We start from the raw sequence: 112,289 nt of genomic DNA, 5'->3' as shown, positions 1-112,289 counted from the left end.
GTACGCCAGGACGGCAGGCTGGAGTTCATCGAAACGCATATCTTTGCCGGCAACGGCTACATCATCACCTGCCGCAACGGCCATTCCAAATCCTATGCCCTGGTACGCCAGCGCTGCGAGGCCCGGCCGCTGCTGCTCGAGCACGGCGAAGACTTCGTGCTGTATGCACTGCTCGACTTCGTCACTGAAAACTACCAGCCGGTGAGCGAGGCGATTCACAGCGAGATCGAAGAGCTGGAAAACAACGTACTCAGCAGTTCGCTGCAGGAAGACGATATCCGCCGCCTGCACGGCCTGCGTCGCGACATCCTGCGCCTGCGCCGCTATGTGGCACCGATGGTCGAGATCAGCGAAGAGCTGCAGCGCCTGGCCTTCCCCTTCATCGACAAGAACATGCGCCCGTATTTTCGCGACGTGCAGATCCACGTGACGCGGCAGATGGAAGACCTGTCGAGCATCCGCGACATCGCCAGCCAGACCATCGAGATCGGCATGCTGCTGGAGTCGTCACGCCAGAGCATCACCCAGCGCAAGTTCGCCGCCTGGGCGGCGATCCTGGCCTTCCCCACCGCCGTGGCGGGTATCTACGGGATGAACTTTCAGAACATGCCGGAGCTGAGCTGGCACTACGGCTACTTCACCGTGCTGGGGGTCATCGCCCTGGGCTGCACGGCACTGTTCGCCAGCTTCAAGCGCTCCGGCTGGCTGTAGGCCTCAGGCCGCGCTGCCCTGTGGCTTGTGTGCGACAAAGCGCATCATCCACTCGGCCACCGTGGTGCCCTGGTGTTGCTGGTCGAGGCTGGCCACGCCCTTGCTGTAGACCTCCGGGCCCAGGTGCTGCTGGCGCAGCTCGAGCAAGGCACGGGAATAGTCGTGGATGAACTCGGGGTGGCCCTGGAAGCACAGCACCTGGTCGCCAATGTGATAGGCGGCATAGGGGCAGAAGTCGCTGGAGGCGATCACCGTGGCGTTTTCGGGCAACTGGGTAACCTGGTCCTGGTGGCTGATCAGCAGGGTCAGTTCCTCCACCTGCGGGCTCATCCAAGGCGCCTTGGCCGCCATCACGTAGCGGTGGGTTCCCACCCCCCAGCCCTGGTGCGCGCGCTCGCTGCGCCCGCCCAGCAACAGGGCAAGCAACTGGTGGCCGAAGCATACGCCCAGCAGCTTGTCGCCGCGCTTGTAGCGGTCCAGCAGAAAGGTCTTGAGCCTGGCGATCCACGGGTCGTCGCCAAACGAGTCGGCCTTGCTGCCGGTCACCAGGTAGGCGTCGAACACCTCGTCGTCGTCGGGGTATTCACCGTTCATCACGTTGTACACGCGAAATTCGGCGGCAATCGGCTGATGGGTGAACAGGTGCTCGAACATCCGTCCGTAGCCCTGATACTGATCGACCAGCTCGGGTCGCAGGACATCGGTTTCCAGGATGCAGATGCGTAACGACATAGATTTAGTCCCGAACGACATGAGGCACAAAGTGTCGCTAGAGCCTGCCGCGAATGGCGCTCGGAGGCAAGTGTTCACTCGGACGAACGGTCACACTGTGCAGGCCATGCCCCGGAGCGCACGCACGTGTCTAGCTGAAGGGATGGTCGCCGGATGGCCCTTGGCCTCATAGCCGTAGTGCCTTAGAACCCACCGCTTAATACGAAAGCGTTCTAAAACACGGGTGACGTTGACCCTAAGGTTAGTTGTATATCGAAGCAAAGCAGGTCCGATGCGGGGGCAACGCGGACATTTCGGCAGCGCTCGCGGGTTATCACGGACCCTGGCCAAGGACGCCACACGGCATTCAGGAATAACAACAAAAAGGCAGACCGCCATGTTCAAGCACTCCAAAGTACGTCAAGCCGGCCTCATCCTCTTCGCCACGACGCTGCTGCTGATCGTGCCCAACCTCACACGACTGTTCGGCTGAAGCCCACCCGTTCTGTAACCAGGCATCATCGCAACGCTGGTGTATCCTGCCGGCCTGAATGGTTGGAGAGCACCCGATGCGTCATTGCCTTGCCCTGATCCTGCTGTTGAGCCTGCCCCTGCACGCCGCACAGCTGACCCTGAACCTGGGCGGCGCCGAGCGCCAGTGGAGCACCGCTCAACTGCTGGCTCACCCGCAGGCGCGGAATATCCGAATCGACGGTGACGTTTCCTACAAGAAGACCATGCACTACCGCGCCGTGCCCATGGTGGCGCTGCTGGAGGGCGTAGCCCCCGGCGATCATCTGCAGGCCGTGGCGCTGGATGGCTTTGCCGCCGAACTGCCCGCTGCCCCGTTGCTCGGCAACGGCCCGGCACGCGCCTGGCTGGCCATAGAGGACCCCGCCCACCCATGGCCAGCCCTGAGCAAGGGCAAAGGCAGCGCCGGGCCCTTCTACCTGGTGTGGACCCAACCGCAGGCAGGCCGGATCAGCCCCGAACAATGGCCCTTCCAGCTTGCCACCATTCGCCGCCTGGCCCCTGTGGCATCGCGCTTCCCGGCACTGCTGCCAGACCCGCAACTGCGTGAGGACGACCCGGTCAACCTGGGCTTTGCCGTGTTTCAGAAAAACTGCCTGGCCTGCCACCGACTCAACGGTGCCGGCGATGCGCAGTTCGGGCCCGACCTGAACATGCCCTTCAACCCCACCGAGTACTTCCAGCCGGCGTTCTTGCGCCGATACATCCGCAACCCGCAAAGCCTGCGCCAGTGGCCACAGGCGCGCATGCCCGGCTTTGCCGAAACGGTGATCAGCGACGCAGAACTGGACCAGTTGCTGGGGTATCTGGCGCACATGGCCAGCCGCAAGCGGTCCGGGGTGGAAGTACCCTGAAAATGGATGGGGGCGGCATGGCCGCCCCGCGGATACACAGGTTCAGGCGAGCAGTCGCTCCTGCTTGACGCCCCAGCCCTGTATCTGGCCGCCCAAAGGGGAAACTGCCAGCTCGAAGTCATGCTCGAACTCGCCGATGCCGCCATAGGTGGCGAACATCAGTTTGCTCAACTCCAGCTGCCACCCCTCGTCGCTTTCGCGTACCTGGGTGTTGATCGATTCACCACGAAACTTGCCTGCGGCCCTGCGCGCCCGCTCCTCGTCCGGGAACACCGCATAGAACTCGATGGGATGGATCTGGGCAAAATCGAAACCGCCTTCTTTCATGCGGCGTAGAACCGTGCTGCTGATGTCCTCATACGGGCTGCTCATGAATCGTCCTCCTCGTCGCGATGGATAGACTTTCAGTGCATTACGCACTGACCCACCCTGCCAAACGTGGGTGGGCAACTCGAGCGGATGTAGCGGATGCAGCAATGGTTTAAGGGAAAAGGGCCGGCTGGGTAAATAACCCGTGACCCTGGCTGCAGACTAGCGCCAATCACCAGGGTATGCCAGTAGCGCGAGCGCTCAGGGCTGTTCTTTGATTTCCTTGATCTCCACGCCGCTGTCCTGCTTGAGCCATTCGGCAGTGGGCATCGACACGCGGCCCTCGAAATCATTGAGGTCCGCCTTGTCCACGACAGGATAGAGGTGGGCGCGAATCACCCGAGCCGCCTCTTCGATACTGGGCTGCTGCTCGGCGTCAAACGACAGCGAGGTCCTTTCGCCTTTCTGGTCAACAAAGGTAATTACCCACGCTTTCATTGGATTCTCCTCAGTAACGCGACTCAGGGTGAATCAGCCTTACCTTCCGTTGACCCCGCGCCTGGGCGGTTGTTCAGTCGGCCTGCGGCGCAAAACGATGGCCGCCCGGCAGCGCCCGGATGCTTTTCAGGGTCTGCAGCATATCGACGCGGGTGCGCTCGAACGCAAGCTGCGGCTGGGAATGATCATCGAGCACCGTCAGCCCTACGCCAGGCTGGTATCCAGTGGGCGGAGCGTCGCCGTCGAGCGTGAACGTTTCGTAATCCACCGGCTTGTGGTACGCATCATAGGCCTTGTAGCGCGCACCGCGAAGGTTGCCGTCGAGGGCGCCGACAAGCACGCGCAGCGGGCCGAAGATGTCGGTCTGGACGAGCGTTGGAAACCGCCTGGAGATCACCTGCTCCAACAGCTTCGGCATGAAATCGGCGTCTTTCCTGATCTCGCGCCCCATGCTCAGGCGGTGCAGCAGGTTCGGGTTGCCCACGGGGTTGAAGCCCAGCGTTATCGAATGATGCGGGGCGCCATCGTCGGCAATGAACCCGAACGGCAGGCAAAAGCCGCGCTGCTGCGGGATTTCGTATTGCTCGCGGGTTCGAAAGGCCGCCAGCAAGGCACGCGCCCTGGGCTCGACACGTTCCAGTGAGACCGGTACGCCGGCAGCGTCCGACCCTGCATGAAATACAAAGCGATAGATGCGCTGGTTACGCCAGAGATGGGCCGTCATCTCACCCGGCACCCAGTCGGCGAACGTATCTGCTATCCCCAGGTCCAGAAAGCGCTCTTGCTCGAACAATGCGTCGGTCGGCCACTTGGCCTGTTCCTCGAGATAAGCTGCGCGTTCAGCCTCCAGTTTGACGGTGGGGCGCCCCGTGGCCGAGAACTCGCGGATCATGTCGTTGAGTACGAACAACTCGGTGCTCACCCAGTTGATTCGCGTAATGGTGTCGTCCAGGGCGCGATGCTGTTCAAGCAACGCGGAATAGTCTTCGTCGTCAGCCTTTTTTGCATCGATCTGGGCTTGCAGCGCGTCGATCTGCGCACGTACCACGCGTGTTTGCGCCGAACCGCGATTAGGCCCGTGGATAAGCTGCAGGCGATCGAAGACATTGCGATCCGTCACGGGGCTGACTTCGATCTTCACCAGGTAGGTCTGCTCGGGTGTCACGCCCCCGCCATACATGATCTGCTGGCCACCCGGGGCGATGGTTGGGCGCACGGGGTCGAAGTCCGGCTTTTGCCAGTAGCCCCCGGCAAGGTGCCAGGCAATCTCCTTGGGCACATCGAACTGCACCCGCCCCATGCACTCGGTACGCCAACCCGGCGGCGTCTGGTAATCCGGCTCACCCAGCGCCGACAGGGGCGCTGCCAGCAACGCCAGCCACATCCAGCTCATGTGTAACGACTTCATGTACGTTTCCTTTTCTGTGCCACTTGCGGTGGGTTCGGCAGGGCCTGCACCTGCCCCAGTATCTCGACGGCTTCTGTCTCCAACAGCTTCAGGCTCAGGCCGTCGCGGCTGTGCAACTGGTCCACCTGCAGGATCATCGAAGGAACGGGCGTGGCGCCCAGGTGCGCTGCGCGCAGCTGGAATGTTTCGCGGCGATCCGTTTCGTGTTCGAGGTACCACTTGGTCAGCGTGGTGGTTTGCAGGATGGTCATCTGCCCCAGCCGGAACTGGCGTTCCGGCAGTTGCTCAAGTACGGGGAAATCAGCGCGATCGAGCGACAGGTCGGCGGCCCGCCGGGCCTCGAACTGCTCGCGCAGCGACTGGCTGGCCACCTGAAGGTCGTAGCGGACCGCCTCCTGGTGCCGCCCGAACCACGCGGCGCGCACCACATAGGGGGCTGTGCCGTCATCGGCCAGAAAGCCGAACGGCAGGCATATACCCGGTTGCCGAGGCACTTCGAAGGCGGCGCGGGGACGCAAGGCGGCGAGCACACGGCGCACATGCGGGTCCAGCCGCTGCAGCACCTGCTCGTTGCTCACTCCACGTTCGATGTAACCGAAGTTGAGCTTGTAGACGCGCGACTGGCGCCACAGCACCACGGTCAACCCATGCTCGTTGTACACCGCATAGCCATCCTCCAGGGCAAAGTCCGGCAGGACTTGCCACTTGAAGCGATCGGAGACGGGGTACCCCGCGTCTTCACGGTTGAGCCGCTCAAGCCGCGCCTGCAGCGTGTCCACTGGCCAGCCCTTGCCCGCGAAGTCGGCGATCATCGCCTCGAGCGACGCCCGCTCACCGGGGATCTTGTCGATGCGCTCGAAGGTGCGCGCTAGTGCCTTGTACCGTTCGTTCAAGGCGTAGTACTCGCTCGGCTTCTGGGCCTTTAGGTACGGGGTCATCAGGTTCCCGATGCGTGTCTGCTCGGCCATGATGTACTCGCCCTGCGCATTGGCCCGGCTCAGGACCAGACGATCCTTGAGGCGGTCGTACAGCTCACGGGTAGTGAGCGGGCTCACATCGATGGTGACCAGGTGCGATTCCCCGGAGAACACCGGCGCGCCATAGTCGGCCTGCCACGTATCGCCACCAGGCATGAAGCGGGCGAACGGCTCGCCCAGGCGAAGACCGCTCATTTGCCACTCCAGGCTGGCCGGTACCACAATGCGCGAGCGCCCTACACATTCCTGAGCCATCTGGGGCGCAGGCGATACGGCATCAGCCACCGCCTGGATCGAATGGCACAGGCAAACCAGCAACACGAACACACGCACGCAAACATCCTTTTTGCGGGACCGCTGTCGGCCCCTCTTGCTGAGGCGCGTGATTTGAGCACCCACAGCCCGAAAAGCCAAGACCCCGGCAAGCCGGGGTCCTGGTCAGTGCAACAGCCCGTGCGTCATTGCGGCGTGCTGTGAGTCACGCCGGCAGTGTTGTCCAGCAGGCTCTTGGTCGCGGTCTGGATGTAGGACTCCAGCTTGCGGCTCAATTGTGCCTGGTCCGGGCTTTCGATCACCTCGGCCTTGAAGTTGGCCCCAAGCTGGTAACGGTACATGCGCGGCGACATGTCCTTGGACTGGATCAGAATGCGATCGCCCTGCACCAGGCCGACGATCTGCTCACTGCCCGATGGCTTGATCATGCCGATGCCTTCATCGCCGGCCGGCAGGTTGAGCAGGTCACGCCCCCAGCACTGATGACGGGTTTCGCCCCCCAGTCGGCCCATGATGGTCGGCACGATGTCGACCTGGGTGCCCACGGTGTGGCTGACCGCACCGAACTTTTCCTGGATGCCCGGCGCAATCAGCAGCAGCGGCACGTTGAAGCGGCCCAGGTCCAGTTCGGTGACCTGCTGGGCATTGCCGAAGCCGTGGTCGCCGACGATCACGAACAGGGTTTCCTTGAAGTACGGCTCCTTGCGCGCCTTCTCGAAGAACTGGCCCAGCGCCCAGTCCGAATAGCGCATGGCGGTCAGGTGCTCGTTCAGGCGGCCCTGGTCGGTCACCGGCTGCACCGGCAGGTCCTTGGGCAACGCATACGGAGTGTGGTTGGACAGGGTCTGCAGCAGGGCATAGAACGGCTTCTTGCCATAGTTGTGCGCAAGCTCCTGTGCGCCGCGGTCGAACATGTCCTGGTCGGACACGCCCCACGTCGGGTCGGAGAATACCGGGTTGACGAAGTCATTGCGGCCGATGAAGGTGGTCATGCCCTGGTTGCCGAAGAACCCGGACTGGTTGTCCCAGGCAAAGTCGCCGTTGTAGACGTACACGTCGTCATAGTCGCGGGCGCTGAGCAGCGCCGGCAGGCCGGACAGCTTGTGGCCGCCTTCCGGCGTCTGCATCAGGTATTCGAAGCCTGGCAGGTTCGGGAAGCAGGCCATGGTGGCGAACATGCCCTGGTGGGTATGGGTGCCGTTGGAGAAGAAACGGTCGAACAGCAGACCTTCCTTGGCCAGCTTGTCGAAGTACGGGGTGATGTTGGTGGTACTGCCCAGCGCGCCCACCGAGTGGCCGGCGAAGCTCTCCATCAGGATTACCACGACGTTCTTGATCGGCAGGCTGTTGGCCGCAGGCGGGGTGAAGTCACGGCGGATCGCCGCGCTGTCGGCATCCACCAGCTGGTCGTGCTCGGTCAGGATCATGTCGCGCACGGTCTGCTGGGCCTGGCTCTGGTCGAGGGTAGCCTTCCAGATGTTGCCGCGGTCTTCGCCAAAACGGCTGTGGGCGGCGTCGATCAGGGTCAGGGTGCCGTTAAGGCCCAACTGGTTGACGAAATTGGAGTCGGTAGTGAACGCGTCCCCCCAACGCATCGGCGGGCCCTGGCGCAAGGTGCCACGGGCGGCGATCACGGCCACCAGCAGGATCACCACGAATACCGCGCCACGCAGGTACCAGGGCGCCACGCTGCGCAGGCCGGCGACGTTGCTGGAGTACTCGCCGCGCGGGCGGGTAAGACGGTCGATGCCCTTGAACAGCAGGCTCAGCACCCAGGTGCCAAAGGCCCAGGCCAGCAGGTAGCGCACCACCGGAAAACCGTACCAGAGCATGCTCAGAACGGTCTTGGGGTCTTCCTTCACATACTGGAACACCAGGCCGTTGAGGCGCTGGTGAAACTCGCGGTAGAAGTCCATCTCCATCAGGCCGAGGAACATCACCACGCTGGAAGCCAGGGTCAGCCATACGCGAAACAGGCCACGGGCGGCCATGGCGCGAGCGCTGAGGATCGCCAGCAGCAGCGGAATGCTCAGGTATACCACCACGCGCAGGTCGAAGCGCAGGCCGTTGAGAAAGCCTTCAGCGACGGTCGAGAGTGGGGTGTCGCCGATCATGTCGCTGTTGTAGAGCAGCAGCGCCAGGCGCACGAGGCTCAGCATCAGCATGATCACCAGGCCGCACAGCAGGGTATAGGCGAGGTGTGATTTGAGCGTTGGTTGCAGCAACGGGCGCGAAGCGGCTCGCTGATGACTCAAGGCATCCGTGTTAGCCATGGACAGGAAGATCCCTAGGGTTCAGATTTTTATGAGGGCCGGGACATTGCGTGGCCCTTGGACGAACGGAAATTCGCGCGCGGATTGTCAGCAATCGAATGTGAAAATTATGTTGAAAACCGCGCCTCGAACAATAGCTCAGTGTTCGGGTATCGTGTGGGCCAGACATGCCCGGAGCCACTCACCATGTACTTTCGCTACCACCCCAGCCCTATCGGCCAGTTGCTGCTGGCCGGTGATGAACAAGGTCTGCACCTGCTGCACATGGACAGCGCCCACCCCTGGCAACTGGCCGAAAGCTGGCAGCCGGCGGGCGCGCAGCTGGATACGGTAGCGCGACAGCTCGACGAGTATTTCGAAGGTCGGCGCCAGCGTTTCGAGCTACCCCTGGCACCACGGGGTACCGAATTCCAACGTGCGGTGTGGTGGGCGCTGCAGCAGATTCCGTATGGCACCACCACCAGCTATGCACAACTGGCGCAGCGCGTCGGGCGGCCGAAGGCGATACGCGCGGTAGGCACGGCCAACGGCGCCAACCCGGTGGCGGTGATCGTGCCGTGCCACCGGGTGATTGGCAGCGACGGCAGCCTGACCGGGTTTTCAGGTGGCCTGGAGCGCAAGCAGCAGTTGTTGCAGCTTGAGGGCGCCTGGTTGATCTGAGCCGCCGCATCGCCGGGCAGGCCCACGCCCGCAGGTGCCTGGCCTGGCGCTACAGCCTAACGTTGCCCCGTGGCCCGGCAATCGCCCAGATGATAAGGCCCAGCACCGGCAGCAGCAGGATCAGCAGGATCCACAGCACCTTGGCCCCGCCACTGGCGCCGCTCTTGATCACGTTGATGATCGCCCAGATATCCAGCGCCAGAATGACCAGCCCCACCAACCCGTTGAACGTCGACCCCATGGTGATACTCCCATGATTGAACCTGCCTTCAGCGTAGCTGGCTATCGGCCCCATAGCGGCGAACCGCTCGTCGCACACGCCGCGCAGTGATTACACTCGATTGATCGACTCCGTACCACAGAGGCCTCCATGCCACCCGCCCAAAGCTCCGCCAACGCCAACCCGACCTCCCTGCGCAGCGCCTGGCTGCACCAGGTTCAGGCCACCCCATGGCTCAGTGCCGGCCTGGCCCTGAGCCTGCTCGCCGTGCTCGGCCTGCTGGTCGCCAGTGCCTGGAACGCGGTGCACGGCGACAACAAGGACAACCTGCACATGGCCCTGCTCGGCGGCCTGGCAGGGTTTGGCGCCACGGCGCTGGGCGCGGTACTGGCGGTGGTGCTGCGCGACGTCAGCGCCCGCTCGCAGGATGTGATGCTCGGCTTCGCCGCCGGCATGATGCTCGCCGCCAGTTCGTTTTCGCTGATTCTGCCGGGCCTGGAGGCTGCGCGTGAAATCACCGGCAACGGGCCTTTCGCGGCCTTGACCGTGGTGGTCGGCATGGGCCTGGGGGTGCTGCTGATGCTGGGCCTGGACCGCTTCACGCCCCATGAGCACGAAAGCACCGGCCCCTGCGGCCCACAGTCGGAACGCATCAACCGGGTGTGGCTGTTCGTGCTGGCGATCACCCTGCACAACCTGCCCGAGGGCATGGCCATCGGCGTGGGCTTTGCCAACGGCGACCTCAACGTGGGCCTGCCGCTGACCACCGCCATCGCCATCCAGGACATTCCCGAAGGCCTGGCCGTGGCACTGGCGTTGCGCGCCACCGGCCTGTCCAACCTCAAGGCTGCGCTGGTGGCGGTCGGCTCGGGGCTGATGGAGCCGATCGGGGCAGTGATCGGCCTGGGCATTTCCACCGGTTTTGCCATCGCCTACCCGGTGAGCATGGGCCTGGCGGCCGGGGCGATGATTTTCGTGGTATCCCACGAGGTGATCCCCGAAACCCACCGCAATGGCCACCAGACCTCGGCCACCCTGGGCCTGATGGGCGGCTTTGCGGTGATGATGTTCCTGGATACCGCGCTGGGCTAGACGTGTACCGCGACCCGCAGCGCCTCCAGGGCAGGCGCCGCGGCGATGCCGACCTCGGCGCACAGTTCCAGCACCCGCGGCACGTCGTTGCCGTACACCAGCACCATCTGCAATTCGTCGTCCAGCAACTGGCTGATGTTGACCAGGGTGTAGCCGCCGTTTTCCTTGTTCATGCTGCCCATCTGCACCTGGATGCGGTTGAGTGCCGTGAGCGGCTCGACCTTGACCAGTTGCTTGGGCTTGATGTTGAAGGCAACGTCCTTGCCGAACGAGTCGGTGATCTGCTGGAACAGGTCACTGTAGGTGTCGGCCTGGAACAGCACGGTATCGGGCAGGCTGCCGATCACCACCCACTCCCCCAGCGGGATCGGGAAGGTGTCGTCGTAGTTGATGTCGGGGTTGGCCGCCAGGAACGCCTGCGGGTCGGCATAGGCCTGCGCCGCTTCATCGGCGATGCGCTCGATTTCGGCGTCCGGAAGGCAGCCGGAGCTGATTTTGCCGATGAGTTCGACCAGTTGGTTTTTCATGCGGGGGCCCTGCGAGGCGAAAAAAGTCGCCAAGGATAGCCGCAAAAGCCCCCTGGCAGTTAGCCGGCCAGCGCCTGCAACTGGGCGACGGTGTCGGGTGCGCCCATGGTTTGCGCGGCAACCAGTGCGGTGGCGCCCTGCGCGTCGCGGTGGTTGGGGTTCGCGCCCTTGCCGAGCAAGTAGGTGACGATGGAGGTGCGGTTGAACATCGCGGCCAGCATCAGCGCGGTACGGCCATCGGCAGACGCTCCATCGATCAGCGCGCCCTTCTCCACCAGCAGCTCGATCATCGCCTGGTTGCCCTTGAAAGCGGCACCGGCAATCGGCAACTGGCCCTTGTCATTGGCAATCTGCGGGTCTGCGCCGTGCTCAAGCAGCACCCTCACCGCTTCAAGGTGGCCGTGGTAGCTGGCAAGCATCAGCAGCGTGTCGCCGTTGCCATTGCGAAGGTTGACCGGCAGGCCCTTCTCCAGCAGACGGCCAAGCATGTCGGCGTCCCCCTTGCGCGCCCGATCGAACACTTCTTCGGCAAAGGCTGCGGCTTCATCGTCGTTCATCGGGGTGGGGGTTGGGTGGTCGGTCATCGGGAACCTCCTGGCTGCGGTAGAGCCCAAGTCTTTGTCAGGGAAGGCTTTGGGTCAACCTCGCAAATCCCATGAGGACGACAGAGCAAATCTATTGGCCGCAAGGCACTGCAAAATGCACTGTGCAAATTGCACGACCATGCAGAATGCACGGCACCCATTGCGCACGACAACTTTAAGTCATTGTTTTATAAGCTTTTTTTAATCAAGGAAAACTGGCACGGTCGCTGCACCTATCACTTCATGTCTGCCACACAACAGTCAGGAGCTGATATGGACCTCATCCAGCAAAAATTCGCCTCGGTATTTTCCGCCTACGACGTCACCACCCAGGCTCGCCCTGATGGCGGTGTACTGCTGACGTTGCGCGCCGCCGACGGCAAACAGGTCAAGCGCTCGATTTCGTATGGCCAGTTGCACAGTGCCGAGCAACTGTCGTGGGCGATCAGCGCGATCCGCCGCGACCTGGCCGAGCAGGCCAGCGAGCTGCCGGTGATCTCGATGCTGCAAAGCCAACAGCGGTTCGCACTACCGACCTATCGCTGAATCGCGTAGCGGCCTTTGCTGGCAAGCCAGTGCCCACAGGATCACCTTGGTTCCTGTGAGCGCTGGCTTGCAAGCCAGTGGCCTCGGCGTGATCAATCGTCCAATCGCGCGTAACGCTCGGCCAGCTTCTCCCCCGTGAACTGCGCCACCACCCCTTCAGGCTGATTGAACAGTCGCACCGCAACGAAGTGCGGGTTGTCCCCGCCATCGATCCATACCCGCAACCCCGCCGGCACCACGATCAGATCCCCCTTCTCGCACACCACCGCATGCACGTACTCCCCTGCCCGCACGCTGACCAGGCTGCGCCCGGCTGCGAAGAAACGCACCAGGTCATCCGAATACACATGCTCGTCCAGCAGTTCGCTCATCGGATCGCCACTGGCGCTGATCACGTCGACGGCGCGGTAACCGCCTTCGTGTTGCAGCCGGTCGATCTGCGCCTGGTAGGCGGCCAGCACACCGGCCTGGCCAGCATCGGCCTGCACAGGCGACTGCGCCGTCCAGCGCTCGAACCTTATTCCCTGCTCGGCCAGTGTCGCGGCGATGTCTTCAAGGTGGGTCAGCACCTTGTTGGGAATGTCCGGGGTGGACTGGTGAAACACGCTCAGGCTGCTCATGGGGCCTTTTCCTCTGTCATTCGAAACGCAATGATAACGGCTGCGACCAGCGCCGCGACGCTGGCAATACTAAAGGTGATGGTGGCGCCCAGGGCGTTCCAGCTGTAGCCCGAGTACAGGGCACCCAGCGCACCGCCGGTACCCGCCAGGGCCGCATACAGCGCCTGCCCCTGGCCCTGCTGGCGGGCGCCGAAGCTACGCTGCACGAAGGCGATGGCGGCCGCGTGAAAACTGCCGAATGTGGCGGCGTGCAGCAACTGGGCGAACAGCAGCACGCCCGGATACTCGGCAAAGGTCCCCAGCAGCCACCAGCGCAAGGCCGCCAGTAAGAGGCTCGCCAACAGCACCCGACGCAACGAGAACCGCGCCAGGATCCAGCTCATGGCCAGGAACATCAGCACCTCGGCCACCACCCCCAGCGCCCACAACATGCCGATGGTGCCGCGGGCATAGCCCAGGCGCTCCAGATGCAGGGTGAGAAAGGTGTAATACGGGCCGTGACTCAATTGCATCAATGCCACGCACACGTAGAACGCGGCCACGCCAGGGCTGGCCAGTTGCCTGAGAAAGCCGCCACCACCGCTGCGCTCGTGCTGGCCTGGCGGCTGGGCATTGGGCACCCACAGGCTGGCCAGCACGATGCCAGCCATGATCGCCACCAGCGCCACCGGGTAGATGTCCAGGCTCAACCATTCGAACAATCGCCCCAGGGCCACCACGGTGAGGATGAAACCGATCGACCCCCACAGCCGCACCTGGCTGTAGCGCGCAGTCTGACCTTGCAGGTGGGCCAGGGTGATGACCTCGAACTGCGGCAGTACCGCATGCCAGAAGAACGCGTGCAGGGCCATTACCAGCGCCAGCCAGGCGTAGCTCTTGGCCACGAAGATCAACGAGAAGCTGGCCAGGGTGCACAAGGCCCCCAGACGCACGATCAGCAGGCGCTGGCCGCTGCGATCGCCCAACCAGCCCCACAGGTTCGGTGCCACGCAGCGCATCAGCATGGGGATGGCCACCAACTCGCCGATGCGCGCGCTGGAAAACCCCAGGTGATCGAAATACAGCGCCAGAAACGGCGCTGTCGAACCCAGCAAGGCGAAATAGAACAGGTAGAAGCTGGACAGCCGCCAGTAGGGAATCGGCGCCACGGCTCAGCGGGCCGTGGCGTCGACGTCGGGCAGGTGCACTACAGCTGGCCCAGCACCGGGGTGGCTACCCGCACATCGGCGTTCTGGCCGCGGTGGCGCAGCAGGTGATCCATCAGCACGATGGCCATCATCGCCTCGGCGATAGGGGTGGCACGGATACCGACGCAGGGGTCGTGACGGCCCTTGGTGATGACCTCCACCGGGTTGCCATCCACATCGATGGAACGACCCGGGGTGGTGATGCTGGAGGTCGGCTTGAGTGCCAGGTGCGCAATGATCGGCTGCCCCGAGGAGATGCCCCCCAGGATGCCGCCGGCATTGTTGCTGAGGAACCCTTCGGGGGTGAGTTCGTCACGGTGTTCGGTGCCGCGCTGGGCCACGCTGTCGAAGCCGGCACCGATCTCCACGCCCTTGACCGCGTTGATGCTCATCAGCGCATGGGCCAGCTCGGCGTCGAGGCGGTCGAAGATCGGCTCGCCCAGGCCGGGCATCACGCCTTCGGCGACCACGGTGATCTTGGCACCCACCGAGTCCTGGTCACGGCGCAGCTGGTCCATGTAGGCCTCCAGCTCCGGCACCTTGTCCGGGTCGGGGCTGAAGAAGGCGTTGTGCTCCACCGACTCCCAGGTCTTGAACGGGATTTCGATAGGGCCCAGCTGGCTCATGTAGCCGCGGATGCGGATGCCCTGGGTGGCCAGGTACTTCTTCGCGATGGCACCGGCAGCCACGCGCATCGCGGTTTCGCGGGCCGAGCTGCGGCCGCCGCCACGGTAGTCGCGCTCGCCGTACTTGTGGTGATAGGTGTAGTCGGCGTGGGCCGGGCGGAACAGGTCCTTGATCGCCGAGTAGTCCTTGGACTTCTGGTCGGTGTTGCGAATCAGCAGGCCGATGGCGCAGCCGGTGGTACGGCCCTCGAACACGCCAGAGAGAATCTCGACCTCGTCGGGTTCCTGGCGCTGGGTGGTGTGCCGGCTGGTACCGGGCTTGCGCCGGTCCAGGTCGTGCTGAAGATCGGCCAGCGAAAGCTCCAGGCCCGGAGGGCAGCCATCGACAATGGCGACCAGCGCCGGACCATGGCTTTCGCCAGCGGTGGTGACAGTGAACAGCTTGCCGTAGGTATTGCCGGACATGCAGGGCGCTCCGCGTTCAGCCTGATTTTTAACTGGATGGTAACAAGGCCAACCAGTATACGCAGGGTATACCCTTAGATCACCTCCGGGCGCGAACCTAATGCCGCCGGACGAGTCAAAACGCCACCTCCTCGCTAATGGCCTGATGATGCTGCGCACGTTCGCCCTGTTGTTCCTCCTGTTTACCGGCCTGGCCCAGGCTGCTGCCCCCACGGTACTGCAACGACCGATCAGCCTGGTGACCGACGACGGCACCCTGCAGGGCAGCCTGCTGTTGCCGCGCAGCGACACGCCGCCACCGGTGGTGCTGATCATCGCCGGCTCCGGCCCCACCGACCGTGACGGCAACAATCCCGCCGGCGGACGTATCGACAACCTCAAGCGCCTGGCCCTGCTGCTGGCCAACAACCGCATTGCCAGCGTGCGCTACGACAAGCGCGGGGTGGCCGCCAGCCGCGCGGCAACCCCCGACGAGCGCAACCTCAGCGTCGAGCGCTATGTGGCCGATGCCGTTGCCTGGGGCCATCTGCTCAAGGCCGACCCGCGCTTCGGCCCGCTGATCGTGCTGGGTCACAGCGAGGGCGCACTGATCGCCAGCCTCGCGGCCGAACAGGCCGGCGCCAGCGCGGTAATTTCAGTGGCAGGCAGCGGGCGCCCGGTCGATCAGGTGCTGCGCGAGCAACTGGGTGAGCGCCTGCCGGCGACCGAGCGGGCCCAGGCCGTACGCCTGATCGAGCAGCTCAAGGCCGGCCAGCCCAGCACCCAGGTACCGCTGCACCTGCGCGACGTGTTTCGCCCCAGTGTGCAGCCGTACCTGATCTCGCTGTTTCGCCAGGACCCGGCCGCCGCCTTCGCCCGCCTCCACTTGCCGGCGTTGATCGTGCAGGGGCGCAACGACGTCCAGGTCGAGGTCGAGGATGCCGAGCGCCTGCACGCTGCCAAGCCGGACGCCGAACTGGCACTGATCGACGGCATGAACCACATGCTGCGCATCAGCCCGCGTGCCATGAGCCAGCAGCGCGACAGCTACAACAACCCCGAGCTGCCCCTGGCCAGTGCCCTGGGCGAGCGGATCGTCGAGTTCATTCGTCGATTGCCGGCGGCATGAAGCGAATTGGCGCAAATTGTGTCTCCAGTCTTGCGCAAAGCGGCCGATAAGCCGGTGCAGGCGTCGCCCTTGCGACCCGCCTGCTGTGCACAAAAGGACCGCCGTGATGACTGAAGCCACCCCCCAGGACGCCCCAGACGCGACCGACGAATCGCCAGCCCCGGAAGCGGCCCCGCTGCCCTGGGCGGACGTTGTGCCCGAGCATTTCCAGATGCTGCGCCTGTCCCCGCAGCCCACCGACCGCAACACCGGCGCGCGGCCGCTGCGCTTCGTGCAGTACGGTTATGCCGAACGGCACAACAAGACCCACAGCCTGCTGCGCATGGAAGTGCGCCTGCCTGGGCAGAAGGTGCGCAAGGAGCAGAATCGCCTGGATATCTGGGTGGACCATGAGTTGCACCAGATCAAGATCGGCCCCGACAGTGGCTTGCAGATCGAGCCGGTCAGCCGTGGCCTGGGGCGCTTCCTGTTGTCGCAGGCGGTGCACTGGGTACAGCGCAAGTGGTCGCACTACCGGGTCGAGGGCATGGCCCTGGCCAACAAGGACGCACTCAACGAAGACACACGCCTGCGCCGCGACCAGGTGCTGCGCAGCCATGGCCTGGAGGTCGAGTACGCCGATGCGCAGCACCTGAAGGGGCGCTGCGTGGAAGTCCAGGCAGGTCAGCTCAAGGGTGGCTGGAACACCGACAAGGTACAGAAGGTAGACATCCTGGATGCTGCGGGCATGCTGCAGCAGGCCGAGCAGAACCTGCAGGAGAAGGAAGCACAACTGCGCGAGCGCGATGAGCGGGTCAACAAGTACCGCCGCGAAGACAGCGGGTTGCGCTTCACCATCACCTGCCTGGTGGCCTTTGCGGTGTTCCAGGCCGGGCTGCTGATCTGGATTGCCACCAACCGCTGAAAGCGTTGCGGGTCAAGCCCGCCCCAACACGGCAATGCGGCCCTGTTGGGGCGGGCTTGACCCGCGACAGGCTTGAACCCTGTATCCCTTACACCCGCGAAGCAAACAGCGCCTGATGCTGCCGGCATTGTTCGGCCGTGAGCATGAACACCCCGTGCCCGCCACGTTCGAACTCCAGCCAGGCGAAATCCACCTCCGGGTACAACTGCTCGACATGCACCTGGCTGTTGCCGACCTCGACGATCAGCAGGCCCTTCTCGGTCAGGTGATCCGCCGCCTCGGCCAGCATGCGCCGTACCAGGTCCAGACCGTCATTGCCGCAGGCCAGGCCCAGCTCCGGCTCGTGGTGGTACTCCTGGGGCATGTCGGCGAAATCCTCGGCATCGACATACGGCGGGTTCGACAGGATCAGGTCGAAACGCTGCCCCGGCAAGCCCTCGAACCCATCGCCCTGCACGGTGAACACACGCTCTTCAAGACCATGGCGCTCGATGTTCTGGTTGGCCACTTCCAACGCCTCGAACGACAGGTCGGCCAGCACCACCTCGGCCTCGGGGAACACGTCGGCGCTGACGATGCCGATGCAGCCGGAGCCGGTACACAGGTCGAGAATGCGCGCGGGTTCGGCAGCCAGCCATGGCTCGAAGCGTTTTTCGATCAGTTCGCCGATGGGGGAGCGCGGGATCAGCACGCGCTCGTCGACGATGAACGACATGCCACAGAACCACGCCTCGCCAAGCAGATACGCGGTCGGCACGCGTTCTTCGATACGTCGCTTGAGCAGGCGCTGCAGCTTGACCAGCTCGTCATCTTCAAGACGGCAATCGAGATAGGCGTCGGCCACTTCCCATGGCAGATGCACCGAACCCAGCACCAGCAGGCGTGCCTCGTCCCAGGCATTGTCGGCGCCATGCCCGAAAAACAGCCCCTGCTCATGAAAACGGCTGACAGCCCAACGGATGTGGTCGCGCAGGGTGCGCAGGCGGGAAGTGATCACGGGCAGACTCCTTTAAAGACGACCGGCAATTCTAACAGCCTGGAACACAAATGGGCCCGCCAATACGCCTCTGGCCGCAATTGTGCTCATGCCTGCAGGCCGCTATCCACGCCGCATGCACGCTAAGCCATTCACATAAGTCGCCAAGCAGGGGACAATAGGTGAAAAGCCCTATCCAAAGGAGCCCCTGATGTCCGTTCCAACGACGATGTTCCACCTCAGCGGTCGCGGTTATCCGCCGGCCAAGCTGAGCAACGCCAGCCTGGTGATTATCGATGCGCAAAAGGAGTACCTGAGCGGGCCCCTGGCGCTGTCGGGCATGGACGAAGCGGTGGCCAACATCGGCAAACTGCTCGAGGCTGCACGCAAGGCCGGCCGGCCCGTGGTGCATGTGCGCCACCTGGGCACCGTGGGTGGCCTGTTCGACCCACAGGGCTCGCGCGGCGAGTGGATCCCGGGCCTGGAGCCGCAGGGCGATGAAGTCGTCATCGAAAAACGCATGCCCAACGCCTTCAAGAACACCACCCTGCACGAGACGCTGCAGAAGTACGGCCACCTGGACCTGATCGTGTGCGGCTTCATGAGCCACTCCAGCGTCAGCACCACCGTGCGCCGCGCCAAGGACTACGGCTATCGCTGCACCCTGGTCGAAGACGGCTGCGCCACCCGCGACCTGCCGTTCAAGGACGGCGTGATCCCGGCCGCACAGATCCAGCAGAGCGAAATGGCGATCATGGCCGACAACTTTGCCTGTGTCGCACCCGTCAACAGCCTGATCTGACCACCCGACAGGCAAGTGGAACCACTCTGGGGCGTTCGGGTCCAACCCCGGATACCCTTTGAGGAAAGTCGGAATGAAGTTATCCAGTTTCGACGCCAGGCGCCTGCGTCCCCGCGAACAACGCAATTGGGGCGCACGCCTGGCCACGGCGTTCTCGGCACTGCTGGCGATACTCGGCGTGCTCCTGACCATGGCCGGCGTCGCTGGCCTGCTGGGCCATGCCGAGGCGCTGGGCGAGCTCAACAACAACCGCCCCGGCGCTGCCGTGGTGCTGGGCCTGGGCTTGCTGTCGCTGTACCTGGGCGTCTGGTCCTGGCGCCGCAGCCGGCTGCGCCTGCGCCGTGCCAGGGGGCTTAACCTGTCGCCGCACCTGATGAAGAAACACGATTGACTGCAACCCTGTGGGGAGTCGCGTAAACTGCGCCGCCCAGGCGGAGGCTTACATGCAAGACGACGATTTTTCCCTGTTCAAGAGCCAGATGCATGGCGTCAAGCCGATCCGGCATGATCGCGCCGACACCGGCAAACCCAAGGCCGACCGCAAGCAGCTGGCCAGCCTGCGCCAGGCCGCGACCGTGCGCAGCGACCAGACGGTGATCGACGGCCTGTCCGATCAGTTCGTCATCGACGTGGGCCCGGAAGACGACCTGCACTGGAGCCGCGATGGCGTGCAGGAAAGCCAGATGCGCAAGCTCAAGCTTGGCCAGATCGGTTTCGAAGGCAGCCTGGACCTGCACGGCATGACCGTGGAGAAAGCCCGCGAAACCCTCTGGGCATTCCTGGCAGAGGCCACGCGCTTCGAGGTGCGCTGCGTGCGAGTCACCCACGGCAAGGCGGTGCGGCTCGATGGCAAGCGTCCGATGATCAAGAGCCACGTCAACACCTGGCTGCGCCAGCATGCCCAGGTACTGGGTTTTACCTCGTGCCAGGCGCGTCACGGCGGCACCGGCGCGGTGTATGTCATGCTCAAGCGGACCATGCTCGAAGGGCGTGACGAGTAACGCCGCGCTTGCAGCGCCGTCACAGCCGCCGTACCCTTCGCTTTTGCGATAAATCCCACAGGTAGATCCATGTCCCTGGAACAGCACTACACCGCGATTCTCGGCCAACTCGGCGAGGATGTTTCCCGCGAGGGCCTGCTCGATACGCCCAAGCGGGCTGCGAAGGCCATGAAGTACCTTTGCCGCGGCTACGACCAAACCCTGGAAGAGGTGACCAACGGCGCCTTGTTCAGCTCCGACAACAGCGAAATGGTCCTGGTCAAGGACATCGAGCTGTACTCGCTGTGCGAACACCACATGCTGCCGTTCATTGGCAAGGCGCATGTCGCCTATATCCCGAGCGGCAAGGTGCTGGGCCTGTCCAAGGTGGCGCGCATCGTCGACATGTACGCTCGCCGCCTGCAGATCCAGGAAAACCTCAGCCGCGAGATCGCCGAGGCAGTTCAGCAGGTGACCGGCGCGCTGGGCGTGGCCGTGGTGATCGAAGCCAAGCACATGTGCATGATGATGCGCGGTGTGGAAAAACAGAATTCGTCGATGATCACCTCGGTGATGCTCGGCGCCTTCCGCGACAATGCTGCCACCCGCAGCGAGTTCCTCAGCCTGATCAAGTAATCGGCCGAGGTTCTGCGAGCCGACCTGCCCAGGTCGGCTTTTTTCATTGTGAGGAGTTGCCATGATCGTCAAAGCACTGCGGGTTGGCCTTGGCCAACTGATCGTCTTCCTCGACTGGGTCAGCCGCCCGAGCAAGCTCAAGCGTGATGCGGCCGCCCAGGCGAATGTCGAGCAGCAGGCCAAGGGGCTGAGCCTGTATCAGTTTCACGCTTGCCCCTTCTGCGTGAAGACCCGCCGTACACTGCACCGCCTGAACGTGCCGGTGGCACTGCGTGACGCGAAGAACAACGAACAGGATCGCCAGGCCCTGCTGGAGCAAGGCGGCAAGATCAAGGTGCCGTGCCTGCGCATCGAGGAAGACGGCAAGACCACCTGGATGTACGAGTCCAAGGTGATCATCGACTACCTGAACCAGCGGTTCTCGGCGGTCTGACAGCGCTTGGCCGGCAGGGCTGCTCCCTGCCGGCAAAACACCATCAATCGATCATGGGCACATGCCGCGGATGCGAGGCCACGCGTTCCAGCCAGGCGCGAATCTTCGGGTAATCATTCAGCAGGAAGCCGGCTTCGTGGGCCACATGGGTGTAGGCATACAACGCCACATCGGCAATCGAGTACTGGTCACCGACCAGGTAAGGTGTTTCCTGCAACTGTTTCTCCATCACCTTCAGCGCCTTGTGCCCGCCCTTCTGCAACGACTTGTATTCATCGACACGATCTTCGGGCATGCCCAGATAGAACTGGATGAAACGTGCCACGGCAATGTAGGGCTCATGGCTGTACTGCTCGAAGAACTGCCACTGCAGCACTTGCGTACGTAAACGCGGCTCACTCGGCAGGAACAGGCTACCTTCGGCGAGGTAGTTCAGAATGGCGTTGGACTCCCACAGATAACTGCCGTCCTCCAACTCCAGCACCGGCACTTTGCCGTTAGGGTTCTTGACCAGAAACTCAGGGCGCTCGGTCTCGCCATTGAGGATGTTCACGGGACACCATGTGTACGGAATATCAAGCAAGTGCAACATCAGCTTGACCTTGTAGCAGTTGCCCGACTGGTAATCCCCGTAGACCTTGTACATTGTTCCCCCCTCTCCAAAGCTGAAACGAAACCGCCGTCCATAGTTGGCGACTGTACGGTTAAATGCAATGGTTGCTGTATGGCAAAACTCGCCCTATCGCAGCGTAGTCTGAAAAACCCGCTTACACCCGCACAAGGATTACTGCATGCCTGACGCCACCTCTGCGCCAATGCGTCCGCTGGCCGACACCTCCCCCTCGGCGGTGGTCGCCGGTTTCATTGCCATGCTCACGGGCTATACCAGCTCGCTGGTGCTGATGTTCCAGGCGGGCCAGGCGGCCGGCCTGACCACCGCGCAGATTTCCTCGTGGATCTGGGCGCTGTCGATCGGCATGGCGGTATGCAGCATTGGCCTTTCACTGCGATATCGCACGCCCATCACGGTCGCCTGGTCGACCCCCGGCGCAGCCTTGCTGATCACCAGCCTGGGCGGCGTGAGCTATGGCGAGGCAATCGGCGCCTACATCACCTGCGCCTTACTGGTGGTGATCTGCGGGCTCACAGGCAGTTTCGAACGCCTGGTCCGGCGCATTCCGGCATCGCTGGCCGCGGCCCTGCTGGCCGGCATTCTGTTCAAGATCGGCAGCGAGATCTTTGTTGCCGCCCAGCATCGGACCGCCCTGGTACTGGGGATGTTCTTCAGCTATCTGCTGATCAAGCGGCTGTCGCCGCGCTATGCGGTACTGACCGCGCTGGTGGTGGGCACCGCGATCGCCGCAGTGATGGGGTTGCTGGATTTCAGCGGCTTCCACCTGGAGGTGGCGACACCGGTATGGACCACGCCGTCGTTCTCGCTGGCCGCGACCATCAGCATCGGCATCCCGCTGTTCGTGGTGGCGATGACTTCACAGAACATGCCGGGTGTGGCGGTGCTGCGTGCGGACGGGTACCAGGTACCTGCCTCGCCGCTGATTTCAGTGACGGGCCTGGCCTCGCTGCTGCTGGCCCCGTTCGGCTCGCACGGCATCAACCTGGCGGCCATCAGCGCCGCGATCTGTACCGGGCCGCATGCCCATGAAGACCCGAGCAAGCGGTACACCGCGGCGGTCTGGTGCGGGATTTTCTATGGCATTGCCGGCGTGTTCGGCGCCACCCTGGCGGCGCTGTTCGCCGCGTTGCCCAAGGAGCTGGTGCTGTCGATTGCCGCACTGGCGCTGTTCGGCTCGATCATGAACGGCCTGACGGTGGCGATGAGCGAGGCCAGGGAGCGCGAGGCGGCCTTGATCACATTCATGGTCACGGCCTCGGGCTTTACCCTGTTCTCGATCGGCTCGGCGTTCTGGGGGATTGTGGCGGGGGTACTGACGCTGATGATCCTGAACTGGCGCAAGGCTGCCTGATCGACACGGGAGGGCCTGGCCCTCCCCTGCCCCACCCGCTAGATAGCGGTGGCACCACCATCGATTGCCAGAGCCTGGCCAGTGGTGAATGCCGCACCGTCGCTGCACAGGTACAGGACCGCTGCAGCGACTTCCTCGACCTTGCCCACGCGGCCGACCGGGTGCATGGCGGCGGCGTATTCAGCCTTGCGTGGATCGGCCTCGTAGGCACGGCGGAACATGTCGGTGTCGATCACCGCCGGGCACACCGCATTCACCCGGATCAGTTTCTTGGCGTACTCGATGGCGGCCGACTTGGTGAGCCCGATCACGGCATGCTTGGATGCGCTGTAGATGCTCATCTTGGGCGCAGCCCCCAGGCCGGCGACCGATGCGGTGTTGACGATCGCACCGCCGCCCTGGGCGAGCATCAGCGGCAACTGGTGCTTCATGCACAGCCACACGCCCTTGACGTTGACGCCCATGATCGCATCGAATTCGGCTTCGCTGCCGTCGGCCAGGCGCCCCTGCTCGATTTCTATACCGGCATTGTTGAAGGCGTAGTCCAGACGACCGTATGCCTCGACAGTGCGCGCCATCAACTGCTGCACGTCCTGCTCGCGGGTAACGTTGCAAGGTACGAACAGTGCCTGGCCGCCGGCGGCCTGAATCAACCCGACCGTGTGTTCGCCACCGGCGACGTCCAGGTCTGCCACCACGACCTTCAGGCCTTGTGCGGCGAATGCCAGCGCCGTGGCCCGGCCGATGCCGGCGCCGGCCCCGGTGACCAGGGCAACCTGGCCGGAAAAAGTCATGCTCATCGATAACTCCCGCAACGTAGTGAGGACAATGGCGGGAGTCTAGTCATCGGCGGTGGCTCCTGGGCAGCATCATCAGGCACGCAGTGAACACACCATCGAACCGGGTGATTTTAGCTGCTAGGCTCAATCATCCAGATGGATCAATCACCATTCGCCACAAGGCTGGACCTTGCCGATTTGCCGATGCAGGCCTATCAACAGGGTTTGCCTTCCAGAGAGAACCTTGCCATGACCGACAGGACCAACCGCCGATTCCTGCTTGCCAAGCGCCCCACCGGGGCAGTGACACGTGATGACTTTACCTTTGAAACCGTGCCTGTGAGCGAGCCTGTCGAGGGACAGGTAGTGGTGAAGAACCTGTACCTGTCGCTGGACCCGGCCATGCGCGGGTGGATGAACGAGGGCAAGTCCTACATTGCGCCTGTAGGTATCGGCGAGGTCATGCGCGCACTGGGTGTCGGTGAAGTGGTGGCGTCCAGGCATCCTGACTATGCCGTGGGTGATACGGTGAGCGGAGCCCTTGGTGTACAGGATTACTTCATTGGCGAGCCCAAGGGCCTGCATAAGGTCGACCCTAGGCTGGTACCGTTGCCACGTTATCTCTCCGCCCTGGGCATGACGGGAATGACGGCCTACTTTGCCCTGCTGGAAGTGGGTGAGCCCAAGACGGGCGAAACCGTGGTGATCTCGGGTGCAGCGGGAGCGGTCGGCAGCATTGCCGGGCAGATCGCCAAGCTCAAGGGCTGTCGTGTGGTCGGGATTGCCGGCGGCGAGCAGAAATGCCGCTACCTGGTCGATGAACTGGGCTTTGACGGGGTTATCGACTACAAGGCCGAAGACGTACTGGAGGGACTCAAGCGCGAGTGCCCAAAAGGGGTGGATGTGTACTTCGACAACGTCGGCGGGGACATCCTCGATGCAGTGCTCAGTCGCCTGAATTTCAAGGCGCGGGTGGTGATCTGTGGTGCCATCAGCCAGTACAACAACAAGCAGGCGGTCAAGGGCCCGGCCAACTACCTGTCGCTGCTGGTAAACCGCGCGCGCATGGAAGGTTTCGTAGTGATGGACCATGTGGCCAAGTACGGCACCGCAGGCAACGAAATTGCCGGCTGGCTGGCCAGCGGCAAGCTCAAGAGCAAGGAGGATGTTGTCGAGGGGCTGGAGACCTTTCCCGAAGCGCTGCTGAAGCTGTTCAGCGGGGAAAACTTTGGCAAGCTGGTGTTGAAGGTATAAGGGGAACGCCTTCGCCAGCAAGGCCGGCTCCTCCTTGTAGGAGCCAGCCTTGCTGGCGAAAAACCGGGTCGCTTAGCCGCGAATTTCGGCTACCACTGCAGCCAGCGCTTGAGCAGGGTCAGCCGCCTGACTGATCGGGCGACCGATTACCAGGTAGTCGGAGCCGGCGTCCAGCGCCTGGCGCGGGGTAAGGATACGACGCTGATCGTCCAGGGCGCTGCCGGCAGGACGAATGCCCGGAGTCACCAGCTGCAACGACGGGTGCGCGGCCTTCAGGGCCGGGGCTTCCAGGGCAGAGCACACCAGGCCGTCCATGCCGGCCTTCTCGGCCAGGGCGGCCAGTCGCAGCACCTGCTCCTGCGGCTCGATGTCCAGGCCAATACCGGCGAGGTCTTCACGCTCCATGCTGGTCAGCACGGTCACACCGATCAACAGCGGCTGTGGCCCGCTGCGCTGGTCCAGCACGTCGCGACAGGCTGCCATCATGCGCAGGCCGCCAGAGCAGTGCACGTTGACCATCCACACGCCCATTTCGGCTGCGGCCTTCACGGCCATGGCGGTGGTGTTGGGGATATCGTGGAACTTGAGGTCCAGGAACACTTCGAAGCCCTTTTCACACAGGGTTTCAACGATGCCCGACGCACTGCTGGTGAACAGCTCCTTGCCGACCTTGACCCGACACAGCGCGGGGTCCAGCTGATCGGCCAGTTTCAGGGCGGCGTCACGGGTAGGGAAATCCAGGGCGACGATGATAGGCGTCTGACAGGCGGACATGGGCAGGCTCTCTGGGCAAGTCGAAATCGGCGCGCATTGTAGCCGATGCGCAGTGCCAATGGGGGCCGGTGATCGCGAATTCGCCCCCAGGTGGTGGGCCTCTTATACTTGAACCATCGACGCTCGTGTCGAGTCCAACATCACAGAGGCGGCGCCATTCGCCGTCGATAAGGAGAAGCTCATGCCCTGGTATGCCTGGTTGATCTTGCTGGTTGCCATCGGCTCGATTGTCGGTGGCTTGATGATGTTGCGTGATACGGCGAAGAAGCTGCCCTTGACCGAAGAGCAACTCAAGCGCGTGCATGAGCGCAATGCCGAAGCCGATGCCAAGGACGCGCAAGACCGATAAGCGTGGCGCTTCCCCGCCTTCTGCAGGCGCCGGCATTGCCGGCGATGGGCCCATGCCATTTGATGATAAAAACGGATCGAGCATTGCTCGACCCGCCCCTCCTCAGGTCACTTGACCGCCAGTTTGTCCCGGTTGCGCTCGATCAGCGCCTGGCCGATCCCCTTCACCTCCAGCAACTCATCCACTGACTCGAACGCGCCGTTGGCTTCGCGGTAGGCCACGATCGCTTCAGCCTTGGCCTTGCCGATACCTGCAAGCGACGACTGCAGTGTCGCCGCATCGGCAGTGTTCAGGTTGACGGTGGTTGAGGCGAGCGCTGCGCTGACTGTAGTGACTGGCAAGTCGCCCGCGGCCTTGGTGGCCGCCGCAAACGACGGCAGCGAGAACGCGCTGAGCAGCGCGAGCAGCAGAGAAACAAGAAAGGTATTGCGCATAACGGTGGCACTCCTTGGTGTGTGAGCTTGCTAAGGCAGCGATTCCTTGGCTGCCTGTAAAACCTAGCGGGTGGTTGCTCGCACATCCAGAGTCAATAGCAAATCGATTAAAACAAGATGTGAAAAATATGTAAAAATCTGTAGGAAATGTTACATTTCGGCGACCTAATAGCAATTTGCCACAGGGTGTAGTACTGGTGCTTGACGATAGCAAGAGCCTGCTGGATGGTTACCCATTTACCTTTAAACATCAGCGCTCAACCTTCCACCTGAAGGTGCCGTTCAATTCGGTGGTAGCCCAGGCTTTCGAGCAACTGCTCAGCCTGAACGATCTGGCGAAACGCACAAGCGCCCCGATTGCCGGCAGCGCTGGCTCTCTGTTCGCCAAACGTCAAGTACTCGAGACCTTCCCAAAAAAATTCCGCTTTGCCCGCGGTGCGCGCAAACGCTGCGGCATGTACGATTGGCCGATCGAAGAACTGCTCAACACTTCGGAGGCGCATCGCCGCGGCGCGCGCGTCCCAGCCGTGGTGGGCTATGGCTACACCAAATCCAGGCTAGGCCTGGTGAAAGATTTCTTTATCATTACCGAGATGCTGCAGGGCTACACGGATGGTTTCCAGTGGATGCAGTCAAAGCCTGAAGAAATCCACCGAGTGATAGAAGCGTCCTTTGAGTTGTTGTTTTCGCTCAACAGCAACGGCATCTATCATATGGACCTGTGGGCGGCGAATGTAATGATTAGCAACGATGGGATAGCCCCGACCTACGCGATCGATCTAGAGAACTGCTTTGCGCAAAACACTGAGTGTCTTAGCGAAACTCTTGGATTCCAATTCGGATTCTTCTACAGACGCGAGGTTTACAGGTACATCACCGAAGCGGCCTATGACGCCTTGGTCGAATCAGCCCTTGCCGCATACGCTGGTGTTGACCCAAACCGTTTCGAACAGGTGTACAAGCAGAGCAAGCACCTGGACGTGGGCCGCAAGGAGCGTCGTTTTTTCTTCGGCCCGGTTTCGTCACCAACCAGGCCTCGCATCTAAAATGCCTGCTATCAGTGCATGGCAGGCCAGATAACCTTCACCCGAGTACCGAATTGCACCACACCTCCACCAGTGCGCACCTGCGTTCATTTGACCTCAACAACGCAGGGCGCGATTTCATCGTAGGCGACATCCATGGGCACTTCGAGCAGCTCGAGGCGCTACTGTTGCGCCATCGCTTCAATCCCAGCCTCGATCGAGTGTTCTGTACCGGGGATCTCATTGATCGCGGCCCTTTTTCCGAACAGGCCGTGGATTGGCTGAAGCATCCCTGGTTCCATGCGGTGCGAGGGAATCACGAACAGATGGTTCTCGATCACGCAGCAGGCACGGGCGACGCCGCCAGACATGCGCGAAATGGCGGCGCATGGTTCTATCAGCTTGACGCAAAGCGCCAGCAGATTGTGATCGATGCACTCGCTAAACTGCCCATGGCCATTGAAGTTGCAGTGGGTAATCAACGAAAAATCGGCGTGATTCACGCCGAGCTGCCCGGCTGGGAAGACCAACTGGACTGGAACAGCGCTGTGGCACTGCTGTGCTCCGAGCACACCCCCACGCGCCTTGCGGCATACCAGCAAGCCATGTATTCAAGGACCAGGATAACTCGACAGGACCCGACCCCGATCAGCGGAGTCGAGCGTCTGTATGTAGGGCACTCGACCGTACCGGGGATAACGGAACTGGGCAATGTCGTCTATGTCGATACCGGCTGCTCGTTCCCCGATGGGGCTTTGAGCGCCGTGCAACTACGCATAAAAGGCTGAAGCTGCCTATCTCATGTTGCAGCCCAGGGGATGATAAGCGCCTGGCTACAGGTTCACGGCTCCAGACGGCGCTGCTGGTGAATCCAGTCGACGATTTCACCATCGGGCGTGTAACCGCTTACCGTTTCGCGCAACAGCTGACGAACTCGCGTGTAATCATCCTCGGCAAGAGCGGCCAACAATACACTTAGGCGCTCCTTAAGCTCGTCCCACGGCAGATGGTCCTCCTGAGCACTCATGATCATCGGGTGGCGGGTAGAGACCACCTCATCGCCTATAAGCAGTTCTTCGTACAGCTTTTCCCCAGGGCGCAGTCCGGTGAACTCGATAGCGATATCTCCGCGAGGATTACCATCGGATTTGATGCTCAGGCCTGAGAGGTGAATCATTTTTTCTGCCAACTCGACGATCTTCACCGGCTCCCCCATGTCCAGCACGAACACATCCCCGCCCCGCCCCATTGAGCCTGCCTGGATAACAAGCTGTGCAGCTTCCGGGATGGTCATGAAGTAACGCGTGATCTTGGGGTGAGTGACCGTCAACGGGCCACCGGATTGGATTTGCCTGTAGAACAACGGAATTACCGAACCCGAAGAGCCAAGCACATTGCCGAAACGCACCATAGTGAAACGCGTCTTGTTGACATGCGACACATTGCTGCTGTCTTCGAACAAGACTGGCGCCAGCTCGCGACTCAGCGCCTGTAACGTCATTTCGGCCAACCGCTTGCTGCTGCCCATGACATTGGTGGGGCGTACTGCCTTGTCAGTTGAAATCAGAACGAAGTTGGCAACCTGCGCCTGCAATGCTGCTTGAGCGGTATACAACGTACCGATTACGTTGTTCAGCAGCCCTTCCGACACATTGTGCTCAACCATCGGCACATGCTTGTAAGCAGCCGCATGATAAACCGTCTCGACATGCCAGGCCTTCATTACGTCGAGCAACTGCACCGGGTTTCGTACGCTACCAAGAATGGGCAGCAACCGCGTGGATAGCGAACCTCGCGATACACGCTGCTCCAGCTCCGAGAGGATGCTGTACAGATTGAACTCGCTATGCTCGAACAGAATCAGCACCTTGGGCCTGAGCATCAGGATCTGCCGACACAGCTCCGATCCAATCGACCCTCCGGCCCCCGTGACCATGACTACCTTTGCGCTGACGCAACGTTCAAGCAGGTCATCCTGTGCTGGTACGGCATCTCGGCCCAGCAGGTCGGCAATATCCACTTCCTGCAGATCTTCGACTTTTACCCGGCCGCTGGCCAAGTCCATGAAGCCGGGAACGCTGCGCACATGCAGCGAAAGCCCCTCGAGGAAGCCCAGGATTTCACGTCGGCGAGCACGTGTCGCGGAAGGAATAGCAAGCAGCACCTCCTCTACACCGGTTACCTCGATCATTTTCTCGATATTGTCAGGTGTATAGACCGTCAATCCAGAGATCACCCGATCGGCAATACTTGCATCGTCGTCGATAAAGGCCACAGGTCGCATCAGCTTGCCCATGCGCAAAGCGGCAATCAATTGATTGCCTGCGGCGCCTGCTCCGTAGACGGCTACCTTGGGCAGACCACCGTTGCGATTGGTAAAAGGCACATGTTGCGTGGCGGCAAACCAGTCACCAAGAAAATACTGGCGAACGGCCAGGCGCAATCCGCCCACCATTACCAGGCTCAGCCACCAGTAATTGAAAATGATCGAGCGCGGCACGATGCGTGTGTGATCGCTGTACCAGTAAACAATCACCCCCAGCACCAATGCAGAGAGGCTGACGGCCTTGAAGATTGCGACCAATGCGTCATTGCCGAAATAGCGCATCACCGCCCGATACATGCCAAAGTAGACAAACAGGGGGATGGTCACGATCGGGGCGCATGCAAACAGCCACAGGTGCGCCTTGATCGGCGCAACGTACTCATCAATACCCAGCCGGACGATGAACGCCAGCCAAAGCGCAACCCACACCACCAGTACATCCACAAGCATTTGAAGCAGGCGCTTGCGGCGCCTCGGCAGCGCCAACAGTGAGGCTCGTAACTGTTCCATATCACCTTCGAATACTTTGTAACGTGTTGGGCAAGACCATCTGCTTGCACACTGCTGCGGTCAGACTGCTTGAACAGCCCATGGCGCAAAAACGCACCCACAGCTCAGACAGCAGCGCTGCGTGCCTGCCTTGATTGAGCATAAATCCAGCATGCCCAAACCAACTCAATCCCCTCGCGCGCCCACTGGCTCCGTCGATGACAGGCTCTCCAAGGCCAGCAGCGCCGCGCTCCAGTCTTCAGGGGTATCGATATCAATTGACTCGAGGTTGTCGTAAACCATCATCGGCACCGTGCCGGGCAGCACGAAACGCCTGTGCTCACGTAGCACATCGGGGGCAATCAGGTAGATCGAACCGCTGAGCGTCCAAGCAGGCTCAAGGTCCTGGGACCTCCTGGAGAGATTTTCCCACCCCAGAAAAGGCTCCATGGAATCGCCTTCGAGCCTGAAGCACCAGGCGGGGTGCGTGCTGGCGGCACACACACTGACCAGCGGGCGAGAGACATCTTCCCGGAACAGTGCGACCGCTCGGCGTATCGACTCTGCAGTGCGAAACGGAGATGTAGGCTGCAATAGCAACACTCCATCTACCTGACCATGATCTGACTCATATACGTCGAGAGCATGCAGTACAACGTCGACACTCGTCGCTGTATCCGTGGCCAGGTGCGCAGGCCTCAATCCCGGCACGCTTGCGCCGAAGGCCTGCGCAACAGCGCCGATCTGAGCATCATCGGTCGAAACCAGCACTGCACAGGTCGCGTCGCTTTGCAACGCAGCCTCGATAGTCCAGCCAATTAACGGCCGCCCACCCAGCAACTTGATATTCTTTCCGGGCAACCGCTTCGAGCCGCCTCTGGCCGGTACTACTGCAAGAATCTTCATTGCATTGCCACAAAGCTGGAAAGGATAGAAAGACCTACCTTGCCACTCTTTTCGGGATGGAACTGTGCGCCCCACACATTATTGTGGCCTATCACAGCAGCAACGAAAGTATCGTCATGCTGGCAATTGGCAATCCGGTGGGAAGGATCGGTAGGAACAGCCATGTACGAATGGACGAAGTAAACCGCACTGCTTTCAGGATTGACCGATGCCAATGGGGTTTGCTCCCAGCTCGTTCGGCCTGACGGGAATGTGAGGCTGGACCAGCCGATATGCGGCACCTTCGAGCGCTGCCCATTGCTGTCGAGGGTAGGGATAGGCTCGACCGCCCCTGGAATCAAACCCAGCCCAAAGGAGTGACCATGCTCGCAGCTGCTATCGAGCAACAATTGCATGCCCAGGCAGATACCCATCAGCGGCCGCCCGGAGCTTGCGAACTCGATAATCGCCTGGTGCATGCCATTGGCAGCCAGGTTGCCCATGGCATCAGCAAAGGCACCCACACCAGGTAGCAGGACTTTGGTGGAGTCTTTTAACCTGTCTGGATCAGACACCACGTTGACCGTAGCGCCGCAATGCTCGAGCGCCCGTCGGACACTGAACAGGTTGCCAACGCCATAATCAATAACCGTAACAACTTCACTCATAGGACCGCACCCGTACACCAGCAGCAGAAACGTCACGCCGAATATCAGCGATGCAAGCACGTTGGTAATGCAGGATGTCAGCCATAGCCACGGCGTCCGCCCCCGCCCCTACCACACTGATCGCATGCGCGGAGCTGCCCATGCCGCCACTGGCGATCACGGGAATGTCCACAGCCTCGGTAACAGCCGTGACCAGTTCAAGGTCGAACCCCTTGCGTGTCCCTTCACGGTCCACGGAAGTCAACAGCACTTCGCCAGCACCGAGCCGGGCAGCTTCACGCACCCACTCCAATAGATCCTTGCCAGTGGATTCGCGGCCGTTATCGGTAAATACTTCCCAACGCTGCATACCCACGCTTTTGGCCTCGACCGAAAGTACCATGCACTGGCTGCCGAAACGGCGGGCGATCTCGGTAATCAATCCCGGCCTGGCAACCGCGGCGGTATTGACCGCCACCTTGTCGGCGCCACAACGCAGCAGATGCGCAACGTCATCCACCGACCGTACGCCACCACCGACAGTAAGGGGAATGAACACGTTTCTTGCCGTGTTCTCGATCAACTCGCTCAGGCTGTTGCGCCCATAAAGGCTCGCAACGCAATCCATGTAGATAAGTTCATCGATACCCTGCTCGTAATAGCGTATGGCAAAATCGTTAGGCACACCGATTTTGCGTAACCCTTCGAGGTGAATACCCTTGATCAGGTCCTTGCCCTTTACATCGAGTCGAGCAATAAGGCGGGTGTTACTCATTAAGCGTTGCCCTGCGGAGCCCAAGGGGTGTAGCGAAGTTTCCACTCGCCATCGACAACATGCCAAAGGTGCGGCGAGCGGAACTTGTCGCAGGTTGCCAAGAACTCTTCACGCGTCATGCTGATGTAATCTAGAAACTCTTTTTCATAGCGTGAAGGGTATTCACCCTCATAACGCTGCATCAGCGCGATTGCTTCGTCCTTGTCGATGTGATGATTACGAATCTCTTGGGCGGAATCCATCATCGTGCGGCCGACACCGAACTTGATCCAGCGTGTGAAATAGAAGAAACCATCAACCTTGTCATCGAGGCTGTTGTATTTGGAGTAGGTGCCTTCGGTACGTACCGGATTGGCCTCGAAACCGGTGTGTTCCACCGCGTAGTAGTAGGCTTCCTGAGGGACCCACTTGGTGTAGTACCCCAGGTACTTGAAGTCGATACCTTTCTTCTCGAGTACGTCGGGCGCCATTGGCAGATAGCTGGCAAGGTCGACCATAGGCACGCCGTCGTCAAGGTATTCACCAATGGCTTTGCCACCCAGGTATACATCGCGAATGTCCTTGTCGCCCAGGTAGTCGAGCGAGAAACCTTCACTTTCAACTTTCTGATCTTTCGCGGCATAGCTGGAGGTCTTGTGAGAAATCTTCTCACCGTACTCACCCGGCATTTCCCCGTAAAAAATCAGTGGAATATTAAACTTGGCGGCCATTTTAGCCACAAATGTCTTCTGGCCGAGGATGAACGGCTGGAACGGGTGTAGCAGGTTGATCGTCGCATTGCGGGTCAGCAAACGATGGATCTTACCGTTGGGCGTGTACAGGAAGTTGTCAAACCCACCAACGTGCAACCAATTCTGAAAGTTCTTCCAGCCGATATCGGTGTACAGGTGCGGGGACCAGGTCACGGTCAGTGGATTCATACCGTACTTGTACTTCAACAGGTGGGACTGCATCGCGCTGTCCTTGCCACCGCTACCGCCCACGATGCAGTCGTAGGAGCCGTCGTTCTTGCGGTACTGATTGCACAGTTCCACAAGCTCGCGCTCGCGTTCGGCCCAGTCGATTTCACCTGTTTCCTTGAGCTTGTTGAAGTTACAGGCATGGCACACGCCATTTTCGTCAAAGCTCAGTGTTGTCTTGGTTGAGCTATGGCTATGCGCGTACTCGTTGCTCGACATCGGCTGCTGGTTGGACATGTTGCAGATTTTGCAAAACTTGACATCCCGCGGCAGGCCGTAAAAAACCTCAAGCTCGCCTTTGGGCAGAGAAAACTTCGATAGATCAAAAGACGCGTTAGGGGAAATCTTCAACGTAACTCTCCAAGAGAAAAATCAACAACTAGACAGGATACTTATTACGAGCCAGTTGCAGGTCGTCAGGACGCCCCACATCAAGCCAAGGCTCGTGCATCGGGTATGCAATCGTACTTTCGCCCTTCTGCTGGACACGCTCGAACAGCGTAGGCATGTCGCATTGACCGCCCACAACCAACTCGTCAAGTGCTGCAGGGTCCAAGACGTAGATACCGGCATTCACATGAGTTTTATAGATAGGCTTTTCATCAAAACCAACGATTTTGATGCCCTCCGTACGAATCACCCCGAATGGGTTCTGCCACTCATGAAGCCTAACTGCCATTGTTGCCAACGCTCCATGTCTTAGGTGGAAATCAAGAATTTCACCGTAGCGTATATCACTCAATACATCGCCATTCGTTACAAGGAACGGCAGGGTTGGGCGCGGCGACAACAAACTGATAGCGCCCGCAGTGCCAAGAGGTGAGTCCTCATGAAGGTAAGTGATCTTCACCCCCCACTTGTGGCCATCTCCAAAATAGTCCTCGATCATATGCCCGAGGTAATGCACAGACACAATGAAATTGACGAAACCATCTGCCTTCGCGCGCTCGATGATCAACTCGAGCATGGGCCTGCCGCCTACCGGCAACATAGGTTTGGGACAGTCTTCAGTGAGTGGCAGCAATCGCTTGCCCAAGCCACCGGCCATGATCACCATTGTGTTTTCGCGTTCAGCAGGTTCCAGCACTTCATCCCACAGGTGCAAGCCCACAACGCGACGTTCTGCATCTATGATCGGTAGTTGATGGACCTTGTTGGCGTGCATCAGGTGCAGAACCATATCGCGCGCCATCTCAGGCGGAACAACCAACGGATTGAGCGCCATGATCTGCTCCACAGGGCTGCCGAGTTCAAGCCCACGCAGCAAGCCGCGCCTGACATCACCGTCGGTGACACTCCCTTGCAAGCGACCTTGCGGACAAACGACGAGCGCGATTTGCAACCCGGAAGCATCCAGGTTGCTGATCGCCTGCTGAATACTCGAGCCCTGGGCAAGCAACACTTTGCGCCAGAGTTGCTGATCTAGTGGTTTCATGTTTTTTCTGGCCGACTCACATATTTCGATTCATGGATTCGTACTGACGCACTCGTTACCACATGACCTGCGGGTAGGTCTTTTACCAAGGTAGCACCCGCTCCGACGATACCGCACTGACCTATCGATACGCCTTGTATGGTCACGGAGCCGGCTCCGATGAAGGACTCACTTGCCACGCTGACACCTCCACACAGCACTGCGGATGGGGCCAAGTGAACATGGCTGCCAAGTATACAGTCGTGATCAATTCTGACCCCGGTATTTATAATCGAGTTAACACCAATCGCAGTATCGGCCTGGATAATTGCACCCGCCATGACCTGTACCCCGTCGCCCAACTTCACACTCGGGTCAACCCAGGCAGAGGGATGAACGAGCGACGGAAAGTGAAAGCCTCGTGCGGTCAACTTAAAAAAAATATCCCGGCGAAGTGACGAACCCAGTACCTGACCGATGCCGTTGACCAGTCCGACTTGCTCAACATCAAACTGTTCGAGCACCTCATCCCCACCCAGGACATTCACGCCACGCCAGGACGCAATAGAAGCCGCAGCAAGAGCGGGATCACAAACACCAAGTACGTCGACCCCCACCGCGCGCAGCAAAGACAACAGCACTTTGGCATGCCCACCTGCCCCGAGCAGAAGCACCGGACACGATGTGCCATCCATCAGCGCCGTCATCATTCAACTGCCTCGCCGGCTCGATAGTCGCGCGAAGCCGCTATACCGACCATTCCCCACAAGGCAGTAGCCGGCAGCCCCCCACCACAACGCGCGGTAGCCAGGTCAGTACGAGCAAATCGCTCACCGGCTACGATATCTCGCGTAACCACCACTTGCTGACGTGCGGCATTACGTGTATCCCATTCACTGGGTTGCGGTGACTTTGAGGACGAGCCCAGCGCTTGCTCCAGACCGCGGATCTGCGCAACCATCTCGGCGAGCTCGGTCGGCTCCAGAGAAGCCTTGTGATCCGGGCCAGACATCGTTCGGTCCAAGGTGAAGTGTTTTTCAATCACTTTCGCGCCGCGGGCGACAGCTGCCAGCGGAATCAACAAGCCCTGAGTATGATCAGAGTAACCGACCTCTAGACCAAAGGCGTGTTGCAGGGTATCCATCGCCCGCAGGTTCACTTCCGTAAGCGGCGTTGGATACTGCGAGGTGCAGTGAAGCAAGGTCACATGCCCCTTCAGACGCTCCCGCGCCTGGGCTTTGCTCCAGCAACGCCAAACCTGATCCATGCCCAGAGGCTCCTGATCATTGGCCAAAGCGTGCGCGATGATAGCCAGCCCCTGCTCCACCTCACTCAATGTCGCCATACCAGTGGAAAGAATCAGTGGTTTGCCCGTACGCGCAAACTGCCACAGCAGCGGGCCATTGGTCAGCTCACCGGATGGTATCTTGAAGAACGGTATGTCCAGCGTACACAGAAATTCGAGACTGTCCCCATCGAAAGCGGTACTGATGAACTCGATTCCCTTGGCCTTCGCATGCGCCTGCAGGTCCGCATGCCAAGCTCTGGGCAATTCCAATTTTTGAAGCATGGCTAACTGACTTTCAGCAGCATCGGTGGTCTTCTGCTGATAAAGCGCCTTGGGTGCAGTGGCCGACGCCAGCTTCCGAGCATCGAAGGTCTGAAACTTTACCGCGTCCGCGCCTGCGCGCGCGGCCAACTCGACCAATTGAAAAGCCAGATCGCGCTGCCCATTGTGGTTAACGCCGGCCTCGGCAATAACGTATACGCCTTCCTCGTTTAATTTTTTCATACGTCAACTCAAATCATGAAATGACTTGTGACCTGAGACGTCACAAGTTTCGAGGATCTGCACGATCTGCTTGGCAGCATCGCCTTGTCCATAAGGGTTTTCAACTTGCTTGCAAGCGGCTGAAAAAGGTTGACTCAAAGCCGTTTCAAGGGCGGCGACAATACACGCTTTTTCCGGTAGACAGTGGACGACGGACTCTGCACACAGACGACCTTGCTGGCGCGCACCGATATTCACGGTCGGCACACCGAAGGACGGCACCTCAATGAGCCCACTGGACGAGTTGCCCACAACCGCTGCGGCCTTGCCCACCACACTGAGATAACGGCGAAAACCCAGCGACGGGATCGCCAGTACACGACCGGGATTGGAAGCCGCATAATCTTCAATCATGGGAATGAGATCCCGTCCGCCATTATCGGCGTTGGGATAGGTGAGCACTACACCGTAATCGGAAAATTCGTCCAGTGCTCCCAGTAGCGCAGCGAAACTGGAGGCAGGGTCTTCTTTCAGAAGCGTTACCGGATGATAGGTCACCAGCAGAAACGGCGAGTTGAAATCAAACGACAACGTCTCTGCCAGCTCAGGCTCGGACAGAACGGGCGTGCGCTTGATATGATCCAGACCCACAGCCCCTACATTGAACACACGCTCTGGCGCTTCGCCCATCTGGATGACGCGTTGACGATAGGGGTGCGCCGCGACGAAATGCAGATAGGCCATCTTGCTTATAGCGTGCCGAATCGCGTCATCATAGGCCCCTTCGGTAACCTCACCACCATGCAGATGGGCGATCGGAATTCGCATGATCAAGGCAGCCTGAACGATACTTAGTGCCTCAAACCTGTCGCCCAACACCACTAGGATGTCAGGCCGCAGTCGATCAAGCGCATCAGCAAAACCCAGCGTACCCAGGCCCATAGACTTGACCGTACCGACATCGGTGTTGGATGACAGCAGCATTTCGACCTTGGCGTCGATGACGAAACCATCGTCTTTAATCTGCTGCCAGGTATTACCAAACTCCGGAGACAGGTGCATGCAACTAACAATAACCTGCAGTTCCAGCGACGAACTGGCCTGGATCTCCTTCATCAGCCAATACAGAAGGCCGTACTCTGCCCTGGTACCGGTGAATACGGCGATGCGCCGACTCATGAAGCTCCACCGGCGGGCACGCTGCTGGGCAGGTTCACCACCCTGGCCTCAAGCCACTGGGCATTGCTCAAATCCCCGGAGATGCACTCGCGGTAAGCCGGCAGATGATTCATCAGGCGCCATATAGGGCGCGTCATCACACCGCTGTCATTGGTGGCCTTGAGCAGCGCATCCCGCTGCTCCAGATCCTGGCAGACAACCGCATTCAACCAGTAATTGGAACGACAGCCCTCGGGCTCGAGCACAAATTGCAAGTCGCTACCGGCCAGTTCATCAGCGTAGCGCATCGCCAAAGCGCGCTTGGCTTCTAGGAATGCATCGAGTTGCTCGAGCTGAGCACAACCCAAAGCCGCGTTGATATTCGGCAAGCGATAGTTGTAACCCACCTCATCATGCACGTACTCGTAGGGATGTGGCTGCTTGGCGGTTGTGGTCAAGTGTTTGGCCTTATTCCCGAGAGCCTCGCCTGCCAACAGCATGCCGCCACCACCGGTAGTGATGACCTTGTTACCGTTGAAGCTCAGGGTGCCGATCAGACCGAAGGTGCCGGTATGCTGCCCCTTGTAGGTGCTGCCCAGCGATTCGGCAGCATCTTCGACCAATGCAAGCCCCCAGCGACGACACACATCGACCAACTCATCCAGGGCCACCGGATGACCGAAGGTGTGCATCGGCAAGCAGGCCCTGATGACTCGTTCATCCTTTTTCAGACGGCACTGGCCGTCGGCATCGATGAACGCCTCGGCCTCGAGCCACACCGCGAGCGCCGATGGAGAAAGGCCCAGAGTTTCACGGTCCACATCCACAAACACCGGCTGTGCCCCACAATAGGCGATGGCATTGCAGGTAGCCACAAACGTCAGCGACTGGGTAATCACCAGCTCACCGGGTTTGACACCCGCGAGCAACAACGCAATGTGCAGCGCAGCGGTTCCATTGACGGTTGCAACTGCCCGCGGGCTTCCTGTGTAGCTCTGCATGTCACGTTCGAAGCGATCAACAAAGGCACCTACGCTGGAGACAAACGTAGACGTGATTGTATCGGCCACATACTGCTGCTCGTTGCCCCCAAATACCGGCGCGTGCAACGGTATGAATTCATTGGTGCGATATTGTTCGCGTACAAACCTGACAAGCGAGTCGAACATACCGAACCTCAAACGTTATAGATATTGGCTTTGTATTTGGCCAGATTCTGTGGCTGCGAGAACCATTCCACCGTCTTTTCCAGACCTTGGCGAATGGAGTACTCAGGCTTGAATCCGGTCAAACCATGAATCTTGGAGTTGTCACACCACAGACGGAAAACCTCGGACTTTTCTGGACGAATGCGCTGATCGTCCGTCAGAAACTCGACGTCACTGCCCATCAGCTCACGGATCAGGCTGAGGGTGTCACCAACGGAAATCTCGAAATTCGAACCGATGTTGACGGTTTCACCGATCGCACGCTCGCAGCGCGCAAGCTCAAGGAATCCTCGGCAAGTATCAGCAACATAGTTGAAGTCGCGAGTAGGGGTTACGTCGCCCAGCTTGATCTGCTTCTGGCCGGCGGCGATCTGACTGATGATGGTCGGAATAACTGCCCGAGCAGACTGGCGAGGGCCATAGGTATTGAACGGACGAGCGATGGTCAACGGCAGATCAAAGGCATTGAAAAAGCTCATCGCCATCGCATCGGCACCAATTTTTGACGCACTGTAAGGCGATTGTGCCTGAAGCGGATGCTTCTCATCGATCGGCACATACTGTGCGGTACCGTACACTTCGCTTGTGGACGTGTGAATGATGCGCTTGACGCCGTTCTCCAGCGCAGCCTGGCAGATGTTCAGGGTCCCCTTGACATTGGTATCCACGTAGCTGTCAGGGGCAACATACGAGTATGGAATGGCAATGAGTGCCGCTAGGTGAAAGACAATATCCACATCTTTTGTAATGTGCTTGCAATAGTGAGGATCCCTCACGTCGCCGTTAAGCACCTCAATCTGCGAAAGACAGTCAACGTCTTCAAGCCAGCCCCAATAGTTGAATGAGTTATATTGGGAAAGCGCCTTAACCTTATAACCTTCACGCACCAGCAACTCGGTCAAATGCGAGCCGATAAATCCGTCAGCGCCGGTCACCAAAACTGTAGTCATCGTTAAACCCTTAAAGTCTCTTTCCCTGACACTTGCTCAGGGGCGACAAAGATATGAATGTACCATCGAAGAAGCTCGCCAAGGGACCTTGGCGCAGCGACTCAACTGATCGTAAGATGCGGCCTGATCGGCACCCCATGCGACCCGTCGCCCCTGCTTGCTCGAGAGGGCTCAGCGGCCGGGACGTCCAGGGCCATGTCGCCATGCAAGGCTCACCAATAGCCCTGCTGCCGCGGCTCCAGCACCAACGCTGCACAAAGCATCAAAAGCGAGCTTTATGCAGCACAAAATTTTCGAACCACTATACACAAAGACAGAACGCTTCTCCATTGCCCCGCTCTGTCAACCTACCCCACGGAGCGGTAGAGGGCTTACGCGAGAGCAATAGGAGCCTTGGATAAACAGACCCTATACCCCGCCCAGTAGCGATGATTGCCTGAGTAACTGTCCAGTTAAAACAACTATCGACCAGACTCATCCCAACCAAGGAAACATTCACCCAAATGGATCACATCGCTTATCAGACCACCCTCGATGCATCACCTATTGCGCACGACACCCAATATCTGGAACTTCCTAACGCAAGAGCGATTACTTCCACCATGGGGTTTTCGCTAGAAGAACCCCACCGAAGCCGAGCAGGCAAAATGCCGCGATGGAGCCTGCGCACTCGAGCTTAGAGACCATCTACGACCTACCGACCACTCTCAGGCAACGAAGGCGCCTGCGTCTTGGCGACCACAGGCACCGCCATTGAAACCTCTTGTGAAAGATGAAGGCGACGCACGACAAGCACATTTCGCATAATCGCCAGAAAAATGCCGAAGACGCCACCTACTACCAAGCCCATCAATATCACTATCAACTTTTTCGGTTGCACTGGCGCCACTGGTACCACCGCAGGCTGATCAATGCTTACCAATCGCATGCTGCTAGCGTCCGCTCCCATACCCTCAAGTCGCACTCGCTCGGCACGCAGAGACTCGATTCCTTTCAGAAACAGCTCATCATTATCGCGCTTGCGCAATACTTCGACCTCGCGATTATTGGCGAGCACCAAGAGCTGCTTGCGAATCTGTGCAACCTTGGGATCGGAAAAATCGTCCGACTCACGACGGCGCATTACCTGGCGCTCCGCCTCCAGTGCATCTACACCCATGAAGTACAGAGGGATCTGCTGGTTGGTGACCTCGGTTCGATTTATCGTACCGGAGGAATCGCTATTGGCCATGGAAGAAGGCGTTGAAGGCCTCTTCAAACCCAGGGAACGCGCTATTGTGATGGCCTCATTCAACTGGGCAATACGGTCCTCCCTCAGCAGCTTGAGCTGGGCACGCAACGCCTTCAACTCATCCTGCAACTGCGCGCGCTTCAGACGATCAGCCTCTAGCAACTCGGCGATTCGCCCCTGCTTCGTAGCATCATAGTTACTGCGTGCAGCAGCTAGCTTCGCATCTACTTCAGCCAGCCGATTGCTGACGATAACCTTTAGGTCGTCAGAAATGTGTCGGCGCTCGTTATCAATTGCGTATTCAATCAGTCCGTTGAGCGCGTCAGGGCCATTGATGCCCTGCGGGTAGCGCATCTGCATACTTACACTTGTGGAGAACGCGGCAGGCTTCTGAACGTCCGTCTGCACCTTCATCTGCAAATCGCGGTTAAACCTCTCGAAAGCGTGCGCTGGCGCACCGTAGGCCGCAACAAACTGTTCTTGCAACTGCGGATTGGCCTGATAGAAGCCAAGGCGGACCTCATAGGAGTCCAGAGCAGAGGCAACCCGCATCAGCGCCTCATCCGGCGACAGCGAGTAGACACCTGAACGATTCAATGCATCCAGATCATTCAGTGGAACAGAACGCAGCGCTGCACTGGTTTCGTACTCTGGCGTGGCTGTAAAAGCGTAGATGGCCCCCAGCGCAGCGAACATCAGCGAGGAAGCGACGATCAATTTTTTCTGCTGCCAAACCACCTGGGCGGTCGCCAGAAAATCAAATTCACCTTGTGTGATGACCGGGGGTATACGGGAAACACTTGTCACATTTAAACCTGCTCTGGCTGAAATATACGTACCGTGTCTGACAGACAAGCACCTATACACTATCGGCGAACTCGCCGAATAGAGCCACAGGGCACACTGCCGCATCATTTGCATGCATTGTGCCACCTAATCGCGCCGCGCTCCATACTGGACGTGTCAGGCACCCTTCATCCAAGAACGTACGCCGTGATTGCTCAACCATACATGCTTCAACAGCGCCAAGATCGCCCCCAAGAATAGACCAACCAAAACACCCAGCAATATGATCAACGCCTTCTTCGGATTGACTGGCATATCAGGCGACTCGACCCCTCCATCCTGCCGATAGACCTCTACAGTGGCCGGATCGACCGTCAACGACTGATAGAACTCGAAATCAGCCTGTTGCTCACGCAATTTAGAGATAAAAGGATCGTCCGAGCTCCGCCGCTCCAAATTACTGATTTCCGCCTCCAGCGCCTCGCTTCCACGCATATAGGTCAGCGCCCCGTCCATATTTGCGGACAGCTCCTTGGCGATATCTCCGCTGATGATCGGCGGTCTTACCAACCCAATGGACTTGGCGATAACCAGCGCCTCCTTGAGTTGCGCGATTCGGTCCTCTCGCTTGTGCACCCCAGTCTCGCGCGCCAAGGCAATCTGCCGCTCAAGGTTATTTGCCTTGACCATAGCGTCAGCCTTCACATCCTTGAGCACCTCGCTCTTCGCGCGCTCTCCTGCCATTTGCACATAGCGCATCGCCCACTGTGCAGCCAAGTGCGGATCGGATAGCTTGACGGCAATAGAGTAACGACCTGGCGAGTCGGGATTCACAAGCTCTAGCACCAGCACCTTGCTCATCTGGTTGTAAAGATCATCTAGGGAGCGCGCGCCCTCTCGCTGAGCCGACCAAGGCAGGTAATTCGACTCAAAAAATTCACGTCGTAATGACTCGGACTGCAACGCACGCGAGTACACATCGGAGATGTCTTTTACTGACAGCATAATCAATCCCGAACTACCACCGCGACCATAGTTGAAATGAGCAATATCATTTTGAGTGGGAGGCTGCACAAATACCTTAGCTTCGTAGATCGGAGTTACAAGCATGCTGTATGCCACAGCAATTGCCCCCACCAGAAGTGTCGTCACGAGAACCAATAGCCTATGCCGCCACAATCGAGCCATCAGCTCCACAAGATCAATTTCATCATCTCTGATCACTCGTTCACGGTCGTTGGACATTTATTTTTTGGTTCCCTGGGTCCATTTTCTTTTGAAACCAACCATTTAAGATTGGAAGGTCAGTAAAACGGCAGATAGCAAAATGATGTCATTTACATATAATTCTTTAATAAATCATAGCTTAGTGACGTTTTTGACATCCTGCCTGGTGTCGACGACATTTTCTTTACGCGCATGCGGCACCGATGCAGAGGTATCTGATAAGTCAACATTCAGATAAGTTCCCAGCGCAAAAGCAAAAGCCACAACACTACTTTCAACCACCTGGCTCACATGCCGATGCACAATGGCAATACTTAGGGCAGTACGTAGCCGGCATCGAGCTCAGCATGTGCCATGCATAATCTGCTGCAGCATGACGGTTGAAAGCATGATCAATCGCCAGATGAATGCGAGGTAGACAGCGGGCCCGAGCGGCCATCCCGCGGATACCGATGCGCAAACCAAAAGAGAGGAGAAACAGAGAGGAAGGAGGGCTTGATAATAGGCTGAAACGCCATAGATAGCGCGGTGATGAGGAATCGAGAGTAAAACATGCGCGGCCCATTCCAGGGTATTCAATGGAGCGCCATTACCCCATAAAAGATCGCCGCCGCCACGTGGCATCTTCGCTCAATAGCTGTAGGAAGATTCTGCATTTTACAGCCAGATGAGCTGCGTTACCGACTCATACGCCGGGCACGACTTCTGGCACGCACTGCAACATATGCCCCCATCACCGGCCCAACCAGCAACCCACCCACCAGGGCTACCAGCACCACAACCGACAACGGCAACGCCGGCGCAGCCCACCCAAACAGCACCAATGCCACCGACTGCTGGTTCTCCAGCACAAACAGCAGCACCACCGCCGCAACGGCCAGCACCACCAGCGCCAGCACTACACGCTTGAGGTTACGCATGACTTGCTCCTTGCTCAGCGGCCATCATGCGCCCTCCTCCTCATCGTTGACCCGATCACGCAACTCTTTACCGGGCTTGAAATGCGGCACGAACTTGCCGTCCAGACTCACCGACTGCCCCGTCTTCGGGTTACGACCCAGGCGCGGCGCCCGGTAATGCAGCGAGAAGCTGCCAAAGCCGCGGATCTCGATTCGATCCCCTGTAGCCAGGCACTGGGACATCTGCTCAAGCATGGTCTTGATGGCCAGCTCCACATCCTTCGATGAAAGCAGCCCTTGATGGGTGACAATACGTTCGATCAGCTCCGACTTCGTCATATTTTTCCCTTCTTTATCAAGCAGCTAGATCATTGCTTACTCTGTTTGTAGCACGCCCTAGCTGATTTGAACAGGGTGGTTCTTGACTTAATAAAATTTTCAAGATTTGCACACAAGGGTGACAAGTGAGTGCCGCTGCCCGCAGGTGAGGCGGGGCAAGGGATTGGCGCATTTGCTTCGCCCTGACGTGGACGAATCCGCCCTGGCGGAACACAGGAAGGCATGGCCCCCCCTGCAGACTCATCGGCAAACAGGCATGAATCGCAGGCACAAAAAAGGGCGACCGAAGTCGCCCTTTTTAATGATCAAGCAGAACTCAGTTCTGTTTGGCCATTGCTTCGCGCAGCAGTGCAGCCATGGTGGTATCGGCGGCAGCTTCCGGAGCGGCTTTCAGGCTCTGGATTGCTTCTTTCTCTTCAGCATCGTCTTTCGACTTGATGGAGAGGTTGATTACGCGGCTCTTGCGGTCAACGCTGATGATCTTGGCTTCAACTTCTTCGCCTTCCTTCAGGACGTTACGCGCGTCTTCAACGCGGTCACGGCTGATTTCGGAAGCTTTCAGAGTGGCTTCGATATCGTCGGCCAGGGTGATGATAGCGCCCTTGGCGTCAACTTCTTTAACGATACCTTTTACGATAGCGCCTTTGTCGTTGACAGCAACGTAGTTGGAGAACGGATCGTCTTCCAGTTGCTTGATACCCAGGGAGATACGCTCGCGCTCTGGGTCAACCGACAGGATGACGGTGTCCAGTTCGTCGCCCTTCTTGAAGCGACGTACGGCTTCTTCGCCCACTTCGTTCCAGGAGATGTCGGACAGGTGAACCAGACCGTCGATGCCGCCGTCCAGACCAATGAAGATACCGAAATCGGTGATCGACTTGATGGTGCCGGAGATCTTGTCGCCCTTGTTGAACTGGCCAGAGAAGTCTTCCCATGGGTTCGACTTGCACTGCTTGATGCCCAGGGAGATACGCCGACGCTCTTCGTCGATGTCCAGAACCATGACTTCCACTTCGTCGCCGACTTGTACGACTTTCGAAGGGTGGATGTTCTTGTTGGTCCAGTCCATTTCGGAAACGTGTACCAGGCCTTCCACGCCTTCTTCCAGCTCTGCGAAGCAGCCGTAGTCGGTCAGGTTGGTGACGCGCGCCATGACGCGGGTGCTTTCTGGGTAACGTGCCTTGATAGCAACCCATGGGTCTTCGCCCAGTTGCTTCAGGCCCAGCGAAACGCGGTTACGCTCACGATCGTACTTCAGTACCTTGACGTCGATCTCGTCGCCAACGTTGACGATTTCCGACGGGTGCTTGATACGCTTCCAGGCCATGTCGGTGATGTGCAGCAGGCCATCAACGCCGCCCAGGTCAACGAATGCGCCGTAGTCGGTGAGGTTCTTGACGATACCTTTGACTTGCTGGCCTTCCTGCAGCGATTCCAGCAGAGCTTCGCGCTCGGCGCTGTTTTCGGCTTCCAGGACACTGCGACGGGAAACGACAACGTTGTTGCGCTTCTGGTCCAGCTTGATGACCTTGAATTCCAGCTCTTTGCCTTCGAGGTGGGTGGTGTCGCGCACTGGGCGGACATCAACCAGGGAGCCCGGCAGGAACGCACGGATACCGTTAACGTCGACAGTGAAGCCGCCTTTAACCTTACCGTTGATAACGCCCTTGACCACTTCTTCGGCGGCGAAAGCTGCTTCCAGAACAATCCAGCACTCGGCGCGCTTGGCTTTTTCACGGGACAGCTTGGTTTCGCCAAAGCCGTCTTCGACCGCGTCCAGCGCAACGTGAACTTCGTCACCGACCTTGATGGTCAGCTCGCCAGCTTCGTTGTAGAACTGCTCGAGCGGGATGACGCCCTCGGACTTCAGACCGGCGTGGACAGTAACCCAGTCACCGTCGATATCGACAACGATACCGGTGATGATCGCACCTGGTTGAAGGTTGAGGGTTTTCAGGCTTTCTTCAAAGAGTTCTGCAAAGCTTTCGCTCATTTTAATTCCTGTAGATTAGGGCGAGACATACGCCCATCAGCCACATTCCAGACAATGTGGGTTTCGTTCATATAAAGGGAAAGCCTGCAGGACGTTGACTGGTGCCCCTGCATGCCGCCCTGTATCAGGCGATATCGCGAAGTGCGATCTCGCTTCTGATGCGTTGCAACACCTGTTCGATGGACAATTCCGTGGAATCCAGCTGGATTGCATCGGCCGCCGGCTTGAGCGGGGCCACTGCGCGCTGGGTGTCACGCTCATCACGCGCACGTATCTCATCTAGCAGACTCGACAGACTAACATCATCGCCCTTGCCCTTCAACTGCAAGTAACGACGACGCGCCCGCTCCTCGGCGCTGGCCGTGAGAAAAATCTTCAAGGGCGCGTCTGGAAACACCACCGTCCCCATGTCGCGCCCATCGGCGATCAGACCGGGAGACTCCTGAAACGCCCGCTGGCGCTGCAGCAGCGCATCACGCACCGCCGGCAGCGAAGCCACCATCGATGCGCCAGCGCCCACGGTTTCGGTACGGATCACATTGCTCACATCATCCCCCTCGAGGATGATCTGCTGCAACTTGCCCGGCTCGGCGGCGATGAACTGCACGTCCAGATGGGCGGCCAGCTTGACCAGCAGTTCTTCATTGGTCAGGTCGACACCGTGGTTGCCGGCGGCGAATGCCAGGAGGCGGTACAGAGCCCCGGAATCCAGCAGCTTCCAGCCCAGCTCGCGGGCCAGCATGCCGGCAACGGTACCCTTGCCAGAACCGCTAGGCCCGTCGATGGTGATGACCGGTGCCAGCGCGTTCACGACTTGCCCTCTTCAGCTACGCGGATGCCGACTTCGGCACACAGCGCGAGGAAGTTGGGGAACGAGGTGGCGACGTTGGCACAGTCATGGATGCGAATCGGCGCGCAAGCGCGCAGCGAGGCGACGCTGAAGGCCATGGAGATACGGTGGTCGCCATGCCCATGCACTTCGCCACCACCGATGCTGCCGCCGTCGATGATGATGCCGTCCGGGGTAGGTTCGCACTTCACGCCCAGCGCCAGCAGGCCGTCGGCCATGACCTGGATGCGATCCGACTCCTTCACCCGCAGCTCTTCGGCGCCGCGCAGCACGGTACGCCCTTCGGCACAGGCCGCAGCCACGAACAGCACCGGGAACTCGTCGATCGCCAGGGGCACCAGGTGCTCCGGAATCTCGATACCCTTGAGCCTGGCGCCGCGCACTCGCAGGTCGGCTACCGGCTCGCCGCCGACTTCACGCTGGTTTTCCAGGGTGATGTCGCCGCCCATCAGCTGCAGAATGTCGATGACACCAGTGCGGGTCGGGTTGATGCCGACGTGCTCCAGTACCAGCTCCGAACCCTCGGCAATCGAGGCCGCGACCAGGAAGAAGGCCGCGGAGGAGATATCGGCCGGCACCTCGATATGGGTGGCGGTCAGCTTGCCACCGGACTCCAGCGAGGCGGTAGGGCCATCGACGCTCACGCTGTAGCCAAAACCGCGCAGCATGCGCTCGGTATGGTCACGGGTAGGCGCAGGCTCGGTGACGGTAGTCTTGCCCTGGGCATACAGGCCGGCCAGCAACAGGCAGGATTTGACCTGGGCACTGGCCATCGGCAGTTTGTAATCCAGCGCCTTGAGCGTATGGCCACCGCGGATGGTCATCGGCGGACGGCCCTCGGCGGCGGTCTCGATGACCGCACCCATTTCGCGCAGCGGGTTGGCCACACGGTTCATCGGGCGCTTGGACAGCGAAGCATCGCCGGTCAGCACGGTGTCGAACGGCTGCGCGGCCAGCAGGCCGGACAGCAGGCGCATCGAGGTACCCGAGTTGCCCAGGTAGATCGGGCCAGGCGGCGGCTTGAGGCCATTGAGCCCCACCCCGTGAATGGTCACGCGACCATGGTGCGGGCCTTCGATGACCACGCCCATGTCGCGGAACGCCTGCAGGGTCGCCAGCGCATCCTCACCCTCGAGGAAGCCTTCCACCTCGGTGGTGCCTTCGGCCAGGGAGCCGAGCATGATCGAGCGGTGAGAAATCGATTTGTCGCCTGGTACGCGAATACGGCCGGACAGGCGGCCACCAGGTTGTGCCAGGAAAATCAGGTCGTTGGAGTTCATAGCGTCCACATAGGCCCGACGGGCCAGGATTTTACTGAAATGCTCGCGGGCAACCCGGGCGCGGGTGAAAACGCCCAGCAGCTGGTGCCCATCCCCTGCATCGACCGCGTCGCGCAAGGCGTCGAGGTCGCTGCGAAATGTATCCAGTGTGCGCAGGACAGCCTCGCGATTGGCGAGGAAGATGTCATGCCACATGACCGGGTCGCTTCCGGCGATTCTTGTGAAATCGCGGAACCCACCGGCAGCGTAACGGAAGATATCGAGGTTTTCATTGCGCTTGGCCAGCGAATCGACCAGGCCGAAAGCCAGCAGATGCGGCAGATGACTGGTTGCCGCCAGCACTTCGTCGTGGCGCTCCACCTGCATGTGCTCGACATCGGCATCCAGTGCACGCCACAGGCGATCGACCAGAGCCAGGGCGGCCGGGTCGGTTTCTGCCAGCGGCGTGAGAATCACCTTGTGACGACGGAACAGGGCGGCATTGGAGGCCTCCACCCCACTCTGCTCGGAGCCCGCGATCGGATGGCCAGGTACGAAACGCGGCAGTTTCTCGGCAAAGGCTTCGCGCGCAGCACGCACCACGTTGCCCTTGGCGCTGCCCACATCAGTCAGCACCGCCGCACCCAGGTCAAGCTGCGCCAGGCGCGCCAGGAGCTTTTCCATGGCCAGGATCGGCACCGCCAGCTGGATCATGTCAGCCCCGACACAGGCCGCTGCCAGGTCCTCTTCACAACGGTCGACCACACCCAGCTCGACCGCCAGCTTGCGCGATTGCGGGTCCAGGTCGACACCGACCACCTCGCGGCACAGGCCACTTTCGCGCAGGCCCTTGGCGAACGAGCCGCCAATCAGGCCCAGGCCCACCACCACCAGCCGGCCAATGACGGGCCCGCCTTGCTTTACGACTTCAACCACGGAGCAGGACCCTGTTCAGAACATCACGCATTGGCATACCTCAGAGCACCGCCTTCGGATAAGAGCCCAGTACCTTCAGGGCCACCGCCTCCTGGCTGATCTGCTCCAGCACCGCCTTGATCAACGGGTCACGATGGTGGCCGACGAAGTCGATGAAGAACACGTAGGTCCACTTGCCGCTGCGCGACGGACGGGTCTCGATGCGGGTCAGGTCGATGCCGTTCTCGTGGAACGGCACCAGCAGTTCGTGCAACGCACCCGGCTTGTTGCTCATCGAAACGATGATCGAGGTCTTGTCATCACCGGTCGGCGGCACTTCCTGGTTGCCGATCATCAGGAAGCGCGTGGCATTGTCCGGACGGTCTTCGATTTTCTCCGCCAGGCGTGTCAGACCGTACAGGCCGGCCGCCATGTCACCGGCGATCGCCGCTGAATTCCACTCGCCCTTGACCCGCTTGGCAGCTTCGGCATTGCTCGATACCGCCACCCGCTCGACGTTCGGATAATGAGCATCCAGCCACTTGCGGCACTGGGCCAGCGACTGGGCGTGGGAGTAGATACGGCTGATGCTGTCGGTCTTGGTATTCTCGCCCACCAACAGGTGGTGGTGAATGCGCAGTTCGACTTCGCCGCAGATCACCATGTCGTGCTCGAGGAAGCTGTCCAGGGTGTGGTTGACCGCACCTTCGGTGGAGTTTTCCACAGGCACCACGCCGAAATTGACCGCGCCGGCGACCACTTCGCGGAATACCTCGTCGATGGCCGCCATCGGCTTGCTGATCACGGCATGGCCGAAGTGCTTCATGGCCGCGGCCTGGGTAAAGGTGCCCTCAGGCCCCAGATAGGCGACCTTGAGCGGTTGCTCCAGCGCCAGGCACGACGACATGATTTCACGGAACAGCCGGGCCATTTCCTCGTTGCCCAGCGGGCCCTTGTTGCGCTCCATCACGCGCTTGAGCACCTGCGCCTCGCGCTCGGGCCGGTAGAACACCGGCACCTCGCCTTCCGCCAGGGTCGCGGTCTTGACCCGGGCGACTTCCTGGGCGCAGCGCGCACGGTCGCTGATCAACTCGAGGATCTTCTCGTCGAGGCTGTCGATGCGCACGCGCAGGGCCTTGAGTTCCTGTTCGGACATCAGGCGTGTTCCTTCTCGAATTCACCCATGTAGGCCACCAGTGCCTCCACGGCATCCAGGCCCAGGGCGTTGTAGATCGAGGCGCGCATGCCGCCCACCGAACGGTGGCCCTTGAGGTTGAGCAGGCCACGCTCGTCGGCGCCCGCCAGGAACGCCTTGTCCAGGCGTTCGTCGGCCAGGCGGAACGGCACGTTCATCCAGGAACGGGCATTGCTGCTGATCGGGTTGGTATAGAAGTCGCTCTTGTCGATGAAGCCGTACAGGCGGTCCTTCTTGGCGCGGTTGCGCTGCTCCATGGCAGCGACACCGCCCTGCTCCTTGAGCCACTCGAACACCAGGCCCGAGAGGTACCAGGAATAGGTTGCCGGGGTGTTGTACATCGAGCCGTTGTCGGCCGCGACCTTGTAGTCGAGCATGGTCGGGCAGCTGCTGCGGGCACGGCCCAGCAGGTCTTCACGCACGATCACCACCACCAGGCCGCTGGGGCCGATGTTCTTCTGCGCACCGGCGTAGATCAGACCGAACTGCGACACGTCGACCGGACGCGAGAGGATGTCCGAGGACATGTCCACCACCAGCGGCACGTCACCGGTCTGCGGCACCCAGTCGAACTCCAGACCACCGATGGTCTCGTTCGAGGCGTAATGCAGGTAGGCGGCGTCCTTGGTCAGGTTCCACTCGTTCTGACCCGGGATGGCCAGGTAATCGTAAGGCTTGGCGCTGGCGGCGACATTGATGTTGCCGTAGCGACGCGCTTCCTCGATCGCCTTTTTCGACCAGATGCCGGTCTCGATGTAGTCGGCCGTACCGCCCTCGGGCAGCAGGTTCAACGGGATCTCGGCAAACTGCTGGCTGGCGCCGCCCTGCAGGAACAGCACCTTGTAGTTGGAGGGGATGGACATCAGGTCGCGCAGATCCTGCTCGGCCTTCTCGGCAATGGCCACGTAGTCGTCGCTACGGTGGCTCATCTCCATGACCGACAGGCCTTTGCCGCGCCAGTTCAGCATTTCTGCCTGGGCACGCTGCAGCACAGCTTCAGGAAGCGCAGCAGGGCCTGCGCAGAAGTTAAAGGCTCGTTTGCTCACATCCACTCTCGCTCTGCTCTTGATGTCTGTGGGAGCAGACACCGCAGTGGCGGGCCTGCCCGCCCCCACAGCCGCTCCCATAGGTTGCGCTACTACAATTTATTCCTGCGGCGTCTCTTCGTCAGCTGCAGCGTCCAGTGGCGACCCTTCGCCGGCGTCCACGTCAGCCTCGGCATCCGCCACGAAGTCTTCGTCGTCTTCCTCGTCGGACGGCTCCTGCACTCGCTCCAGACCCACCAGGGTCTCGTCGCTGGCCAGCTTGATGAGCGTCACGCCCTGGGTATTACGGCCCAGGCTGGAGACTTCGCCGACACGGGTACGCACCAGGGTGCCCTGGTCGGAAATCAGCATGATCTCCTCGCCTTCCTGCACCTGTACCGCACCGACCAGACGGCCGTTGCGATCGTTGCTGACCATGGCGATGACGCCCTGGCCACCACGCTTGTACTCGGGGAACTCGGCGATGGCGGTACGCTTGCCGAAACCACGCTCGGAAGCGGTGAGGATCTGGCTGCCTTCTTCGGGGATGATCATCGAAATCAGCTTCTGCCCCTCGGCCAGGCGCATGCCGCGCACACCGCGGGCGGTACGCCCCATGGCACGCACGTCGGACTCCTTGAAGCGGGTGACCTTGCCGGCATCGGAGAACAGCATGACCTCGCGCTCACCATCGGTGATGGAGGCGGAAATCAGGATGTCACCTTCGTCCAGCTCCAGCGCGATCAGGCCGACACTGCGCTGACGACTGAACTGCTCCAGCGGGGTCTTCTTCACGGTGCCGTTGGCGGTGGCCATGAAGATGAAGTGGCCTTCGGTGTATTCCTCCACCGGCAGCATGGTGGTGATGACCTCGCCCTCGCCCAGCGGCAGCAGGTTCACCAGCGGACGGCCACGTGCGGCACGCGACGCCTCGGGGATTTCGTAGGTCTTGAGCCAGTACACCTTGCCCTTGCTGGAGAACAGCAGCAGCGTGGTGTGGCTGTTGGCGACCAGCAGGTGCGAGATGTAGTCCTCGTCCTTGACGCCGGTGGCCGACTTGCCCTTGCCGCCACGACGCTGGGCCTGGTAGGCCGCCAGCGGCTGGGTCTTGGCGTAGCCGCCGTGGGAGATGGTCACCACGCGGTCTTCTTCCGGGATCATGTCCCCCAGGGTCAGGTCCAGGCGAGCATCGAGAATCTCGGTGCGGCGCACGTCGCCATATTCGGCGCGGATCAGCTCCAGCTCTTCGCGGATCACTTCCATCAAGCGCTCGGCGTTATTCAGGATGCGAATCAGCTCGCCGATCTGCTTGAGAATCTCCTGGTACTCGGCCAGCAGCTTCTCGTGCTCCAGGCCGGTCAGGCGGTGCAGGCGCAGGTCCAGGATGGCCTGGGCCTGTTCGGGCGAAAGGTAGTACTTGCCATCACGCAGACCGTACTGCTCGTCGAGGGTTTCCGGGCGGCAGGAATCGGCGCCGGCGCGCTCGACCATCACCTGCACGGCGCTGGACTCCCACGGCGTGCCGATCAGCGCTTCCTTGGCCTCGGACGGCGTCGGCGAAGCCTTGATCAGGGCGATGACCGGGTCGATGTTGGACAGTGCGACCGCCTGGCCCTCGAGGATATGACCGCGTTCACGGGCCTTGCGCAGCTCGAACACGGTACGGCGGGTGACCACCTCGCGGCGGTGACGCACGAACGCCTCGAGCAGGTCCTTGAGGTTCAGCACCCGCGGACGGCCGTCGATCAGCGCCACGATGTTGATGCCGAACACGGCCTGCAGCTGGGTCTGGGCATAGAGGTTGTTGAGGATCACCTCCGGCACTTCGCCACGGCGCAGCTCGATGACGATGCGCATGCCGTCCTTGTCGGACTCGTCGCGCAGCTCGGTGATGCCCTCGAGTTTCTTTTCCTTGACCAGCTCGGCGATCTTCTCGATCAGCCGCGCCTTGTTCAGCTGGTACGGCAGCTCGGTGATCACGATCTGCTGGCGGCCACCGACCTTGTCGATGTCCTCGACCGTCGAGCGGGCACGCATGTAGATGCGCCCGCGACCGGTACGGTAGGCCTCGATGATGCCCTGGCGACCGTTGATGATCGCGGCAGTCGGGAAGTCCGGCCCCGGGATGAACTGCATCAGCTCATCGACCGTGATGTCGGCGTTGTCGATCAGCGCCAGGCAACCGTCGATGACTTCACCGAGGTTGTGCGGCGGAATGTTGGTCGCCATGCCCACGGCGATACCGCTGGAGCCGTTGACCAGCAGGTTCGGGATCTTGGTCGGCATGACCGCCGGAATCTGCTCGGTGCCGTCGTAGTTGGGCACCCAGTCGACGGTTTCCTTGTGCAGGTCTGCCAGCAGCTCGTGCGCCAGCTTGGTCATGCGCACTTCGGTGTATCGCATGGCCGCGGCATTGTCGCCGTCCACCGAACCGAAGTTGCCCTGGCCGTCCACCAGCAGGTAGCGCAGCGAGAACGGCTGGGCCATACGGACGATGGTGTCGTAGACCGCGGTATCACCGTGGGGGTGATACTTACCGATCACGTCACCGACCACACGGGCGGATTTCTTGTACGGTTTGTTCCAGTCGTTACCCAGTTCACTCATCGCAAACAGAACGCGGCGATGCACGGGCTTCAAGCCATCACGCGCATCGGGCAGTGCACGCCCGACAATGACGCTCATCGCGTAGTCGAGGTAGGACTGTCTCAGTTCGTCTTCGATATTGACCGGTAGGATTTCTTTGGCCAGTTCGCCCATGAGAAGCCTGATTCCTTTTTCTGGTGAAACCTCGTCACATCCATATGGGACGAACGAAGCTCGCCGCTGCAAGCAGATGACCGGCAGCGACTTACGACAAATCAACGAGTTATGCCATGGATCTGCGCAGTAAAGACCGCCTCGGGAGGCGGTCTTGGAAACCGTCGGATGTTACCACAGTCCCGATAGGCTTGGGAGTATGGCAAACCGCCGCCGGATCTGAGGTCGGCTTGCCGGCAAAGGGCGCGGCGCGGACCTCAATGCAACCGCTTGCGGCACATCAACTGCGCCATCTTGGCCGCGTCCGGACGCTCGACGATGCCCTTTTCGGTCACGATCACGTCGATCAGGTCTGCCGGCGTCACATCGAACACCGGATTGAAGGCCTCTACCCCGGCCCCGACCCGTTCGCCGCCCACCTCCAGCAGCTCGCTGACATCCCGTTCCTCGAGCATCACCTCCTCGCCACTGGTCAGGTTGAGGTCGATGCTCGAACTGGGCGCCACCACCATGAAGCGAACCCCATGGTGCATGGCATTGACCGCCAGCTGGTAGGTGCCGATCTTGCTCACCACGTCGCCATTGGCAGTGATGCGGTCGGCGCCGACGATCACCCAGGTGATGCCCTTGGTCTTCATCAGGTGCGCGGCGGCGGAATCGACGCCAATGGTCACCGGCACCCCTTCGCCGGCAAGCTCCCAGGCGGTCAGCCGCGACCCTTGCAGCCAGGGCCGGGTCTCGGCCACGTACACCCGCTCCACCATGCCTTCCAGGTACGCGGCGCGAATCACCCCCAGCGCAGTGCCGAACCCGCCCGTGGCCAGCGCGCCGGCATTGCAGTGGGTGAGGATGGCCTGCTCGCTGCCCTGGTGCCTGCGAATCAGCTCGGCGCCCAGCTGGGCCATGGTCAGGTTGGCTTCACGGTCGCTTTCGTGGATGGCCTCGGCTTCGGCCAGCATGATCGCCAGCACGTCATCCCCGGCCTTGATCCGCAACAGCCGCTCGCGCATGCGGTTCAGTGCCCAGAACAGGTTGACGGCTGTGGGACGGGCTTCGCCCAGCAGCTCGAAGTCCTCTTCCAGAGCCATTTCCCAGTCATCGCCATCCGCCAGGCGCTGGCGCAGCGCCAGCACCAGGCCATAGGCCGCACTGATGCCGATGGCCGGGGCGCCGCGCACCACCATGGTGCGGATGGCCTCGGCCACCCCGACGGCGTCGTTATACGCCAGCCAGCGCTGCTCGAACGGCAGCGCACGCTGGTCGAGCAGATACAGGGCACCATCCCGCCAATCGATGGCCGTCACCTTCTCCGCAGCCAACAGTCGATCGCGCATGCCTCACCCCGTCATTCGGACATCAAAAGCGCACGATTATAACGAGCCCCAGCCGCGGACGCTCGGGTATACTTCGCCCCCACCTTCCGCGATACCGGGATTTTCGCACATGCCCAAGCCTGCCCCTCCCCTCGACCTGTTGCTCCTGCCCTCGTGGCTGGTGCCCGTCGAACCGGCCGGGGTGGTACTCAAGGGCCACGGCATCGGTATCCGCGACGGCCTTATCGCCTTCATCGGCCCGCGCGAAGACGCCCTGCGCCTGCAGGCCACCGAGGTGCGCGAGCTGCCCGGCTGCCTGCTCGCGCCCGGCCTGATCAACGCCCACGGCCACGCCGCGATGACGCTGTTTCGCGGCCTGGCCGACGACCTGCCGCTGATGACCTGGCTGCAGGAGCACATCTGGCCCGCCGAAGCCCGCTGGGTCGATGAAGCCTTCGTGCGTGACGGCACCAACCTGGCCATTGCCGAACAGCTCAAGGGTGGCATCACCTGCTTCTCGGACATGTACTTCTTCCCCAAGATCGCCAGCGAATGCGTGCACGACAGCGGCATGCGCGCGCAGATCGCAGTGCCGTTGCTGGACTTCCCGATTCCCGGCGCCCGCACCTTCGACGAAGGCCTGCACCTGGGCGTGGAGCTGTTCGGCGACCTGCGCCACCATCCGCGCATCACCGTGGCCCTGGGCCCGCACGCACCGTACACGGTCAGCGACGCCAACCTGGAAAAGGTCCGGGTGATCGCCGAAGAGCTGGACGCGCCGGTGCACATGCACCTGCACGAGACCGCCTTCGAGGTGCAGCAGTCCATCGACCAGTGCGGCGAGCGGCCATTGGCGCGCCTGGCACGCATCGGCCTGTTGGGCCCGCGCCTGCAGGCCGTGCACATGACCCAGGTCAGCGACGACGACCTGGCCCTGCTGGTAGAAAGCAACACCAGCGTGGTGCACTGCCCTGAATCCAACCTCAAGCTGGCCAGCGGCTTCTGCCCGGTGGAACGCCTGTGGCAGGCTGGCGTCAACGTAGCCATAGGCACCGATGGCGCCGCCAGCAACAACGACCTCGACCTGCTGGGCGAAACCCGTACCGCGGCCCTGCTGGCCAAGGCCGTGTCAGGTTCGGCCAGCGCCCTGGATGCCCATCGCGCATTGCGCATGGCAACCCTCAACGGCGCCCGCGCCCTGGGCCTGGAGGCCGTAACCGGCTCGCTGGAGCTGGGCAAGGCTGCCGACCTGGTGGCATTCGATCTGTCGGGCCTGGCCCAGCAGCCGATCTACGCCCCGGTCTCGCAACTGGTGTATGCCAGCGGGCGGGACTGCGCAAGACACGTCTGGGTGGCCGGCCGGCAACTGCTCGATGAGCGCCGCCTCACCCGGCTCGACGAACAGGCCCTGCATGCCAGCGCCTGTGGCTGGGGCCAGCGTATCGGCGGCCAGCACGAATAACCCGTCGGCAGCCACGGCTGCCGACCTGTAGCGAATTATCAAAGTTTCTGAGGACCGTTCCATGAGCAACGTCGACCACGCCGAAATCGCCAAATTCGAAGCCCTGGCCCACCGCTGGTGGGACCGCGAAAGCGAATTCAAGCCACTGCACGACATCAATCCGCTGCGGGTCAACTGGGTCGACGAGCGGGTCAAGCTGGCCGGCAAGAAAGTGCTCGACGTCGGTTGCGGCGGCGGCATTCTCAGCGAGGCCATGGCCCTGCGGGGTGCCACCGTCACCGGCATCGACATGGGTGAAGCGCCGCTGGCCGTCGCCCGCCTGCACCAGCTGGAGTCCGGCGTCGAGGTGGAATACCGGCAGATCACCGCCGAAGCCCTGGCCGAGGAAATGCCCGAGCAGTTCGACGTGGTCACCTGCCTGGAGATGCTCGAGCACGTACCCGACCCCTCCTCGGTGATCCGCGCCTGCTACCGCATGGTCAAGCCCGGCGGCCAGGTATTCTTCTCCACCATCAACCGCAACCCCAAGGCCTACCTGTTCGCCATCATCGGTGCGGAATACATCATGAAGCTGCTGCCGCGCGGCACCCATGACTTCAAGAAATTCATCCGACCGTCCGAACTGGGCGCCTGGAGCCGCGAAGCGGGCCTGAGCGTCAAGGACATCATCGGCCTGACCTACAACCCGCTGACCAAGCACTACAAACTGGCCAGCGACGTCGACGTCAACTACATGATCCAGACCCTGCGCGAGGAATGAGCATGCGTTTGCGAGCAGTACTTTTCGACATGGACGGCACCCTGCTCGACACGGCGCCGGATTTCATCGCCATCTGCCAGGCCATGCTGGCCGACCGCAGCCTTCCGGCAATCGACGACGAACGGATTCGCGAGGTGATTTCCGGTGGCGCCCGAGCCATGGTCGCCGCCGCGTTCGCGATGAGCCCCGAAGCCCCCGAGTTCGAGGCGCTGCGCCTGGAATTCCTCGAGCGCTACCAGAAGGATTGCGCGGTGCACAGCAAGCTGTTCGACGGCATGGCCGAGCTGCTGGCCGACATCGAAAAAGGCAACCTGCTGTGGGGCGTGGTCACCAACAAGCCGGTACGCTTCGCCGAGCCGATCATGCAGCAGCTGGGCCTGGCCGAGCGATCTTCGTTGCTGATCTGTCCGGATCACGTGAAGAACAGCAAGCCCGACCCCGAGCCGCTGATCCTGGCCTGCAAGACCCTGAACCTGGACCCGGCCAGCGTGCTGTTCGTGGGTGACGACCTGCGCGACATCGAGTCGGGCCGCGACGCCGGCACCCGCACCGCAGCGGTGCGCTACGGCTATATTCATCCAGAGGACAACCCCAACAACTGGGGCGCGGACGTGGTGGTCGATCATCCGCTGGACCTGCGCAAGGTGCTCGACAGCGCCCTGTGCGGCTGCTGATCGCCGACACCCGCCAAAAGCTTCGCCGGCACGGCCGGCTCCTGCAACACCGCATCGATTTGTAGGAGCCGGCCGTGCCGGCGAATGCCTCACCACGATCTCGAGGGAATCCCATGTTCGACTACACCGCCCGCCCCGGCCTGCTCAACGGCCGGGTCATCCTGGTCACCGGCGCCGGTCGCGGCATCGGCGCCGCTGCTGCCAAGGCCTACGCTGCCCATGGCGCCACGGTACTGCTGCTGGGCAAGACCGAAGCCAACCTCAACGAGGTGCACGACCAGATCACCGCAGCCGGCCATCCGGCACCGGTGGTCGTGCCCTTCAACCTCGAAACCGCCCTGCCCCATCAGTACGATGAGCTGGCAGTGATGGTGGAAAACGAATTCGGTCGTCTCGACGGGCTGCTGCACAACGCCTCCATCATCGGCCCGCGTACCCCGCTGGAGCAGTTGTCGGGCGAGAACTTCATGCGCGTCATGCACATCAACGTCAACGCCATGTTCATGCTCACCAGCACCCTGCTGCCGCTGCTCAAGCTGTCGGAGGATGCCTCGGTGGTGTTCACCTCCAGCAGCGTCGGGCGCAAGGGCCGGGCCTACTGGGGTGCCTATGGCGTATCGAAATTCGCCACCGAAGGCCTGATGCAGACCCTCGCCGACGAGCTGGAGAACGTTGCCCCCGTGCGCGCCAACAGCGTCAACCCGGGCGCCACACGCACCAGCATGCGCGCCCAGGCCTACCCTGCCGAGGCACCGGAGAACAACCCGCTGCCCGAGCAGATCATGCCGGTCTACCTCTACCTGATGGGCCCGGACAGCAAGGGCATCAACGGCCAGGCGCTCAACGCACAGTAGCCCTCAGGCACCGACCAGGGCCGAGCGCGACCGGGCAGTGGAGCCCGGCTCGGCCTGTGGGGACTGCTCCAGCTGCAGACAGCGCTCCAGAAACAGGTACATGTAGTCGTAGCTCTTGCAGATCGCGCGACGCAGCTGGGTCTGCAGCGCCTGTGGTGGGTTGTTGCCCGCCAGCGTGCAGATGATCTCCAACGCCTCCCAAGGGTGCTCGTCGTCATACTGCGCGTGCATCCTCAGCCATTTCATGGCGCGTTTGCGCCCGCTTTCGGGAAAGCCGTTGGCGTAGGTATCCGTCGAACACACCAGCGCCGACCATTCCCCCACCGCGCCTTCGATCGCATAGTTGGTCGCGGCCATGGCCACGATCAGCGAATCGGCCGCACAGGTATGCCAGCACCAGTCACTCAGCGCCTGCAACTCGGTCGGCACGTTCTGCTCGTTCAGATCGTCCAGGCTGACCCCGTGCGCCTGGGCCCAGTGCACCCAGTAGTCGGCATGGTTGAGCTCGACACGGATATTGCGCATCAGCCAGCGACGCGCCATGTCTTCCCCCGGGTGGCGGGCAAAACTGGTCTTGGCCAGGTTCTGCGCCATGTACACCGAAAACTGTTCGACTACCGGCCAGCCGCCGATCAGATACTGGCGCAGGGTGCGCTGGCTTAGCTTGCCGTCGCGCAGGCGGTGATAGATTTCATGCTCTACCACCCGCTGCTTGCTCGCACTGCAATCCTCGATCAGTTTCTGAGCCCAGAGTGGGTAACTTTGCGCGTCCATCAATGGACCCACTCGCTCAAATGCATCAATCACTGTCATATCCCTACATCCTTGTGATTTGAAGTGAACGCTCAGCGAAACGTCCCCGGCGTCCTGAACAGCAAGGGTCGCGAACGGATACGCCGGCGTTGCAAGCTTTCACAGGTGAACACCTGCGGCCGCTCGATCAGGTAGCCCTGGGCGTAATCGACACCAATTTCATGCAGCGCCTGCTCGATCAGGGGCGTCTCGACAAACTCGGCAATGGTGCGCTTGCCCATGACGTGGCCAATATGGTTGATCACTTCGACCATAGCCCGGTTAATCGGATCGTCAAGCATGTCCTTGACGAAACTCCCGTCGATTTTCAGGAAGTCCACGGGCAGGTGTTTGAGGTAGGCAAACGACGACATCCCGGCGCAGAAGTCGTCCAGCGAAAAGTGGCAACCCAGCCCTTTCAATTCGTTGATGAAACGAATGGCGCTGCCCAGGTTGGCAATCGCACTGGTTTCGGTGATCTCGAAACAGATCATTTCAGGCGGTATGGCGTACTCGACGAACTGGCGCTGCAGATAATCCAGAAACTTGTCATCGCCGATGCTGCTGCCCGACAGGTTGATGGCGCACATTGCCAATGGCCCCTTTCGCCCCTCATCCAGCGCCTGGCGAATCACCTTGAACACTCTGTTCACCACCCAGCGATCCAGGGCCGTCATGAGCCCATAGCGTTCGGCGGCCGGGATGAAGCTGTCGGGCAGGATGATGCGCCCGCTCTCATCATGCAGGCGCAGCAGTATTTCCAGATGACCGGCATCCGACTCACCGGCCGCCAGTGGTGCGATTTCCTGGGCATACAGGCAGAAGCGGTCTTCCTCCAGGGCGATGTGCAGGCGCTGGATCCAGGCCATCTCGCCAAAGCGCATGGACAGCTCGGTGTCGTCGGGGTGGTACACCTGCACCCGGTTGCGCCCCTTCTCCTTGGCCATGTAGCACGCCATGTCGGCCGCACGCAGCGAGGCCTCCAGCGTATGGGGTGCCAGTTGCAGGTGGACCAGCCCCACGCTCACGGTGGTCATGAACGGGCGCCCCTTCCACACGAAGTGCAGGCTCTGCACGGTCTGGCGCAGATTCTCGGCAATGCGCTCGGCCTGCTCGGGCAGGCAGTTCTCCAGCAGGATACCGAACTCGTCGCCGCCCAGGCGCGCCAGCGTATCGCCCTCGCGAACGCCCGCCTGCAGCACCGCGCAAATGTGACGAAGCAATTCGTCGCCCGCCGCATGGCCACAGGTGTCGTTGACCAGCTTGAACTGATCCAGGTCCAGAAACAGCAGGGTGTGGCGCGCCGCCTGGCGGCCCAGGTCGCCCAGCGCCAGCTCCAGCCGGTATTCGAATTCGCGCCGGTTGGCCAGCCCGGTGAGGGCATCATGGGTGGCCTGCCACGACAGGTTGGCGATGTACTGGCGCTCCTGGGTCATGTCGTGCAGCACCAGCACGATGCCACTGACCTGACCGTCACTGATGATCGGCGAGCCCACCAGGGCCACCGACACCGTGCTGCCGTCCAGCCGCTGGATCAGCTTGGCGTGCTCGCTGCCGCCCTTGAGGGTACCGCTCAGAATGCGCTCGGTAAGGGACAGGCTGTCTTTTTCGGCGTTGTCGTCCAGCAGGCTGAACAGCGCCGCCAGCGGCAGGCCCTGGGCCTGTCCGGCGCTCCAGTGGGTCAACTGCTCGGCGGCAGGGTTCATGTAGGCGATACAGCCCTCGACATCGGTGGTGATCACCCCATCGCCAATCGACTGCAAGGTGATCTGCGCCCGATCCTTCTCCACCTGCAGGGCACTGGCAAAGGCCTGACGCTGCGCCAATAGCTTGTGCGTGCGCAGGCAGGCCAGCGCAATCAGAAACAGTGCCGTGGCCAGGTTGACCACCAGCAGCAGGCGCAACAGCATGCGCGATCCTTCGCCCAGGGCATCGCTGAACGCCATGGCGGCGGGGGTTACCGCCTCGTTGATCGCGGCGATCTCACCCTTCCAGGCTGCAACCCGCTGCGCAGTGACATTCCCGGTGACGATACCCTGGTGGATCCGGTTGGCCAGCGCATCCAGCTGCTGCAGGTAGTCGTCCCCCACCGACCAGCGTTCGATGGCGCGTTCCATGTAGCTGACATGACGGAAATTCAGGTAGAGCCAGATGACGCTGTCGATGTCATCCGGGTGGTTGCCGCCCCTGAGGATGCCCTGGCGCGCAGCGGCCAGGTCCAGGGGCTTGGCGTCCAGCGCGGTGCGCAGTTGGTGCCCACCCTGGGGGATGGCGATAGCCTGCCGGTACTTCTGGTAGGCCGCCTCGTCGCGGCTGTCGGTATACAGGCTCAGAAAGTAGATGGCGTCCTTCTGCCCCTTGGACCACAGGCTCTCGCCCGCCACATAACCGCGCACGGCCGACAAGGCATAGAGGCTGATGCCCCCCAGCAAGGCCTGGAACAGTACGACCGCCACAAAAGGCCAGATGATGCCCAACAACCTGGGCGCTTCGAGAGTCCGTTTCTGCTTCATGAGGTCCCTTGCAGCAATGCGCAGCCCGATGAGTCTCATCCTGCACAGACACAGCCTAGGCCATTTGCCACCTGCCATCAGGCCCTTTTTCACCTGTACAACAGTTGTACAGTAGAAGGCCCTCAGCTCTGTTGCAAATGCCCATAGAGCTTGGCGTACAACCCGCCCTCGGCGATCAGCTGCTGGTGACCGCCATCCTCGGCGACATGCCCGCCGTCGAACACCAGCACGCGGTCGGCCTGCTTCACTGCCGACAGGCGGTGAGCGATGATCAGGGTGGTACGGGCGCTGAGGAAGCGGCTCAGCGCCTGGTGCAGGTTGTACTCGGTGGCCGCGTCCAGCGCCGAGGTGGCCTCATCTAGAATGACGACCTTGGGCTCGGCCAGCACCATGCGCGCTATCGCCAGACGCTGGCGCTGCCCGCCGGACAGACGCACGCCCGAACGTCCCACCACACTGTCCAGGCCCTGCGGCAGCGCGGCGATGGTGGCGTCGAGCTGGGCAATGCGCAGCGCCTGCCAGCAGGCCTCATCGGTACTCTCGCGGCCCATGGTCAGGTTGGCGCGCACGGTGTCGTTGAACAGCGACGGGTGCTGCAACACCACCGCCACATGCTCGCGCAGCGTTTCCAGGCCGATCTCCTGCAAGGTCGAACCGCCGAAGCGGATGCTGCCGGCCTGGGCGCTGTACAGGCCCAGCAACAGCTGCACCAGGGTGCTCTTGCCGCCGCCGCTGGCGCCGACGATGGCCACCTTCTCGCCGGGTGCGATGGACAGGTTCAACTGGTCCAGCACCGGCTCCTCGCCATAGCCGAAACGCAGCCCGCGCACCTCGATGCCCACGGTGGTCTGCCCCGCGAAAGGGTCGATGCCGCCGGGATACTGCGGCTCGTCGCTGCGCGCCAGCAGCTCGTTGATCCGGCTCAGCGCACCACCTGCCGCGTAGTAGGCGTACTGCAGGTTGAGCAACTGCTCCACCGGGCCGATCATGAACCACAGGTAGCTGAACACCGCCAGCATCTGGCCGATGCTGAGGTCGGAAAACAGCACCGTGAGCATGGCCGCTGCGCGAAAGATGTCGATGCCGAACTGGAACAGCAAGCCACTGGCGCGGCTGCTGGCATCGCTCTTCCATTGCGAGGACACCGCATAGTTGCGCACCTCCTGGGCACGCATGCCCAGGCGCCCGAGAAAGTAGCCCTGGCGGTTGCCGGCACGGATTTCCTGGATCGCATCCAGGGTTTCGGTCAGTGCCTGGGTGAAGCGCGAGGTGCTGTCGTTCTCGAGTTTCTTCAGGTGCTTGACCCGCTTGCCCAACTGCACCGTGGCAAAGATCACCAGCGGGTTGAACAGCAGGATCAACAGCGCCAGCTGCCAGTGCATCCACAACAGGATCGCCGAGGTGCCGGCCAGCGTGAGCATGGCCACCAGAAAGCGGCTGAGGGTTTCACCGACGAACTTGTCCACGGTGTCCAGATCGGTGACCAGGTGCGTGGTAACCGTACCGCTGCCCAGGCTCTCGTACTCGCTCAGCGAGATGCGCTTGAGCCGCTCGATCAGGCGGATGCGCAGCCGGTAGACGATGTCCTTGGCCAGCCCGGCGAACAGCTTGGCCTGCACCACGTTGAAGGCCAGTGCCGCACAGCGCAGCGTCAGGGTGAAGACCAGCATCAGGCCGATGTAGCCGGCCGCCACCTGCCAGCTGGCGGGCAGCAGGTTGTTCATCCACTTGAGCGCCGCATCGCCGTGCCCCAGCAGCACTTCGTCGACCAGCAACGGCAGCAGCAGCGGAATCGGCACACTGCACAGGGCCGCCAGCACGGCCACGCCGTTGGCAGTCCACAGGGCTTTCTTGTGGTGTTGCGCCAGGCGCCGGATCTCGGCCCAGCTCAAGCGATCGACAGGTGCCGGCGTCGGCCCGGGCACCGGGTCGGGGGAGCCAGGCAGGTCAAGCATTGACCGCATGCTCCAGCCAGCGCCCCAGCAGCGGCTGCAGCGCCCCCAGGGCCTGGTAGCCGTTGGTCAGCAGGGCCAGTTGGCCATTGCGCTCGGCGAGCAGGGTCGGGAAGCCCGCGATGCCCAGGTCCTGCACCCAGGTGAAGTCGGCGGCGGTGGCGCTGCGGGTGTCGCCGCTGCTGAAGGCCTGGGCGAAGGCGGCGCGGTCGAAACTGGCCTGCTCGGCCAGTTCCACCAGCTTGACCGGCAGGGTCACGTCTTCGCTGCGCTGGTAGAACGCCTGCTGGATCATCCCCAGCAGCGTCCAGGCCCGCTGCGGGTCGAGGCTGCGTGCAGCCACCAGCGCGCGGCAGGCAGGTTCGGTGTCGTAGACAAAGCCTTCGGGCATCGCGCCCTCGAGCTGGAACGGCTGGCCGGTGGCCTGGTTGACCGCCTGCCAGTGTTCAAGAATGTAGCGCCGGGTGGAGGCATCCAGCGCACTGCTGCCCGAGCGCAGGCCGCCGGGCACCAGGTGGGTGTCCACGCCGGCCTCGCGCGCCTGCCGTATCAGGGCCTCGGCCACGGGTGCGAAACCCCAGCACCAGGAGCACATCGGGTCCATTACATACAGCAGGCGAGCGGTCATCCATCACACCTCGGCTTTGCGATAGTTGTGGCCGATCGGGTGCGGCATGTTGCGGGCCTTGGCCAACTCGATCTGCTTCTGCCGATCGATGGCGCTGCGCCGGGTCTTCTCGCTCAGGCTGTCCCAGCAATGCGGGCAGCTGATGCCTGGCGAATAATGCTCGGAGGCCCGTTCTTCCACGCTGATCGGGGTACGACAGGCGTGGCACTGGTCGTAGTCGCCTTCGCTGAGGTCGTGACGCACGGTCACGCGGTTGTCGAAGACAAAGCAGTCGCCCTGCCAGCGCGTTTCTTCCTGGGGGACCTCCTCGAGGTACTTCAGGATGCCACCCTTAAGATGATAGACCGCTTCGAAACCCTCGCCGAGCATATAGCTGGAGGCTTTTTCGCAGCGGATGCCACCTGTGCAGAACATCGCCACCTTCTTGTGCCGGGCAGGGTCGAAGTTGGCCTTGATGTACTCGGGAAACTCGCGAAAGGTGGTGGTCTTGGGGTCGATGGCGCCCTCGAAGGTACCAATCGCCACTTCATAGTCGTTGCGGGTGTCGATCAGCAGCACTTCGGGGTCGCTGATCAGCGCGTTCCAGTCCTTGGGCTCGACATAGGTACCGACCGTCCGGTTCGGGTCCACGCCCGGCACGCCGAGGGTCACGATCTCTTTCTTGAGCTTGACCTTGGTGCGGTAGAACGGCTGTTCGTCGCAGTACGATTCCTTGTGATCGATGTCCACCAGGCGCGCATCGCTGCGCAGCCAGGCCAGCAGGCCATCGATGCCTTCGCGGGTACCCGACACGGTGCCGTTGATACCCTCTTCGGCCAGCAGCAGGGTGCCCTTGACCCCGTTGCGCTCCATGGTCTCGAGCAGCGGCTCGCGCAGCTCGACGTAATCTTTCAGGGTGACGAACTTGTACAGCGCCGCCACGACGATAGCTTGGGTCATGCCTTGATTCTCCAGGTGGTCACCCTCGCAAAGGGCGGACCGGGTCGACAATAAAAAACGCGCCGACAGGCGGCGCGTTGCGGATTCTAGCAAAAACCTGAAAGGGATTTCAGTGTTTGCTGCCTCCGGCGCAGGTGGGCGAAGCCGGCGCGCTGCCGACTTTCTGCCATTCCTGCGGGGTGTAGGTGTGCAACGCCAGGGCATGGAACTGCCCCATCAGGTCACCCAGGGTGGCGTAGACCTTCTGGTGGCGCTTGACGCTGTTCAAGCCATCGAACTGTTCGCTGACCAGCACGGCCTTGTAGTGGGTCTGCTGGCCCCGGCTGTGCATGTGGCTCTCGTCCAGCACCTCGAGGTGCTGCGGGGCGAGCGCCGCCAGGCTCTGTTCGATCTTCTGCTGCATCGACATGCTGGGCTCCGCTTAAGGTTTCTTGGCCGGTGCGGCCGCCTTGCCGGCGGACGGGTCCAGCTCGTTGGTCATGTCGGCCAGCAGCTTGTTGACCACCGGCACGGCGCTTTCAAGCTTCTGCTGGGTCAGCTGGGCCGACTGCTGGGTAACGGCAGGCATCTTTTCCAGGACTTTCTTGCCCAGTGGCGACTGGTAGAAGGCGACCAGGTCCTTGAGCTCGGATTCGCTGAAGGTGCTGGTGTACAGCTTGATCATGTCCGGCTTGAGCTTGTTCCAGCCGATGGCCTGGTCCAGGGCGGCGTTGGCCTTGGCCTGGTAGGTTTCAAGCACGGCCTTTTTGGACGCCGGCGCCTTGGTCTGCTCGAAGCGCTGGGCAAACATCTGCTGCACCTGCATGTAGACCGGGGTACCCAGTTTGTCGGCGTGCGCCATCACCAGGAATTTTTCAGCGCTGGCGTTGTGGCTGGCGGTATCGGCGAGTGCCTGGCCGCTGGCGCAGACCAGCGCGACAGCCGTGCAGAGGGCGCGAAGACGGGTCATCGAAATTCCTTAAAATAAAAAGAGGGCGTACCCAGAGTAGAGCATTCTGCGCCGACTGGGGCAGCCTGCTCAAGAGGGACGACAGGCAATGGAACCGCCATGCCGAATCAGGGCCTAAACTGCGCAAACAAGCCATTGAAGGAGTGCGTACCGCATGAGCCGTATCGAAACTGACAGCCTGGGCCCGGTTGAAGTTCCTGACGAGGCCTACTGGGGTGCCCAGACCCAGCGCTCGCTGATCAACTTTGCCATCGGCAAGGAACGCATGCCGCTGGCGGTACTGCACGCGCTGGTGCTGATCAAGAAGGCCGCAGCGCGGGTCAATGACCGCAACGGCGACCTGCCGGCCGACATCGCCCGCCTGATCGAACAGGCCGCCGACGAGGTGCTGGCCGGCGAGCATGACGACCAGTTCCCGCTGGTGGTGTGGCAGACCGGCAGCGGCACCCAGAGCAACATGAACGCCAACGAAGTGCTGGCCGGGCGCGCCAACGAGCTGGCCGGCAAGGGCCGCGGCGGCAAGGTGCCGGTGCACCCCAACGACCACGTCAATCGCTCGCAGAGCTCCAACGACTGCTTCCCGACCGCCATGCACATTGCCGCCGCACAGGCGGTCAACCAGCAACTGCTGCCGGCCATCGCCGAGCTGTCGGGCGGGTTGGCCGAACTGGCTGCACGCCACATGCAACTGGTCAAGACCGGGCGAACCCACATGATGGACGCCACCCCGATCACCTTCGGCCAGGAGGTCTCGGCCTACGTGGCCCAGCTGGACTACGCCCAGCGCGCCATCCGCGCGGCGCTGCCGGCGGTGTGCGAACTGGCCCAGGGCGGTACCGCCGTGGGTACCGGGCTGAACGCGCCGCACGGGTTTGCCGAGGCGATCGCCGCCGAGCTTGCCGCCTTGTCGGGGCTGCCGTTCGTCACCGCGCCCAACAAGTTTGCCGCGCTGGCCGGGCACGAGCCGCTGATCACCCTGGCCGGTGCGCTGAAAACCCTGGCCGTGGCCCTGATGAAGCTGGCCAACGACCTGCGCCTGCTCGGCTCCGGGCCGCGCGCGGGGCTGGCCGAGGTGCGCCTGCCGGCCAACGAGCCGGGCAGCTCGATCATGCCCGGCAAGGTCAACCCGACCCAGTGCGAGGCACTGTCGATGCTGGCCTGCCAGGTGCTGGGCAACGACACCACCATCGGCTTTGCCGCCAGCCAGGGCCACCTGCAGCTCAACGTGTTCAAGCCGGTGATCATCCACAACCTGCTGCAGTCGATCGAACTGCTGGCCGATGGCTGCCGCAACTTCCAGCAGCACTGCGTGGCGGGCATCGAGCCAGACCCGCAGCAGATGGCCGAGCACCTGGAGCGCGGGCTGATGCTGGTGACGGCGCTCAACCCGCATATCGGTTACGACAAGTCGGCGCAGATCGCCAAGAAGGCCTACGCCGAAGGCACCACCCTGCGCGAGGCAGCGCTGGAACTGGGGTATCTGACCGATGCGCAGTTCGATGAATGGGTAAGGCCGGAGCAGATGCTCGAGGCCGGCGGCAAAGGCTGAAAAAAGCTCTGCTACGCAGCCCGTCGCGGGTCAAGCCGCTCCCACAAGGCTGATGGAGTGCCTGTGGGAGCGGGCTTGCCCCGCGATGCGGCCAATGATCACTTCTTGTCTTTCTTGAACGCCGCCTCCAGCGCCTCGTTGATGGTGCGCAGCACCTTCACTCGCGCCCAACGCTTGTCATTGGCCTCCACCAGCGTCCAGGGCGCCACTTCGGTGCTGGTGCGGTCGACCATGTCGCCCACCGCCTCGGAATACGCGTCCCACTTGTCGCGGTTGCGCCAGTCTTCCTCGGTGATCTTGAAGCGTTTGAACGGTATCTGCTCGCGCTCCTGAAAACGCTCCAGCTGGGTCTGCTCGTCGATCGACAGCCAGAACTTGACCACCACCACGCCAGCGTCGTGCAGTTGCTCCTCGAAATCGTTGATCTCGCCATAGGCGCGCATCCAGTCGGCCTGGCTGCAGAAGCCCTCGATACGCTCCACCAGCACCCGCCCGTACCACGAGCGGTCGAACACCGTGAACTTGCCGCGCGCCGGAATGTGCCGCCAGAACCGCCACAGGTAGGGCTGCGCCCGCTCCTCCTCGGTAGGGGCGGCAATCGGCACGATGCGGTACTGACGCGGGTCCAGCGCGGCGGCCACGCGCCGAATGGCACCGCCCTTGCCCGCCGCGTCGTTGCCCTCGAACACCGCCACCAGCGCGTGGCGACGCATGCGCTTGTCACGCAGCAGGCCCGCCAGACGGGCCTGCTCGACAATCAGTTGCTCCTGGTAGTCGTTCTTGTCCAGACGCAGGGTCATGTCCAGGCTGCCCAGCAGGCTGCGTCCGTCGATGGATTCGCCCAGCGGCGCGATGTTGGTCTGGCGCCCCAGGGTCTTGGCCTTCAAGGCGTTCTGCAGGCCCTCGAGGAGGATCTTGCCCACTGCCAGGCTGCGGTAGTTCGGGTCCACGCCCTCGATGATGTGCCAGGGTGCATAGTCACGGCTGGTGCGGCGCAGCACCCGTTCGCCGAAGCGCACGAACCGGTCATAGGTCTGCGATTGCTGCCAATCCAGCGGGCTGATCTTCCAGCTGTGCAGCGGGTCATCCTTGAGCGACTTGAGCCGCGCCTTCATCTGCTTCTTGGACAGGTGAAACCAGAACTTGAAGATCAGCGCGCCTTCGTCGCACAGCATCTTTTCCAGCCGTTCGGCGCCGTTGATGGCCTGGTCGAGCACCGCGTCCTTGAACTGGCCATGCACCCGCCCCTGCAGCATCTGGCTGTACCAGTTGCCGAAGAAGACGCCCATGCGCCCCTTGCTCGGCAAGGCCCGCCAGTAGCGCCAGGCCGGCGGCCGGGCCAGCTCCTCGTCGGTCTGCTGGTCGAAGGTGCGCACCTCGATCAGGCGCGGGTCCATCCACTCGTTGAGCAGCTTGACGGTTTCGCCCTTGCCGGCCCCCTCGATGCCATTGATCAGCACGATGACCGGAAAGCGAGACTGCTGCTTGAGCTCGAACTGGGCTTCGAGCAAGGCTTCGCGCAACGCCGGCACTTCGGCGTCATAGGTTTCTTTGTCGATGGCGTGACCAATTTCGGCGGATTCGAACATACCAGGCTCCCTTCTTGGATAAGCAAGACTAGCGGATCACGCAGCCCTTTGTCGCAAGGCGATCGGCTAGAATGCACGCTTCGCTGTTGCCGAGCCGAACATGAACGACACCCCCGCCACCCCGACCCAGTACGCCCAGATCGAGTGGGATGAACAGGGCCGCCCGTATTCACGCCAGTACGACGACATCTATTTCTCCAAGGAGCAGAGCCTGGAGGAAACCCGTCATGTGTTCATCGAGCAGAACGACCTGCGCCAGCGCTTCGCCGCGATGGCCGACGGCAGTTGCCTGGTGATCGGGGAAACCGGCTTCGGCACCGGCCTGAACTTCTTCTGCGCCTGGCAGGTGTTCGCCGACTGTGCACCGGCCGGGGCACGCCTGCATTTCGTCAGCGTCGAAAAATACCCCCTCAGCCATGCCGACCTGGCCAAGGCCCTGGCCCTGTGGCCCGAGCTGACGCCGTTCAGCCAGCCACTGCTGGCGCAGTACGTGGCGGTGCACGAAGGTTTCCAGCAGTTCGTCTTCGACCAGGGTCGGGTGACCCTGACCCTGATGATCGGCGATGCGCGGGAACAGCTGCCGCAGTTGGACGCCCCCATCGACGCCTGGTTTCTCGATGGCTTTGCCCCGGCCAAGAACCCCGACATGTGGACCCCCGAGCTGTTCGCCCAGCTCGGCCGCCTGTCGGCGCCGGGTGCCACCCTTGGCACCTTCACCAGCACCGGCTGGGTGCGTCGCGGGCTGATTGCGGTGGGCTTCAAGATGAAGCGCATTCCGGGTATCGGCAAAAAATGGGAAGTGCTGCGCGGCGCATTCACCGGCTGGCCTGCCGAGCAACCGCCGCTCGCGCCGGTTGCCCCATGGTTCGCGCGCCCCGCGCCGCTGGCCGGCCCCCGCGAGGCGCTGGTGATCGGCGCCGGCCTGGCCGGTTGCGCCACCGCCGCCAGCCTGGCGGCGCGCGGCTGGCAGGTACGCCTGCTGGAGCGCCACACCGCCCCTGCCGGTGAAGCCTCGGGCAACCCCCAGGGCGTGCTGTACCTGAAGCTGTCGGCCCACGGCACCGCACTGTCGCGGCTGATCGTCGCCGGCTTCGGCTACACCCGCCGCCTGCTCGAACAGTTGCAGCGCGGCACCGACTGGGACGCCTGCGGGGTGCTGCAACTGGCCTTCGACGACAAGGAAGACCAGCGCCAGATCAAGCTCGACCAGGCGTTCAGCGACAACCTGCTGCAGCGCCTCGACCAGCCGCAGGCCGAAGCCGTGGCCGGGGTCGGCCTGCCCAGTGGCGGTCTGTACTACCCCGAGGGCGGCTGGGTGCATCCGCCCGCGCTGTGCCAATGGCAGGCCGGGCAACCGAACATCACCCTGCTGCCCCACCATGACGTGGTACAGCTGCGCAAGGTCGACGGCTTGTGGCAGGCATGGGACGGCGAGCGCCTGCTGGCCAGCGCGCCGCTGGTGGTGCTGGCCAGCGCAGCGGACATCCATCGTTTCGAGCCGTGCGCCGAGCTGCCGCTCAAGCGCATCCGCGGGCAGATCACCCGCCTGCCGGCCACCAACGCCAGCCGCGCGCTGGGCACCGTGGTGTGCGCCGACGGTTACGTCGCGCCGCCGCGCCTGGGCGAACACACCCTGGGGGCGAGCTTCGACTTCCACAGCACCGACCTCGCCCCCACCGCTGCCGAACATGCGAGCAACCTGGAGCTGCTGCGGGAAATCTCCGGCGACCTGGCAGAACGCCTTGGCGCTGCCGAGCTGGAACCTGCCAGCCTGCAGGGCCGCGCGGCGTTTCGCTGCACCAGCCCCGACTACCTGCCGATCGTCGGCCCGTTGGCCGACAAGGCGGCGTTCAACCAGGCGTATGCCGTGCTCGGCAAGGACGCGCGACAGCTGCCGGACACTCCGTGCCCCTGGCTGGAGGGCCTGTATGTGAACAGCGGCCATGGTTCGCGCGGCCTGATCACCGCGCCTCTGGCGGGTGAACTGATCGCCGCCTGGGTCGACAACGCCCCCTTGCCGGTGCCGCGCGACGTGGCCGAGGCCTGCCACCCGAATCGTTTCATGTTGCGCGAACTGATACGCGGCAAGGGCAAGCAAGCCTGAAGGCTTATAACAGATTGATCTAAAACTCACAGGATCCGCACCGGTCAGTTCCTATGTGCCCGAATTCAGGGCACCTTCCCCAACGGAAAAACCGGTAAGGACTTATGTGCGGATTAGCTGGAGAGTTTCGTTTCACCCCTGTAGCCAACACACCACGCCCGGCGGACCTGGCCGCGGTCGAACGGATGACCCATCACCTGGCGCCCCGCGGCCCGGATGCCTGGGGCTTCCATAGCCAGGGGCCCATCGCCCTGGGCCATCGGCGCCTGAAGATCATGGACCTGTCCGACGGCTCGGCCCAGCCCATGATCGACAGCCAGCTGGGTCTGTCGCTGGCATTCAACGGCGCCATCTACAACTTCCCCGAACTGCGCGCCGAACTCGAAAGCCTGGGCTATGCCTTCTACTCGGACGGCGACACCGAAGTGCTGCTCAAGGGCTACCACGCCTGGGGCGCCGATCTGCTGCCGCGCCTGAACGGCATGTTCGCCCTGGCGATCTGGGAACGCGACAGCCAGCAGCTGTTCCTCGCCCGCGACCGCCTGGGGGTCAAGCCGCTGTACCTGTCGCGCACCGGCGAACGCCTGCGCTTCGCATCGAGCCTGCCGGCCCTGCTCAAGGGCGGCGACATCAACCCGGTGCTCGACCCGGTGGCACTCAACCACTACCTGAACTTCCACGCCGTGGTGCCCGCCCCGCGGACCCTGCTGGCGAACATCGAAAAGCTGCCACCGGCCACCTGGATGCGCATCGACGCCCAGGGCCGCGCCGAGCAGCACGTGTGGTGGAACCTGCACTACGGCCCACGCACCGATGAACAGCACCTGACCCTGGAAGACTGGCGCGACCGCGTGCTCGACAGCACCCGCGAAGCCGTTGCAATCCGTCAGCGCGCGGCCGTGGATGTCGGCGTGCTGCTCTCGGGCGGCGTCGACTCCAGCCTGCTGGTCGGCCTGCTGCGTGAAGTCGGGGTCGAGGACCTGTCGACCTTCTCCATCGGCTTCGAAGATGCCGGCGGCGAACGTGGCGACGAGTTCCAGTATTCGGACCTGATCGCCAGGCACTACGGCACCCGCCACCACCAGTTGCGCATCGACGAGCGCGAAATCATCGAGCAACTGCCGGCCGCGTTCCGCGCCATGAGCGAGCCGATGGTCAGCCACGACTGCATCGCCTTCTACCTGCTCTCGCGGGAAGTGGCCAAGCACTGCAAGGTGGTGCAGAGCGGCCAGGGTGCCGACGAGCTGTTCGCCGGCTACCACTGGTACCCGCAGGTGGACGGCGCCAAGGACCCGTACGCGGCCTACCGCGAGGCCTTCTTCGACCGCAGCTACGACGAGTACCGCGACACCGTGCAGCCGGCCTGGCTGCTGGGCAATGACGCCGCCGGCGACTTCGTCCGCCAGCACTTCGCCCAGCCCGGCGCCAGCGCGGCAGTCGACAAGGCCCTGCGCCTGGACAGCACGGTGATGCTGGTCGACGACCCGGTCAAACGGGTCGACAACATGACCATGGCCTGGGGCCTGGAGGCTCGCACGCCGTTCCTCGACTACCGGCTGGTGGAGCTGTCGGCGCGGGTGCCGGCCCAGTTCAAGCTGCCCGATGGCGGCAAGCAGGTGCTCAAGGAAGCCGCGCGACTGGTCATCCCCAGTGAAGTTATCGACCGCAAGAAGGGCTACTTCCCGGTACCGGGCCTCAAGCACCTGCAAGGCGCCACCCTGGACTGGGTACGCGAGCTGCTGCTGGACCCGAGCCAGGACCGCGGCCTGTTCAACCCGGCCATGCTCGACCGCCTGCTCAGCGACCCGCATGGGCAACTGACGCCGCTGCGCGGCTCCAAGCTGTGGCAACTGGCCGCGCTGAACCTGTGGCTCAGCGAACAAGGAATCTGATCGATGAAAGCCCATGCCTCACCCTATGGCCAGCGCCTGCTGCGCGGCCAGGTGCCGTCCTATGAACGCCTGCAGGCGCAACTGGCCGGCGACGGCAGCGACCCGCACGACCAGCCGCGCTGGTTGCATTGCGGTTGGGGCCGGCTGCTGATCGGCCACACCTACCCCGACCCGGCCAGCCTGGCGGCGGCCCTGGCCAAGGAGCAGCCCGGCGAGCGCGATATCGCGCTGTACGTGGCCGCCCCCCAGCAGGTACTGGCCCAGGCGCCGCAACAGCTGTTTCTCGACCCCTCCGACACCTTGCGCCTGTGGTTCAGCGACTACCGCCAGGCGCAGCGAGTGTTTCGCGGCTTTCGTATCCGCCGCGCACAGAGCGACAGCGACTGGGCAGCCATCAACGAGCTGTACGTGGCCCGTGGCATGCTGCCGGTCGACCCGGCGCTGATCACTCCGCGCCACCAGGGCGGCCCGGTGTACTGGCTGGCCGAAGACGAGGACAACGGTGCGGTGATCGGCAGCGTGATGGGCCTGAATCATCAAAAGGCCTTCGACGACCCGGAGCACGGCAGCAGCCTGTGGTGCCTGGCCGTGGACCCCAACTGCACCCGGCCCGGGGTCGGCGAAGTACTGGTACGCCACCTGATCGAACACTTCATGAGCCGCGGGCTGAGCCACCTCGACCTGTCGGTGCTGCACGACAATCGCCAGGCCAAGCGGCTGTACGCCAAGCTGGGCTTTCGCACCCTGCCCACCTTCGCGGTCAAGCGCAAGAACGGCATCAACCAGCCGCTTTTCCTGGGGCCGGGGCCGGAGGCCGGGCTCAACCCCTATGCGCGGATCATCGTCGAGGAAGCCTACAAGCGCGGCATCGATGTGCAGGTGGACGATGCCACCGCCGGGCTGTTCACCCTCAACCACGGCGGACGCCGGGTGCGCTGCCGCGAGTCACTCAGCGACCTGACCACCGCCGTGAGCATGACCCTGTGCCAGGACAAGAGCCTGACCCACAAGGTGCTCGAAGCCGCCGGCCTGAGCCTGCCGGCGCAACAGCTGGCGGGCAACGCCGCCGACAACCTGGCCTTTCTGGAAGACCACGGCGCGGTGGTGGTCAAGCCGCTGGATGGCGAACAGGGCAACGGCGTGGCGGTCAACCTGACCTGCCTGCAAGACCTGGACGCCGCCATCGAGCACGCGCGCAAATACGACAGCCGCGTGCTGCTGGAAAGCTTTCATGAAGGGCTGGACCTGCGCATCGTGGTCATCGGCTACGAGGTGGTGGCCGCCGCGATTCGTCACCCGGCCTCGATCGTCGGCGACGGCCAGCACGCCATCGGTGCGCTGATCGAAGCCCAGAGCCGCAGGCGCCAGGCCGCCACCGGTGGCGAAAGCAAGATCCCGCTCGACGCCGAAACCCAGCGCACCCTGCACGCCGCCGGGGTCGACTACGACACCATTCTGCCCGCCGGCCAGCGCCTGGCCGTACGGCGTACCGCCAACCTGCACACCGGCGGCTGCCTGGAAGACGTCACCGCACGCCTGCACCCGACCCTGGTGGATGCCGCCGTGCGGGCCGCCCGTGCCCTGGACATTCCGGTGGTCGGCCTGGACCTGATGGTCAAGGCCGCCGACCAGCCCGACTACGTGTTCATCGAAGCCAATGAACGGGTCGGCCTGGCCAACCACGAACCCCAACCCACTGCCGAACGCTTCGTCGACCTGCTGTTCCCGCACAGCCGGCCGGTGCCGTGACAACGCCCCACGAGGAGTCCGCATGCCTGATCAATTGCCCGAACCGGACCTGACCTATCTGCAGAAGGTCCTGCTGGAAATGCTCGCCATCCCCAGCCCCACCGGCTTCACCGACACCATCGTGCGCTACGTGGCCGAGCGCCTGGAAGAACTGGGTATCCCCTTCGAGCTGACCCGGCGCGGCACCATCCGCGCCACCCTCAAGGGCCGCAAGAGCTCGCCCGACCGCGCCGTTTCGGCGCACCTGGACACCATCGGCGCCAGCGTGCGCACCTTGCAGGACAACGGCCGCCTGGGCCTGGCCCCGGTCGGCTGCTGGTCGAGCCGTTTCGCCGAGGGCAGCCGGGTCAGCGTGTTCACCGACACCGGCGTGTTTCGCGGCAGCGTGCTGCCGCTGATGGCCAGCGGGCACGCCTTCAATACCGCGGTCGACCAGATGCCGGTGAGCTGGGAGCACGTCGAGCTGCGCCTGGATGCCTACTGCACTACCCGCGCCGACTGTGAAACGCTGGGCATCGGCATCGGTGACTTCGTGGCCTTCGACCCGTTGCCCGAGTTCACCGAAAGCGGCCATATCAGCGCCCGTCACCTGGACGACAAGGCCGGCGTCGCGGCGCTGCTGGCCTCGCTCAAGGCCATCGTCGAAAGCGGCATCCAGCCACAGATCGACTGCCATCCGCTGTTCACCATCACCGAAGAAACCGGCTCGGGGGCCGCCGCCGCATTGCCGTGGGACGTCAGCGAATTCGTCGGCATCGACATCGCCCCGGTCGCCCCCGGCCAGCACTCCAGCGAACACGCGGTCAGCGTGGCCATGCAGGACTCTGCCGGCCCCTACGACTACCACCTGTCGCGCCACCTGCTGAGCCTGGGCCGCGAGCACAACCTGCCGGTGCGCCGCGACCTGTTCCGCTACTACTTCAGCGACGCGCATTCGGCGATCACCGCCGGGCATGACATCCGTACCGCGCTGCTGGCGTTCGGCTGCGACGCCACCCACGGCTACGAGCGCACCCATATCGACAGCCTGGCTGCCCTCAGCCGCCTGCTCAGCGCCTACCTGCTCAGCCCGCCGGTGTTCGCCAGCGATTCCAAGCCCACCGGCAGTTCGCTGGAAAGCTTCAGCCACCAGCTGGAACACGACGCACAAATGGAAAGTGATACCCGCGTACCGGCGGTGGACAGCCTGGTTGGCCAAAAAGGCTAGCCACTGCAGGCCACATGCAGGAAAGGTTTCGCGTAGCATGTGCGAAACCTTTCCTGATTCTGTAGCTTTTTTATGTTGATACCCTACGACCAGCTCGAAGCCGACACCCTCACCCGCCTGATCGAAGACTTCGTCACCCGCGACGGTACCGACAATGGCGACGACACCCCGCTGGAAACCCGTGTACTGCGCGTGCGCCAGGCGCTGGCCAAGGGGCAGGCGGTGATCCTGTTCGACCTGGACAGCCAGCAGTGCCAACTGCTCGCCAGGCATGAAGTGCCCCGCGAGCTGCTCGACGATCAGTGATCAGGCGCCCAGGCCGCCCTTGCCCAGTTGCTCGGCGATACGCCGATAGATTTCTGCACGGTGCACCTCCACATCGCGCGGTGCGCAGATGCCGAAACGCACCGTGTTGCCGTCTACCGACAGCACCTTGATCTTGATGTCGTCATCGATGGTGATGACCTCGCCGACTTCGCGCCCTATGACCAGCATTCTCCAATCCTCCACATCAGGGGAGAGTGAAGACTGAACCGGGTGCTGAAACGGTTCAACGCTCTGACAGGCAAATAGACAATTCCCACAACTTTGCGGGAATTTGCCTACAAGATCCTACCCGCTCAGCTGTTTTGCAGACGTGGTCCGATCACGATGATGGTGGCGCCGATCACGCACAGCAGCGCACCGAGCCAGTCGCTGCCCATCGGCCGGGCACGCTCCACCACCGCCAGCCACAGCAGCGAAGTGACGATATAGATGCCGCCATAGGCGGCGTAGGCGCGCCCGGCGTAGGCCGCCTCGACGCGGGTCAGCAGCAGGCCGAACAGGGTCAGGCTGAGCAGCGCGGGGGCGATCCACCAGCCGCTCTTGCCCAGCCGCAGCCACATGTAGAAGGCATAACAGCCGGCGATCTCGAACACCGCCGCCAGAAAGAACCACACATAATTCATCACGTCCGCTGCTACCCGCGCAAAAGCGCCTAGCATACCGTAGCGAACAGCCTACGCCTGCGTCTGACGCCCCTTGGCACGCATTCGCACGGCCATCTCGGCCATTTCGTCATACAGCGCCTGCGGGTCGCGCTGCTTGAGCTGCCAGGCCAGGCGCCCCTGCTCGTGGGGCAGAATCATGAAGTCACCGCGCGCCACCCCCTCGTAGATATAGCCGGCAATGTCGCTGGCGCTGATCGGCGAGCTTTCCAGCAGTTTGCCCACCTGGGCCTTCATTGCCGGGGTGGGGCCGCGGAACGAATCCAGCAGGTTGGTCTGGAAGAACGACGGGCACACCACATGCACCGCCACCTGTTGCTGGCGCAGCTCCACCAGCAGGCTTTCGGACAGCGCCACCACCCCGGCCTTGGCCACGTTGTAGTTGCTCATGGCCGGCCCCTGCATCAGCGCCGCCATGGACGCGATGTTGATGATGCGGCCCTTGCTGCGTTCGAGCAGCGGCAGGAACGCCTTGCAGCCCTTGACCACGCCCATCAGGTTGATCGCGATCTGCCAGTCCCAGTCTTCCAGCGACAGCTCGGCAAAAAAACCGCCCGACGCCACCCCGGCGTTGTTGACGATCACATCGATGCCGCCGAGCTTTTCTTCGCAGGCCTGGGCCAGGGCGGTGAGCTGGCTGTAGTCGCGCACGTCGCAACGCTGGACGAAGCCCTCGCCGCCCGCCTCGCGCACCAGCGTGAGGGTCTGCTGCAGGCCGGCCTCGCCGATGTCGCTCAGGGCCAGTTGCCAACCCTCGCGGGCCCAGCGCAGGGCAATCTCGCGGCCAAGGCCGGACCCGGCGCCAGTGATCATCATGCGGTTTTGCATAGCCGGATGCCTTGTTCCTGAAGTTGAAGGCCAGTGTAGCGAAGGGTGCAGCGACGCCCACGCTGTATCAGGATGCTGAATGGCGCGGGCAAACACATATCGAACTAAACTTTTAGTTGCCTGTGGGAGTCCGATTTAACAGGCGGACATGAACGTCATGACCGAAGAGATGGATCGCAACTGCACACGCTGATTACCGTACTCAACAAAAGGACTCTGCCATGGGCACCATACTTATCATCATCCTGATTTTGCTGTTGATCGGTGGCTTACCCGTTTTCCCGCACTCCAGAAGTTGGGGCTACGGCCCGTCCGGCATCATTGGTACCGTGCTGATCATCCTGTTGATCCTGTTGTTGCTCGGCAAGATATAGAAACCCGGGGGTGCAATGGCCCCCACATAAAAAAACGGCCCGAAGGCCGTTTTTTTATTGCTCAGGACTCAGTGCGAAACAGCACCGCTTGCCCCCAGGCCGGTTTGCGACCGGACAAACTGCGGGAAGAACAGCGCACGCTCGTCATCCGCTGCCTTGGACTTGTCGGTAACCGAGAAGAACCAGATACCGGCAAAGGCAATCAGCATCGAGAACAGCGCCGGGTACTCATACGGGTAGATGGCTTTCTCGTGACCCAGGATCTGCACCCAGATGGTCGGACCGAGCACCATCAGGCCCACCGCACTTACCAGCCCCATCCAGCCGCCGATCATGGCGCCACGGGTGGTCAGCTTCTTCCAGTACATCGAAAGCAGCAGTACCGGGAAGTTGCAGCTGGCCGCGATCGAGAACGCCAGGCCGACCATGAACGCGATGTTCTGGCTTTCGAACAGGATACCCAGGCCGATGGCCAGCACACCCAGTGCGACGGTGGTGATCTTCGACACGCGGATCTCGTCCTTGTCGTTGACCTTGCCCTTGCGCCATACGCTGGCATACAGGTCATGGGACACCGCCGAGGCACCGGCCAGGGTCAGGCCGGCAACCACTGCCAGGATGGTGGCGAAGGCCACTGCCGAGATGAAGCCCAGGAAGATGCTGCCGCCCACGGCGTCGGCCAGGTGCACCGCAGCCATGTTGTTGCCGCCCAGCAAGGCGCCTGCTGCGTCCTTGAAGTCCGGGTTGGTGCTGACCAGCAGGATCGCGCCGAAGCCGATGATGAAGGTCAGGATGTAGAAGTAGCCGATGAAGCCGGTTGCGTACAGCACGCTCTTGCGCGCTTCCTTGGCGTCGCTCACGGTGAAGAAGCGCATCAGGATGTGCGGCAGGCCAGCGGTACCGAACATCAGCGCCAGGCCCAGCGAGAACGCGGAGATCGGGTCTTTGACCAGGCCGCCCGGGCTCATGATCGCCTCACCCTTGGGGTGAACCTTGATCGCCTCGGAGAACAGCGCATTGAAGTCGAAGTTGACGTGCTTCATCACCATCAGCGCCATGAAGCTGGCACCGGACAGCAGCAGCACCGCCTTGATGATCTGTACCCAGGTGGTTGCGAGCATGCCGCCGAACAGCACGTACATGCACATCAGGATACCCACCAGGATGACCGCCACGTGGTAGTCCAGGCCGAACAGCAGCTGGATCAGCTTGCCGGCGCCGACCATCTGCGCGATCAGGTAGAACGCCACCACCACCAGCGAGCCGGAGGCCGACAGGGTGCGGATCTGCTTTTGCCCGAGGCGATACGAGGCCACGTCGGCAAAGGTGTACTTGCCCAGGTTGCGCAGGCGTTCGGCGATCAGGAACAGAATGATCGGCCAGCCCACCAGGAAGCCGATCGAGTAGATCAGGCCGTCGTAGCCGGAGGTGTATACCAGTGCGGAAATACCCAGGAAGGAGGCTGCCGACATGTAGTCGCCGGCAATCGCCAGGCCGTTCTGGAAGCCCGTGATTCGCCCGCCTGCGGCGTAGTAGTCAGAGGCCGACTTGTTGCGCTTGGAAGCCCAGTAGGTGATGCACAGGGTGGCACCGACGAAGGCGACGAACATCAGGATCGCCGAGACGTTCAGGGGTTGTTTGTGCACCTCGCCGGTCAGGGCGTCGGCGGCCCAGACGGCAGGCGCGAAAGCGCCAAAGGCCAGTGTTGCCAGTAGACGCCGGATCATTGCTGAGCCTCCTTCAGGATCGCGTTGTTCAGCTCGTCGAACTCACCGTTGGCACGACGTACGTAGATGCCGGTCAGCACGAAAGCCGAAACGATCAGACCCACACCCAGCGGGATACCCCAGGTAATCGAGGAGCCGGGGCTGAGCTTGGCACCCAGAATCTGCGGGCCGTAGGCAATCAACAGGATAAAGGCGGCGTAGAGGCCGAGCATGATCGCCGAGAGAATCCAGGCGAAGCGTTCACGTTTTGAAACCAGCTCCTTGAACCGCGGGCTGTTTTGTATCGAGAGATAAATGCTGTCGTTCATTGTTTTTGTCCTCGCAGCACAGATTGGGTAGTACCACGCCACTTTATGCTGCCTTGGGACGCACTCCAGACGACCTTAGTCTTAGATGTAAAACTCTTTTACCGGCTACGTAACAGCCGCCCATGCAAAGGGCCGCGCGGTGGCAAAACACCGCGCGGCCCTGGAAGGTGCCAGATAGAGGCCTTAGGCCATTATTTTGCGGTCCACTCGGCGACCCGCTCGGGGTGCTTGGCGACCCACTCCTTCGCCGCAGCGTCCGGCTTTGCGCCTTCCTGGATGGCCAGCATGACTTCGCCGATCTCGTCCTTGGATTGCCACGAGAACTTCTTCAGGAACGCTGCGACTTCCGGCGCCTTCGTATCGAGTTCCTTGCTGCCGATGCTGTTGACCGTCTCGGCGGCGCCGTACACGCCTTTGGGGTCTTCGAGAAAACGCAGCTTCCACTTGGCGAACATCCAGTGCGGCACCCAGCCGGTGACCACGATGGGCTGCTGCTTGGCGTAGGCGCGCCCCAGTTCAGAGGTCATGGCAGCGCCGGAGCTGGCCTGCAGCTTGTAGCCGGCAAGGTCGTAGTCCTTGATCGCCTGGTCGGTCTTGAGCATCACCCCGGACCCGGCGTCGATGCCGACGATCTTCTTCTTGAAGCCGGCATCGCTTCCGAGGTCGGCGATCGACTGCGCCTTGACGTATTCGGGCACGATCAGGCCAATCCTGGCGTCCTTGAAGTTGGGGCCGTAGTCGACCACGTTGTCCTTGTTCTTGGCCCAGTATTCGCCATGGGTCACCGGCAGCCAGGCCGACAGCATCGCATCGAGCTTTCCGGTGGCCACCCCCTGCCACATGATGCCGGTGGCCACCGGCATCAGCTTGACGTCATAACCGAGCTTCTGCTTGATCACCTCGGCCGCCACATGGGTGGTCGCCACGCTGTCGGACCACCCATCGACGTAGCCGATGCTTACTTCCTTGGCCATGGCCAGGCTGGTGCCCATGGCCAGTATCAGGGCAGTGCCCGCCCCCAGGAGTCGTCGCATTTTCATCAAGGCATCCCCTCGTCACGTCACGGAACCTGCATCATCAACCGCCACTGGCGGCCAACCTGCTCTGTCAGCGACGTCGAAACATCGAGAAACGACATCACAACGCCAGCCAGGCCCGCTACCGGCCGGCATTTGCAGGTAGTATTGGCGGCTTTGTTTCCTGACCGGTCCGCGCCATGCCCTCGACTGCCCGCTTCCCGCTGCTGCCCTACCTGTTTGCCTGCCTGCTTGGCCTGTTCGCGTTGGGCGGGCTCTGGTACGGGCTCGGCAAGCCGGTATCGCTGCCGGACGCCGCCAGCCCCACGCACAAGCTGCAATGTGTCTCCTACACGCCCTTCGACAAGGACCAGTCGCCGTTCGACCAGCCCTTCACCCTGCGTCCGGAGCGCGTGGAGGCCGACCTCGCCCTGCTTGCACAGCGCTTCGAATGCATCCGCACCTACTCGATGACGGGCCTGGAAGCGATCCCGCAGCTGGCGCGCAAGTACGGCCTGAAGGTGATGTTCGGGGCCTGGGTGAGTGCCGACCCGCTGGTCACGGCCAAGGAGATCAAGGCCCTGATCGCCACCGCCAATGCCAACCCGGACATCACCCGCGCCGTGATCGTGGGCAACGAGGTGCTGCTGCGCAAGGAAGTGACGGGCGATCACCTGGCCGATCTGATCCACCAGGTGAAAAGCCAGGTGCAGGTACCGGTGACCTACGCCGACGTGTGGGAGTTCTGGCTGCAGCACCCACAGATCGCGCCGCAGGTGGACTTCGTGACCATTCACCTGCTGCCCTACTGGGAAGATGATCCCAAGGGCATCGACGATGCGCTGGCCCACGTAGGCGAGATCCGCCAGGTGTTCGGCAACCGCTTCGCGCCCAAGGACGTGATGATCGGCGAAACCGGCTGGCCCAGCGAAGGGCGCCAGCGCGAGACCGCCCTGCCCAGCCGGGTCAACGAAGCGCGCTTCATTCGCGGGTTCGTCGCCATGGCCGAGCAGAATGGCTGGCATTACAACCTGATCGAAGCCTTCGACCAGCCGTGGAAGCGCGCCAGCGAAGGCGCGGTGGGCGGTTACTGGGGGCTGTACGATGCCGACCGGCAGGACAAGGGCATACTCGAAGGCCCGGTGAGCAACCTGCCGTTCTGGCCGCAGTGGCTGGGTATCGGCGTGCTGCTGTTCGCCGCCACCCTGGCCCTGGCCGGGCCGGTGCGCGGCGTGCGTTGCGCCCTGGCGCTGCCCTTGCTGGCCGCACTGGGGGCCGCCAGCCTGGGGTTGTGGGGCGAGCTGGTACGGGTCAACAGCCGCTTCGTTGGCGAGTGGTTGTGGGCCGTGCTGCTGGCGGGGCTCAACCTGGTGGTACTGGCCCATGGCGCGCTGGCGCTGGCACAGCGCAGTGGCTGGCGTGAGCGCCTGTTCGCCTGGCTGCAGGCGCGTGCCGGCTGGTGGGTGATGGCGGCCGGCTTCGCGGCGGCGGTGAGCATGCTGGCGCTGGTGTTCGACCCGCGCTACCGCAGCTTCCCGAGCCCGGCGCTGGTGCTGCCGGCGGTGGTGTACCTGCTGCGACCGGTGCGGGTAGCGCGCGCCGAGGTGGCCTTGCTGACCTTCATCGTCGGCGCCGGGATTGCGCCGCAGCTGTTCATCGAGGGCTTGAGCAGCCAGCAGGCGCTGGTGTGGGCCCTGGTGAGCGCGCTGATGGCCGCGGCGCTGTGGCGCTGCCTGCGGATCAGGCAGGGCTGAGCGTCGGCTCTTCGCCGGCAAGGCCGGCTCTGCAGGGAGACGTTGAACCCGGTAGGCGCCGGCCTTGCCGGCGAACGATACAGCGTGAGCCTCAGGCCGTGCGCCGCACCAGCCGCAACCCCGCCAGCACCAGCGCGAACGCCGCCAGGCTCACGGTGTACAGCGCCAGTGCCGGCAGCCCGAACACCAGTGACAGCACCGCCAGCCACCAGCCGGCCCGACGCGGCACCAGCGTCGCCACCACGGCCAACCCCAGGGCGACCCAGCCCAGCACCCGCAAGTGGATCATCAGGCCCAGCGTGGCGCGCAACTGGCACTCCCAGCTCACCTGGGGCGAGCTGCACACACCGACCCACCTGACATCCTCCATGAAGCCGTAACGCACCCCATAGCAGGCCGCAGCCCACAGCGACAGGCACACAAGCAAGGCAATCAGCGGCAAACGGCGGGACATGACAACTCCGGAAACAGGAAAACGGCGCCCAGCATAATCCCCCACCGGGCCTGTGCAAGGCAAAAGCGGCGGCCTGAGCTACTTTTATCAGCAAAGAAACAAAACCCGCTGTTGCCCTGGCACTTGCCCGCACGGCAACATCGGGGACGGTAAATGCCGGGGCACAAGGCAACTTTGCCGATAGCACGAGTGTCCTAGCCTGCAGTACACACTTTGCCTTGCCTTTCCTGGGGATCCGTCATGCTTCGATCACTGCGCCTTGCTGCCCTGCTGGGTGGCCTCTTGATGAGTGCGGCCGCGTCTGCGGTGGATGTCGATGCGGCCACCTATGGCTACCCGCTGACCAATCCCTTCGAGGCGACGATCGCCTCCACACCGCCCGACCTGCGCCCCGAACTGCCGACCGACGATGACATCGATCAGTCCGACTACAGCCTCAACCTGCGCCCCGAACGCGAGTTCACTCTTCCGGACAACTTCTGGGCGGTCAAGAAGCTGCGCTATCGCCTGGCCCGACAGGACCACGAGGCGCCGCTGATCTTCCTGATCGCCGGTACCGGCGCGCCCTACACCAGCAGCCTCAACGAGTACCTCAAGCGCCTCTACTACAAGGCCGGCTACCACGTGGTGCAGCTGTCATCGCCCACCAGCTTCGACTTCATCAGCGCCGCCTCGCGCTTCGCCACCCCGGGCGTGAGCGCCGAAGACGCCGAAGACCTGTACCGGGTGATGCAGGGCGTGCGCGCCCAGCACCCGCGCCTGCCTGTCAGCGAGTACTACCTCACCGGCTACAGCCTCGGTGCCCTCGACGCAGCCTTCGTCAGCCACCTGGATGAAACCCGGCGCAGCTTCAACTTCAAGCGCGTGCTGCTGCTCAACCCGCCGGTCAACCTCTACACCTCGATCAGCAACCTCGACAAGCTGGTGCAGACCGAGGTCAAGGGCGTGAACAACAGCACCACCTTCTATGAACTGGTGCTGACCAAGCTCACCCGCTACTTCCAGCAAAAAGGCTACATCGACCTCAACGACGCGCTGCTCTACGACTTCCAGCAGTCGCGCCAGCACCTGAGCAACGAGCAGATGGCGATGCTGATCGGCACCTCGTTCCGCTTCTCGTCCGCCGATATCGCCTTTACCTCCGACCTGATCAACCGCCGCGGCCTGATCACCCCGCCCAAGTACCCGATCACCGAAGGCAGCAGCCTCACGCCGTTCTTCAAGCGTGCGCTGCAATGCGACTTCGACTGCTACCTGACCGAGCAGGTCATCCCCATGTGGCGCGCGCGCACCGATGGCGGCAGCCTGCTGCAGCTGATCGACCAGGTGAGCCTGTATGCCCTCAAGGACTACCTGCAAAACAGCCCGAAAATCGCCGTGATGCACAACGCCGACGATGTGATCCTGGGCCCCGGCGACATCGGCTTTCTGCGCAGCACCTTTGGCGACCGCCTGACCCTGTACCCGCATGGCGGGCACTGCGGCAATATCAATTACCGCGTCAACAGCGACGCGATGCTGGAGTTTTTCCGTGGTTAAAAAACTTCTGATCGTGACGGCGTTGCTCGCCGCAGGCCTGGTACAGGCCGATGAGATCCCGGCGCGAGCCAGCGTGATCGAAGCCGACGGCTTTACCGATCCGCTCAAGGAACTCAAGTTCAACCCCGGCCTGGACCAGCGCGAGTTCGAGCGTTCGACCCTGACCGCGCTGAACGTCTACGACCCGTTCGAGTCGGTGAACCGCCGGCTGTACCACTTCAACTACCGCTTCGACCAGTGGGTGTTCCTGCCGGTGGTCAATGGCTACCGCTACATCACCCCAAGCTTCGTGCGCACCGGGGTCAGCAACTTCTTCAGCAACCTGGGCGATGTGCCCAACCTGCTCAACAGCCTGCTGCAGTTCAAGGGCAAGCGCTCGATGGAGATCACCGCGCGCCTGCTGTTCAACACCACCCTGGGCGTCGCCGGCCTGTGGGACCCGGCGACCAAGATGGGGCTGCCGCACCAGAGCGAAGACTTCGGCCAGACCCTGGGCTTCTATGGTGTGCCGGACGGCCCGTACCTGATGCTGCCGATCCTGGGCCCGTCGAACCTGCGCGACACCGGCGGGCTGGTGGTGGACTACAGCGCCGAGAACTGGATCAACTTCCTCAACATGGCCGAGGTCAGCAGCGACAACCCGGAGGTCTGGGTACTGCGCGCCATCGACAAGCGCTATACCACCAGCTTTCGCTACGGCCAGCTGAACTCGCCGTTCGAGTATGAAAAGGTGCGCTACGTGTACACCGAGGCACGCCGCCTGCAGATCGCCGAGTAGCGCTCAGGGCCGGGGCAGCGGCAGGCCGAGAAAGCGGCACAGCTCGCCCTGCTTGGTCAGCGCGTCGCGCCGGCCCAGTTCGATCAGCTCGCTGCAATAGCCGGCTTCGAACAACAGGTAGCTGAGCACCCCGGCGCCGCTGGTCTTGGTCGCCCCCGGGCCGCGCAGGAACATGCGCAGCGCGGCGGGTAGTTCGCGCCGATGGCGGGCGGCGATCTCGTCCAGCGGCTGGCTGGGCGCAACCACCAGCACCTCCACCGGGGCCAGGCCCAGGCGCCGGGGCTGCACGTCGCTGGGCAGCAGGTGGCTCAGGTGGTTGAGCCGCTGCAACAGCTCCAGGTCGTCTTCCAGGCTGTCGATGAACGTGCTGTTGAGCAGGTGGCCGCCGATCTGCGCCAGGCTCGGCTGCTTGCCGCTGAACACCCGCTCGCGTGGATCACCCGGCGTCGGCCCCTGGGGGTTGCCGCTGACCCCCACCACCAGCACGCGGTTGGCGCCCAGGTGCAGCGCCGGGCTGATCGGCGCCGACTGGCGCACCGCACCGTCACCATAGAATTCGTGGCCCAGCCTGATCGGCGCAAACAGCAACGGGATGGCCGAACTGGCCAGCAGGTGCTCGACGCTCAGGCGGGTCGGCATGCCGATGCGTCGATGGCGCAGCCACGGGTCGATGGCGCCCTTGCCCTGGTAGAAGGTCACCGCCTGGCCCGACTCGTAGCCGAACGCGGTCACCGCCACCGCGCGCAGGTGCTGCTGGTCGATGGCGAGGCCGATGCCGTCCAGGTCCAGGTGCTGGTTGAGCAGTTTGCGCAGCGGCGAGCTGTCGAGCAGCGCCACCGGTACCTGGGCCCCCAGGCCCAGCAGGCTGTGGCCGACGAAGCGGCTGGCCTGGCGGATCACCCCGGGCCAGTCGCTGCGCAGCACCTGGTGGCTGCGAAAGCCCTGCCAGAAGCCGGTGAGGCGGCGGATGGCGTCGGCAAAATGCATCGCACCGCTGGCCAGGGTCACCGCATTGATGGCCCCGGCCGAGGTGCCGACGATCACCGGGAACGGGTTGCCGGCGCCGGCGGGCAGCAGGTCGGCGATGCCGGCGAGCACGCCGACCTGGTAGGCGGCACGAGCGCCACCGCCCGAGAGGATCAGGCCGGTGACCGGTTGGGGTGCTGGCATGGGGTACTCCCTGAGATCCCTATCGACTGCATCGCGGGCCAAGCCCGCTCCCACAGGTTTGTGGCTACCCTTGTGGGAGCGGGCTTGACCCGCGATAGCCACCCCACGATTGTCCTAGTACAGCTTGGGCGCCCCCGGCGGGCGCGACTTGAAGCGTCGGTGTGCCCACAGGTACTGCTCGGGGCATTCGCGCAGCACCGACTCGATCCACTGGTTGATGCGCAGGCAGTCGGCCTCTTCGCTCTCCCCCGGAAAATCCTGCAGCGGCGCATGGATCACCAGCCGGTAGCCACTGCCGTCCGCCAGGCGCTGCTGGGTGAACGGGATCACCCGCGCCCGCCCCAGGCGGGCGAACTTGGTGGTGGCGGTCACGGTAGCCGCCTCGATCCCGAACAGCGGCACGAACACGCTCTGCTTGGCGCCGTAGTCCTGGTCGGGCGCATACCAGATGGCGCGCCCCGAGCGCAGCAGCTTGAGCATGCCGCGCACGTCCTCGCGCTCCACGGCCAGCGAGTCGAGGTTGTGCCGCTCGCGCCCGCGGCGCTGCACGAAGTCGAACAACGGGTTCTTGTGCTCGCGGTACATGCCATCGATGGTGTGTTCCTGGCCCAGCAGCGCCGCACCGATCTCCAGCGTGGTGAAGTGCAGGGCCATCAGGATGGCCCCCTGCCCGTCACGCTGCGCCGCCTGCAGGTGCTCCAGCCCCTCGATGTGCGCCAGGCGCGCCAACCGGGCCTTTGGCCACCACCAACTCATGGCCATTTCGAAGAAGGCGATGCCGGTGGAGGCGAAGTTTTCCTTGAGCAGACGGGTTCGTTCGACAGACGGTAATTCGGGGAAACACAGTTCCAGGTTGCGCGCAGCAATGCGTCGACGGTCACCGGCAACACGGTACATCAGCGCGCCCAGCAGGCGGCCCAGCACCAGCAAAGCCCGGTAGGGCAGCTGCACAATCAGCCACAGCAGGGCCAGGCCCAGCCACAGCGGCCAGAAGCGTGGATGAAGAAAATAAAGGCGAAAACGCGGGCGATCCATTAAACATTCCGCAAAGACGATGGCCGGGCATTCTACAACGGTTCGCTGCGGGTTGCGGCTAACCGGCGTTCTCGTTATAAGTCTGAGCACTTTTTCGTAACAAGCTGCCTTATGCCAACCATGAGCCAAACCCAGACGCCAGACCAAGCCCCCGTGTTCCAGCTCAAGGGCAGCATGCTCGCCATCACGGTGCTCGAGCTTGCGCAGAACGACCTCGAAGGCCTCGATCGGCAACTGGCGGCCAAAGTCGCCCAGGCCCCCAACTTCTTCAGCAACACCCCGCTGGTGCTGGCGCTGGACAAGCTGCCGGCCGGCGAAGGCGCGGTCGACCTGCCCGGGCTGATGCGCGTATGCCGCCACCATGGCCTGCGTACCCTGGCCATTCGCGCCAGCCGTATCGAGGACATCGCCGCCGCCATTGCCATCGACCTGCCGGTGCTGCCGCCGTCCGGTGCCCGCGAACGTGCGCTGGAGCCTGCGGTGGAGGTGCCACCGGCGCCCAAGCCCGAGCCGGCCCCGGCCCCGGCCCCGCCGCCGGAGCCTGCGGTAAAACCGACAAAAATCATCACCTCGCCGGTGCGTGGCGGCCAACAGATCTATGCTCAGGGCGGCGACCTGGTGGTACTGGCTTCGGTCAGCCCCGGTGCGGAACTTCTGGCCGATGGCAACATCCATGTTTACGGCGCGATGCGCGGTCGCGCCCTCGCCGGTATCAAGGGCAACACCAGGGCACGTATTTTCTGCCAGCAGCTAACCGCCGAAATGGTCTCGATCGCCGGGCAGTACAAGGTGGCCGAAGACCTGCGTCGCGACCCGTTGTGGGGGGCCAACGTGCAGGTCAGCCTGTCCGGTGACGTGTTGAACATCACCCGTCTTTAACGGATACTTGCCGCCATTTTCAGCGCAACTTTTCCATATGTTGCCGGTTTGGATATTTCTGGGACCTCAACGTCCTTTTTCTTTAGGGGTGATACACCTTGGCCAAGATTCTAGTGGTTACATCCGGCAAGGGTGGTGTGGGTAAGACCACCACCAGCGCCGCTATCGGTACCGGCCTCGCACTGCGCGGCCACAAGACGGTCATCGTCGACTTCGACGTCGGCCTGCGTAACCTCGATCTGATCATGGGCTGCGAACGCCGCGTGGTGTACGACTTCGTCAACGTGGTCAACGGCGAAGCCAACCTGCAGCAGGCCCTGATCAAGGACAAGCGCCTCGAGAACCTGTACGTGCTGGCCGCCAGCCAGACCCGTGACAAGGATGCGCTCACGCTCGAAGGCGTGGAGCGGGTCCTGATGGAGCTCAAGGAGCAATTCGAATACGTGGTCTGCGACTCGCCGGCCGGTATCGAGAAAGGCGCCCACCTGGCCATGTACTTCGCCGACGAAGCCATCGTGGTGACCAACCCGGAAGTCTCCTCGGTACGTGACTCGGACCGCATGCTGGGCCTGCTGGCCAGCAAATCGCGACGCGCCGAGAAGGGCGAAGACGCGATCAAGGAACACCTGCTGATCACCCGCTACCATCCAGAGCGCGTGAGCAAGGGCGAAATGCTCGGTGTCGAGGACGTCAAGGAAATCCTCGCCGTCGCGCTGCTGGGCGTGATCCCCGAATCCCAGGCGGTGCTCAAGGCATCCAACCAGGGTGTGCCGGTGATCCTCGACGACCAGAGCGATGCCGGCCAGGCCTACAGCGACACCGTCGACCGCCTGCTGGGCAAAACCGTGGAACACCGGTTCCTCGATGTACAGAAGAAGGGATTCTTCGAGCGCCTGTTTGGAGGCAACTGACCAATGAACCTTTTTGACTTCTTTCGTGCCAACAAAAAAGTAAGCACCGCGTCGGTCGCGAAAGAGCGTCTACAGATCATCGTGGCGCACGAGCGCGGCCAGCGCAGTACTCCGGACTACCTGCCAGCCTTGCAGAAGGAACTGGTCGAGGTGATCCGCAAGTACGTCAACATCGGCTCGGATGATGTGCACGTCGCTCTGGAGAACCAGGGCAGCTGCTCCATCCTGGAACTCAATATCACCCTGCCCGATCGTTGATCGGCGCACAGGGGTAACCTGCCACGGCGGCGGCCGGGCCCGGGCTCATACAGCCCGGGCCCGGCCGCCGCCGTTGGCGTTTGCAGAGAACACGCAATGCCGCTGTCCAACGTTCACATCCTTCACCAGGATGCCGCCATCCTGGTGGTCAACAAGCCGACCCTGCTGCTGTCCGTGCCGGGGCGCGCCGACGACAACAAGGATTGCCTGATCACCCGCCTGCAGGAAAACGGCTACCCCGACGCCCTGATCGTGCACCGTCTGGATTGGGAAACCTCGGGGATCATCCTGCTGGCGCGCGACGCCGACAGCCACCGCGAGCTGTCGCGCCAGTTCCATGACCGTGAAACCGAAAAGGCCTACACCGCACTGTGCTGGGGCCAGCCTGCGCTGGACAGCGGCAGCATCGACCTGCCGTTGCGCTACGACCCGCCCACCAAGCCACGGCACGTGGTGGACCACGAGCAGGGCAAGCATGCGCTGACCTTCTGGCGCATCGTCGAGCGCTGTGGCGATCATTGCCGGGTGGAGCTCACGCCGATTACCGGGCGTTCGCACCAGTTGCGCGTGCACATGCTGTCGATCGGGCATCCGCTGCTGGGGGATCGACTGTACGCCTACCCCGAGGCCCTGGCGGCGCATGAGCGGTTGTGCCTGCATGCCAGCATGCTGAGCTTCACCCACCCGGTGAGCGGCGAGCGACTGCGCTTCGAATGCCCGGCGCCGTTCTGATACACCGCGGCGCGGCTATCGCGGGTCAACCCGCTCCCACAACGATCACCCTGAACGCTGTGGGAGCGGGCTTGCCCCGCGATAGGGCCCACGCAAATCCGTGATCAATACGTTAAACTCGCGCCACTGCTGTCTGGAGTGACCTATGCGCGATGCACTGAACCAAGGCCTGATCGACTTTCTCAAGGCCTCCCCCACGCCGTTCCACGCCACCGCCAGCCTGTCGCAGCGCCTCGAGGCCGCCGGCTACCAGCGCCTGGACGAACGTGACAGCTGGGCCACAACGCCCGGCGGACGCTACTACCTGACCCGCAACGACTCCTCGATCATCGCCATCAAGCTCGGCCGCCATTCGCCGCTGCTCGACGGCATTCGCCTGGTCGGCGCCCACACCGACAGCCCCTGCCTGCGCGTCAAGCCACAGCCCGAACTGCAACGCCAGGGCTTCTGGCAGTTGGGCGTGGAAGTCTACGGTGGCGCCCTGCTGGCCCCCTGGTTCGACCGCGACCTGTCGCTGGCCGGGCGCGTGACCTTCCGCCGCGACGGCAAGGTCGAAAGCCAGCTGATCGACTTCAAGCAGCCCATCGCGGTGATCCCCAACCTGGCGATCCACCTCAACCGCAGCGCCAACGAAGGCTGGGCGATCAACCCGCAGACCGAGCTGCCACCGATCCTGGCCCAGGTGGCCGGTGACGAGCGCGTCGACTTTCGCGCCCTGCTCACCGAGCAACTGGCCCGCGAACATGGCCTGAACGCCGACGTGGTGCTGGACTACGAGTTGAGCTTCTACGACACCCAGGACGCCGCCGTGGTCGGCCTGCATGGCGACTTCATCGCCGGCGCGCGGCTGGACAACCTGCTGTCGTGCTACGCCGGCCTGCAGGCCCTGCTGGCCGCCGACAGCGACGAGACCTGTGTACTGGTGTGCAACGACCACGAAGAGGTCGGCTCCAGCTCCGCCTGCGGCGCCGACGGCCCGATGCTGGAACAGACCCTGCGCCGCCTGCTGCCCGACGGTGACGATTTCGTCCGGGCCATCCAGCGCTCGCTGCTGGTGTCGGCCGACAATGCCCACGGCGTGCACCCCAACTACGCCGACCGGCACGACGGCAACCACGGGCCCAAGCTCAACGCCGGCCCGGTGATCAAGGTCAACAACAACCAGCGCTACGCCACCAACAGCGAAACCGCCGGTTTCTTCCGCCACCTGTGCATGGCCGAGGAAGTGCCGGTGCAGAGCTTCGTGGTGCGCAGCGACATGGGCTGCGGCTCGACCATCGGCCCGATCACCGCCAGCCACCTGGGCGTGCGCACGGTGGACATCGGCCTGCCGACGTTTGCCATGCACTCGATCCGCGAGCTGTGCGGCAGCCAGGACCTGGCGCACCTGGTCAAGGTGCTGACCGCGTTCTACCTGAGCCGCGATCTGCCCTGACCTGACAGGCCTGCGCCCACAGCACTGCGGTGATCGCCAAACAGGCGCCGTACCTGTGGGCGCTGGCTTGCCAGCGAAGAGGCCACGACTGACCCCCATCAACCCGCGCGCAAACATTTGGCGCTATGCTTGCCCATCATTACACCTCCTACAGCATAAGGACCTTGCGCATGTCCGAGTTTCAAACGATGTTCCTCCCGGTGATCGCCGGGTTGATCCTGCTCACCGTCGGCTTCAGCATGCGCGAGCGCAACAGCGGGGTGCTGATGATGTGGATCGGCATGCTGGGCATCCTGGGCATCATGGTGTGGAAGATCCTCGAGAAACTCACCTGACAAATGCTCTACACTCGGGCGATTGAGTGTTCGAGGTTGATCGTCCGGTGCCTGCCTTCCTGCGTTTCCTGTCCCTGCTGCTGATTCTGTTCCTGCCCCTGGGCCACGCACACGCGGCCGGCCTTCCGGGCCTGCTTGGCGGTTCGAGCAAACCCCAGCCCGAGGCGACTGAACCCCTCGCGCAATCGCTCGACGATGTCATCAAGAACCTCGAGAACGACCAGCAACGCAGCAAGCTGCTGGCCGACCTGAAGAAGCTGCGCGACGCCACCAGGCAAGCCCAGCCCAGTGCCGAGCAAGGTGTGCTGGGCCTGATCGGCACCACCTTCAACGAACTGGAAAAGCAGTTCAGCGGCGAGGCCAGCCCGTTCAACCGCTGGAGCCGCGAACTGGAGCTGGCCCAGATCGAGCTCAGTGCGCGGGTGGTGCCGGTGCATGAATGGCCGACGATCCTGTTCGGTTTCGCCGCCATCATCGCGCTCTGGAGCCTGCTGGCCTACGCGCTGAACTGGGTCAGCCACCAGGTGCGCCTGCGCTTCGGCCTCACCGAAGAGCTGCCGCAACACCCGCGCACCTGGGACCTGGTGCGCTTCGCCCTGCGCAAGCTCGGGCCTTGGCTGGTGGCGCTGATCATCACCGTGTACCTGAGCTTTGCCCTGCCCTCTTCGCTGGGCAAGTCGATGGCCATGGTACTGGCCTACGCCCTGGTGGTCGGCACCTGCTTCTCGGCCATCTGCGTGATCGCCTTCTCGCTGCTCGATGGCCCGCACCGCCACCGCGCCCTGTACATCCTGCGCCACCGCGCGTTCCGTCCGCTGTGGCTGATCGGCAGCTTTGCCGCCTTCGGCGAGGCGATGAACGACCCACGCATGGCCGCCGCCCTGGGCGACCACCTGGCGCACACCCTGGCGACCCTGGCCAACATTCTGGCGGCGCTGTCCACCGGGCTGTTCATCCTGCGCTTTCGCCGCCCCATCGCGCACCTCATTCGCAACCAGCCGCTGTCTCGGCGCCTGACGCGCCGCGCCCTGAGCGACACCATCGAGATCCTCGGCACCTTCTGGTACCTGCCGGCCCTGGTGCTGGTGGGCATTTCGCTGTTCGCCACGTTCGTGTCCGCCGGCGACACCAGCACGGCCCTGCGCCAGTCGCTGATGTGCACGGTGCTGGTGGTGATGTGCATGGTGGTCAACGGCCTGGTGCGCCGCCATGCGCTCAAGCCGCAGCGGGCCAACCGGCGCCAGGCGGTCTACGCCGAACGCCTCAAGAGCTTTGGCTACACCCTGGTGCACCTGCTCATCTGGCTGGTGTTCATCGAGCTGGGCCTGCGGGTATGGGGCTTCTCGCTGATCGGTTTCACCGAGGGCGAAGGCCACGAGGTGGCGGTGCGCGTGTTCGGCCTGGCCGGTACGCTGATCGCCGCCTGGCTGGTGTGGATCCTCAGCGACACCGCCGTGCACCACGCACTGACCCGCTCGCGCAAGGGCCTGGCCAATGCCCGTGCGCAAACCATGATGCCGCTGATCCGCAACGTGCTGTTCGTGGCCATCTTCATCATCGCGGTGATCGTGGCCCTGGCCAACATGGGCATGAACGTCACGCCGCTGCTGGCCGGTGCCGGTGTGATCGGCCTGGCCATCGGCTTTGGTGCGCAATCGCTGGTGGCCGACCTGATCACCGGCCTGTTCATCATCATCGAGGACTCCCTGGCCATCGATGATTATGTGGATGTAGGCGGCCACCTGGGGACCGTCGAAGGCCTGACCATCCGTACCGTGCGCCTGCGCGACATCGACGGCATCGTGCACACCATCCCGTTCAGCGAGATCAAGAGCATCAAGAACTACTCGCGCGAATTCGGCTACGCGATCTTCCGTATCGCCATCCCCTACAACATGAGCATCGACAAGGCCATCGGCCTGGTTCGCGACGTGGGCCAGAAGATGCGCAGCGATCCGCTGCAACGGCGCAATATCTGGTCGCCGCTGGAGTTCCAGGGGGTGGAGAGCTTCGAGTCCGGCTCGGCGGTGCTGCGCGCGCGCTTCAAAACCGCGCCGATCAAGCAATGGGAGGTGTCGCGGGCATTCAACCTGGCGCTCAAGCGCCAGCTCGACGAAGCCGGGCTGGACCTGGCTACCCCGCGTCTTTCGGTGCAGGTGGTGACCGCCGGCGGTGGCCCCGCGCAGGACACCGCCCCCGCCGACAGCAACGCCTAGCCCGCCTCGGCCACGATGCGAATCGCATCGTGGCGCCAGTACTCCAGGTCGCAGTCGATCAGCCGCCCGTGCTGGTCGCTGTTGACCCGGGTGATATGCAGGCCGGCACTGCCGGCCGACACCTTCAGCGCCATCGCCGCCGCCACCGGCAACGCGGTGGGCAGCGTCTCGAAACGCACCCGGCCATAGGCGATGCCGTAGTGCAGCGCGTACAGCTCGGTCAGCGACTGGCTCAGGTCGAAATCCAGAATCCCGGCAAAGTACTCGGGGTTGAGGTAGTGCTCGGCGTAGAGCACCGCGCGCCCATCGATACGCCGCAGGCGGCAGATCTGGATCACGCTGGACAGCGCCGGCAATTGCAGGCGCGCACAGATCGCCGCCGGCGCCGGCTGCAGGCGGGCCGACAACAGTTCGGTAGCCGGCTGTCGACCCTGGTCGCGCACCATGGCATGGAAGTGGCTGCGCTCGATCAGGTCATAGCTCAGGCGCTGGGGCGCCACGAACCAGCCACGGCGTTCCTCGCGGTAGATCAGCCCGCAGGCCTCCAGTTGCACCAGCGCCTCGCGCAGGGTGATGCGCGTGGTATCGAACACCTCGCTGAGCTTGCGTTCGGCCGGCAACTTGCAGCCGGGCGCCAGCAGGCCATGCTCGATCTGCTCTTGCAGGGCATTGCATATGGCTGTTACTGCACGCGTGGGCAGTCGATGCATCAAGGGTTACCTATCTGGACTAGTCCAGCCTGGTGCGTGTGCCAGAACGGCGCAGCGACGATGGCCGGGCGGAGTAACCAAAGCCTAGGCAATCCACATGAACGGCACATGACAGCGCGCCGGACGGTCACGCACAGGCCCGGTCGAGTGCGGTCAAGGCGTTGCGGATCAAGCACTTGAAACTGGTCTACGCTCTATTTTCAGGGCCGCTGCACACACCTGGCGCGGCGCCTTCGACATCAAACTGTCATGCAACCGGCCTACCTTGGCTCGGGTATTGCTGACCTAGACCAACCGAATCGAAACCCTCTCAGCGTTTTGCACGGCACCCATCAAGGAGCTTCGGATGAAACAGCTTTTTCTGGCCTCACTGTTAGGCACCAGTATTGCCCTGTGCACCTCGGCCATGGCCGCGGACACCGACCTCAAGGCCCTCGAGGACGCCGCCCGCAAGGAAGGCGTCGTCAACAGCGTCGGCATGCCCGATGCCTGGGCCAACTGGAAGGGCACCTGGGCGGACCTGGCGAGCAAGTACGGCCTCAAGCACATGGACACCGACATGAGCTCGGCCCAGGAAGTGGCCAAGTTCGATGCCGAGAAAGACAACGCCAGCGCCGATATCGGCGACGTCGGCGCCGCCTTCGGCCCCATTGCGCTGGCCAAGGGCGTGACCCAGCCGTACAAGCCCAGCACCTGGGAGCAGATACCGACCTGGGCCAAGGACCAGGACGGACACTGGGCACTGGCCTATACCGGCACCATCGCCTTCATCATCAACAAGCAGCTGGTCAAGGAAGAAGACATTCCCAAGACCTGGCACGACCTGGAAAAGGGCAAGTACAAGGTCGCCATCGGTGACGTCGGCACCGCTGCCCAGGCGGCCAACGGCGTACTGGCTGCAGCCATTGCCTACAAGGGCGACGAGTCCAACATCGAGCCGGGCCTGCAACTGTTCACCAAGCTGGCCCAGCAGAAGCGCCTGTCGCTGGCCAACCCGACCATCCAGACCCTTGAGAAGGGCGAGATCGAGGTCGGCGTGGTGTGGGACTTCAACGGCCTGAGCTACCGCGAGCAGATCGACCCGAAACGCTTCGAGGTGCTGATCCCGTCCGACGGCTCGGTGATGTCCGGCTACACCACCATCATCAACAAGTACGCCAAGCACCCGAACGCCGCCAAGCTGACCCGTGAATACATCTTCAGCGATGCCGGGCAGACCAACCTGGCCATCGGCCATGCGCGGCCGATTCGTGCCGAGCACCTGAAGCTGCCGGCGGACGTGCAGGCCAAGCTGCTGCCCAACGAGCAGTACGCGCCGGCGCAGCCGATCAAGGATGCAGCGGCATGGGAAGCCACCTCCAAGGCCCTGCCGCAGAAGTGGCAGGAGCAGGTCATCATCGAGATGGAGTGAAACCATCGCGGGTCAGGCACGCTCCCACAAGGAGCGGGCTTGACCCGCGATGTGGTCATCGCTGTCACCGGAGCCACCCATGAACCACAACGTCATCCTCGTCATCCTCGACGGCCTCAACCACCAGGTGGCCCACCACGCCATGGGCCACCTGCATGCCTATGTAGAAGCAGACCGCGCTGCCCTGTACCGCCTGGAATGCGAGCTGCCGGCACTGTCGCGACCACTCTACGAATGCATCCTCACCGGTGTGCCGCCGATCGACAGCGGCATCGTGCACAACAACGTCACGCGCCTGTCCACCCAACGCAGCATTTTCCACTACGCCCGCGACGCCGGGCTGAGCACCGCCGCCGCGGCCTACCACTGGGTCAGCGAGCTGTACAACCGCTCCCCCTTCGAACCGCTGCGTGACCGCCACACCCATGCGCCGAAACTGCCGATCCAGCATGGCCTGTTCTACTACGCCGACCACTACCCCGACTCGCACCTGTTCGCCGACGCCGAGTACCTGCGGCGCAAGCACGCACCGAACTTCCTGCTGGTGCATCCGATGAACATCGACGATGCCGGGCACAAGCACGGCCTGGACAGCAGCCAGTACCGCAACAGCGCACGCAGCGCCGATATCCTGCTGGCCGACTACCTCAGCACCTGGCTGCAGGACGGCTACCAGGTGCTGATCACCGCCGACCACGGCATGAACAACGACCGCTCGCACAACGGCGTGTTGCCCGAGGAGCGCGAAGTGCCGCTGTTCGTGTTCGGCGACCGGTTCAGCCTCGACCCGGCCGCCAAGCCCCTGCAGACCGAACTGTGCGGCACCGTATGCGAACTGCTCGGCATCCCCCACGACAAGCCGGTATGCCGGGAGCTGCTCTCGTGAACTCGATCACCCGTGGCAAATGGCTGGCGCTGTTGTGCCTGCTGCCCTTCGCGGTATTTTTCATCATCTTCCAGATCGCCCCGCTGACCTGGGTGGCCGTGCACAGCCTGCAGGCCGAAAGCGGCTGGGGCCTGGACAATTTCAGCAAGGTGCTGGGCTCGAAGTTCTACCGTCAGGCCATCCAGCACAGCCTGGAGATCAGCTTCTGGTCGAGTCTGTTCGGCATCCTGATCGCCATCCTGGGCAGCTATTCGCTGCGCAAGGTAGACTCGCGCCTGCGCGACTTCGTCAACGCCTTCGCCAACATGACCAGCAACTTCTCCGGGGTGCCGCTGGCCTTCGCCTTCATCATCCTGCTCGGCTTCAACGGCGCGCTGACCCTGCTGCTCAAGCAGGCCGGGATCATCGAGGACTTCAACCTCTACTCCAAGACCGGGCTGATCATCCTCTACACCTACTTCCAGATCCCGCTGGGCGTACTGCTGCTGTACCCGGCGTTCGACGCCCTGCGCGAAGACTGGCGCGAATCGGCCGCCCTGCTGGGCGCCAGCGCCTGGGACTACTGGCGCCTGATCGGCCTGCCGGTGCTGACCCCGGCGCTGCTGGGCACCTTCGTGATCCTGCTGGCCAACGCACTGGGCGCCTACGCCACGGTGTACGCATTGACCACCGGCAACTTCAACGTGCTGCCGATCCGCATCGCCGCGCTGGTGTCCGGCGACATCTCGCTGGACCCGAACCTGGCCAGCGCGCTGGCGATGATCCTGGTGGGGCTGATGACCCTGGTCACGCTGGTGCACCAGTGGCTGCTGAAGAGGAGCTACCATGTCTCGCGCTGAATCGGGCCCGGCCGGGCTCTACCACCGCGTGGTGGTGTACGTGCTGTTCGTGATCCTGCTGCTGCCGCTGGCCGGCACCCTGCTCTATTCGTTGTCCACCAGCTGGTCGGCGAGCCTGCTGCCCAGCGGGCTGACCTTCAAGTGGTACCTGGCGCTGTGGAGCGAGCCGCGTTTTCTGGCCGCCTTCGGCCAGTCGCTGCTGGTGTGCGTGGGCGCGCTGGTACTGTCGGTGCTGCTGATCCTGCCGCTGCTGTTCGTGGTGCACTACCACTTCCCCAGGCTCGACGCACTGATGAACATCCTCATCCTGCTGCCCTTCGCGGTGCCGCCGGTAGTGTCGTCGGTGGGGCTGCTGCAGCTGTATGGCTCGGGGCCGATGGCGATGGTCGGCACGCCGTGGATTTTGATCGGCTGCTATTTCACCGTGGCCCTGCCCTTCATGTACCGCGCCATCACCAACAACCTGCAGGCGATCAACCTGCGCGACCTGATGGATGCCGCCCAGTTGCTGGGGGCCAACACCTGGCAGGCCGCGTTTCTGGTGGTGCTGCCCAACCTGCGCAAGGGCCTGATGGTGGCGCTGCTGCTGTCGTTCTCGTTCCTGTTCGGCGAGTTCGTGTTTGCCAACCTGCTGGTGGGCACCCGCTACGAGACGCTGCAGGTGTACCTGAACAACATGCGCAACAGCAGCGGGCACTTCAACAGCGCGCTGGTGATTTCCTACTTCCTCTTCGTGCTGGTGCTGACCTGGGCAGCCAACCGCCTGAACAAGGACAAGACCTGAAATGAGCTTCGTCAGCATCCAGAACCTGCAAAAAAGCTACGGCGCCAGCGCGGTGTTCAACGACATCAACTGCGAGATCGGCCGCGGTGAGTTCGTCACCCTGCTCGGCCCCTCCGGCTGCGGCAAGTCCACCCTGCTGCGCTGCATCGCCGGCCTGACCGCTGTAGACAGTGGCAGGATCCTGCTCGACGGGCAGGACCTGGTACCGCAGAGCCCGCAAAAGCGCGGCATCGGCATGGTGTTCCAGAGCTACGCGCTGTTCCCCAACATGAGCGTGGAACAGAACGTCGCCTTCGGCCTGCGCATGCAGAAGATCAAGGGCCAAGACAGCCGCCCACGGGTACTCGAGGCGCTGCGCATGGTCGAGTTGCAGGACTTTGCCAGCCGCTACCCGCACCAGCTCTCCGGCGGCCAGTGCCAGCGCGTGGCCCTGGCCCGCTCGCTGGTGACCCGCCCGCGCCTGTTGCTGCTGGACGAGCCGCTGTCGGCGCTGGATGCACGCATCCGCAAGCACCTGCGCGAACAGATCCGCCAGATCCAGCGCGAGCTGGGCCTGACCACCATCTTCGTCACCCATGACCAGGAAGAGGCGCTGACCATGTCCGACCGCATCTTCCTGATGAACCAGGGCCGCATCGTGCAGAGTGGCGATGCCGAATCGCTGTACACCGCACCCGTGGATGCCTTCGCGGCCGGCTTCATCGGCAACTACAACCTGCTCGATGCCCAGAGTGCCAGCCGCCTGCTGCAACGTACGGTGAACAGCCGCCTGGCAATCCGCCCCGAAGCCATCGCGCTGAGCCTGGAAGGCGAACGCGAAGGCCTGGTGCGCAGTCACAGCCTGCTGGGCAACGTGATCCGCTACCGCATCGAAGCGCGTGGTGTGGAGCTCGTGGTGGATGTGCTCAATCGTTCAGCCGCCGATCTGCATGCGGACGGCGAGCGGGTATCCTTGTCCATCGATCCCACCGCCCTCTGCGAAGTTGCCTGAGGGCCGAACAGGAGTTTTGTTGTTATGGCTTTAGCGATTTTCGATCTGGATGAAACCCTGATCCACGGCGACTGCGCCTCGCTGTGGAGCGAGCAGATGGTGCGCCTGGGCTGGGTGGACGGTGAGTCGTTCCTGCGCAGGGACCGTGAGCTGATGGAGGCCTACGGCAAGGGGCACCTGGCGATGGAAGACTACATGGCGTTCAGCCTGGAGCCGCTGATCGGGCGCACACCAGAGGAAGTCGATCATCTGGTCGAGCCGTGGGTGGAAGACTTCATCGAGCCGATCATCTTCAGTGAGGCCACCCGCACCATTGCCGAGCACCGCAAGGCGGGGGATCGAATTCTGGTGATCTCGGCCTCGGGTGTGCATCTGGTGGGACCGATTGCCGCGCGCCTGGGGATCGACGAGTACCTGGGCATCGAGCTGGAAGTGGAAAAAGGGTTCTACACCGGCAAGACCGTGGGCACCCTGACCTACCGCGAAGGCAAGATCACCCGCTTGCTGGAGTGGCTGGACCAGCAGGAAGAGAACCTGGAAGGCGCAAGCTTCTATTCCGATTCGCGCAATGACCTGCCGTTGCTGCTGAAGGTTGACCACCCGTATGTGGTGAACCCGGACCCGGTACTGCGCGAGCATGCCGAGAAGAATGGCTGGCCGATTCTGGCCTGGGCCTGAAAAAAGTTCGCCGGCAAGGTCGGCTCCTGCAGGAGTCGGCCTTGCCGGCGAACAGGGCCCTATACCAGGCTGTCGTCGATCACCAGCACCAACTTGCCCGATACCTGGTTGCCCGCCAGTTCGGCATACGCCGCCTCGGCGTCCTTCACCGCATAGCTGCCTACCAGTTGCGGCTTCAAGCGCCCTTCGGCGAACAGCGGCCACACCTGTTGGCCCAGGTCACTGAGCAGGTCGGCCTTGAACTGGTCATCGCGATTGCGCAGGGTCGAGCCGGTCACCTGCACCCGCTTGGCCAGTACCTGGGCCAGGTCCAGCTCGGCCTTGCGCCCGCCCATCAGGCCGATGATCACCCAGCGCCCGTCACGGGCCAGCAGCTTGAGGTTGAGCGCCGCATAGTTGGCCCCCACCGGGTCCAGGATCACATCGAACGGGGCGAAGTCGTTCAGCGCCTCTATATCGTCACCGCGCACCACGCCACCGCTGGCGCCCAGCGCCTGACAATAGGCCAGCCGCTCGGCCGAGCCCACGCTGACCCAGCTGGGGCTGCCGAACGCCTTGCACAGCTGGATGGCCGCCGACCCCACGCCGCTGGCGCCGGCGTGCAGCAACACCTTCTCGCCCGGCTTGAGGCCGCCCAGCTGGAACAGGTTGAGCCAGGCCGTGGCGTATACCTCCGGGATCGCAGCCGCCTGCTGCAGGCTCAGGCCCTCGGGCACCGGCAGCACGTGGCGCGCGTCGACCACCACCTCTTCGGCCATGCCGCCACCGGCCAGCAGTGCGCATACCCGGTCGCCCACCTGCCAGGACACCCCGGCTCCCACTTCGCTGATCACCCCGGCACATTCCAGGCCCAGGAACTCGCTGGCGCCCGGTGGCGGCGGGTACAATCCGGCACGCTGCAACAGGTCGGCGCGATTGAGCCCGGCCGCTGCCACGCGGATGCGTACTTGACCTACATCGCAAGTTGGACTTGTCGTCTCAACCCACTCCACATGTCCGTCAACGCCTTGCAATGCCTTCACAGTGCCTCCATAGTTGAGTCATGACTGAGCCTGGCTGCCTTGGCACCAGGCTTTTTGCATTATGCGTCCGGCTCCATGGAACCGGCGAATTCAAAGACGGCCTAATATGCGTGATCAATTGCCCCTACGTCGAATCAGCATGAAGCATCTCCTGCCCAGCACTGCCCTCGCCCTGATGATCGGCCTTGGCAGCTTGCCGCTGGCCGGCGCCGCTTCGGCCGCCAACAGTTGGGACAAGTTGCAACCAGACCGCGATGAAGTGGTCGCCAGCCTGAACGTGGTCGAGTTGCTCAAGCGCCACCACTACAGCAAGCCGCCACTCAATGATGCGCGCTCGGTCATCATCTACGACAGTTACATCAAACTGCTCGATCCCTCGCGCAGTTACTTCATGGCCAGCGATATTGCCGAGTTCGACAAGTGGAAGACGCAGTTCGACGACTTCCTCAAGAGCGGCAACCTGGACCCGGGCTTCACCATCTACAAACGTTATCTTGATCGCGTGAAATCGCGCCTGGACTTCGCCCTGGCCGAGCTGAACAAGGGCGTCGACAAGATCGACTTCACCACCCAGGAAACCCTGCTGGTCGACCGCAAGGACGCTCCGTGGCTGCAGAACCAGGCCGAGCTCGACGACCTGTGGCGCAAACGCGTCAAGGACGAGGTGCTGCGCCTGAAGATCGCCGGCAAGGAACCCAAGGCCATCCAGGAACTGCTGACCAAGCGCTACAAGAACCAGCTCGCGCGCCTGGACCAGACCCGCGCCGAAGATATCTTCCAGGCCTACATCAACACCTTCGCCCAGTCGTACGACCCGCACACCAACTACCTGTCGCCCGACAACGCCGAGAACTTCGACATCAACATGAGCCTGTCGCTCGAAGGCATCGGTGCGGTGCTGCAAAGCGACAACGACCAGGTCAAGATCGTGCGCCTGGTGCCGGCTGGCCCTGCCGCCAAGACCAAGCAAGTGGCCCCGGCCGACAAGATCATCGGCGTGGCCCAGGGCGACAAGGAAATGGTCGACGTGATCGGCTGGCGCCTGGACGAAGTGGTCAAGCTGATCCGCGGCCCGAAGGGCTCCGTGGTGCGCCTGGAGGTCATCCCGGCCAGCAACGCGCCTAACGACCAGACCAGCAAGATCGTCTCGATCACCCGCGAAGCGGTCAAGCTTGAAGAACAGGCCGCCAAGAAGTCGGTGCTCAAGCTCAAGCAGGACGGACGCGACTACAAGCTGGGCATCATCGAGATCCCGGCCTTCTACCTCGACTTCAAGGCGTTCCGCGCCGGGGATCCGGAGTACAAGTCCACCACCCGTGACGTGAAGAAACTGCTCACCGAACTGCAGAAGGAAAAGGTCGACGGCGTGGTCATCGACCTGCGCAACAACGGCGGCGGCTCCCTGCAGGAAGCCACCGAGCTGACCAGCCTGTTCATCGACAAGGGCCCCACCGTACTGGTACGCAACGCCGACGGCCGTGTCGACGTGCTCGAAGACGAAAACACCGGTGCCTTCTACAAGGGCCCGCTGGCGCTGCTGGTCAATCGCCTGTCGGCCTCGGCCTCGGAGATTTTCGCCGGCGCCATGCAGGACTACCACCGTGCCCTGATCATCGGTGGCCAGACCTTCGGCAAAGGCACCGTGCAGACCATCCAGCCGCTCAACCATGGCGAGCTCAAGCTGACCCTGGCCAAGTTCTACCGGGTTTCCGGGCAGAGCACCCAGCACCAGGGCGTGTTGCCGGACATCGACTACCCGTCGATCATCGACACCAAGGAGATCGGCGAGAGCGCCCTGCCTGAAGCCATGCCGTGGGACACCATCCGCCCGGCCATCAAGCCGGCCGTCGACCCGTTCAAGCCGTTCCTTGCGCAACTCAAGGCACGCCACGAAAACCGCAGCGCCAAGGACCCGGAGTTCGTCTACATTCGCGATCGCCTGGCCCTGACCCAGCAGTTGATGAACGAGAAGACCGTCAGCCTCAACGAGGTGGAACGCCGTGCTCGCCATGCCGACATCGAAGGCAAGCAGCTGGCGCTGGAAAACATCCGGCGCAAGGCCAAGGGCGAAGAGCCGCTCAAGGAACTGAAGAAGGAAGACGAAGACGCTCTGCCGGTCGAGCCGGATGACACCAAGCCGGAAGATGACGCGTACCTCGCCGAAACCGGGCGCATCCTGCTGGACTACCTGGGGCTGAATTCCTCGGTGGCCAAGCACTGAAACGATAATGGCAAAATAATGTGACGGTGCCCTTTTCGGGTCATCAAACAGTCATCATTCTGTCGTGAAATAAGGGACTGGGCGCCGATGGCCCCAGTCCCTTTTTTTCAAGGTAGCCCTGCCATGACCGTGACCGAACAGCTCAGCGCGTTGAGCTCCATCCTGGCTCAAAGCGGCTTGCACAGCTTGTTCCAACCCATCGTCTGCCTGTCCGAGCGACGCATCCTCGGTTATGAAGCCCTCAGCCGCGGCCCGTCCAACAGCCCGCTGCACTCCCCCATCAACCTGTTCGCCGTGGCCCGCCATGCCGGCCGCCTGACCGAACTGGAGGTGGCCTGCCGCGAAAGCGCGTGCCGGCGTTTCAGCCAGCAGCAACTGGAAGGCAAGCTGTTCCTCAACGTGTCGCCCGAGTCGTTGCTCGAGCCGCAATACCAGTCCGGGCGCACGCTCAAGCTGCTGCAGAGCCTGGGCATCCCACCCAGCCGGGTGGTCATCGAGTTGACCGAACAAACCCCCACCGACGACTTCCAACTGCTGTTCAACGCCCTGCACCACTACCGCGACATGGGCTTTTCGATTGCCCTGGACGACCTGGGCGCCGGCTATTCCAGCCTGCGCCTGTGGTCGGAACTGCGCCCGGACTACGTCAAGATCGACCGGCATTTCATCGACGGCATTCACCAGGATGCGGTCAAGCGCGAGTTCGTCGGCTCGATCCTGCAGATCGCCAAGGCGTCGCGGGCCAAGGTGATTGCCGAGGGCATCGAGCTGGCCGAGGAGCTGGCGGTGCTCACCGAGATGGGGGTCGACCTGGTACAGGGCTACCTGCTGTGCCGGCCGCAGGAGCAACCGCCCCGCGACGCTACCGCCATGCTGCCGTCAGCGACGCACAGTGGCGCGGTGGTGCTGGGTGAGGACGGCCGCGATCTGAGTGCGCTGCTCAACGAGCAACCGGCCGTGAGTGGCGATACGGCGACCCTGGAGGTACTGGCGCTGTTTCGCCGCCAGGCCAACCTCAACTCGCTGGCTGTTCTCGACCATGCCCAGCGCCCCTGCGGCATCGTGCACCGCCATTCGCTGTCCGACGCGCTACTCAAGCCGTTCGCCACCGACCTGTATGCGCGCAAGCCGATCAGCCGGCTGATGAACGAGGACTTTCTGGCGGTGGAGCTCAACCAGTCGCTGCAGAAGGTCAGCCGCCTGCTGACCAGCCGCGCGCGCCAGCGCATCGAGGAAGACTTCATCATTACCCAGAACGGTCGCTACCTGGGCCTGGGGCGGGTGATCGACGTGCTCAAGCTGATCACCGAACAGAAGCTGCAGCAGGCCCGCTATGCCAACCCGCTGACTCTGTTGCCGGGCAACGTGCCGATCCAGCAATGCCTGACCCGCTTGCTGCAGCAACAGCGCGAGGCGGCGATCTGCTATGTGGACATCGACAGCTTCAAGCCCTTCAACGACATCTATGGCTATGCCAAGGGCGACGAAGTGCTGTTGAGCCTGGCCCAGTGCCTGAGCGAACGGGTCGACCCCAGCCGGGACTTCGTCGGCCATATCGGTGGCGACGACTTCATGCTGGTACTGGGTTCGAAGGATTGGGAGCAGCGCCTGAACGTGCTGCTGGACGACTTTCAGAATGCCTGTCGGCGCTTCTACCGCACCGAGCACCTGGAGGCCGGGTGCTTCATCGCGCACAACCGCCTGGGCCAGCGCCAGGAATTCCCGTTGCTGTCACTCTCGATCGGTGTGGTGCAACTGCATGCGCATACCTGCGCGCAACTGGATGCCGGCCAACTGGCCGACCTCGCCTCCCAGGCCAAGCACCATGCCAAGGATGTGCCCGGGCACAGCCTGTACCTGATCGATACGGCGCTGGCGCCTCAGGCCTGTTCGGGATAGCTGTACTCGAACACCCGTACCACTTCCGAGGCATGCCAGGATGCTGCGGCCATGCCGTCCGATGGCCCGGAAAACCGCCCCAGGCGCTCGACGCATTCGAAAAAGCCGGTACGTGGCAATCGGCTGGCCCCCTGGCTGATCACCAGCGAGCTGCGCAGTGGCTGCTCGGCGCGTGCATCGATCACCGCCAGGTACTCAAGCGCGGCGGTCAGAGTCTGCATCGCCGGGCTTGGCAGCTCCAGGCGTTCGAGCAAGGCGCGGTAGGTCAGCAGGTGGCGTTGCCGGCGTGCCACGTCCAGCTCGCCCAGCAGCCCCTCCCATTGCTGACGGCTGATCCGCACGCCGCTCACGACGGCTCGCTCCAGCCTGCCACGCCCAGCTCCCAGGCCAGGCTGCGGCGGATCGCGGCATCCGGCTCGCGCTCACCGCTTTCAATCAGCGCCAGGTACACCGGACTGATGCCCACCTTGCGCGCCAGCTGCTCGGCAGCCAGGCCCTTGGCCTCACGCAACGCGGCCAGCTCGCCCAATGTGGGCAGGCTGGCCGGCGTGGGTGCAGCGGCGCTGGCGTTGACGCCTGCCGGCTGCGCCGTGGCGGCCGGTTGACCTGCCGCCTTCAACAACGCTTGATAGTGCTCCCAGGGCACGACCGCGTACTCGGGTTGACCGTCTCGGCTGATAACCTGAATACCCATTACAACCCCCTTGTAAGAACCTGCGCATGTAATCGCTCGGTATAGCGCTTATGCCAAATATAGTACCAGCCGGCGCAGTATTGCAGGGTGTAACCGGATTTAGCGCTTTCCCTGCTCCAGGCGCAACGCTTCGGGGGTGTCGGGCAGGCGCTCGACCACGCGCAGTTTCTCGGGAGACTGACGATTGCGCCAGGCGCGAAAAGCCGCCAGCTCGCTGTCGAACGTCTTCAGCACCCAGGCCAGTACGGCGAGATCGTCGAGCAGGCCGATGCCGGGCAGCCAGTCCGGGATCGCGTCCAGCGGGCTGACAAAGTACAGCAGGCCGGCGACGATGGTCAGTAGTGCCCTTGAGCTGATGGCACGGTACTCGCCACGCCACCACGCCACGCACAGCGCCTGCAGCAGGCGTACGTCATCCTTGAGCTTGCCCAGGCTCGGGCCCTTGCGCGCCACGGCGAAGATCAGCGCTGGCAGGCGCCCCCGGCTCAACAGGCGCTCGGCCAGCGGCAGGAAACGGGCAAAATTCCAGGGTGCTTTCATACCACCTCCAACGGCAGGGCCGGGAAGGTTATCCACAGTATTTGTGGATAACCTTGTGAACAGAGGCCATTTTCAGGCTCGGCGTGCCCGCCAGGCAAGGGCCTGGGTCAAATCGGGCGTTTTTTACACACCTGTTTCATTACGCGGTCACTTTGCGAAAGCCGTCACAGTTGCGCACGCCACCAAGGTGTGACGTCAGATCGCTCCCACGGTTCAGCCCGATCCATAAACGACAACGCCCCGTCGAGACGGGGCGTTGTGCACACAGCGGGACGCTTACTTCTCAGCAGCGTCTTCTGCTGCCTTGGCCGGGTCCTTGATGGCGATCAGTTCCAGATCGAACACCAGTACCGAGTTGGCCGGGATCATCGGGCTAGGGCTCTGTGCGCCATAGGCCAGGTCAGCCGGGATGAACAGCTTGACCTTCTCGCCCACGTGCATCAGTTGCAGGCCTTCGACCCAACCCGGAATCACGCCGCTGACCGGCAGGTCGATCGGGCTGCCGCGCTCGACGGAGCTGTCGAACACCTTGCCGTCGATCAGCTTGCCTTCGTAGTGAACAGTGACCACGTCGGTAGGCTTGGGCTGGGCGCCTTCGGCCTTCTTCACGATCTGGTACTGCAGGCCCGACGCGGTGGTGACCACGCCGTCCTTCTTGCCGTTTTCTTCAAGGAACTTCTTGCCGGCGGCGGCCGACTCTTCGCTCATCTTGACCAGGCGTTCTTCAGCACGCTTCTGCAGCGCGGCGAAGGCTTCGACCAGGTCTTCGTCCTTGATCTTCTGTTCCTTCTTGCCGACAGCGTCCTCGATGCCCTGGGCCACGGCCTTGGAGTCGAGATCGTCCATGCCTTCCTGTGCCAGGCTCTTGCCCATGTTCAGGCCGATACCGTAGGAAGCTTTCTGTGCCGGGGTCTTCAGCTCGACGCTGGTCTGCGAATCGCAACCCGCCAGTACCAGGCTAACCAGGGCAACCGCAGCCGCCAACCGATGCTGTTTCATGCTATTTCCTTGTTCATGCGCCAAAAGGGCAATCGAGTAAAGCCGCGAGCTTATCAGGCGGCCACGACCAATGGCTACCGGCATGAGAGCGACAAAAGGTCGAGAAGTTCAGCCAGGTGAAGGCTTCTTCATGCAGCCGATAAGCCAGTGGCCAGTATTGCAGCCAACGCCCCGGATCTGGATGAAATCTACGGGTAGTGTCCTTCGCGGTACTGCCCCGCCACTTCGCGCAGCACCTGGCACAACCACTGGGCCGGCAGGGCCTGTGGCAGCGCGGCATTGCTGCAGATACCCACCGAGCCACCGGGTTCGCGCACGCCCAGGTCGAGCTCGCACAGCTCGCCCCGCTGCAGGTCGACCCGCACCGCATCACGCGGGGCCACCCACACCGCATCGCTGCCCAGCACATAGCGCCGGCTCAGTGCCGGGGAAAGCGTTTCCAGACGTTGCTGCGGTTGTTCGATGGCGCATTGCACGAACAGGCTGTCGGCATGCTTGCGAATGGTGGTGCCGGCCAGGGGCAGTACCAGCGGGTACTGGCCCACCTGGTTGCGCTCGATCGGGCTGCGTGCCAGCAGCGGGTGGCCGGGGCGCACCACCAGCGACATCGACTCGCTGTACAGATGCTCGAACAGCAGGCCCTGGATCTGCGGGCTGTCGGTCATGCGCCCGATCACCAGGTCCAGCTCCCCCACGTGCAATTGCGCCAGCAGGTGCGCACTGGGGCCGGTGGCAACGCTGACCACCAGGGCCGGGTGGCGCTGGTGCAGGCGGCAGATCACTTCGGGGATGAGCAGGCTTTCGACGGTCGAGAGCACGCCGATCTTCACCTGCGGCGGCGCGTGTTCCTCGCCGCGCAGGGTACTCACCCCTTCGCGCAGGGCCTGTACGCACGGGCCGGCGTAGCGCATGAAGCGCACCCCGGCCGCAGTCAGCTCGACACCCTGCTTGCCGCGCTCGAACAATCGCGTCTGCAGCAGTTCTTCGAGCTCCTTGAGGGTCTTGGAAATCGCCGGCTGGCTGATGGCCACGGCGTCGGCGGCCTTGGCGAAACTGCCTTGACGGGCGATTTCGAGAAAGCACAGCAGGTGGCGGAACTTGATGCGGGTGTCGAGGTTCATGGCCGGAGTTTATCGCAACCGCAGCCCCTTTGCGGCGCCGGCCTCGAACAACACACCAGCTATATGCTATATATACGCTTCGTATACAGAGTGAGTATTGCCATGGGTATCGTCAAGATCGATGACGCGCTGCATGAAGACCTGCGCATTGCCAGCGGCGCGGTGTCGCGCTCGATCAACGCGCAGGCCGAGTACTGGATTCGCATCGGCATGCTGGCCGAGCTCAACCCGCACATGACCTACCAGGAACTGTTGCGCCAGTTGCTGCGCCAGGAGCAGGCCAGCCTCAGGGAGCTGATCGCATGAGCGAGGTGATCCTGAAGAACCCGCAGCAACTGGCCTTGATGCGTACCGCCGGGCAATTGCTGACGCGGGTGTTCGAGCACCTGGACGGCTTTGTCGCCCCAGGGGTCAGCACCTTGCAGATCAACGACCGTGCCGAGGCGTACATCGTCGATGTGCTCAAGGCGCGTCCGGCCAGCAAGGGGCAGTACGGGTTCAAGTATTCGCTCAACACCTCCGTCGACCATGTGGTGTGCCACGGCGTGCCAAGTGCCGACGAGGTGCTGAAGGCGGGGTCGATCATCAATGTGGACATCACCCTGGAACAGGGTGGTTACATTGCCGACTCGTCGAAGATGTATGCGGTGGGCGCCATTGCCGACGAGGCGCGGCAATTGGTCGATACCACCTATGCCGCATTGTGGGCGGGCATTCGCCAGGTGCGGCCCGGGGCCACGCTGGGTGATGTGGGGCATGCGATACAGCGGCTTGCCGAGGGCGCGGGTTACAACGTGGTGCGTGAGTACTGCGGGCACGGCATCGGCAGGCAGATGCACGAGGCGCCGCAGGTGCTGCACTACGGACACCGCAACAGCGGGCTGGTGCTCAAGCCGGGCATGGTGTTCACCATCGAGCCGATGATCAACCAGGGTGGGCGTGGGGTGCGTACGCTCAAGGACGGGTGGACGGTGATCACCCGGGACCGCAGCCTGTCGGCACAGTGGGAGCATACGGTGGCAGTGACGGCGCAGGGGGTCGAGGTGTTGACCTTGCGTGAGGAAGAGCGGGGCATGGTCGGGTGACTGGCTCACCATCGCACTGCTGATCGTGCTTTTGATGTTCCGGTTCTTCAGGGGGGCTTGTGGGGCGCTTGGATCACCGCCCGTGCCGGATAATCTCTCGGCCCCCTTCCCGGGGAGCGACGGTTGTAAGGTTAGCGAGCTTATCCAGCATGGACAGAGACGCCGAGGCCCCC

Annotated in this window: 111 protein-coding genes (1 of these 111 only partly in view); 48 read left to right on the top strand and 63 right to left on the bottom strand. The window is 62.7% G+C overall.

What is annotated here, in order from left to right; genetic code table 11:
* Positions 1–711, top strand: partial view of a magnesium and cobalt transport protein CorA gene (locus tag DN387_RS03275; protein ID WP_043862723.1) — the 3' portion only. It extends 261 nt beyond the left edge of the window; the window shows 711 of its 972 coding nt (coding positions 262–972); the start codon falls outside the window, past its left edge; the stop codon is at positions 709–711.
* 3 nt (positions 712–714) lie between these two features.
* Here the strand turns inward: DN387_RS03275 and DN387_RS03270 are convergent, their stop codons facing one another.
* A complete protein-coding gene (locus DN387_RS03270; RefSeq protein WP_043862722.1) occupies positions 715–1,443 on the bottom strand; it encodes an amidotransferase in 729 nt (242 codons plus the stop codon).
* A 548-nt stretch (positions 1,444–1,991) separates the two neighbouring features.
* On the opposite strand from DN387_RS03270, the gene DN387_RS03265 reads away from it, so the two are divergent.
* Positions 1,992–2,807 (top strand): cytochrome c, encoded by an 816-nt coding sequence (locus DN387_RS03265; protein WP_054915833.1) that lies wholly within the window; start codon positions 1,992–1,994, stop codon positions 2,805–2,807.
* Between the two features lie 42 nt (positions 2,808–2,849).
* Here DN387_RS03265 and DN387_RS03260 read toward each other — a convergent pair whose 3' ends face one another.
* From DN387_RS03260 to DN387_RS03240, 5 genes are all read right to left on the bottom strand, one after another.
* Positions 2,850–3,179 carry a ribonuclease E inhibitor RraB gene (locus DN387_RS03260; RefSeq protein WP_043862720.1) on the bottom strand — a complete coding sequence of 110 codons (330 nt, stop codon included), beginning with the start codon at positions 3,177–3,179 and terminating at the stop codon, positions 2,850–2,852.
* Positions 3,180–3,377: 198 nt separating this feature from the next.
* A complete protein-coding gene (locus DN387_RS03255; protein ID WP_043862719.1) occupies positions 3,378–3,614 on the bottom strand; it encodes a hypothetical protein in 237 nt (78 codons plus the stop codon).
* Positions 3,615–3,687: 73 nt separating this feature from the next.
* Positions 3,688–5,022, bottom strand: a complete 1,335-nt coding sequence (locus tag DN387_RS03250; protein ID WP_054915834.1) for a T6SS immunity protein Tli4 family protein — start codon at positions 5,020–5,022, stop codon at positions 3,688–3,690.
* A complete protein-coding gene (locus DN387_RS03245) occupies positions 5,019–6,194 on the bottom strand; it encodes a hypothetical protein (RefSeq protein WP_156326235.1) in 1,176 nt (391 codons plus the stop codon). The genes DN387_RS03250 and DN387_RS03245 overlap by 4 nt, the downstream gene beginning before the upstream one ends.
* A 263-nt stretch (positions 6,195–6,457) precedes the next feature.
* Complete coding sequence (locus DN387_RS03240; protein WP_043862717.1) at positions 6,458–8,545, bottom strand: LTA synthase family protein; 2,088 nt, start codon at positions 8,543–8,545, stop codon at positions 6,458–6,460.
* A gap of 186 nt (positions 8,546–8,731) precedes the next feature.
* On the opposite strand from DN387_RS03240, the gene DN387_RS03235 reads away from it, so the two are divergent.
* Positions 8,732–9,205 carry a methylated-DNA--[protein]-cysteine S-methyltransferase gene (locus DN387_RS03235; protein WP_054915836.1) on the top strand — a complete coding sequence of 158 codons (474 nt, stop codon included), beginning with the start codon at positions 8,732–8,734 and terminating at the stop codon, positions 9,203–9,205.
* A gap of 49 nt (positions 9,206–9,254) precedes the next feature.
* Here the strand turns inward: DN387_RS03235 and DN387_RS03230 are convergent, their stop codons facing one another.
* The gene (locus DN387_RS03230; RefSeq protein ID WP_043862715.1) at positions 9,255–9,446 is read right to left on the bottom strand and encodes a PLDc N-terminal domain-containing protein; all 192 of its coding nucleotides are present in this window, start codon (positions 9,444–9,446) and stop codon (positions 9,255–9,257) included.
* 129 nt (positions 9,447–9,575) lie between these two features.
* On the opposite strand from DN387_RS03230, the gene DN387_RS03225 reads away from it, so the two are divergent.
* The gene (locus tag DN387_RS03225) at positions 9,576–10,517 is read left to right on the top strand and encodes a ZIP family metal transporter (protein WP_043862714.1); all 942 of its coding nucleotides are present in this window, start codon (positions 9,576–9,578) and stop codon (positions 10,515–10,517) included.
* Here the strand turns inward: DN387_RS03225 and DN387_RS03220 are convergent.
* Together DN387_RS03220 and DN387_RS03215 are read right to left on the bottom strand one after the other, a co-directional pair.
* The gene (locus DN387_RS03220; RefSeq protein WP_043862713.1) at positions 10,514–11,044 is read right to left on the bottom strand and encodes a hypothetical protein; all 531 of its coding nucleotides are present in this window, start codon (positions 11,042–11,044) and stop codon (positions 10,514–10,516) included. The two genes, DN387_RS03225 and DN387_RS03220, sit on opposite strands and share 4 nt — an antisense overlap.
* A gap of 59 nt (positions 11,045–11,103) precedes the next feature.
* Positions 11,104–11,628 (bottom strand): ankyrin repeat domain-containing protein, encoded by a 525-nt coding sequence (locus DN387_RS03215; protein WP_054915837.1) that lies wholly within the window; start codon positions 11,626–11,628, stop codon positions 11,104–11,106.
* A 273-nt stretch (positions 11,629–11,901) separates the two neighbouring features.
* Between DN387_RS03215 and DN387_RS03210 the strand changes: the two genes are divergently transcribed.
* Positions 11,902–12,174 (top strand): DUF3509 domain-containing protein, encoded by a 273-nt coding sequence (locus DN387_RS03210; protein WP_043862711.1) that lies wholly within the window; start codon positions 11,902–11,904, stop codon positions 12,172–12,174.
* Between the two features lie 92 nt (positions 12,175–12,266).
* Here the strand turns inward: DN387_RS03210 and DN387_RS03205 are convergent, their stop codons facing one another.
* The 3 genes from DN387_RS03205 to aroC are packed head-to-tail and all read right to left on the bottom strand — an operon-like array spanning position 12,267 to position 15,072.
* The gene (locus DN387_RS03205) at positions 12,267–12,794 is read right to left on the bottom strand and encodes an acireductone dioxygenase (RefSeq protein WP_236171913.1); all 528 of its coding nucleotides are present in this window, start codon (positions 12,792–12,794) and stop codon (positions 12,267–12,269) included.
* Complete coding sequence (locus tag DN387_RS03200) at positions 12,791–13,942, bottom strand: MFS transporter (protein ID WP_054915839.1); 1,152 nt, start codon at positions 13,940–13,942, stop codon at positions 12,791–12,793. Before DN387_RS03200 ends, DN387_RS03205 begins: the two co-directional genes overlap by 4 nt.
* A 38-nt stretch (positions 13,943–13,980) precedes the next feature.
* Positions 13,981–15,072: a chorismate synthase gene (gene aroC, locus DN387_RS03195; RefSeq protein ID WP_043862708.1), complete on the bottom strand. Its 1,092-nt coding sequence runs from the start codon at positions 15,070–15,072 to the stop codon at positions 13,981–13,983.
* A gap of 145 nt (positions 15,073–15,217) precedes the next feature.
* On the opposite strand from aroC, the gene DN387_RS03190 reads away from it, so the two are divergent.
* Together DN387_RS03190 and DN387_RS03185 are read left to right on the top strand one after the other, a co-directional pair.
* On the top strand, positions 15,218–16,180 hold the full coding sequence (locus DN387_RS03190; RefSeq protein ID WP_043862707.1) for an alpha/beta hydrolase: 963 nt from the start codon (positions 15,218–15,220) through the stop codon (positions 16,178–16,180).
* A 106-nt stretch (positions 16,181–16,286) separates the two neighbouring features.
* Positions 16,287–17,084: a hypothetical protein gene (locus DN387_RS03185; protein ID WP_054915840.1), complete on the top strand. Its 798-nt coding sequence runs from the start codon at positions 16,287–16,289 to the stop codon at positions 17,082–17,084.
* Positions 17,085–17,172: 88 nt separating this feature from the next.
* Here DN387_RS03185 and prmB read toward each other — a convergent pair whose 3' ends face one another.
* Complete coding sequence (gene prmB / locus DN387_RS03180; protein ID WP_054915841.1) at positions 17,173–18,081, bottom strand: 50S ribosomal protein L3 N(5)-glutamine methyltransferase; 909 nt, start codon at positions 18,079–18,081, stop codon at positions 17,173–17,175.
* A gap of 190 nt (positions 18,082–18,271) precedes the next feature.
* On the opposite strand from prmB, the gene DN387_RS03175 reads away from it, so the two are divergent.
* The 5 genes from DN387_RS03175 to DN387_RS03155 all read left to right on the top strand — a co-directional run bounded on the left by DN387_RS03175 (position 18,272) and on the right by DN387_RS03155 (position 20,911).
* Complete coding sequence (locus DN387_RS03175) at positions 18,272–18,862, top strand: cysteine hydrolase family protein (protein WP_054915842.1); 591 nt, start codon at positions 18,272–18,274, stop codon at positions 18,860–18,862.
* Between the two features lie 73 nt (positions 18,863–18,935).
* Positions 18,936–19,253, top strand: coding sequence for a hypothetical protein (locus tag DN387_RS03170; RefSeq protein ID WP_043862703.1), 318 nt, complete (start codon positions 18,936–18,938; stop codon positions 19,251–19,253).
* Between the two features lie 52 nt (positions 19,254–19,305).
* Positions 19,306–19,863, top strand: a complete 558-nt coding sequence (locus DN387_RS03165; protein ID WP_043862702.1) for a Smr/MutS family protein — start codon at positions 19,306–19,308, stop codon at positions 19,861–19,863.
* Between the two features lie 69 nt (positions 19,864–19,932).
* Positions 19,933–20,478 (top strand): GTP cyclohydrolase I FolE, encoded by a 546-nt coding sequence (gene folE, locus DN387_RS03160; protein WP_054915843.1) that lies wholly within the window; start codon positions 19,933–19,935, stop codon positions 20,476–20,478.
* A gap of 61 nt (positions 20,479–20,539) precedes the next feature.
* Complete coding sequence (locus tag DN387_RS03155) at positions 20,540–20,911, top strand: glutathione S-transferase N-terminal domain-containing protein (RefSeq protein ID WP_043862700.1); 372 nt, start codon at positions 20,540–20,542, stop codon at positions 20,909–20,911.
* A 43-nt stretch (positions 20,912–20,954) separates the two neighbouring features.
* On the opposite strand, the gene DN387_RS03150 is transcribed toward DN387_RS03155, so the two are convergent.
* Positions 20,955–21,557, bottom strand: a complete 603-nt coding sequence (locus DN387_RS03150) for a glutathione S-transferase family protein (RefSeq protein ID WP_043862699.1) — start codon at positions 21,555–21,557, stop codon at positions 20,955–20,957.
* A 145-nt stretch (positions 21,558–21,702) separates the two neighbouring features.
* Between DN387_RS03150 and DN387_RS03145 the strand changes: the two genes are divergently transcribed.
* Positions 21,703–22,896, top strand: coding sequence for a benzoate/H(+) symporter BenE family transporter (locus tag DN387_RS03145; RefSeq protein ID WP_054915844.1), 1,194 nt, complete (start codon positions 21,703–21,705; stop codon positions 22,894–22,896).
* 38 nt (positions 22,897–22,934) lie between these two features.
* Here DN387_RS03145 and DN387_RS03140 read toward each other — a convergent pair whose 3' ends face one another.
* A complete protein-coding gene (locus DN387_RS03140; protein ID WP_054915845.1) occupies positions 22,935–23,696 on the bottom strand; it encodes an SDR family oxidoreductase in 762 nt (253 codons plus the stop codon).
* A 228-nt stretch (positions 23,697–23,924) separates the two neighbouring features.
* Between DN387_RS03140 and DN387_RS03135 the strand changes: the two genes are divergently transcribed.
* Positions 23,925–24,929, top strand: coding sequence for an NADP-dependent oxidoreductase (locus tag DN387_RS03135; protein WP_054915846.1), 1,005 nt, complete (start codon positions 23,925–23,927; stop codon positions 24,927–24,929).
* A gap of 72 nt (positions 24,930–25,001) precedes the next feature.
* Here the strand turns inward: DN387_RS03135 and pyrF are convergent, their stop codons facing one another.
* Positions 25,002–25,703 (bottom strand): orotidine-5'-phosphate decarboxylase, encoded by a 702-nt coding sequence (gene pyrF / locus DN387_RS03130; RefSeq protein WP_054915847.1) that lies wholly within the window; start codon positions 25,701–25,703, stop codon positions 25,002–25,004.
* 181 nt (positions 25,704–25,884) lie between these two features.
* Here pyrF and DN387_RS03125 point away from each other — a divergent pair, with 181 nt between their 5' ends.
* Positions 25,885–26,052, top strand: coding sequence for a DUF2897 family protein (locus DN387_RS03125; protein WP_078479756.1), 168 nt, complete (start codon positions 25,885–25,887; stop codon positions 26,050–26,052).
* A gap of 107 nt (positions 26,053–26,159) precedes the next feature.
* On the opposite strand, the gene DN387_RS03120 is transcribed toward DN387_RS03125, so the two are convergent.
* A complete protein-coding gene (locus DN387_RS03120; protein ID WP_043862694.1) occupies positions 26,160–26,486 on the bottom strand; it encodes a helix-hairpin-helix domain-containing protein in 327 nt (108 codons plus the stop codon).
* A 197-nt stretch (positions 26,487–26,683) separates the two neighbouring features.
* On the opposite strand from DN387_RS03120, the gene DN387_RS03115 reads away from it, so the two are divergent.
* Together DN387_RS03115 and DN387_RS03110 are read left to right on the top strand one after the other, a co-directional pair.
* The gene (locus DN387_RS03115; RefSeq protein WP_054915848.1) at positions 26,684–27,532 is read left to right on the top strand and encodes a lipopolysaccharide kinase InaA family protein; all 849 of its coding nucleotides are present in this window, start codon (positions 26,684–26,686) and stop codon (positions 27,530–27,532) included.
* A 53-nt stretch (positions 27,533–27,585) separates the two neighbouring features.
* Entirely contained in the window at positions 27,586–28,299 is a 714-nt protein-coding gene (locus tag DN387_RS03110; RefSeq protein WP_235384284.1) for a metallophosphoesterase, read from the top strand.
* A 53-nt stretch (positions 28,300–28,352) separates the two neighbouring features.
* On the opposite strand, the gene DN387_RS03105 is transcribed toward DN387_RS03110, so the two are convergent.
* The 22 genes from DN387_RS03105 to mtnA form a co-directional block, all read right to left on the bottom strand.
* Positions 28,353–30,347 carry a nucleoside-diphosphate sugar epimerase/dehydratase gene (locus DN387_RS03105; protein WP_054915849.1) on the bottom strand — a complete coding sequence of 665 codons (1,995 nt, stop codon included), beginning with the start codon at positions 30,345–30,347 and terminating at the stop codon, positions 28,353–28,355.
* A 165-nt stretch (positions 30,348–30,512) separates the two neighbouring features.
* Positions 30,513–31,232, bottom strand: a complete 720-nt coding sequence (locus DN387_RS03100; RefSeq protein ID WP_054915850.1) for an acylneuraminate cytidylyltransferase family protein — start codon at positions 31,230–31,232, stop codon at positions 30,513–30,515.
* Entirely contained in the window at positions 31,229–31,879 is a 651-nt protein-coding gene (gene hisH / locus DN387_RS03095) for an imidazole glycerol phosphate synthase subunit HisH (RefSeq protein ID WP_043862691.1), read from the bottom strand. The genes DN387_RS03100 and hisH overlap by 4 nt, the downstream gene beginning before the upstream one ends.
* Positions 31,872–32,633: an imidazole glycerol phosphate synthase subunit HisF gene (gene hisF, locus DN387_RS03090; protein ID WP_054915851.1), complete on the bottom strand. Its 762-nt coding sequence runs from the start codon at positions 32,631–32,633 to the stop codon at positions 31,872–31,874. Before hisF ends, hisH begins: the two co-directional genes overlap by 8 nt.
* A complete protein-coding gene (locus DN387_RS03085; protein ID WP_054915852.1) occupies positions 32,633–33,943 on the bottom strand; it encodes an N-acetyl sugar amidotransferase in 1,311 nt (436 codons plus the stop codon). Before DN387_RS03085 ends, hisF begins: the two co-directional genes overlap by 1 nt.
* Before the next feature lie 28 nt (positions 33,944–33,971).
* Complete coding sequence (locus DN387_RS03080) at positions 33,972–35,027, bottom strand: nucleotidyltransferase family protein (protein ID WP_054915853.1); 1,056 nt, start codon at positions 35,025–35,027, stop codon at positions 33,972–33,974.
* On the bottom strand, positions 35,024–35,713 hold the full coding sequence (locus DN387_RS03075; protein ID WP_235384276.1) for an acetyltransferase: 690 nt from the start codon (positions 35,711–35,713) through the stop codon (positions 35,024–35,026). The genes DN387_RS03080 and DN387_RS03075 overlap by 4 nt, the downstream gene beginning before the upstream one ends.
* Complete coding sequence (gene neuB, locus DN387_RS03070; RefSeq protein ID WP_043862687.1) at positions 35,713–36,798, bottom strand: N-acetylneuraminate synthase; 1,086 nt, start codon at positions 36,796–36,798, stop codon at positions 35,713–35,715. Before neuB ends, DN387_RS03075 begins: the two co-directional genes overlap by 1 nt.
* Before the next feature lie 3 nt (positions 36,799–36,801).
* On the bottom strand, positions 36,802–37,956 hold the full coding sequence (gene neuC / locus DN387_RS03065; RefSeq protein ID WP_054915854.1) for a UDP-N-acetylglucosamine 2-epimerase: 1,155 nt from the start codon (positions 37,954–37,956) through the stop codon (positions 36,802–36,804).
* Complete coding sequence (locus DN387_RS03060; RefSeq protein ID WP_043862685.1) at positions 37,953–39,104, bottom strand: LegC family aminotransferase; 1,152 nt, start codon at positions 39,102–39,104, stop codon at positions 37,953–37,955. The genes neuC and DN387_RS03060 overlap by 4 nt, the downstream gene beginning before the upstream one ends.
* A gap of 8 nt (positions 39,105–39,112) precedes the next feature.
* Positions 39,113–40,093 (bottom strand): NAD-dependent 4,6-dehydratase LegB, encoded by a 981-nt coding sequence (locus tag DN387_RS03055; protein ID WP_043862684.1) that lies wholly within the window; start codon positions 40,091–40,093, stop codon positions 39,113–39,115.
* 694 nt (positions 40,094–40,787) lie between these two features.
* A complete protein-coding gene (locus DN387_RS03050; protein WP_054915875.1) occupies positions 40,788–42,131 on the bottom strand; it encodes a Wzz/FepE/Etk N-terminal domain-containing protein in 1,344 nt (447 codons plus the stop codon).
* Positions 42,132–42,287: 156 nt separating this feature from the next.
* Positions 42,288–43,355, bottom strand: coding sequence for a Wzz/FepE/Etk N-terminal domain-containing protein (locus tag DN387_RS03045; protein ID WP_043862683.1), 1,068 nt, complete (start codon positions 43,353–43,355; stop codon positions 42,288–42,290).
* 659 nt (positions 43,356–44,014) lie between these two features.
* Entirely contained in the window at positions 44,015–44,257 is a 243-nt protein-coding gene (locus tag DN387_RS03040; RefSeq protein WP_043862682.1) for a lipopolysaccharide assembly protein LapA domain-containing protein, read from the bottom strand.
* A gap of 24 nt (positions 44,258–44,281) precedes the next feature.
* Positions 44,282–44,575 carry an integration host factor subunit beta gene (ihfB, locus tag DN387_RS03035; RefSeq protein WP_043862681.1) on the bottom strand — a complete coding sequence of 98 codons (294 nt, stop codon included), beginning with the start codon at positions 44,573–44,575 and terminating at the stop codon, positions 44,282–44,284.
* Between the two features lie 316 nt (positions 44,576–44,891).
* Positions 44,892–46,568: a 30S ribosomal protein S1 gene (rpsA, locus tag DN387_RS03030; protein WP_043862680.1), complete on the bottom strand. Its 1,677-nt coding sequence runs from the start codon at positions 46,566–46,568 to the stop codon at positions 44,892–44,894.
* 124 nt (positions 46,569–46,692) lie between these two features.
* On the bottom strand, positions 46,693–47,379 hold the full coding sequence (cmk, locus tag DN387_RS03025) for a (d)CMP kinase (protein ID WP_043862679.1): 687 nt from the start codon (positions 47,377–47,379) through the stop codon (positions 46,693–46,695).
* A complete protein-coding gene (locus tag DN387_RS03020; protein ID WP_054915856.1) occupies positions 47,376–49,613 on the bottom strand; it encodes a bifunctional prephenate dehydrogenase/3-phosphoshikimate 1-carboxyvinyltransferase in 2,238 nt (745 codons plus the stop codon). Before DN387_RS03020 ends, cmk begins: the two co-directional genes overlap by 4 nt.
* 40 nt (positions 49,614–49,653) lie before the next feature.
* Positions 49,654–50,748 carry a prephenate dehydratase gene (pheA, locus tag DN387_RS03015; RefSeq protein WP_043862677.1) on the bottom strand — a complete coding sequence of 365 codons (1,095 nt, stop codon included), beginning with the start codon at positions 50,746–50,748 and terminating at the stop codon, positions 49,654–49,656.
* On the bottom strand, positions 50,748–51,833 hold the full coding sequence (gene serC, locus DN387_RS03010; RefSeq protein WP_043862751.1) for a 3-phosphoserine/phosphohydroxythreonine transaminase: 1,086 nt from the start codon (positions 51,831–51,833) through the stop codon (positions 50,748–50,750). Before serC ends, pheA begins: the two co-directional genes overlap by 1 nt.
* Positions 51,834–51,932: 99 nt before the next feature.
* Entirely contained in the window at positions 51,933–54,572 is a 2,640-nt protein-coding gene (gene gyrA / locus DN387_RS03005; RefSeq protein WP_054915857.1) for a DNA gyrase subunit A, read from the bottom strand.
* 257 nt (positions 54,573–54,829) lie between these two features.
* Entirely contained in the window at positions 54,830–55,906 is a 1,077-nt protein-coding gene (mtnA, locus tag DN387_RS03000; protein WP_054915858.1) for an S-methyl-5-thioribose-1-phosphate isomerase, read from the bottom strand.
* A gap of 109 nt (positions 55,907–56,015) precedes the next feature.
* Between mtnA and DN387_RS02995 the strand changes: the two genes are divergently transcribed.
* From DN387_RS02995 to DN387_RS02980, 4 genes are all read left to right on the top strand, one after another.
* Positions 56,016–57,347, top strand: coding sequence for a TRZ/ATZ family hydrolase (locus tag DN387_RS02995; RefSeq protein ID WP_054915859.1), 1,332 nt, complete (start codon positions 56,016–56,018; stop codon positions 57,345–57,347).
* Between the two features lie 61 nt (positions 57,348–57,408).
* On the top strand, positions 57,409–58,107 hold the full coding sequence (gene ubiG, locus DN387_RS02990; RefSeq protein ID WP_043862673.1) for a bifunctional 2-polyprenyl-6-hydroxyphenol methylase/3-demethylubiquinol 3-O-methyltransferase UbiG: 699 nt from the start codon (positions 57,409–57,411) through the stop codon (positions 58,105–58,107).
* 2 nt (positions 58,108–58,109) lie between these two features.
* Positions 58,110–58,781: an N-acetylmuramic acid 6-phosphate phosphatase MupP gene (gene mupP, locus DN387_RS02985; RefSeq protein WP_043862672.1), complete on the top strand. Its 672-nt coding sequence runs from the start codon at positions 58,110–58,112 to the stop codon at positions 58,779–58,781.
* A 113-nt stretch (positions 58,782–58,894) separates the two neighbouring features.
* The gene (locus tag DN387_RS02980; RefSeq protein WP_054915860.1) at positions 58,895–59,635 is read left to right on the top strand and encodes a YciK family oxidoreductase; all 741 of its coding nucleotides are present in this window, start codon (positions 58,895–58,897) and stop codon (positions 59,633–59,635) included.
* A gap of 3 nt (positions 59,636–59,638) precedes the next feature.
* Here the strand turns inward: DN387_RS02980 and DN387_RS02975 are convergent, their stop codons facing one another.
* The 7 genes from DN387_RS02975 to DN387_RS02945 all read right to left on the bottom strand — a co-directional run bounded on the left by DN387_RS02975 (position 59,639) and on the right by DN387_RS02945 (position 67,408).
* Entirely contained in the window at positions 59,639–60,442 is an 804-nt protein-coding gene (locus tag DN387_RS02975) for a TenA family transcriptional regulator (protein WP_054915876.1), read from the bottom strand.
* A 38-nt stretch (positions 60,443–60,480) separates the two neighbouring features.
* Complete coding sequence (locus DN387_RS02970) at positions 60,481–62,940, bottom strand: EAL domain-containing protein (protein WP_043862670.1); 2,460 nt, start codon at positions 62,938–62,940, stop codon at positions 60,481–60,483.
* Positions 62,941–63,062: 122 nt separating this feature from the next.
* Entirely contained in the window at positions 63,063–64,895 is a 1,833-nt protein-coding gene (locus DN387_RS02965) for an ABC transporter ATP-binding protein (RefSeq protein WP_043862669.1), read from the bottom strand.
* Positions 64,888–65,520, bottom strand: coding sequence for a DsbA family protein (locus tag DN387_RS02960; protein WP_054915861.1), 633 nt, complete (start codon positions 65,518–65,520; stop codon positions 64,888–64,890). The genes DN387_RS02965 and DN387_RS02960 overlap by 8 nt, the downstream gene beginning before the upstream one ends.
* Before the next feature lie 3 nt (positions 65,521–65,523).
* Positions 65,524–66,459: a rhodanese-related sulfurtransferase gene (locus tag DN387_RS02955; protein WP_043862667.1), complete on the bottom strand. Its 936-nt coding sequence runs from the start codon at positions 66,457–66,459 to the stop codon at positions 65,524–65,526.
* Positions 66,460–66,568: 109 nt separating this feature from the next.
* Positions 66,569–66,868 carry a BolA family transcriptional regulator gene (locus DN387_RS02950; protein ID WP_043862666.1) on the bottom strand — a complete coding sequence of 100 codons (300 nt, stop codon included), beginning with the start codon at positions 66,866–66,868 and terminating at the stop codon, positions 66,569–66,571.
* A 12-nt stretch (positions 66,869–66,880) separates the two neighbouring features.
* Complete coding sequence (locus DN387_RS02945) at positions 66,881–67,408, bottom strand: DUF2059 domain-containing protein (protein WP_043862665.1); 528 nt, start codon at positions 67,406–67,408, stop codon at positions 66,881–66,883.
* Between the two features lie 154 nt (positions 67,409–67,562).
* Here DN387_RS02945 and DN387_RS02940 point away from each other — a divergent pair, with 154 nt between their 5' ends.
* The gene (locus DN387_RS02940) at positions 67,563–68,957 is read left to right on the top strand and encodes a class II fumarate hydratase (RefSeq protein WP_043862664.1); all 1,395 of its coding nucleotides are present in this window, start codon (positions 67,563–67,565) and stop codon (positions 68,955–68,957) included.
* Between the two features lie 98 nt (positions 68,958–69,055).
* Here DN387_RS02940 and pap read toward each other — a convergent pair whose 3' ends face one another.
* Positions 69,056–70,546, bottom strand: a complete 1,491-nt coding sequence (gene pap, locus DN387_RS02935) for a polyphosphate:AMP phosphotransferase (RefSeq protein ID WP_054915862.1) — start codon at positions 70,544–70,546, stop codon at positions 69,056–69,058.
* A 100-nt stretch (positions 70,547–70,646) separates the two neighbouring features.
* On the opposite strand from pap, the gene mnmC reads away from it, so the two are divergent.
* From mnmC to DN387_RS02910, 5 genes are all read left to right on the top strand, one after another.
* Positions 70,647–72,650, top strand: a complete 2,004-nt coding sequence (gene mnmC, locus DN387_RS02930) for a bifunctional tRNA (5-methylaminomethyl-2-thiouridine)(34)-methyltransferase MnmD/FAD-dependent 5-carboxymethylaminomethyl-2-thiouridine(34) oxidoreductase MnmC (protein WP_054915863.1) — start codon at positions 70,647–70,649, stop codon at positions 72,648–72,650.
* Between the two features lie 104 nt (positions 72,651–72,754).
* Positions 72,755–74,542, top strand: coding sequence for an N-acetylglutaminylglutamine amidotransferase (locus DN387_RS02925; protein ID WP_054915864.1), 1,788 nt, complete (start codon positions 72,755–72,757; stop codon positions 74,540–74,542).
* Between the two features lie 3 nt (positions 74,543–74,545).
* On the top strand, positions 74,546–76,291 hold the full coding sequence (gene ngg, locus DN387_RS02920; RefSeq protein ID WP_054915865.1) for an N-acetylglutaminylglutamine synthetase: 1,746 nt from the start codon (positions 74,546–74,548) through the stop codon (positions 76,289–76,291).
* 22 nt (positions 76,292–76,313) lie between these two features.
* Positions 76,314–77,498, top strand: a complete 1,185-nt coding sequence (locus tag DN387_RS02915; RefSeq protein WP_043862659.1) for an osmoprotectant NAGGN system M42 family peptidase — start codon at positions 76,314–76,316, stop codon at positions 77,496–77,498.
* Positions 77,499–77,570: 72 nt separating this feature from the next.
* Positions 77,571–77,804, top strand: a complete 234-nt coding sequence (locus DN387_RS02910) for a YheU family protein (RefSeq protein WP_043862658.1) — start codon at positions 77,571–77,573, stop codon at positions 77,802–77,804.
* On the opposite strand, the gene csrA is transcribed toward DN387_RS02910, so the two are convergent.
* From csrA to DN387_RS02895, 3 genes are all read right to left on the bottom strand, one after another.
* The gene (gene csrA / locus DN387_RS02905; RefSeq protein WP_043862657.1) at positions 77,805–77,993 is read right to left on the bottom strand and encodes a carbon storage regulator CsrA; all 189 of its coding nucleotides are present in this window, start codon (positions 77,991–77,993) and stop codon (positions 77,805–77,807) included.
* A gap of 125 nt (positions 77,994–78,118) precedes the next feature.
* Positions 78,119–78,451: a YnfA family protein gene (locus tag DN387_RS02900; protein ID WP_054915866.1), complete on the bottom strand. Its 333-nt coding sequence runs from the start codon at positions 78,449–78,451 to the stop codon at positions 78,119–78,121.
* A gap of 48 nt (positions 78,452–78,499) precedes the next feature.
* Positions 78,500–79,315: an SDR family oxidoreductase gene (locus DN387_RS02895; RefSeq protein ID WP_054915867.1), complete on the bottom strand. Its 816-nt coding sequence runs from the start codon at positions 79,313–79,315 to the stop codon at positions 78,500–78,502.
* Positions 79,316–79,536: 221 nt separating this feature from the next.
* On the opposite strand from DN387_RS02895, the gene DN387_RS02890 reads away from it, so the two are divergent.
* Complete coding sequence (locus tag DN387_RS02890; RefSeq protein WP_010224169.1) at positions 79,537–79,689, top strand: DUF3309 family protein; 153 nt, start codon at positions 79,537–79,539, stop codon at positions 79,687–79,689.
* Positions 79,690–79,757: 68 nt separating this feature from the next.
* Here DN387_RS02890 and DN387_RS02885 read toward each other — a convergent pair whose 3' ends face one another.
* The 3 genes from DN387_RS02885 to DN387_RS02875 form a co-directional block, all read right to left on the bottom strand.
* Positions 79,758–81,416: a cation acetate symporter gene (locus DN387_RS02885; RefSeq protein WP_043862654.1), complete on the bottom strand. Its 1,659-nt coding sequence runs from the start codon at positions 81,414–81,416 to the stop codon at positions 79,758–79,760.
* Complete coding sequence (locus tag DN387_RS02880) at positions 81,413–81,724, bottom strand: DUF485 domain-containing protein (protein ID WP_043862653.1); 312 nt, start codon at positions 81,722–81,724, stop codon at positions 81,413–81,415. The genes DN387_RS02885 and DN387_RS02880 overlap by 4 nt, the downstream gene beginning before the upstream one ends.
* Positions 81,725–81,915: 191 nt before the next feature.
* Positions 81,916–82,764, bottom strand: coding sequence for a glycine betaine ABC transporter substrate-binding protein (locus DN387_RS02875; protein WP_054915868.1), 849 nt, complete (start codon positions 82,762–82,764; stop codon positions 81,916–81,918).
* A gap of 176 nt (positions 82,765–82,940) precedes the next feature.
* Between DN387_RS02875 and DN387_RS02870 the strand changes: the two genes are divergently transcribed.
* Complete coding sequence (locus DN387_RS02870; protein WP_054915869.1) at positions 82,941–84,494, top strand: hypothetical protein; 1,554 nt, start codon at positions 82,941–82,943, stop codon at positions 84,492–84,494.
* A 91-nt stretch (positions 84,495–84,585) separates the two neighbouring features.
* Here the strand turns inward: DN387_RS02870 and DN387_RS02865 are convergent, their stop codons facing one another.
* Entirely contained in the window at positions 84,586–84,948 is a 363-nt protein-coding gene (locus DN387_RS02865; RefSeq protein ID WP_043862650.1) for a hypothetical protein, read from the bottom strand.
* A gap of 240 nt (positions 84,949–85,188) precedes the next feature.
* Between DN387_RS02865 and DN387_RS02860 the strand changes: the two genes are divergently transcribed.
* Both DN387_RS02860 and DN387_RS02855 read left to right on the top strand, forming a co-directional pair.
* Entirely contained in the window at positions 85,189–86,487 is a 1,299-nt protein-coding gene (locus DN387_RS02860) for a serine/threonine protein kinase (protein WP_043862649.1), read from the top strand.
* Positions 86,480–87,265 carry a VacJ family lipoprotein gene (locus DN387_RS02855; protein ID WP_054915870.1) on the top strand — a complete coding sequence of 262 codons (786 nt, stop codon included), beginning with the start codon at positions 86,480–86,482 and terminating at the stop codon, positions 87,263–87,265. The genes DN387_RS02860 and DN387_RS02855 overlap by 8 nt, the downstream gene beginning before the upstream one ends.
* A 3-nt stretch (positions 87,266–87,268) precedes the next feature.
* On the opposite strand, the gene DN387_RS02850 is transcribed toward DN387_RS02855, so the two are convergent.
* Together DN387_RS02850 and DN387_RS02845 are read right to left on the bottom strand one after the other, a co-directional pair.
* On the bottom strand, positions 87,269–88,435 hold the full coding sequence (locus DN387_RS02850) for a patatin-like phospholipase family protein (protein ID WP_054915871.1): 1,167 nt from the start codon (positions 88,433–88,435) through the stop codon (positions 87,269–87,271).
* A 114-nt stretch (positions 88,436–88,549) separates the two neighbouring features.
* Positions 88,550–89,470 (bottom strand): lipid A biosynthesis lauroyl acyltransferase, encoded by a 921-nt coding sequence (locus tag DN387_RS02845; protein WP_043862646.1) that lies wholly within the window; start codon positions 89,468–89,470, stop codon positions 88,550–88,552.
* A gap of 111 nt (positions 89,471–89,581) precedes the next feature.
* Between DN387_RS02845 and minC the strand changes: the two genes are divergently transcribed.
* The 7 genes from minC to DN387_RS02810 all read left to right on the top strand — a co-directional run bounded on the left by minC (position 89,582) and on the right by DN387_RS02810 (position 96,236).
* The gene (minC, locus tag DN387_RS02840) at positions 89,582–90,349 is read left to right on the top strand and encodes a septum site-determining protein MinC (RefSeq protein ID WP_054915872.1); all 768 of its coding nucleotides are present in this window, start codon (positions 89,582–89,584) and stop codon (positions 90,347–90,349) included.
* A 98-nt stretch (positions 90,350–90,447) separates the two neighbouring features.
* Positions 90,448–91,260, top strand: coding sequence for a septum site-determining protein MinD (gene minD, locus DN387_RS02835; RefSeq protein ID WP_054915873.1), 813 nt, complete (start codon positions 90,448–90,450; stop codon positions 91,258–91,260).
* 3 nt (positions 91,261–91,263) lie between these two features.
* A complete protein-coding gene (gene minE / locus DN387_RS02830; RefSeq protein ID WP_019693048.1) occupies positions 91,264–91,518 on the top strand; it encodes a cell division topological specificity factor MinE in 255 nt (84 codons plus the stop codon).
* A gap of 96 nt (positions 91,519–91,614) precedes the next feature.
* Entirely contained in the window at positions 91,615–92,250 is a 636-nt protein-coding gene (locus tag DN387_RS02825) for an RluA family pseudouridine synthase (protein WP_054914663.1), read from the top strand.
* Between the two features lie 145 nt (positions 92,251–92,395).
* The gene (locus tag DN387_RS02820; protein WP_054914664.1) at positions 92,396–93,685 is read left to right on the top strand and encodes a M18 family aminopeptidase; all 1,290 of its coding nucleotides are present in this window, start codon (positions 92,396–92,398) and stop codon (positions 93,683–93,685) included.
* A 170-nt stretch (positions 93,686–93,855) separates the two neighbouring features.
* Positions 93,856–94,020, top strand: a complete 165-nt coding sequence (locus tag DN387_RS02815; protein WP_167400231.1) for a hypothetical protein — start codon at positions 93,856–93,858, stop codon at positions 94,018–94,020.
* A gap of 47 nt (positions 94,021–94,067) precedes the next feature.
* On the top strand, positions 94,068–96,236 hold the full coding sequence (locus DN387_RS02810) for a mechanosensitive ion channel family protein (protein WP_054914665.1): 2,169 nt from the start codon (positions 94,068–94,070) through the stop codon (positions 96,234–96,236).
* On the opposite strand, the gene DN387_RS02805 is transcribed toward DN387_RS02810, so the two are convergent.
* Positions 96,233–96,946 (bottom strand): UTRA domain-containing protein, encoded by a 714-nt coding sequence (locus DN387_RS02805; protein WP_043859984.1) that lies wholly within the window; start codon positions 96,944–96,946, stop codon positions 96,233–96,235. The two genes, DN387_RS02810 and DN387_RS02805, sit on opposite strands and share 4 nt — an antisense overlap.
* Positions 96,947–97,292: 346 nt before the next feature.
* On the opposite strand from DN387_RS02805, the gene DN387_RS02800 reads away from it, so the two are divergent.
* The 6 genes from DN387_RS02800 (at position 97,293) to DN387_RS02775 (ending at position 102,535) form a co-directional block, all read left to right on the top strand.
* A complete protein-coding gene (locus DN387_RS02800) occupies positions 97,293–98,357 on the top strand; it encodes an ABC transporter substrate-binding protein (RefSeq protein ID WP_043859983.1) in 1,065 nt (354 codons plus the stop codon).
* Between the two features lie 79 nt (positions 98,358–98,436).
* Entirely contained in the window at positions 98,437–99,243 is an 807-nt protein-coding gene (locus tag DN387_RS02795; RefSeq protein ID WP_054914666.1) for an alkaline phosphatase family protein, read from the top strand.
* A complete protein-coding gene (locus tag DN387_RS02790) occupies positions 99,240–100,082 on the top strand; it encodes an ABC transporter permease subunit (RefSeq protein ID WP_088514012.1) in 843 nt (280 codons plus the stop codon). The genes DN387_RS02795 and DN387_RS02790 overlap by 4 nt, the downstream gene beginning before the upstream one ends.
* Entirely contained in the window at positions 100,069–100,866 is a 798-nt protein-coding gene (locus DN387_RS02785; RefSeq protein WP_054914667.1) for an ABC transporter permease, read from the top strand. The genes DN387_RS02790 and DN387_RS02785 overlap by 14 nt, the downstream gene beginning before the upstream one ends.
* 1 nt (position 100,867) lies before the next feature.
* Positions 100,868–101,857, top strand: coding sequence for an ABC transporter ATP-binding protein (locus DN387_RS02780; protein WP_043859980.1), 990 nt, complete (start codon positions 100,868–100,870; stop codon positions 101,855–101,857).
* Between the two features lie 24 nt (positions 101,858–101,881).
* On the top strand, positions 101,882–102,535 hold the full coding sequence (locus DN387_RS02775; protein ID WP_043859979.1) for an HAD family phosphatase: 654 nt from the start codon (positions 101,882–101,884) through the stop codon (positions 102,533–102,535).
* A gap of 59 nt (positions 102,536–102,594) precedes the next feature.
* On the opposite strand, the gene DN387_RS02770 is transcribed toward DN387_RS02775, so the two are convergent.
* Positions 102,595–103,557, bottom strand: a complete 963-nt coding sequence (locus DN387_RS02770) for an NAD(P)H-quinone oxidoreductase (protein WP_043859978.1) — start codon at positions 103,555–103,557, stop codon at positions 102,595–102,597.
* A gap of 139 nt (positions 103,558–103,696) precedes the next feature.
* Between DN387_RS02770 and DN387_RS02765 the strand changes: the two genes are divergently transcribed.
* Together DN387_RS02765 and DN387_RS02760 are read left to right on the top strand one after the other, a co-directional pair.
* Complete coding sequence (locus tag DN387_RS02765; RefSeq protein ID WP_167400229.1) at positions 103,697–105,778, top strand: carboxy terminal-processing peptidase; 2,082 nt, start codon at positions 103,697–103,699, stop codon at positions 105,776–105,778.
* A 123-nt stretch (positions 105,779–105,901) separates the two neighbouring features.
* Positions 105,902–107,677, top strand: a complete 1,776-nt coding sequence (locus DN387_RS02760) for a GGDEF domain-containing protein (protein ID WP_054914669.1) — start codon at positions 105,902–105,904, stop codon at positions 107,675–107,677.
* Here DN387_RS02760 and DN387_RS02755 read toward each other — a convergent pair.
* The 5 genes from DN387_RS02755 to pcaQ all read right to left on the bottom strand — a co-directional run bounded on the left by DN387_RS02755 (position 107,659) and on the right by pcaQ (position 111,031).
* Positions 107,659–108,027 carry a hypothetical protein gene (locus DN387_RS02755; protein WP_043859975.1) on the bottom strand — a complete coding sequence of 123 codons (369 nt, stop codon included), beginning with the start codon at positions 108,025–108,027 and terminating at the stop codon, positions 107,659–107,661. The genes DN387_RS02760 and DN387_RS02755 overlap by 19 nt on opposite strands.
* The gene (locus tag DN387_RS02750; RefSeq protein WP_054914670.1) at positions 108,024–108,371 is read right to left on the bottom strand and encodes a helix-turn-helix transcriptional regulator; all 348 of its coding nucleotides are present in this window, start codon (positions 108,369–108,371) and stop codon (positions 108,024–108,026) included. The genes DN387_RS02755 and DN387_RS02750 overlap by 4 nt, the downstream gene beginning before the upstream one ends.
* A gap of 99 nt (positions 108,372–108,470) precedes the next feature.
* On the bottom strand, positions 108,471–108,911 hold the full coding sequence (locus tag DN387_RS02745; RefSeq protein ID WP_043859973.1) for a YkvA family protein: 441 nt from the start codon (positions 108,909–108,911) through the stop codon (positions 108,471–108,473).
* A gap of 276 nt (positions 108,912–109,187) precedes the next feature.
* Positions 109,188–109,910, bottom strand: a complete 723-nt coding sequence (locus tag DN387_RS02740; RefSeq protein ID WP_054914671.1) for an FKBP-type peptidyl-prolyl cis-trans isomerase — start codon at positions 109,908–109,910, stop codon at positions 109,188–109,190.
* Positions 109,911–110,098: 188 nt separating this feature from the next.
* On the bottom strand, positions 110,099–111,031 hold the full coding sequence (pcaQ, locus tag DN387_RS02735) for a pca operon transcription factor PcaQ (RefSeq protein ID WP_043859971.1): 933 nt from the start codon (positions 111,029–111,031) through the stop codon (positions 110,099–110,101).
* 102 nt (positions 111,032–111,133) lie between these two features.
* Between pcaQ and DN387_RS02730 the strand changes: the two genes are divergently transcribed.
* Both DN387_RS02730 and map read left to right on the top strand, forming a co-directional pair.
* Positions 111,134–111,337: a ParD-like family protein gene (locus tag DN387_RS02730; protein ID WP_043859970.1), complete on the top strand. Its 204-nt coding sequence runs from the start codon at positions 111,134–111,136 to the stop codon at positions 111,335–111,337.
* Positions 111,334–112,116 carry a type I methionyl aminopeptidase gene (gene map / locus DN387_RS02725; protein WP_043859969.1) on the top strand — a complete coding sequence of 261 codons (783 nt, stop codon included), beginning with the start codon at positions 111,334–111,336 and terminating at the stop codon, positions 112,114–112,116. Before DN387_RS02730 ends, map begins: the two co-directional genes overlap by 4 nt.
* Positions 112,117–112,289 lie beyond the last annotated feature (173 nt).

Origin of the sequence: Pseudomonas sp. FBF18 (assembly GCF_024261405.1) — a bacterium.
Lineage (GTDB): Bacteria > Pseudomonadota > Gammaproteobacteria > Pseudomonadales > Pseudomonadaceae > Aquipseudomonas > Aquipseudomonas palmensis.
This window is presented reverse-complemented; position numbering and strand designations above follow the sequence as displayed.

What these genes read in the sequence shown, in the direction of transcription:
- csrA (WP_043862657.1), bottom strand. Translation starts at nt 77,993, where the DNA reads ATGCTGGTCATAGGGCGCGAAGTCGGCGAGGTCATCACCATCGATGAC.
- DN387_RS02955 (WP_043862667.1), bottom strand. Translation starts at nt 66,459, where the DNA reads ATGACCCAAGCTATCGTCGTGGCGGCGCTGTACAAGTTCGTCACCCTG.
- DN387_RS02910 (WP_043862658.1), top strand. Translation starts at nt 77,571, where the DNA reads ATGTTGATACCCTACGACCAGCTCGAAGCCGACACCCTCACCCGCCTG.
- DN387_RS02870 (WP_054915869.1), top strand. Translation starts at nt 82,941, where the DNA reads ATGCCCTCGACTGCCCGCTTCCCGCTGCTGCCCTACCTGTTTGCCTGC.
- minE (WP_019693048.1), top strand. Translation starts at nt 91,264, where the DNA reads ATGAACCTTTTTGACTTCTTTCGTGCCAACAAAAAAGTAAGCACCGCG.
- ngg (WP_054915865.1), top strand. Translation starts at nt 74,546, where the DNA reads ATGAAAGCCCATGCCTCACCCTATGGCCAGCGCCTGCTGCGCGGCCAG.
- DN387_RS03105 (WP_054915849.1), bottom strand. Translation starts at nt 30,347, where the DNA reads ATGGAACAGTTACGAGCCTCACTGTTGGCGCTGCCGAGGCGCCGCAAG.
- DN387_RS02940 (WP_043862664.1), top strand. Translation starts at nt 67,563, where the DNA reads ATGAGCCGTATCGAAACTGACAGCCTGGGCCCGGTTGAAGTTCCTGAC.
- pcaQ (WP_043859971.1), bottom strand. Translation starts at nt 111,031, where the DNA reads ATGAACCTCGACACCCGCATCAAGTTCCGCCACCTGCTGTGCTTTCTC.
- DN387_RS03125 (WP_078479756.1), top strand. Translation starts at nt 25,885, where the DNA reads ATGCCCTGGTATGCCTGGTTGATCTTGCTGGTTGCCATCGGCTCGATT.
- DN387_RS03045 (WP_043862683.1), bottom strand. Translation starts at nt 43,355, where the DNA reads ATGTCCAACGACCGTGAACGAGTGATCAGAGATGATGAAATTGATCTT.
- folE (WP_054915843.1), top strand. Translation starts at nt 19,933, where the DNA reads ATGTCCCTGGAACAGCACTACACCGCGATTCTCGGCCAACTCGGCGAG.
- DN387_RS03215 (WP_054915837.1), bottom strand. Translation starts at nt 11,628, where the DNA reads ATGACCGACCACCCAACCCCCACCCCGATGAACGACGATGAAGCCGCA.
- DN387_RS03255 (WP_043862719.1), bottom strand. Translation starts at nt 3,614, where the DNA reads ATGAAAGCGTGGGTAATTACCTTTGTTGACCAGAAAGGCGAAAGGACC.
- DN387_RS03230 (WP_043862715.1), bottom strand. Translation starts at nt 9,446, where the DNA reads ATGGGGTCGACGTTCAACGGGTTGGTGGGGCTGGTCATTCTGGCGCTG.
- map (WP_043859969.1), top strand. Translation starts at nt 111,334, where the DNA reads ATGAGCGAGGTGATCCTGAAGAACCCGCAGCAACTGGCCTTGATGCGT.
- DN387_RS02740 (WP_054914671.1), bottom strand. Translation starts at nt 109,910, where the DNA reads ATGAAACAGCATCGGTTGGCGGCTGCGGTTGCCCTGGTTAGCCTGGTA.
- mnmC (WP_054915863.1), top strand. Translation starts at nt 70,647, where the DNA reads ATGAACGACACCCCCGCCACCCCGACCCAGTACGCCCAGATCGAGTGG.
- DN387_RS03170 (WP_043862703.1), top strand. Translation starts at nt 18,936, where the DNA reads ATGAAGTTATCCAGTTTCGACGCCAGGCGCCTGCGTCCCCGCGAACAA.
- DN387_RS02860 (WP_043862649.1), top strand. Translation starts at nt 85,189, where the DNA reads ATGCTTCGATCACTGCGCCTTGCTGCCCTGCTGGGTGGCCTCTTGATG.
- DN387_RS03260 (WP_043862720.1), bottom strand. Translation starts at nt 3,179, where the DNA reads ATGAGCAGCCCGTATGAGGACATCAGCAGCACGGTTCTACGCCGCATG.
- DN387_RS02745 (WP_043859973.1), bottom strand. Translation starts at nt 108,911, where the DNA reads ATGAAAGCACCCTGGAATTTTGCCCGTTTCCTGCCGCTGGCCGAGCGC.
- DN387_RS03150 (WP_043862699.1), bottom strand. Translation starts at nt 21,557, where the DNA reads ATGTACAAGGTCTACGGGGATTACCAGTCGGGCAACTGCTACAAGGTC.
- DN387_RS03265 (WP_054915833.1), top strand. Translation starts at nt 1,992, where the DNA reads ATGCGTCATTGCCTTGCCCTGATCCTGCTGTTGAGCCTGCCCCTGCAC.
- DN387_RS02875 (WP_054915868.1), bottom strand. Translation starts at nt 82,764, where the DNA reads ATGAAAATGCGACGACTCCTGGGGGCGGGCACTGCCCTGATACTGGCC.
- DN387_RS03155 (WP_043862700.1), top strand. Translation starts at nt 20,540, where the DNA reads ATGATCGTCAAAGCACTGCGGGTTGGCCTTGGCCAACTGATCGTCTTC.
- rpsA (WP_043862680.1), bottom strand. Translation starts at nt 46,568, where the DNA reads ATGAGCGAAAGCTTTGCAGAACTCTTTGAAGAAAGCCTGAAAACCCTC.
- DN387_RS02890 (WP_010224169.1), top strand. Translation starts at nt 79,537, where the DNA reads ATGGGCACCATACTTATCATCATCCTGATTTTGCTGTTGATCGGTGGC.
- pyrF (WP_054915847.1), bottom strand. Translation starts at nt 25,703, where the DNA reads ATGTCCGCCTGTCAGACGCCTATCATCGTCGCCCTGGATTTCCCTACC.
- DN387_RS02865 (WP_043862650.1), bottom strand. Translation starts at nt 84,948, where the DNA reads ATGTCCCGCCGTTTGCCGCTGATTGCCTTGCTTGTGTGCCTGTCGCTG.
- DN387_RS02850 (WP_054915871.1), bottom strand. Translation starts at nt 88,435, where the DNA reads ATGCCAGCACCCCAACCGGTCACCGGCCTGATCCTCTCGGGCGGTGGC.
- DN387_RS02880 (WP_043862653.1), bottom strand. Translation starts at nt 81,724, where the DNA reads ATGAACGACAGCATTTATCTCTCGATACAAAACAGCCCGCGGTTCAAG.
- DN387_RS02760 (WP_054914669.1), top strand. Translation starts at nt 105,902, where the DNA reads ATGACCGTGACCGAACAGCTCAGCGCGTTGAGCTCCATCCTGGCTCAA.
- neuC (WP_054915854.1), bottom strand. Translation starts at nt 37,956, where the DNA reads ATGAGTCGGCGCATCGCCGTATTCACCGGTACCAGGGCAGAGTACGGC.
- DN387_RS02765 (WP_167400229.1), top strand. Translation starts at nt 103,697, where the DNA reads ATGAAGCATCTCCTGCCCAGCACTGCCCTCGCCCTGATGATCGGCCTT.
- DN387_RS02750 (WP_054914670.1), bottom strand. Translation starts at nt 108,371, where the DNA reads ATGGGTATTCAGGTTATCAGCCGAGACGGTCAACCCGAGTACGCGGTC.
- DN387_RS03080 (WP_054915853.1), bottom strand. Translation starts at nt 35,027, where the DNA reads ATGAAACCACTAGATCAGCAACTCTGGCGCAAAGTGTTGCTTGCCCAG.
- DN387_RS03060 (WP_043862685.1), bottom strand. Translation starts at nt 39,104, where the DNA reads ATGTTCGACTCGCTTGTCAGGTTTGTACGCGAACAATATCGCACCAAT.
- DN387_RS02730 (WP_043859970.1), top strand. Translation starts at nt 111,134, where the DNA reads ATGGGTATCGTCAAGATCGATGACGCGCTGCATGAAGACCTGCGCATT.
- aroC (WP_043862708.1), bottom strand. Translation starts at nt 15,072, where the DNA reads ATGTCCGGCAATACCTACGGCAAGCTGTTCACTGTCACCACCGCTGGC.
- minC (WP_054915872.1), top strand. Translation starts at nt 89,582, where the DNA reads ATGCCAACCATGAGCCAAACCCAGACGCCAGACCAAGCCCCCGTGTTC.
- DN387_RS03245 (WP_156326235.1), bottom strand. Translation starts at nt 6,194, where the DNA reads ATGAGCGGTCTTCGCCTGGGCGAGCCGTTCGCCCGCTTCATGCCTGGT.
- DN387_RS03135 (WP_054915846.1), top strand. Translation starts at nt 23,925, where the DNA reads ATGACCGACAGGACCAACCGCCGATTCCTGCTTGCCAAGCGCCCCACC.
- DN387_RS02800 (WP_043859983.1), top strand. Translation starts at nt 97,293, where the DNA reads ATGAAACAGCTTTTTCTGGCCTCACTGTTAGGCACCAGTATTGCCCTG.
- mupP (WP_043862672.1), top strand. Translation starts at nt 58,110, where the DNA reads ATGCGTTTGCGAGCAGTACTTTTCGACATGGACGGCACCCTGCTCGAC.
- DN387_RS02965 (WP_043862669.1), bottom strand. Translation starts at nt 64,895, where the DNA reads ATGCTTGACCTGCCTGGCTCCCCCGACCCGGTGCCCGGGCCGACGCCG.
- DN387_RS02895 (WP_054915867.1), bottom strand. Translation starts at nt 79,315, where the DNA reads ATGCAAAACCGCATGATGATCACTGGCGCCGGGTCCGGCCTTGGCCGC.
- DN387_RS03190 (WP_043862707.1), top strand. Translation starts at nt 15,218, where the DNA reads ATGATGCTGCGCACGTTCGCCCTGTTGTTCCTCCTGTTTACCGGCCTG.
- DN387_RS03145 (WP_054915844.1), top strand. Translation starts at nt 21,703, where the DNA reads ATGCCTGACGCCACCTCTGCGCCAATGCGTCCGCTGGCCGACACCTCC.
- DN387_RS03140 (WP_054915845.1), bottom strand. Translation starts at nt 23,696, where the DNA reads ATGAGCATGACTTTTTCCGGCCAGGTTGCCCTGGTCACCGGGGCCGGC.
- hisF (WP_054915851.1), bottom strand. Translation starts at nt 32,633, where the DNA reads ATGAGTAACACCCGCCTTATTGCTCGACTCGATGTAAAGGGCAAGGAC.
- DN387_RS02780 (WP_043859980.1), top strand. Translation starts at nt 100,868, where the DNA reads ATGAGCTTCGTCAGCATCCAGAACCTGCAAAAAAGCTACGGCGCCAGC.
- DN387_RS03075 (WP_235384276.1), bottom strand. Translation starts at nt 35,713, where the DNA reads ATGACGGCGCTGATGGATGGCACATCGTGTCCGGTGCTTCTGCTCGGG.
- pheA (WP_043862677.1), bottom strand. Translation starts at nt 50,748, where the DNA reads ATGTCCGAACAGGAACTCAAGGCCCTGCGCGTGCGCATCGACAGCCTC.
- DN387_RS02845 (WP_043862646.1), bottom strand. Translation starts at nt 89,470, where the DNA reads ATGGATCGCCCGCGTTTTCGCCTTTATTTTCTTCATCCACGCTTCTGG.
- neuB (WP_043862687.1), bottom strand. Translation starts at nt 36,798, where the DNA reads ATGAAAAAATTAAACGAGGAAGGCGTATACGTTATTGCCGAGGCCGGC.
- hisH (WP_043862691.1), bottom strand. Translation starts at nt 31,879, where the DNA reads ATGAGTGAAGTTGTTACGGTTATTGATTATGGCGTTGGCAACCTGTTC.
- DN387_RS02785 (WP_054914667.1), top strand. Translation starts at nt 100,069, where the DNA reads ATGTCTCGCGCTGAATCGGGCCCGGCCGGGCTCTACCACCGCGTGGTG.
- DN387_RS02820 (WP_054914664.1), top strand. Translation starts at nt 92,396, where the DNA reads ATGCGCGATGCACTGAACCAAGGCCTGATCGACTTTCTCAAGGCCTCC.
- DN387_RS02825 (WP_054914663.1), top strand. Translation starts at nt 91,615, where the DNA reads ATGCCGCTGTCCAACGTTCACATCCTTCACCAGGATGCCGCCATCCTG.
- ubiG (WP_043862673.1), top strand. Translation starts at nt 57,409, where the DNA reads ATGAGCAACGTCGACCACGCCGAAATCGCCAAATTCGAAGCCCTGGCC.
- DN387_RS02805 (WP_043859984.1), bottom strand. Translation starts at nt 96,946, where the DNA reads ATGCATCGACTGCCCACGCGTGCAGTAACAGCCATATGCAATGCCCTG.
- DN387_RS02950 (WP_043862666.1), bottom strand. Translation starts at nt 66,868, where the DNA reads ATGTCGATGCAGCAGAAGATCGAACAGAGCCTGGCGGCGCTCGCCCCG.
- DN387_RS02970 (WP_043862670.1), bottom strand. Translation starts at nt 62,940, where the DNA reads ATGAAGCAGAAACGGACTCTCGAAGCGCCCAGGTTGTTGGGCATCATC.
- mtnA (WP_054915858.1), bottom strand. Translation starts at nt 55,906, where the DNA reads ATGCGCGATCGACTGTTGGCTGCGGAGAAGGTGACGGCCATCGATTGG.
- DN387_RS03055 (WP_043862684.1), bottom strand. Translation starts at nt 40,093, where the DNA reads ATGACTACAGTTTTGGTGACCGGCGCTGACGGATTTATCGGCTCGCAT.
- DN387_RS02775 (WP_043859979.1), top strand. Translation starts at nt 101,882, where the DNA reads ATGGCTTTAGCGATTTTCGATCTGGATGAAACCCTGATCCACGGCGAC.
- DN387_RS02795 (WP_054914666.1), top strand. Translation starts at nt 98,437, where the DNA reads ATGAACCACAACGTCATCCTCGTCATCCTCGACGGCCTCAACCACCAG.
- DN387_RS03270 (WP_043862722.1), bottom strand. Translation starts at nt 1,443, where the DNA reads ATGTCGTTACGCATCTGCATCCTGGAAACCGATGTCCTGCGACCCGAG.
- DN387_RS03225 (WP_043862714.1), top strand. Translation starts at nt 9,576, where the DNA reads ATGCCACCCGCCCAAAGCTCCGCCAACGCCAACCCGACCTCCCTGCGC.
- DN387_RS03120 (WP_043862694.1), bottom strand. Translation starts at nt 26,486, where the DNA reads ATGCGCAATACCTTTCTTGTTTCTCTGCTGCTCGCGCTGCTCAGCGCG.
- pap (WP_054915862.1), bottom strand. Translation starts at nt 70,546, where the DNA reads ATGTTCGAATCCGCCGAAATTGGTCACGCCATCGACAAAGAAACCTAT.
- DN387_RS03175 (WP_054915842.1), top strand. Translation starts at nt 18,272, where the DNA reads ATGTCCGTTCCAACGACGATGTTCCACCTCAGCGGTCGCGGTTATCCG.
- DN387_RS02960 (WP_054915861.1), bottom strand. Translation starts at nt 65,520, where the DNA reads ATGACCGCTCGCCTGCTGTATGTAATGGACCCGATGTGCTCCTGGTGC.
- DN387_RS02945 (WP_043862665.1), bottom strand. Translation starts at nt 67,408, where the DNA reads ATGACCCGTCTTCGCGCCCTCTGCACGGCTGTCGCGCTGGTCTGCGCC.
- DN387_RS03100 (WP_054915850.1), bottom strand. Translation starts at nt 31,232, where the DNA reads ATGAAGATTCTTGCAGTAGTACCGGCCAGAGGCGGCTCGAAGCGGTTG.
- DN387_RS02980 (WP_054915860.1), top strand. Translation starts at nt 58,895, where the DNA reads ATGTTCGACTACACCGCCCGCCCCGGCCTGCTCAACGGCCGGGTCATC.
- DN387_RS03250 (WP_054915834.1), bottom strand. Translation starts at nt 5,022, where the DNA reads ATGAAGTCGTTACACATGAGCTGGATGTGGCTGGCGTTGCTGGCAGCG.
- DN387_RS02925 (WP_054915864.1), top strand. Translation starts at nt 72,755, where the DNA reads ATGTGCGGATTAGCTGGAGAGTTTCGTTTCACCCCTGTAGCCAACACA.
- DN387_RS02815 (WP_167400231.1), top strand. Translation starts at nt 93,856, where the DNA reads ATGTCCGAGTTTCAAACGATGTTCCTCCCGGTGATCGCCGGGTTGATC.
- DN387_RS02885 (WP_043862654.1), bottom strand. Translation starts at nt 81,416, where the DNA reads ATGATCCGGCGTCTACTGGCAACACTGGCCTTTGGCGCTTTCGCGCCT.
- DN387_RS02915 (WP_043862659.1), top strand. Translation starts at nt 76,314, where the DNA reads ATGCCTGATCAATTGCCCGAACCGGACCTGACCTATCTGCAGAAGGTC.
- ihfB (WP_043862681.1), bottom strand. Translation starts at nt 44,575, where the DNA reads ATGACGAAGTCGGAGCTGATCGAACGTATTGTCACCCATCAAGGGCTG.
- DN387_RS03210 (WP_043862711.1), top strand. Translation starts at nt 11,902, where the DNA reads ATGGACCTCATCCAGCAAAAATTCGCCTCGGTATTTTCCGCCTACGAC.
- DN387_RS03235 (WP_054915836.1), top strand. Translation starts at nt 8,732, where the DNA reads ATGTACTTTCGCTACCACCCCAGCCCTATCGGCCAGTTGCTGCTGGCC.
- DN387_RS02995 (WP_054915859.1), top strand. Translation starts at nt 56,016, where the DNA reads ATGCCCAAGCCTGCCCCTCCCCTCGACCTGTTGCTCCTGCCCTCGTGG.
- DN387_RS03040 (WP_043862682.1), bottom strand. Translation starts at nt 44,257, where the DNA reads ATGCGTAACCTCAAGCGTGTAGTGCTGGCGCTGGTGGTGCTGGCCGTT.
- DN387_RS03205 (WP_236171913.1), bottom strand. Translation starts at nt 12,794, where the DNA reads ATGAGCAGCCTGAGCGTGTTTCACCAGTCCACCCCGGACATTCCCAAC.
- DN387_RS03220 (WP_043862713.1), bottom strand. Translation starts at nt 11,044, where the DNA reads ATGAAAAACCAACTGGTCGAACTCATCGGCAAAATCAGCTCCGGCTGC.
- DN387_RS03165 (WP_043862702.1), top strand. Translation starts at nt 19,306, where the DNA reads ATGCAAGACGACGATTTTTCCCTGTTCAAGAGCCAGATGCATGGCGTC.
- gyrA (WP_054915857.1), bottom strand. Translation starts at nt 54,572, where the DNA reads ATGGGCGAACTGGCCAAAGAAATCCTACCGGTCAATATCGAAGACGAA.
- DN387_RS03240 (WP_043862717.1), bottom strand. Translation starts at nt 8,545, where the DNA reads ATGGCTAACACGGATGCCTTGAGTCATCAGCGAGCCGCTTCGCGCCCG.
- DN387_RS03185 (WP_054915840.1), top strand. Translation starts at nt 16,287, where the DNA reads ATGACTGAAGCCACCCCCCAGGACGCCCCAGACGCGACCGACGAATCG.